This window comes from Streptomyces shenzhenensis (genome assembly GCF_003688995.1).
Classification (GTDB): domain Bacteria; phylum Actinomycetota; class Actinomycetes; order Streptomycetales; family Streptomycetaceae; genus Streptomyces; species Streptomyces shenzhenensis_A.
Genome location: NZ_PENI01000002.1, coordinates 1 through 115343 on the forward strand (window position 1 = coordinate 1; position 115343 = coordinate 115343).

101 protein-coding genes, 1 tRNA gene and 3 pseudogenes (1 of these 105 running past the window's edge) are annotated in these 115343 nt (G+C 70.9%); 58 read left to right on the top strand and 47 right to left on the bottom strand.

Annotated elements, in window-relative coordinates; translation table 11 throughout:
• Window positions 1-377 (top strand): DUF475 domain-containing protein (locus tag CTZ28_RS03020; protein ID WP_121887649.1); only part of this gene is annotated, 377 nt, incomplete at its 5' end.
• A 90-nt stretch (window positions 378-467) separates the two neighbouring features.
• Window positions 468-1208, top strand: a complete 741-nt coding sequence (locus CTZ28_RS03025) for a TerD family protein (RefSeq protein WP_121887650.1) — start codon at window positions 468-470, stop codon at window positions 1206-1208.
• A gap of 314 nt (window positions 1209-1522) precedes the next feature.
• Here the strand turns inward: CTZ28_RS03025 and CTZ28_RS03030 are convergent, their stop codons facing one another.
• Window positions 1523-2290: a TerD family protein gene (locus tag CTZ28_RS03030; RefSeq protein WP_121887651.1), complete on the bottom strand. Its 768-nt coding sequence runs from the start codon at window positions 2288-2290 to the stop codon at window positions 1523-1525.
• A 178-nt stretch (window positions 2291-2468) separates the two neighbouring features.
• Between CTZ28_RS03030 and CTZ28_RS03035 the strand changes: the two genes are divergently transcribed.
• Genes CTZ28_RS03035 through CTZ28_RS03045 form a run of 3 tightly spaced genes read left to right on the top strand, consistent with a single transcriptional unit; the run spans window position 2469 to window position 7145 of the window.
• Window positions 2469-3635 carry an HpcH/HpaI aldolase/citrate lyase family protein gene (locus CTZ28_RS03035; RefSeq protein WP_121887652.1) on the top strand — a complete coding sequence of 389 codons (1167 nt, stop codon included), beginning with the start codon at window positions 2469-2471 and terminating at the stop codon, window positions 3633-3635.
• Between the two features lie 31 nt (window positions 3636-3666).
• Window positions 3667-6333 (top strand): phosphoribosyltransferase, encoded by a 2667-nt coding sequence (locus CTZ28_RS03040; RefSeq protein ID WP_121888073.1) that lies wholly within the window; start codon window positions 3667-3669, stop codon window positions 6331-6333.
• Window positions 6333-7145: an HAD family hydrolase gene (locus CTZ28_RS03045; RefSeq protein WP_121887653.1), complete on the top strand. Its 813-nt coding sequence runs from the start codon at window positions 6333-6335 to the stop codon at window positions 7143-7145. The genes CTZ28_RS03040 and CTZ28_RS03045 overlap by 1 nt, the downstream gene beginning before the upstream one ends.
• 6 nt (window positions 7146-7151) lie before the next feature.
• Here CTZ28_RS03045 and CTZ28_RS03050 read toward each other — a convergent pair whose 3' ends face one another.
• The 3 genes from CTZ28_RS03050 to CTZ28_RS03060 all read right to left on the bottom strand — a co-directional run bounded on the left by CTZ28_RS03050 (window position 7152) and on the right by CTZ28_RS03060 (window position 9488).
• A complete protein-coding gene (locus tag CTZ28_RS03050) occupies window positions 7152-7370 on the bottom strand; it encodes an FmdB family zinc ribbon protein (protein ID WP_121887654.1) in 219 nt (72 codons plus the stop codon).
• A 94-nt stretch (window positions 7371-7464) separates the two neighbouring features.
• The gene (locus tag CTZ28_RS03055) at window positions 7465-8019 is read right to left on the bottom strand and encodes a DUF4383 domain-containing protein (protein ID WP_183154243.1); all 555 of its coding nucleotides are present in this window, start codon (window positions 8017-8019) and stop codon (window positions 7465-7467) included.
• 77 nt (window positions 8020-8096) lie between these two features.
• A complete protein-coding gene (locus tag CTZ28_RS03060; protein ID WP_121887655.1) occupies window positions 8097-9488 on the bottom strand; it encodes a coiled-coil domain-containing protein in 1392 nt (463 codons plus the stop codon).
• A gap of 600 nt (window positions 9489-10088) precedes the next feature.
• On the opposite strand from CTZ28_RS03060, the gene CTZ28_RS03070 reads away from it, so the two are divergent.
• The 3 genes from CTZ28_RS03070 (at window position 10089) to CTZ28_RS03080 (ending at window position 10782) form a co-directional block, all read left to right on the top strand.
• Window positions 10089-10160 (top strand) — tRNA-Val (locus CTZ28_RS03070).
• A gap of 121 nt (window positions 10161-10281) precedes the next feature.
• Window positions 10282-10521, top strand: a complete 240-nt coding sequence (locus CTZ28_RS03075; RefSeq protein ID WP_121888074.1) for a hypothetical protein — start codon at window positions 10282-10284, stop codon at window positions 10519-10521.
• A 45-nt stretch (window positions 10522-10566) separates the two neighbouring features.
• On the top strand, window positions 10567-10782 hold the full coding sequence (locus tag CTZ28_RS03080; protein ID WP_121887657.1) for a hypothetical protein: 216 nt from the start codon (window positions 10567-10569) through the stop codon (window positions 10780-10782).
• Window positions 10783-11000: 218 nt separating this feature from the next.
• Here the strand turns inward: CTZ28_RS03080 and CTZ28_RS03085 are convergent.
• A pseudogene (locus tag CTZ28_RS03085) lies at window positions 11001-11210 on the bottom strand (FAD-dependent oxidoreductase); the annotation flags it as partial.
• A gap of 89 nt (window positions 11211-11299) precedes the next feature.
• On the opposite strand from CTZ28_RS03085, the gene CTZ28_RS03090 reads away from it, so the two are divergent.
• Window positions 11300-11896: a helix-turn-helix domain-containing protein gene (locus CTZ28_RS03090; RefSeq protein WP_121887658.1), complete on the top strand. Its 597-nt coding sequence runs from the start codon at window positions 11300-11302 to the stop codon at window positions 11894-11896.
• Window positions 11897-11953: 57 nt separating this feature from the next.
• Window positions 11954-12601 carry a GNAT family N-acetyltransferase gene (locus tag CTZ28_RS03095; protein WP_121887659.1) on the top strand — a complete coding sequence of 216 codons (648 nt, stop codon included), beginning with the start codon at window positions 11954-11956 and terminating at the stop codon, window positions 12599-12601.
• Between the two features lie 10 nt (window positions 12602-12611).
• Here CTZ28_RS03095 and CTZ28_RS03100 read toward each other — a convergent pair whose 3' ends face one another.
• Window positions 12612-13268 carry an HAD-IA family hydrolase gene (locus CTZ28_RS03100; protein ID WP_121887660.1) on the bottom strand — a complete coding sequence of 219 codons (657 nt, stop codon included), beginning with the start codon at window positions 13266-13268 and terminating at the stop codon, window positions 12612-12614.
• 1250 nt (window positions 13269-14518) lie between these two features.
• Between CTZ28_RS03100 and CTZ28_RS03105 the strand changes: the two genes are divergently transcribed.
• The 5 genes from CTZ28_RS03105 (at window position 14519) to CTZ28_RS03125 (ending at window position 20378) form a co-directional block, all read left to right on the top strand.
• Window positions 14519-15163: an HNH endonuclease family protein gene (locus CTZ28_RS03105; RefSeq protein ID WP_121887661.1), complete on the top strand. Its 645-nt coding sequence runs from the start codon at window positions 14519-14521 to the stop codon at window positions 15161-15163.
• 65 nt (window positions 15164-15228) lie between these two features.
• A complete protein-coding gene (locus tag CTZ28_RS03110) occupies window positions 15229-16857 on the top strand; it encodes an alkaline phosphatase D family protein (RefSeq protein WP_121888075.1) in 1629 nt (542 codons plus the stop codon).
• Window positions 16858-17219: 362 nt separating this feature from the next.
• On the top strand, window positions 17220-19112 hold the full coding sequence (locus tag CTZ28_RS03115) for an FAD/NAD(P)-binding protein (RefSeq protein WP_121887662.1): 1893 nt from the start codon (window positions 17220-17222) through the stop codon (window positions 19110-19112).
• Window positions 19113-19205: 93 nt separating this feature from the next.
• Window positions 19206-19661: a DoxX family protein gene (locus CTZ28_RS03120; protein WP_121887663.1), complete on the top strand. Its 456-nt coding sequence runs from the start codon at window positions 19206-19208 to the stop codon at window positions 19659-19661.
• Between the two features lie 105 nt (window positions 19662-19766).
• Window positions 19767-20378 (top strand): DedA family protein, encoded by a 612-nt coding sequence (locus CTZ28_RS03125; protein WP_183154244.1) that lies wholly within the window; start codon window positions 19767-19769, stop codon window positions 20376-20378.
• A gap of 318 nt (window positions 20379-20696) precedes the next feature.
• On the opposite strand, the gene CTZ28_RS03130 is transcribed toward CTZ28_RS03125, so the two are convergent.
• The 3 genes and pseudogenes from CTZ28_RS03130 to CTZ28_RS03140 all read right to left on the bottom strand — a co-directional run bounded on the left by CTZ28_RS03130 (window position 20697) and on the right by CTZ28_RS03140 (window position 22402).
• Complete coding sequence (locus tag CTZ28_RS03130) at window positions 20697-20912, bottom strand: DUF2277 domain-containing protein (protein ID WP_121888076.1); 216 nt, start codon at window positions 20910-20912, stop codon at window positions 20697-20699.
• Between the two features lie 297 nt (window positions 20913-21209).
• Window positions 21210-21680 (bottom strand): annotated as a pseudogene (locus CTZ28_RS03135) (DedA family protein); the annotation flags it as partial.
• Complete coding sequence (locus tag CTZ28_RS03140) at window positions 21677-22402, bottom strand: class I SAM-dependent methyltransferase (RefSeq protein WP_121887665.1); 726 nt, start codon at window positions 22400-22402, stop codon at window positions 21677-21679. The pseudogene CTZ28_RS03135 and the gene CTZ28_RS03140, both read right to left, overlap by 4 nt.
• 366 nt (window positions 22403-22768) lie before the next feature.
• Here CTZ28_RS03140 and CTZ28_RS03145 point away from each other — a divergent pair, with 366 nt between their 5' ends.
• From CTZ28_RS03145 to CTZ28_RS03155, 3 genes are all read left to right on the top strand, one after another.
• Entirely contained in the window at window positions 22769-23689 is a 921-nt protein-coding gene (locus tag CTZ28_RS03145; protein ID WP_310887587.1) for a sensor histidine kinase, read from the top strand.
• Window positions 23686-24336 (top strand): response regulator, encoded by a 651-nt coding sequence (locus CTZ28_RS03150; RefSeq protein ID WP_121887666.1) that lies wholly within the window; start codon window positions 23686-23688, stop codon window positions 24334-24336. Before CTZ28_RS03145 ends, CTZ28_RS03150 begins: the two co-directional genes overlap by 4 nt.
• A gap of 234 nt (window positions 24337-24570) precedes the next feature.
• Complete coding sequence (locus tag CTZ28_RS03155; protein WP_121887667.1) at window positions 24571-24921, top strand: hypothetical protein; 351 nt, start codon at window positions 24571-24573, stop codon at window positions 24919-24921.
• A gap of 25 nt (window positions 24922-24946) precedes the next feature.
• Here the strand turns inward: CTZ28_RS03155 and CTZ28_RS47970 are convergent, their stop codons facing one another.
• Window positions 24947-25822 carry a peptidoglycan-binding domain-containing protein gene (locus CTZ28_RS47970; RefSeq protein WP_259471446.1) on the bottom strand — a complete coding sequence of 292 codons (876 nt, stop codon included), beginning with the start codon at window positions 25820-25822 and terminating at the stop codon, window positions 24947-24949.
• Window positions 25823-27826: 2004 nt separating this feature from the next.
• Here CTZ28_RS47970 and CTZ28_RS03165 point away from each other — a divergent pair.
• A complete protein-coding gene (locus CTZ28_RS03165) occupies window positions 27827-29866 on the top strand; it encodes an MDR family MFS transporter (protein WP_121887669.1) in 2040 nt (679 codons plus the stop codon).
• Here CTZ28_RS03165 and CTZ28_RS03170 read toward each other — a convergent pair.
• Window positions 29859-30386: a GNAT family N-acetyltransferase gene (locus CTZ28_RS03170; protein WP_183154245.1), complete on the bottom strand. Its 528-nt coding sequence runs from the start codon at window positions 30384-30386 to the stop codon at window positions 29859-29861. The two genes, CTZ28_RS03165 and CTZ28_RS03170, sit on opposite strands and share 8 nt — an antisense overlap.
• Window positions 30387-30593: 207 nt before the next feature.
• Entirely contained in the window at window positions 30594-31007 is a 414-nt protein-coding gene (locus CTZ28_RS03175) for a DnaJ family domain-containing protein (RefSeq protein ID WP_121887671.1), read from the bottom strand.
• 101 nt (window positions 31008-31108) lie between these two features.
• Between CTZ28_RS03175 and CTZ28_RS03180 the strand changes: the two genes are divergently transcribed.
• Window positions 31109-31501, top strand: coding sequence for an FHA domain-containing protein (locus CTZ28_RS03180; protein WP_121887672.1), 393 nt, complete (start codon window positions 31109-31111; stop codon window positions 31499-31501).
• A gap of 28 nt (window positions 31502-31529) precedes the next feature.
• On the opposite strand, the gene CTZ28_RS03185 is transcribed toward CTZ28_RS03180, so the two are convergent.
• Together CTZ28_RS03185 and CTZ28_RS03190 are read right to left on the bottom strand one after the other, a co-directional pair.
• Window positions 31530-32201 carry an O-methyltransferase gene (locus CTZ28_RS03185; RefSeq protein ID WP_121887673.1) on the bottom strand — a complete coding sequence of 224 codons (672 nt, stop codon included), beginning with the start codon at window positions 32199-32201 and terminating at the stop codon, window positions 31530-31532.
• A 418-nt stretch (window positions 32202-32619) separates the two neighbouring features.
• On the bottom strand, window positions 32620-34038 hold the full coding sequence (locus CTZ28_RS03190) for an MFS transporter (protein WP_398655178.1): 1419 nt from the start codon (window positions 34036-34038) through the stop codon (window positions 32620-32622).
• A 374-nt stretch (window positions 34039-34412) separates the two neighbouring features.
• Here CTZ28_RS03190 and CTZ28_RS03195 point away from each other — a divergent pair, with 374 nt between their 5' ends.
• Complete coding sequence (locus tag CTZ28_RS03195) at window positions 34413-36482, top strand: bifunctional glycosyltransferase 87/phosphatase PAP2 family protein (protein ID WP_183154246.1); 2070 nt, start codon at window positions 34413-34415, stop codon at window positions 36480-36482.
• A 17-nt stretch (window positions 36483-36499) separates the two neighbouring features.
• Here CTZ28_RS03195 and CTZ28_RS03200 read toward each other — a convergent pair whose 3' ends face one another.
• A complete protein-coding gene (locus CTZ28_RS03200; RefSeq protein WP_121887675.1) occupies window positions 36500-37666 on the bottom strand; it encodes a Dyp-type peroxidase in 1167 nt (388 codons plus the stop codon).
• Window positions 37667-37886: 220 nt separating this feature from the next.
• On the opposite strand from CTZ28_RS03200, the gene CTZ28_RS03205 reads away from it, so the two are divergent.
• On the top strand, window positions 37887-39098 hold the full coding sequence (locus CTZ28_RS03205; protein ID WP_121888078.1) for a right-handed parallel beta-helix repeat-containing protein: 1212 nt from the start codon (window positions 37887-37889) through the stop codon (window positions 39096-39098).
• A 7-nt stretch (window positions 39099-39105) separates the two neighbouring features.
• Here CTZ28_RS03205 and CTZ28_RS03210 read toward each other — a convergent pair whose 3' ends face one another.
• From CTZ28_RS03210 to CTZ28_RS03225, 4 genes are all read right to left on the bottom strand, one after another.
• Window positions 39106-39789, bottom strand: a complete 684-nt coding sequence (locus CTZ28_RS03210) for a hypothetical protein (protein WP_183154274.1) — start codon at window positions 39787-39789, stop codon at window positions 39106-39108.
• A 310-nt stretch (window positions 39790-40099) separates the two neighbouring features.
• Window positions 40100-42496, bottom strand: coding sequence for an SdrD B-like domain-containing protein (locus CTZ28_RS03215; protein ID WP_121888080.1), 2397 nt, complete (start codon window positions 42494-42496; stop codon window positions 40100-40102).
• Between the two features lie 437 nt (window positions 42497-42933).
• Window positions 42934-44166, bottom strand: coding sequence for a low temperature requirement protein A (locus CTZ28_RS03220; protein ID WP_183154248.1), 1233 nt, complete (start codon window positions 44164-44166; stop codon window positions 42934-42936).
• 113 nt (window positions 44167-44279) lie between these two features.
• The gene (locus tag CTZ28_RS03225; protein ID WP_259471447.1) at window positions 44280-44672 is read right to left on the bottom strand and encodes an ATP-binding protein; all 393 of its coding nucleotides are present in this window, start codon (window positions 44670-44672) and stop codon (window positions 44280-44282) included.
• Window positions 44673-44764: 92 nt separating this feature from the next.
• Here CTZ28_RS03225 and CTZ28_RS03230 point away from each other — a divergent pair, with 92 nt between their 5' ends.
• From CTZ28_RS03230 to CTZ28_RS03245, 4 genes are all read left to right on the top strand, one after another.
• Window positions 44765-45601 (top strand): helix-turn-helix domain-containing protein, encoded by an 837-nt coding sequence (locus CTZ28_RS03230; RefSeq protein WP_121888081.1) that lies wholly within the window; start codon window positions 44765-44767, stop codon window positions 45599-45601.
• Window positions 45573-45839 carry a DUF397 domain-containing protein gene (locus CTZ28_RS03235; RefSeq protein ID WP_121887678.1) on the top strand — a complete coding sequence of 89 codons (267 nt, stop codon included), beginning with the start codon at window positions 45573-45575 and terminating at the stop codon, window positions 45837-45839. The genes CTZ28_RS03230 and CTZ28_RS03235 overlap by 29 nt, the downstream gene beginning before the upstream one ends.
• 140 nt (window positions 45840-45979) lie before the next feature.
• Window positions 45980-46237 (top strand): DUF397 domain-containing protein, encoded by a 258-nt coding sequence (locus CTZ28_RS03240; protein ID WP_121887679.1) that lies wholly within the window; start codon window positions 45980-45982, stop codon window positions 46235-46237.
• A gap of 286 nt (window positions 46238-46523) precedes the next feature.
• Entirely contained in the window at window positions 46524-47156 is a 633-nt protein-coding gene (locus CTZ28_RS03245) for a methionyl-tRNA formyltransferase (protein ID WP_259471480.1), read from the top strand.
• Here CTZ28_RS03245 and CTZ28_RS03250 read toward each other — a convergent pair whose 3' ends face one another.
• From CTZ28_RS03250 to CTZ28_RS03265, 4 genes are all read right to left on the bottom strand, one after another.
• Window positions 47157-48152, bottom strand: a complete 996-nt coding sequence (locus CTZ28_RS03250; protein ID WP_121887681.1) for a tetratricopeptide repeat protein — start codon at window positions 48150-48152, stop codon at window positions 47157-47159.
• Window positions 48146-48916, bottom strand: coding sequence for an NB-ARC domain-containing protein (locus CTZ28_RS03255; RefSeq protein ID WP_183154249.1), 771 nt, complete (start codon window positions 48914-48916; stop codon window positions 48146-48148). Before CTZ28_RS03255 ends, CTZ28_RS03250 begins: the two co-directional genes overlap by 7 nt.
• A gap of 321 nt (window positions 48917-49237) precedes the next feature.
• On the bottom strand, window positions 49238-49822 hold the full coding sequence (locus tag CTZ28_RS03260; protein WP_259471449.1) for a DUF6879 family protein: 585 nt from the start codon (window positions 49820-49822) through the stop codon (window positions 49238-49240).
• A gap of 28 nt (window positions 49823-49850) precedes the next feature.
• Complete coding sequence (locus CTZ28_RS03265; RefSeq protein WP_121887684.1) at window positions 49851-50120, bottom strand: hypothetical protein; 270 nt, start codon at window positions 50118-50120, stop codon at window positions 49851-49853.
• Window positions 50121-50235: 115 nt separating this feature from the next.
• Between CTZ28_RS03265 and CTZ28_RS03270 the strand changes: the two genes are divergently transcribed.
• Window positions 50236-50382: a hypothetical protein gene (locus tag CTZ28_RS03270; protein WP_259471450.1), complete on the top strand. Its 147-nt coding sequence runs from the start codon at window positions 50236-50238 to the stop codon at window positions 50380-50382.
• Window positions 50383-50412: 30 nt separating this feature from the next.
• Here the strand turns inward: CTZ28_RS03270 and CTZ28_RS03275 are convergent, their stop codons facing one another.
• The 3 genes from CTZ28_RS03275 to CTZ28_RS03285 form a co-directional block, all read right to left on the bottom strand.
• Window positions 50413-50889 (bottom strand): hypothetical protein, encoded by a 477-nt coding sequence (locus CTZ28_RS03275; RefSeq protein ID WP_121887685.1) that lies wholly within the window; start codon window positions 50887-50889, stop codon window positions 50413-50415.
• 9 nt (window positions 50890-50898) lie between these two features.
• The gene (locus tag CTZ28_RS03280) at window positions 50899-51141 is read right to left on the bottom strand and encodes a hypothetical protein (RefSeq protein WP_121887686.1); all 243 of its coding nucleotides are present in this window, start codon (window positions 51139-51141) and stop codon (window positions 50899-50901) included.
• 379 nt (window positions 51142-51520) lie between these two features.
• Entirely contained in the window at window positions 51521-51886 is a 366-nt protein-coding gene (locus CTZ28_RS03285) for a hypothetical protein (RefSeq protein ID WP_121888082.1), read from the bottom strand.
• A 140-nt stretch (window positions 51887-52026) separates the two neighbouring features.
• On the opposite strand from CTZ28_RS03285, the gene CTZ28_RS03290 reads away from it, so the two are divergent.
• The 6 genes from CTZ28_RS03290 (at window position 52027) to CTZ28_RS03310 (ending at window position 55277) form a co-directional block, all read left to right on the top strand.
• The gene (locus tag CTZ28_RS03290) at window positions 52027-52380 is read left to right on the top strand and encodes a hypothetical protein (RefSeq protein WP_183154250.1); all 354 of its coding nucleotides are present in this window, start codon (window positions 52027-52029) and stop codon (window positions 52378-52380) included.
• Window positions 52377-53189, top strand: a complete 813-nt coding sequence (locus CTZ28_RS03295; protein WP_121887687.1) for a hypothetical protein — start codon at window positions 52377-52379, stop codon at window positions 53187-53189. Before CTZ28_RS03290 ends, CTZ28_RS03295 begins: the two co-directional genes overlap by 4 nt.
• A 274-nt stretch (window positions 53190-53463) precedes the next feature.
• Window positions 53464-53853, top strand: coding sequence for a roadblock/LC7 domain-containing protein (locus tag CTZ28_RS03300; protein WP_121887688.1), 390 nt, complete (start codon window positions 53464-53466; stop codon window positions 53851-53853).
• A 468-nt stretch (window positions 53854-54321) separates the two neighbouring features.
• Complete coding sequence (locus CTZ28_RS49920; protein WP_436845609.1) at window positions 54322-54633, top strand: DUF7224 domain-containing protein; 312 nt, start codon at window positions 54322-54324, stop codon at window positions 54631-54633.
• Between the two features lie 38 nt (window positions 54634-54671).
• Complete coding sequence (locus tag CTZ28_RS03305) at window positions 54672-54854, top strand: hypothetical protein (protein ID WP_121887689.1); 183 nt, start codon at window positions 54672-54674, stop codon at window positions 54852-54854.
• A 72-nt stretch (window positions 54855-54926) separates the two neighbouring features.
• Window positions 54927-55277, top strand: coding sequence for a hypothetical protein (locus tag CTZ28_RS03310; RefSeq protein WP_147481109.1), 351 nt, complete (start codon window positions 54927-54929; stop codon window positions 55275-55277).
• 88 nt (window positions 55278-55365) lie between these two features.
• Here the strand turns inward: CTZ28_RS03310 and CTZ28_RS03315 are convergent, their stop codons facing one another.
• Entirely contained in the window at window positions 55366-56535 is a 1170-nt protein-coding gene (locus tag CTZ28_RS03315; RefSeq protein WP_121887691.1) for a steroid 3-ketoacyl-CoA thiolase, read from the bottom strand.
• Window positions 56536-56775: 240 nt separating this feature from the next.
• Between CTZ28_RS03315 and CTZ28_RS03320 the strand changes: the two genes are divergently transcribed.
• The 5 genes from CTZ28_RS03320 (at window position 56776) to CTZ28_RS03335 (ending at window position 62606) form a co-directional block, all read left to right on the top strand.
• The gene (locus CTZ28_RS03320; protein WP_121887692.1) at window positions 56776-58011 is read left to right on the top strand and encodes a cytochrome P450; all 1236 of its coding nucleotides are present in this window, start codon (window positions 56776-56778) and stop codon (window positions 58009-58011) included.
• Window positions 58012-58951: 940 nt separating this feature from the next.
• A complete protein-coding gene (locus CTZ28_RS03325; RefSeq protein ID WP_121887693.1) occupies window positions 58952-59914 on the top strand; it encodes a PDR/VanB family oxidoreductase in 963 nt (320 codons plus the stop codon).
• Window positions 59915-59971: 57 nt separating this feature from the next.
• The gene (locus CTZ28_RS03330; RefSeq protein WP_310887591.1) at window positions 59972-61288 is read left to right on the top strand and encodes a dienelactone hydrolase family protein; all 1317 of its coding nucleotides are present in this window, start codon (window positions 59972-59974) and stop codon (window positions 61286-61288) included.
• A 205-nt stretch (window positions 61289-61493) separates the two neighbouring features.
• Window positions 61494-61679 (top strand): hypothetical protein, encoded by a 186-nt coding sequence (locus CTZ28_RS46820; RefSeq protein ID WP_183154251.1) that lies wholly within the window; start codon window positions 61494-61496, stop codon window positions 61677-61679.
• Between the two features lie 153 nt (window positions 61680-61832).
• Complete coding sequence (locus tag CTZ28_RS03335; RefSeq protein ID WP_121887695.1) at window positions 61833-62606, top strand: SDR family oxidoreductase; 774 nt, start codon at window positions 61833-61835, stop codon at window positions 62604-62606.
• Between the two features lie 86 nt (window positions 62607-62692).
• Here the strand turns inward: CTZ28_RS03335 and CTZ28_RS03340 are convergent, their stop codons facing one another.
• The 7 genes from CTZ28_RS03340 to CTZ28_RS03370 all read right to left on the bottom strand — a co-directional run bounded on the left by CTZ28_RS03340 (window position 62693) and on the right by CTZ28_RS03370 (window position 70844).
• Window positions 62693-63106 carry an aggregation-promoting factor C-terminal-like domain-containing protein gene (locus tag CTZ28_RS03340; protein WP_121887696.1) on the bottom strand — a complete coding sequence of 138 codons (414 nt, stop codon included), beginning with the start codon at window positions 63104-63106 and terminating at the stop codon, window positions 62693-62695.
• A 351-nt stretch (window positions 63107-63457) separates the two neighbouring features.
• Entirely contained in the window at window positions 63458-64285 is an 828-nt protein-coding gene (locus tag CTZ28_RS03345; protein WP_183154252.1) for an ECF transporter S component, read from the bottom strand.
• Window positions 64282-66285 carry an ABC transporter ATP-binding protein gene (locus CTZ28_RS03350; RefSeq protein WP_121887698.1) on the bottom strand — a complete coding sequence of 668 codons (2004 nt, stop codon included), beginning with the start codon at window positions 66283-66285 and terminating at the stop codon, window positions 64282-64284. Before CTZ28_RS03350 ends, CTZ28_RS03345 begins: the two co-directional genes overlap by 4 nt.
• Window positions 66282-67391: a CbiQ family ECF transporter T component gene (locus tag CTZ28_RS03355; protein WP_121887699.1), complete on the bottom strand. Its 1110-nt coding sequence runs from the start codon at window positions 67389-67391 to the stop codon at window positions 66282-66284. Before CTZ28_RS03355 ends, CTZ28_RS03350 begins: the two co-directional genes overlap by 4 nt.
• Window positions 67384-68034, bottom strand: a complete 651-nt coding sequence (locus CTZ28_RS03360) for an SCO2322 family protein (RefSeq protein ID WP_121887700.1) — start codon at window positions 68032-68034, stop codon at window positions 67384-67386. The genes CTZ28_RS03355 and CTZ28_RS03360 overlap by 8 nt, the downstream gene beginning before the upstream one ends.
• On the bottom strand, window positions 68031-69254 hold the full coding sequence (locus tag CTZ28_RS03365) for a prenyltransferase/squalene oxidase repeat-containing protein (protein ID WP_121887701.1): 1224 nt from the start codon (window positions 69252-69254) through the stop codon (window positions 68031-68033). Before CTZ28_RS03365 ends, CTZ28_RS03360 begins: the two co-directional genes overlap by 4 nt.
• Window positions 69255-69821: 567 nt before the next feature.
• Window positions 69822-70844, bottom strand: coding sequence for an MBL fold metallo-hydrolase (locus CTZ28_RS03370; protein ID WP_121887702.1), 1023 nt, complete (start codon window positions 70842-70844; stop codon window positions 69822-69824).
• A gap of 98 nt (window positions 70845-70942) precedes the next feature.
• On the opposite strand from CTZ28_RS03370, the gene CTZ28_RS03375 reads away from it, so the two are divergent.
• Both CTZ28_RS03375 and CTZ28_RS03380 read left to right on the top strand, forming a co-directional pair.
• On the top strand, window positions 70943-72400 hold the full coding sequence (locus CTZ28_RS03375; RefSeq protein WP_121887703.1) for an aldehyde dehydrogenase: 1458 nt from the start codon (window positions 70943-70945) through the stop codon (window positions 72398-72400).
• Window positions 72401-72403: 3 nt separating this feature from the next.
• On the top strand, window positions 72404-72637 hold the full coding sequence (locus tag CTZ28_RS03380; protein ID WP_121887704.1) for a ferredoxin: 234 nt from the start codon (window positions 72404-72406) through the stop codon (window positions 72635-72637).
• Window positions 72638-72908: 271 nt separating this feature from the next.
• On the opposite strand, the gene CTZ28_RS03385 is transcribed toward CTZ28_RS03380, so the two are convergent.
• On the bottom strand, window positions 72909-73571 hold the full coding sequence (locus CTZ28_RS03385; RefSeq protein WP_121887705.1) for a TetR family transcriptional regulator: 663 nt from the start codon (window positions 73569-73571) through the stop codon (window positions 72909-72911).
• A 207-nt stretch (window positions 73572-73778) separates the two neighbouring features.
• Here CTZ28_RS03385 and CTZ28_RS47980 point away from each other — a divergent pair, with 207 nt between their 5' ends.
• The 4 genes from CTZ28_RS47980 to CTZ28_RS03405 all read left to right on the top strand — a co-directional run bounded on the left by CTZ28_RS47980 (window position 73779) and on the right by CTZ28_RS03405 (window position 78846).
• Window positions 73779-76268, top strand: coding sequence for a glycosyltransferase family 4 protein (locus CTZ28_RS47980; RefSeq protein ID WP_259471454.1), 2490 nt, complete (start codon window positions 73779-73781; stop codon window positions 76266-76268).
• On the top strand, window positions 76262-77050 hold the full coding sequence (locus tag CTZ28_RS03395; RefSeq protein ID WP_121887706.1) for a class I SAM-dependent methyltransferase: 789 nt from the start codon (window positions 76262-76264) through the stop codon (window positions 77048-77050). The genes CTZ28_RS47980 and CTZ28_RS03395 overlap by 7 nt, the downstream gene beginning before the upstream one ends.
• Window positions 77047-78117 (top strand): prenyltransferase/squalene oxidase repeat-containing protein, encoded by a 1071-nt coding sequence (locus CTZ28_RS03400; protein WP_121887707.1) that lies wholly within the window; start codon window positions 77047-77049, stop codon window positions 78115-78117. Before CTZ28_RS03395 ends, CTZ28_RS03400 begins: the two co-directional genes overlap by 4 nt.
• Before the next feature lie 147 nt (window positions 78118-78264).
• Window positions 78265-78846, top strand: coding sequence for a hypothetical protein (locus CTZ28_RS03405; protein WP_121887708.1), 582 nt, complete (start codon window positions 78265-78267; stop codon window positions 78844-78846).
• A 34-nt stretch (window positions 78847-78880) separates the two neighbouring features.
• Here CTZ28_RS03405 and CTZ28_RS03410 read toward each other — a convergent pair whose 3' ends face one another.
• Entirely contained in the window at window positions 78881-79939 is a 1059-nt protein-coding gene (locus CTZ28_RS03410; protein WP_121888084.1) for an NsdA family TPR-like regulatory protein, read from the bottom strand.
• Window positions 79940-80463: 524 nt separating this feature from the next.
• On the opposite strand from CTZ28_RS03410, the gene CTZ28_RS03415 reads away from it, so the two are divergent.
• Complete coding sequence (locus CTZ28_RS03415; protein WP_121887709.1) at window positions 80464-82242, top strand: SUMF1/EgtB/PvdO family nonheme iron enzyme; 1779 nt, start codon at window positions 80464-80466, stop codon at window positions 82240-82242.
• Here the strand turns inward: CTZ28_RS03415 and CTZ28_RS03420 are convergent.
• Window positions 82237-82665 carry an NUDIX domain-containing protein gene (locus CTZ28_RS03420; RefSeq protein ID WP_121887710.1) on the bottom strand — a complete coding sequence of 143 codons (429 nt, stop codon included), beginning with the start codon at window positions 82663-82665 and terminating at the stop codon, window positions 82237-82239. The two genes, CTZ28_RS03415 and CTZ28_RS03420, sit on opposite strands and share 6 nt — an antisense overlap.
• 35 nt (window positions 82666-82700) lie before the next feature.
• Between CTZ28_RS03420 and CTZ28_RS03425 the strand changes: the two genes are divergently transcribed.
• Window positions 82701-83522 carry an NTP transferase domain-containing protein gene (locus tag CTZ28_RS03425; RefSeq protein ID WP_121887711.1) on the top strand — a complete coding sequence of 274 codons (822 nt, stop codon included), beginning with the start codon at window positions 82701-82703 and terminating at the stop codon, window positions 83520-83522.
• 72 nt (window positions 83523-83594) lie between these two features.
• Here the strand turns inward: CTZ28_RS03425 and CTZ28_RS03430 are convergent, their stop codons facing one another.
• The 5 genes from CTZ28_RS03430 to CTZ28_RS03450 form a co-directional block, all read right to left on the bottom strand.
• A complete protein-coding gene (locus tag CTZ28_RS03430) occupies window positions 83595-84605 on the bottom strand; it encodes an LLM class F420-dependent oxidoreductase (RefSeq protein ID WP_121887712.1) in 1011 nt (336 codons plus the stop codon).
• A gap of 118 nt (window positions 84606-84723) precedes the next feature.
• On the bottom strand, window positions 84724-85554 hold the full coding sequence (locus CTZ28_RS03435) for a DUF5336 domain-containing protein (protein WP_121887713.1): 831 nt from the start codon (window positions 85552-85554) through the stop codon (window positions 84724-84726).
• Window positions 85555-85716: 162 nt separating this feature from the next.
• On the bottom strand, window positions 85717-86706 hold the full coding sequence (locus CTZ28_RS03440; RefSeq protein ID WP_121888085.1) for an N-acetylmuramoyl-L-alanine amidase: 990 nt from the start codon (window positions 86704-86706) through the stop codon (window positions 85717-85719).
• 72 nt (window positions 86707-86778) lie between these two features.
• Complete coding sequence (locus CTZ28_RS03445) at window positions 86779-87429, bottom strand: class I SAM-dependent methyltransferase (protein ID WP_121887714.1); 651 nt, start codon at window positions 87427-87429, stop codon at window positions 86779-86781.
• A 353-nt stretch (window positions 87430-87782) separates the two neighbouring features.
• On the bottom strand, window positions 87783-89513 hold the full coding sequence (locus tag CTZ28_RS03450; protein ID WP_121887715.1) for an MFS transporter: 1731 nt from the start codon (window positions 89511-89513) through the stop codon (window positions 87783-87785).
• 214 nt (window positions 89514-89727) lie between these two features.
• On the opposite strand from CTZ28_RS03450, the gene CTZ28_RS03455 reads away from it, so the two are divergent.
• Window positions 89728-90912: a lipid-transfer protein gene (locus CTZ28_RS03455; RefSeq protein ID WP_121887716.1), complete on the top strand. Its 1185-nt coding sequence runs from the start codon at window positions 89728-89730 to the stop codon at window positions 90910-90912.
• A gap of 282 nt (window positions 90913-91194) precedes the next feature.
• Complete coding sequence (locus CTZ28_RS03460; RefSeq protein WP_121887717.1) at window positions 91195-91662, top strand: nuclear transport factor 2 family protein; 468 nt, start codon at window positions 91195-91197, stop codon at window positions 91660-91662.
• 388 nt (window positions 91663-92050) lie between these two features.
• On the opposite strand, the gene CTZ28_RS03465 is transcribed toward CTZ28_RS03460, so the two are convergent.
• Together CTZ28_RS03465 and CTZ28_RS03470 are read right to left on the bottom strand one after the other, a co-directional pair.
• Window positions 92051-92683 (bottom strand): response regulator transcription factor, encoded by a 633-nt coding sequence (locus tag CTZ28_RS03465; RefSeq protein WP_121887718.1) that lies wholly within the window; start codon window positions 92681-92683, stop codon window positions 92051-92053.
• A 99-nt stretch (window positions 92684-92782) separates the two neighbouring features.
• A complete protein-coding gene (locus CTZ28_RS03470) occupies window positions 92783-93733 on the bottom strand; it encodes an NADP-dependent oxidoreductase (RefSeq protein WP_121887719.1) in 951 nt (316 codons plus the stop codon).
• Window positions 93734-93885: 152 nt separating this feature from the next.
• On the opposite strand from CTZ28_RS03470, the gene CTZ28_RS03475 reads away from it, so the two are divergent.
• From CTZ28_RS03475 to CTZ28_RS47985, 4 genes are all read left to right on the top strand, one after another.
• Window positions 93886-94398, top strand: a complete 513-nt coding sequence (locus CTZ28_RS03475; protein WP_259471455.1) for a TetR/AcrR family transcriptional regulator — start codon at window positions 93886-93888, stop codon at window positions 94396-94398.
• Window positions 94399-95447: 1049 nt separating this feature from the next.
• Window positions 95448-98951: a LamG-like jellyroll fold domain-containing protein gene (locus tag CTZ28_RS03480; protein WP_259471456.1), complete on the top strand. Its 3504-nt coding sequence runs from the start codon at window positions 95448-95450 to the stop codon at window positions 98949-98951.
• A 215-nt stretch (window positions 98952-99166) separates the two neighbouring features.
• On the top strand, window positions 99167-106429 hold the full coding sequence (locus CTZ28_RS03485) for a polymorphic toxin-type HINT domain-containing protein (RefSeq protein ID WP_259471458.1): 7263 nt from the start codon (window positions 99167-99169) through the stop codon (window positions 106427-106429).
• 6 nt (window positions 106430-106435) lie between these two features.
• On the top strand, window positions 106436-106918 hold the full coding sequence (locus CTZ28_RS47985) for a hypothetical protein (RefSeq protein WP_259471459.1): 483 nt from the start codon (window positions 106436-106438) through the stop codon (window positions 106916-106918).
• Between the two features lie 98 nt (window positions 106919-107016).
• Here CTZ28_RS47985 and CTZ28_RS49925 read toward each other — a convergent pair.
• Window positions 107017-107251, bottom strand: a pseudogene (locus tag CTZ28_RS49925) (site-specific integrase); the annotation flags it as partial.
• A gap of 504 nt (window positions 107252-107755) precedes the next feature.
• Here CTZ28_RS49925 and CTZ28_RS03500 point away from each other — a divergent pair.
• The 3 genes from CTZ28_RS03500 to CTZ28_RS03510 are packed head-to-tail and all read left to right on the top strand — an operon-like array spanning window position 107756 to window position 110735.
• Window positions 107756-108640, top strand: a complete 885-nt coding sequence (locus CTZ28_RS03500) for a MaoC/PaaZ C-terminal domain-containing protein (protein WP_121887722.1) — start codon at window positions 107756-107758, stop codon at window positions 108638-108640.
• 53 nt (window positions 108641-108693) lie between these two features.
• Complete coding sequence (locus CTZ28_RS03505) at window positions 108694-109770, top strand: Zn-dependent alcohol dehydrogenase (RefSeq protein WP_121887723.1); 1077 nt, start codon at window positions 108694-108696, stop codon at window positions 109768-109770.
• Window positions 109771-109781: 11 nt separating this feature from the next.
• Window positions 109782-110735 (top strand): 3-oxoacyl-ACP reductase, encoded by a 954-nt coding sequence (locus tag CTZ28_RS03510; RefSeq protein WP_121887724.1) that lies wholly within the window; start codon window positions 109782-109784, stop codon window positions 110733-110735.
• Between the two features lie 364 nt (window positions 110736-111099).
• On the opposite strand, the gene CTZ28_RS46825 is transcribed toward CTZ28_RS03510, so the two are convergent.
• Window positions 111100-111252: a hypothetical protein gene (locus CTZ28_RS46825; protein WP_183154253.1), complete on the bottom strand. Its 153-nt coding sequence runs from the start codon at window positions 111250-111252 to the stop codon at window positions 111100-111102.
• A 96-nt stretch (window positions 111253-111348) separates the two neighbouring features.
• Window positions 111349-112722 (bottom strand): hypothetical protein, encoded by a 1374-nt coding sequence (locus CTZ28_RS03515; RefSeq protein WP_121887725.1) that lies wholly within the window; start codon window positions 112720-112722, stop codon window positions 111349-111351.
• Window positions 112723-112925: 203 nt separating this feature from the next.
• Between CTZ28_RS03515 and CTZ28_RS03520 the strand changes: the two genes are divergently transcribed.
• The 3 genes in view from CTZ28_RS03520 to CTZ28_RS03530 are tightly spaced (at most 12 nt apart) and all read left to right on the top strand, a layout consistent with a single transcriptional unit that may run on beyond the window.
• A complete protein-coding gene (locus tag CTZ28_RS03520) occupies window positions 112926-113810 on the top strand; it encodes a Nif3-like dinuclear metal center hexameric protein (RefSeq protein WP_121887726.1) in 885 nt (294 codons plus the stop codon).
• Window positions 113807-114550, top strand: a complete 744-nt coding sequence (locus tag CTZ28_RS03525; RefSeq protein ID WP_121888087.1) for a zinc ribbon domain-containing protein — start codon at window positions 113807-113809, stop codon at window positions 114548-114550. Before CTZ28_RS03520 ends, CTZ28_RS03525 begins: the two co-directional genes overlap by 4 nt.
• A 12-nt stretch (window positions 114551-114562) precedes the next feature.
• A protein-coding gene (locus tag CTZ28_RS03530) for a bifunctional RNase H/acid phosphatase (RefSeq protein ID WP_121887727.1) crosses the window boundary here: on the top strand, window positions 114563-115343 show its 5' portion. The gene runs 413 nt beyond the window's last position; only the first 781 of its 1194 coding nucleotides appear in the window; its start codon is at window positions 114563-114565; its stop codon lies beyond the right edge, outside the window.

Here is a 115343-nt window from a genome sequence, read left to right on the forward strand (position 1 = left end):
TGGAGGTCCTGGACGCGTCCTTCTCCTTCGACGGCGTGATCGGCGCGTTCGCCATCACCAACGACATCGTGCTGATGGCGCTGGGCCTGGGCATCGGCGCGATGTACGTCCGGTCGCTCACCGTCTACCTGGTCCGCCAGGGCACCCTGGACGACTACGTCTACCTGGAGCACGGCGCCCACTACGCGATCGGCGCGCTGGCCGTGATCCTCATGGTCACCATCCAGTACCAGATCAACGAGGTCATCACCGGTCTGGTCGGCGTCGTCCTGATCGGCGCCTCCTTCTGGTCCTCCGTCCGCCGCAACCGCGCCCTCGCCGCGGCCGAGGGCGACGCCGGGGCGGACAAGAAGACCGAGGTCCCGTCCGGGGTGTGACACCCCGGCCGGTGAGGAACGCTCTGTGTGCGGGGCGGCCGACGCGCTCGGCCGCCCCGCACACGTCGGGCATGAGTACTGGGGGCGGGAATGGGCTTCTTCGACGGGCTGAAGGGCGGGCGCGCGGCCGATTTCGACTCGGGCAGCGCCGCGACCAACTCCATAGAGCTCACCAAGCGGCACCAGCAGGTGTCCCTGACCAAGCAGGACGCGGCCACCGGGCATCTGCGCGTCAATCTGACCTGGCGGATGCGGACGTCCGACTTCATGGGCACCGTCGAGCGTAACCGCCTGTTCCGGCACCCCTTCAAGGCACTGAAGCCCCCGGAGATCCTCGGACACGGGCAGAGCATGGTCAACGTCGACCTCGACCTGGGCTGCCTGTACGAGCTGACCGACGGCACGAAGGGGGTCGTACAGCCGCTGGGCGGCTACCTCGGGGACGTCAACGCACCGCCGTACGTCAAGCTGAGCGGCGACGACCGGTTCGGTTCGGCGTCCGGCGAGACGATGTACGTCAATCTGGACCACCGCGAGAACATCAAGCGGCTGCTGGTCTTTGTGTACATCTACGACCAGACGCCCGCGTTCGACCGTACGCACGCGATCGTCACGCTCTACCCGAGCAACGGCCCGCGGATCGAGATAGGCCTGGACGAACGGCACCCCCAGGCACGCTCCTGCGCGGTGGTGATGATCGAGAACATCAAGGGCGAACTGATCGTCCGCCGCGAGGTCCAATTCGTCTACGGCTTCCAGGGCGAACTGGACCGCCTCTACGGCTGGGGCCTCCAATGGGGCAGAGGCTACAAAACCCAACCAACCCGCTAACCCCAGCTGCAGCGCCCCAAAGGGGCGCGGGGAACTGCGCGACGAGCCACGACGCCGCCGCAGCCGCCTGACGGTGTATGGGGGCACTCCGGGCCCGCGCGCCACATCGCTGCCGCAGGCGAAGGCGTGCCGCAGCGGCATCCCGACCCTGTTCCGCCGGTTCAGGGCAGCACCGTGAAGGGGCGCGGGGAACTGCGCGACGAGCCACGACGGCGCCGCAGCCGCTGGACGGCATTGCGGGGGCACCCGGGCCGCGCCGCGAGCCACAACGCCGCCGCACACGAAGGACGGGGCTCGCCAGCGCGGCGGGGTCGCTAACGGCCCAAGAACTGCGGCCCCTGCGGAGGCAACCGCACATCCGAACTCACCGGCACCGCCACAGGCGCAGTCACCGGCGGCGGATACCCGTACGCCGACGAAGCCGAGGCCGGCTGCGGATACCCGTACGCCGGCTGCGGATACCCGTACGCGGGCTGAGTCGGAACAGCCGTCGGCTGTTCCGGCGGCAACGGCCGCGAAACCTCCGGCGGACCCGTCTCCGACTCGTCCACCGAGATACCGAAGTCCGTGGCCAACCCCTTGAGCCCGTTCGAGTAACCCTCGCCCAGGGCGCGGAACTTCCACCCCTCACCACGCCGATACAGCTCCCCGCAGATCAGCGCCGTCTCCGCACCGGTCTCCGGCTTCACATCGAAGTGCGCCAGCGCCTCCCCGTCACCCACCGCCGCGTCGTACAACAGGATGCGCAGCGACCGTACGCGGTCAAAGGTGACCCCGTCCGCCGAAGCGACCAACAGAATTCGACCCACCCCGGGGTCGACACCCGACAGGTCCGTCTGGATCGTGTCGGTGAGCCCCTCGGCGCCCCGCTTCTTGCCGAGCCGCCACACCGTCCCCGACGGATGCCGGGGCTGGTTGTAGAAGACGAAGTCCTCGTCGGAACGCACACGACCGTCGGGACCGAGGAGCAGCGCCGAGGCGTCGACATCGGGAATCCCCTGCCCGGGCGACCAGCGCAGCACGGCACGCACCGTCGTGGCCTCCAGCGGGACGTTCGACCCTTTCAGCATCGCGTGCGTCATGCGGTCATCCTGCCCTCTCGGCCCTGGCCACGACAATGCGGGGGGTGGCGACGGTCGACACGGTCGAGTTACCTGAAATTCATGCCTGACGGGAACCTAGGGCATGGATCCCTACGTACTATTACCGGCCACCCCAACACGGAACCCACAGGCCCACCTTGCGCCCCGGGGGAGTTATATGCGTCATTTCGGGCACATCGCCCCTGAGGTGCGGCAGCGCCTCTTTCACCAGGAGCCGTGCGAGTTCACCGCCGACTCCGCGGCCCGGCTGCTCTCCGCGGGCCTGGGCGCCACGCTGTACAGCCCGGCCACCCGGCCGAGGCTCGCCGACGACATCGTCAAGCAGGCCCGACTCGGCGTGGTCTCGATGGTGCTGTGCCTGGAGGACTCGATCGACGACGCGGACGTCGTGGCCGGCGAGGAGAACCTCGTCCGGCAGTTCGCCGACCTGGCGTCCCGGCAGGACGCGCAGCTGCCGCTGCTCTTCATCCGGGTCCGCCACCCCGAACAGATTCCGGACCTGGTACGGCGGCTCGGCCCGAGCGTCCGGCTGCTCTCCGGCTTCGTGCTGCCGAAGTTCACCGAGGAACGCGGCATCCCCTTCCTGGAGGCGCTGACCGGCGCCGAGGCGGCCAGCGGCCGGCGGCTGTTCGCCATGCCGGTCCTGGAGTCACCCGAACTGCTGTACCGGGAATCGCGCGTGGAGAGCCTGGAGGGCATCCTGCGCGCGGTCGACAAGTACCGCGACCGGGTGCTCGCCCTGCGCCTGGGCGTGACCGACTTCTGCTCCTCCTACGGGCTGCGCAGGGCGCCCGACATGACGGCGTACGACGTCCAGATCGTCGCCTCCGTGATCGCCGACGTGGTCAACATGCTGGGCCGGGCCGACGGCACCGGCTTCACGGTCACCGGACCGGTCTGGGAGTACTTCCGGGTCCCGGAGCGCATGTTCAAGCCGATGCTGCGCCGCAGCCCCTTCCTGGAGGGGCAGGCCGTCGAGCTGCGTGAGCGGCTCATCGAGCACGCGATGGACGGACTGCTGCGGGAGATCTCCCTGGACCAGGCCAACGGCCTGCTCGGCAAGACCTGCATCCACCCCTCCCATGTGCTGCCCGTGCACGCACTGTCCGTGGTCAGTCACGAGGAGTTCAGCGACGCCCAGGACATCCTGCGGCCGGACCGGGGCGGCGGGGGCGTGCTCCGGTCGGCGTACACCAACAAGATGAACGAGGTGAAGCCGCACCGCGCCTGGGCCGAGCGGACCCTGCTGCGCGCCGAGGTGTTCGGTGTCGCCAACGAGGACGTCGGCTTCGTCGAGCTGCTCGCCGCCGGAATACCGGGCTGAGCGCCCGCGGCACAAGGAACCCATGAACCCCATGAATCCCACCCCCACGCCCCCCACTCCCACGCATCCCCCGAACCCCGCGCGCGGTGCGGCGGGCGCCGGGGTCTGGTCCGGCAGCTGGGTCGCCGAGCGGCTCGGCGTCGAGCTGGCCGGCGACGACACCCTGCCGGGCCTGCTCGGGCTCGCCCTGCGCCGTAACCCCAAGCGGGCGCATCTGCTCGTCTCCAACGTGCTCGGCAAGCATGTGCCGCAGTCACCGGCCGTGGTGTACGGCCACGGGGTCGCCCTCGGCCGGCGGGTGCGCGAGCTGCTCGGCGACGAGGAGGCCATGGCCGCGGTCGTCCTCGGCTACGCGGAGACTGCCACGGGGCTCGGCCACTCGGTCGCCGACGGCCTGCACCTGGCGCCGTATCTGCACTCCACGCGCCGCCCGGTGACCGGGGTGGCGCGGGCCGGCGGCTTCGAGGAGTCCCACTCGCACGCCACCTCGCACCTGCTGCTGCCGGAGGATCCGGCGCTGCTGGTCGGCGACGGCCCGCTGGTGCTCGTCGACGACGAGTTCTCCACCGGGAACACGGTCCTGAACACCATTCGCGACCTGCACGAACGCTATCCGCGCCGGCGCTATGTGGTGGTCGCCCTGGTCGACATGCGGTCCCCGGCCGACGCCGCCCGGCTGGCGGACTTCGCCGGCGAGATCGGCGCCCGCGTGGACCTCGTCGCGGCCGCCTCGGGCACGGTGCGCCTCCCGGCGGGTGTCCTGGAGAAGGGGCGGGCCCTGGTCGCCCGCCATGAGTCCGCCGCACCCGGCGGCACGGACGGCGCGACGGACGCTGACAGCGCCACGACGGCGGAGAACACCACGGCAGTGGGCCCGACGGGGCCGGACGACGTCACGGCGGCGGAGAACACCACGGAGCCGGACGCCTTCCCGGCGGCCGACGGCGCCCCCGAACCGGTGGCCCCTGAGCGGACGGACCGCGGACGGGCCGCCGGCCGGATCGAGCTGCGCTGGCCGCACGGGCTGCCCGACGGCGGGCGGCACGGGTTCACGCCCGCGCACCGCGCCCGCCTGGAGCGCGCCCTGCCCGCCATGGCCGCCCGCGTCGCCGAGGCCCTGCCCGCCGACGCCCGGCGCGTCCTGGTGCTCGGCTTCGAGGAGCTGATGTACGCGCCGCTGCGGCTCGCCCGCGAACTGGAGCAGGTCGTCACCGCCGAGGTCCGCTACTCCACCACCACCCGCTCGCCCGTCCTCGCGGTCGACGACCCCGGCTACGCGATACGCAGCCGCATCGTCTTCCCCGCCCACGACGACCCGGCCGACGGCCCCGGCGAGCGCTACGCCTACAACGTGGCGGGCGGCGGCTTCGACGCCGTCGTCGCGGTCGTCGACTCGGCCGCCGACACCCCCGAACTGCACGCCCCCGACGGCCTGCTGGCCCGGCTCGGCGAGCACACCCCGCACGTCCTGCTCGCCGTCGTACCGTCGTACGTCCCCGAGCCCCTGTACGTCCCCGCCTCCTGCGAGGAGAGATCCGCCATGCTGTCCGAGCCCCTCCGCGGCCCCGCCTTCTCCTCGTACGCACCCGACGAGGTCGGCTGGCTGCTCCAGGACCTCTCGGACGTGACGCTGGAGGCGCCGACCGAGGAGCGCGAGGAGGCCATCCAGAGCGGTGGGGCGCACTACGCCGAGTCGCTGCCGGTCGAGTACCAGCCGAGCGAGCAGTACCAGGAGCTGTTCCACCAGGCCCTCGACGCCTCCGCCGTACGGCTGGCGCGGGCGGTCGGCGTGGTCACCGAGACGGTGATCGCGGAGCGCTCGCCGCGTCCCGTCCTGGTCTCGCTGGCCCGTGCGGGCACCCCCGTCGGCGTGCTGATGCGCCGCTGGGCCCGGTTCCGGCACGGACTCGACGTGCCGCACTACGCCGTCTCCATCGTGCGCGGCCGGGGCATCGACGCCAACGCGCTGCGCTGGCTGGCCGCCCACCACGACCCGCGGGATGTCGTCTTCGTCGACGGCTGGACCGGCAAGGGCGCCATCACCCGCGAACTCGCCAACGCGCTCCGGGAGTTCGAGGAGTCCGACGGCATCACCGGCTTCGCCCCGGAGATCGCGGTGCTGGCCGACCCCGGCTCATGCGTACGGACCTACGGCACCCGCGAGGACTTCCTCATCCCGTCCGCCTGCCTCAACTCCACGGTGTCCGGCCTGATCTCGCGTACGGTCCTCCGTGCCGACCTGGTCGGACCGCACGACTACCACGGCGCGAAGTTCTACCGCGAACTCGCCGGCTCCGACCTGTCGGTGGCCTTCCTCGACGCCGTCTCCGCCCGCTTTTCCGAGGTCGCGGACCCGGTGGCCGCCGCAGTGAAGGAACTGGCCGCCGCCGACCGCACCCCGAGCTGGGCGGGCTGGGCGGCCGTCGAGCGCATCAGTGAGGAGTACGGCATACACGACGTGAACCTGGTCAAACCCGGTGTGGGCGAGACCACTCGGGTGCTGCTGCGCCGGGTGCCGTGGAAGATCCTCGCCCGTGCCGGTGCGGGCGCTGATGTGGAGCATGTGCGGCTGCTGGCTGAGCAACGCGGCGTACCGGTCGAGGAGGTCGACGAACTCCCGTACACCTGCGTGGGTTTGATCCACCCCAAGTACACGCGGGGCGCCACCGGCGCCGACGGCAGGGCGGTGACGGTCTGATGCCGGTGCTCGTGGCGAGCGACCTCGATCGCACCCTCATCTACTCCGCGGCGGCCCTCGCGCTGACCATGCCGGACGCCCGGGCGCCGCGGCTGCTGTGCGTGGAGGTGCACGAGAGCAGGCCGCTGTCGTATCTGACGGAGACCGCCGCCCAACTGCTCACCGAGTTGGGGGACGCGGCCGTGTTCGTGCCGACCACCACCCGGACCCGTAAGCAGTATCTGCGCATCAACCTGCCCGGCCCGGCGCCCGCCTACGCGGTCTGCGCCAACGGCGGTCATCTGCTGGTGGACGGCGTGTCCGACCCCGACTGGCACGCCCGGGTACTGGCCCGGCTGGCCGCCGAGTGCGCCCCGCTGGACGAGGTCGGACAGCACCTCGCCGACACCGCCGACCCGGCGTGGCTGCGCAGGCACCGCGTCGCCGACGACCTGTTCGCCTACCTGGTCGTCGAACGCGAGCTGCTGCCCGAGGACTGGGTGAAGGAACTCGCCGTATGGGCCGAGAACCGGGGCTGGACGGTCTCCCTGCAGGGCCGCAAGATCTACGTCGTACCGAAGCCGCTGACCAAGAGCGCGGCCGTGCGGGAGATCGCCCGCCGTACCGGCGCCGAGCTGACGCTGGCCGCCGGTGACTCCCTGCTCGACGCCGATCTGCTCCTCGCGGCCGACCGCGGCTGGCGGCCCGGGCACGGTGAACTGGCCGACTCCGGCTGGACGGCGCCCACGGTCAGCGCGCTGCCTGAGCGTGGGGTGCTGGCCGGGGAGCACATCCTGCGCGAGTTCCTGCGGACGGCACGGGAGGGTTGTTAGCGGGCGCTAGCTGCAGCATCCGCCGCCGCAGCAGCCGCCTCCGGCGTTCGGCTTGGGGGTGGGCGACGGTGCGGTGGCCGAGCCGGCGACTGACACGGTCGACAGGAGCTTCACCGTGTCGTCGTGGCCGGCGGGGCAGACGGCGGGGGCGGCGGACTCCGCCATCGGGCGGCTCAGTTCGAAGGTGTCGCCGCAGCTCCGGCAGCGGTACTCGTAGCGAGGCATGCGCACAGAGTACGCTGCGCGGCTTGGCAGGGCTGTGCTGTCGTCGGTTGTCTGCGGGTGCGTTGTGGCCGGTCGCGCAGTTCCTCGCGCCCCTTTACGGGGGTGTTCTGTTGTCGGCCTGGTTCAGTTGGGGGGTGGTGGGTTCGGCGAGGTCGGGGTGGCGGGCTCGCCAATAGGGGTTGTCGTGGGGGAGGGTTGAGCTGACCCGGCCGTACATGCCGAAGACCATCAGCAGCAGGCCGACCACGAAGCTGAACAACACGTTCTGGATCTTGAACGCGAGGAAGTTGTACGGGGTGGGCAGCAATGCGAGGTTCAGGAAGCCGCTGAGCAGGAACAGGATGCCGAGGGTCATGTTCAGCGTGGACGCGAAGTTCCCGCCGATCACCATGCCGACGAACAGCAGCAGCCCGACGCAGATCGACAGGACGCTGAGCGTGCCGTTGGTGTTCAGGCCCAGCGCGGTGTTCCCGCCCGTGTTGAAGAAGCCGATGTTGTCGGTCAGGCCGAGGATGCCGAAGGCCAGCAGGAACAGGCCCATCAGCCCCGCGCCGATCCGGTAGACCAGGTTCAGCCGGTGGTCGACGGGCAGATGCTCGTCGAACCGGATCCGGCGGCGCGTCCCGGACTGCATCGCGTGTGAGGCCATCTCCGCCTCCCTGGGGCGTGTGCGGAGGCATGCGTACCTCCCAATATCCGCCCACCCCGCCGCACCGGCAAACGCCGTCAGTGGCCGGTGGTGCCGCGTTCCTCGCGGATACGGGAGACCACCCGCGCCACTGCCTGCCGCACCGCCTCCGTCTCCGTCAGGAAGTGCCAGTAGTCGGGGTGGCGCCCCTCCAGCGTGCCGATCGCCCGTTCCAGCCGGGCCACCGAGTCGTCCAGCGGCCGGGCGTCCCGCGGATCCGGGGTGGCCCGGCCCGCCATGGCCAGCCGCTGCGCGTCCCGGATCGCGAACCGGGTCCGCTCGATCTCCCGCTGCGGATCCTTCTGCACGGCGTTCAGCCGCGTCAGCCGGTCACCGGCCGCCGACACCGCCTCGTCCGTGGTGTTCAGCAGCGCCCGCACGGTCGACAGCAGCGACGTCGCATCCGCCCAGCGCTGCGCGGACCGGGCCGCCTGCGCCTCCCGCAGCCTCGACTCGGCCTGCCGTACGTTCTCGGCGGCCTGCGCCGGCACCTGCTGGAGGTCCTGCCAGCAGGCCGCGGCGAACCGGCGGCGCAACTCGCTCAGCACCGGGTCGACCTGCCCGGCCCGGGTGGTCAGGGCCTGCGCCCGGGTCCGCAGGCTCACCAGCCGGTGGTCGATCTCGGCGGCCTTCTCCGGCAGCCGCTCCGCCTCGACCCGGATCGCCTCCGCCTCCCGCGCCACCCGCTCGGCCCGCTCCAGCGTCGGCTGCACCCCGTGCTGCCCGGCGCCCTGGTTCAGCCGGGTCAGCTCGGGGGAGAGCGCCGCGAGCCGGGCGGCGAGGTCGTCCGCCGTCAGCCCCGTACCGCGGACGGCGTCCAGCGCGTTCGAGGCGGCGAGCAGCGCCTGCCGGGCCCGTTCCACGGCGGGCGCCAGCCGGGCCAGCTGTGTCTCGGCCTTGCCGAGCAGCGGCCCGAGCCCGTCACCGAACCGGTCAAGGTCCTGCTTGACGCGGACCAGCTCCTCCTTGGCCGCGGTCAGCTCGCCGCGCGCCCGGGAGGCGACGGCGGCCTCCAGGTCGTCCCGGTCCAGGTCATGCGCGTCGACCGCCTCGATGTAGCGGTGGCTGGCCTCGTCGATGCGCCGGCCGAGCGCCTCGAAGTCGGCGACGGCACGCCGGGCCGCGGGGGAGTCGTCGACGGCCGTGATCGTCTCGATCGAGATCCTGAGGTCGCGCTGGGCCGTGTCCAGCTCGTAGAACGCGGCCGCGGCGGCGTCCTTCGCGGCCTGTGCCTCCGCCCGCTGGTTTTCCGCCCGCCCGCCGAACCAGCGCCGGGTGCCGCCGCCGGCGAACGCGCCCGGCACCGCGAGGGCGACGAGCACGGGCAGGCTCATCAGGGTGAGGACGTCCCGTAGGGCCGAGGTGCCGCGCCTGAGCCGTGTGAACGGCGGGTGCGGCTGCGATGGTGTCGTCGCCGGTGTCGCCGTCACATCCCTCTCCCGTGCCGTGCTGCGTCCTGGGTGGTGTCATTGTCCCACCCGTAGAGGACGAACACACGGGCCGTTCAGTTCGCGGTTCGTACCGTGATCTTCCCGTCATGGGTGTGGGCGGCGATCGCATGGGCACTGGAGTCGTCGCGCGGCACGGACACGTCCACCGAGCCGTCGCCTGCGGCAGCGTGGTGGCGCGCGGGCCCGGGGTGCCCCCGTATGCCGTCCAGTGGCTGCGGCAGCGTCGTGGTTGATCGCGCAGTTCCTCGCGCCCCTTCGGGGCGCTGCACCGAACCGGCGGAGCAGGGTCGGGGGCCGCTGCGGGGTGCCTTCGGCTGCGGCAGCGTGGTGGCGTGCGGGCCTGGGGTGCCCCTGTATGCCGTTCAGCGGCTGCGGCGGCGTCGTGGTTGATCGCGCAGTTCCCCGCGCCCCTTCAGGGCGCTGCACCGAAAGGCTGCGGACGGTGCTGGTCCACTCCGTCGCTAGGGATTCGTGCCTCTCGCGACGATCCTGCCCACTACCGCATCGACGGTGGGGATAACCCCTGAATACGGGTTTGCGGCGCACCGTCGTCGGCAATGTAGGCTGTCGACTCGATCGGGGCGCGTAGCTCAGGGGTAGAGCGCCTGCCTTACAAGCAGGATGTCGGCGGTTCGAAACCGTCCGCGCCCACCGTCCGACGGCTCCTTGGAGATGACTCCGAGGGGCCGTCGTCGTGGGTGCGGGTGTTTTCTGGACCCCGCCTCGCGGGTCGAACCGGGGCTTCGCCGGGTCCCGCCTACCATCCGTGTACGTGGCAGACATCCCCGATCGGCTCATCGCACTGGAACGTACCGCCGAGGAAGAGCGGGCGAAGCTCGCCGGGCTCAGCGGCGACGACTACGACGCACAGTGGCGCCGTTGGCGCGAGGCGGCCGAGGCCGCGCAGACGGCGATCACCGAGCACGCCAAGGCGACCGAGGCCAACCGGCACGAGGTGGAACAGGCCGTGAAGAGGGCCGTCCGGCACGGCGAGGAGGACCCGGCGGAGTGAGCGGCCCGCGGTGCGTCCGCCCGCACGCGGGGAGAGTGTGGAGACATGGCCGGCTCGAAACCCGTGGTGATCTATCCGCCCGACGAGGAGGGCGGCCGGCGGGTGCGCGTGGACGGGGAGATCCTCGGGCGCGCGTTCAGCGTCCAGGACATAGCCCGCTTCATGCAGCAGGCCGGCCTGCAGGGCTGGGACGAGATGGACGTGGTCAGGTCATCCCTGATCGACTGGCGAGGCGGCGGCCCCACAGTGTGGACACCCTGAAGAAGATCATCGCCCTGAAGGGGCGCGGGGAACTGCGCGACCGGCCACGACGCACCCGCAGCCGACCGACGACCGCATCCCGCCCAGCCCAGCGGAGCGCTTGGCTGGGGATCACAGGCCATGACGCCGCTCGCCCAAGACCCGTTCGCAGACGCGGGCCTCGGACGCGGGCGAGAAGGGGTCGCGGTGAGCGCGGAGCGCCTGGTGGGTGTCCTCGGCGATAGCAGGTCACCGGGCGGGACCCCGTCACGGGAAAGGAAGCCGTGCATGAGCGCCGCCGGTGCGTTCCGCGGCCGGCCGCTGTCGATCACCAGCACCGACCGTCGGGCGCGCCCGAGCATGAGCGCCGCGCTCAAGCCGGCCGGGCCCGCGCCGACTACCGCGACGTCGTACCGATCACCGCTGCTGACCTGGGGACTTCGGGTCACCGTGACCACCTCCGACGCCAAGGTGCGTCCATTTCGGCAATCGGGCAAAGTTCTTTGCTGAAAACGCAAACCGCGGGCACAGTGAACGTATGAGCGACGACTTCGATGCGGTGCTGGCCGCGGTCGGACCGCGGCTGCGCGAGCTGCGCCGCCGCCGCGGTATCACCCTGACCGCGCTGTCGGAGACCACCGGCATTCCGATCAGCACGCTGTCCCGACTGGAGTCCGGGCACCGCAAACCGGGCCTGGAACTCCTGCTGCCCCTGGCCAGGGCCTACCAGGTGCCGGTCGATGAGTTGATCGGCGCTCCGGCCGACCTCGATCCCCGGGTGTATCCGCAGCCGTTCACCCGCAACGGCATGACCGTCGTGCCGCTGACGCGCAAACCCGGCGGACTGCAGGCGTTCAAGCACATCCTGCCCGCCGGCCTGACCGACGGCCGTGAACCCGACCCCCGCTCGCACGAGGGCTATCACTGGCTGTACGTCCTGCGCGGCCGCCTCCGCGTCGTACTCGGCGACAAGGACTTCATCCTCACCGAGGGCGAGGTCGCCGAATTCGACACCCACCTCCCGCACTGGTTCGGCAACGCCGACGAACACCCCGTGGAATTCCTCAGCATCCTCGGCCCCCAGGGCGAACGCGTCCACATCAGAGCCAGCTACCGCCCCGACGACCCCCGCTGAACCACCTCGACGATATCCAGTGGCTACGGCGGCGGGAGATCGGGAGAATTCCTGATCATGAGCCTGATATCCCACTGGCCGCTTGCCGGACTGCGGTTGACCACCCCGCGGCTGGAACTGCGGTTGCCGAATCCGGACGAGCTCGCCGCGTTGGCTTCTCTGGCCGCGGAAGGCGTACACGACCCGGCCGTGCAGCCGTTCACGGTCGCGTGGACCGACGTCGCGCCCGAGCAGCGGGCGCGGAGCGTCCTGCAGTACCACTGGCGCTGCTGGGGCGAGTGGCAGCCGGAGAACTGGGAGCTGAACCTCGTGGCGCTGCAGGACGGCGTCGTCGTGGGCACGCAGGGCATCGGTGCGCGGGACTTCGCGATACGCCGTGAAGTGCACACCGGCTCCTGGCTCGGCAGGAGACACCACCGCCGGGGCCTGGGCACCGAGATGCGTGCCGCGGTTCTCCACCTGGCCTTCGCCGGACTCTCGGCACGGCACGCCGTCTCCGGCGCATACGCGGACAACACGGCTTCGCTGGGGGTGTCGCGCAAGCTGGGGTACCGCGACGACGGCATCGAGCATCACGTCGTACGTGCCGAGTCCGCCGTACTCCGCAGGCTCCGCCTCACCCCGGAACAGTGGCGAGAGCACCGACAGGCCCCGGTGAAGACAGCGGGCCTACAGGAGTGCCTCCCCTGGTTCGGCCTGGACTGACCGCACGACGTCAGCCGATGTGGACTTGGATCGTGCCGTCTTGCGCCTGCTCCGGGCGTACTTGGGTCAGGTCGTTCACCATGACGTCCGGCTTGTGCACCCAGGCGCGCGGGCCCACTCCCACGACCCGCATGCCCGCGGCGCGCCCCGCGGCGATTCCCGCTCCGGAGTCCTCGAAGACCAGGCAGTCGGCGGGCGCGACGCCGAGTTCCGCGGCGCCCTTCAGGAAGCCCTCGGGGTCGGGCTTGCTCGCGCCGACCGACTCGGCGGTGACGCGGATGTCCGGCAGGTCCAGCCCGGCGGCGGCCATCCGCGCCGTGGACAGGGCCACGTCGGCGGAGGTCACGAGGGCGTGCGGCAGCCCGCGCAGGGCCCGCAGGAAGGCGCCCGCGCCGGGGATCTCGACGACGCCGTCCACGTCGGCGGTCTCCTCGGCGAGCATGCGGGCGTTGTCGGCGAGGTTGTGCTCGACCGGCCGGTGGGGCAGCAGGACGGCCATCGAGGCGTGCCCCTGGCGGCCGTGCACGACCTTCATCACCTCGTCGCCGGCCAGCCCGTGCCGCTCGGCCCAGCGCCGCCAGATGCGTTCCACGACGGCGTCGGAGTTGACGAGCGTGCCGTCCATGTCGAGCAGCAGGGCGCGGGCGGTGAGGGCGGTGGGCGGCATGGGCAGCTCCAAGGCGGCAGGGGTGGCAGGAGCCGGGATGTCGGTCGGGCCCCCGCAGGGACAAGGCGGCCCCGCCCGCCGGTCAGGGTAAACGGGCGGGAGCCACTTTGTTTCTCTACGGTACAAAACGCTTCGCGATCCCGCCACCGCCCCCGCCAACCGTTCACCAGCCGTTCAGCTCGCCCGACACCTCCGGGCGCCCTACGCCGCGGCGTCCCGGTGATCCGGCCGGGCTGACGCCGCCTGGGCACCCCGGGATGTCCGTCCGGGTCGGCGTGACCATCGGCTTGTCCGTCGCCTGGGCACCCCCGGCCCCGAGGGTACCGAGATCGTCGCCCTGGCCAGGGTGCGGCGGTGCGGGACGAGGCCGGGGGTGCCTGTCGACGTGGGCGACGATGGCGTGCCGGTCGAGGAGCCGGCAGCCGTACGGGGTCCCGGCGGCGCGGGCCCGCCCGTGCGGCCGGCTGGGCCCGACGGCATCGTCCGCCCAGACTGAGTCCCACCGCTCCCGCTCGGCCGAGCCGCATGGCTCCTGTCAGGCCGAGCCCTGCGGCTCCTGGTTGGGCGTCCCCGCTGTTCGCCAGACTGAACTGCACTGCTCCCCCTCGACCTTGCTCCGCGGCTTCTGCCGGGCTGAGCCCTACGCTCCGGCCCGGCTGGGCCGCATGGCTTCCGTCTGGCCGAGCCCTGCGGCTCTCGGTTGGGTGTCCCCGCTGTTCCCTGTCCGACTGAACCGCACTGCTTCCGCTCAGCCTCGCCCGTGGCTTCCGTCGGGTTGAGTCCCACCGTTTCTGTCCGATCGGGCCGCATGGCTCGCGGTTGGGTGTCCCCGCTGCTCCCTGTCCGACTGAACCGCACCGCTTCCGCTCGACCTCGCCCCGCAGCGTCTGCCGGGCTGAGCCCCACGCTCCGGCCCGGCTGGGCTGCATGGCTCCTGTCCGGCCGAGCCGCACCGCTCCCGCTAGGCCGAGTCCAAGGGTTTCGTCCGACCCAGCCGCGCAGCGACCGCACCCTCGGCAGCCGAACCCCGTCGTTCCCGGCTGGAGTTCGGTTCGAGGGGTGAGCCCATCCGCCCGGCGGTGAAGAAGAAGGGCGCACCGGGCCGTCGGACGTAGCAAAAATCGGCCCGCACCTTGCTGTGTCATGTACGTGTCATTAGCTTCTTACCCGACACACACCTGCGCGCAACGCGGGACCGCGAGCATTCCCTCGCTCGCACCCCAACGCCCTCACCCTCCAAGGGAGTTCGCATGGCCAAGTTCTACGCGCGTCGACAGGTCAGCATACTCGCCGCGCTCACCGGTCTCATAGCCTCCGTCGCGCTCTTCAACTCCCCGACCGCCTCCGCCGCCCTCCCCACCCCGGTCAGCGGCGCCACCGCCCGCAGCTACCTCGCGCAGCTCACCGTCGCCACGGAGAACCGCACCGGCTACAGCCGCGACCTCTTCCCCCACTGGATCACCATCAGCGGCACCTGCAACACCCGCGAGACGGTCCTCAAGCGCGACGGCTCGAACGTCACCACCGACTCCTCCTGCGCCGCCACCAGCGGCAGCTGGTACTCCCCGTACGACGGCGCCACCTGGAGCGCCGCCTCCGACGTCGACATCGACCACGTCGTCCCGCTCGCCGAGGCCTGGGACTCCGGCGCGAGCAAGTGGACCACCGCCCAGCGCCAGGCGTTCGCCAACGACCTGACCCGCCCGCAGCTCATCGCCGTCACCGACAACGTGAACCAGGCGAAGGGCGACAAGGACCCGGCCGAGTGGATGCCGTCCCGCACCGCTTACCGCTGCACGTACGTCCGCGCCTGGGTCCAGGTGAAGTACTACTACAACCTCTCCGTCGACTCCGCCGAGAAGAGCGCGCTCACCAGCTACCTCAGCGGCTGCTGATCGCCGGAACCGCCCCGCTCGCCTCCGTCGTTCCGTACCGTACGGGACGACGGAGGAGGGTGATCGTGGCCGAACTGCGCCTGGGACCACTGCTGAGGTACGCCGACGGCGCGTCCGCGACCGTCTGGGTCGAGGCGAGCCGGCCGTGCGCCGCCGAGGTGCGCTGCGCCGACGGCGCGGGCGGCACGGCCCCCACCTTCCAGGTGGCGGGCCATCACTACGCCCTGGTCACGGTGACCGGGCTCACCCCGGGCACCTCGGCGGCGTACGAGGTGTTCCTGGACGGCACGCGTGTGTGGCCGTTGCCCGACTCGCCCTTCCCGCCCTCCGAGATCCGCACGCGCACCGCGGGCGACACCGTACGCATGGCCTTCGGTTCCTGCCGCTGGGCCGCGCCCCCGGCCGACGGGCACGACCGGGTCGGACCCGACGCGCTGAACGCGCTCGCCGCCCGGCTTGCCGCCGACCCGGCCGGCGAACGCCCCGACGTCCTGCTGCTGTTGGGCGACCAGGTGTACGCCGACGAGACCTCCGCCGCGATCCGGCGCCGCCTCGCCGCCCGCCGCGACCTGAGCGATCCCCCGGGCAGCGAGGTCGCGGACTACGAGGAGTACACCTGGCTCTACTACGAGTCCTGGCTCGACCCCGAGGTGCGCTGGCTGCTGTCCACCGTGCCCAGCTGCATGATCTTCGACGATCACGACGTGATCGACGACTGGAACACCTCCGCCGCCTGGCTCGCCGACATGCGGACCACCGACTGGTGGCAGGAGCGGCTGCTGAGCGGCCTGATGTCGTACTGGGTCCACCAGCACCTGGGCAATCTGTCCCCGGCCGAACTCGCCGCCGACCCGCTGTACGCGGCCGTGCGCGAGACCCCCGACGCCACCGACGTGCTGCGGGCCTTCGCCGCCACCGCCGACACCGACCCCGCCTCGGTCCGCTGGAGCTACCGCCGCGACTTCGGCCGGGTCCGGCTGCTGATGGTGGACACCCGGGCCGCCCGGGTGCTCGACGAGGACGGCCGCGCGATGCTCGATCCGGGTGAGGCGGCCTGGCTGCGTGAGCAGGCGCTGGCCGACCCCGGCTCCTGCGATCACCTGCTGATCGGCAGCTCGCTGCCCTGGCTGCTGCCGCACCTGGTGCACGACGCCGAGACCTGGGACGCGGCGCTGTGCCGGGGCGAACGCGGGGCCCGCTGGGCGCGGTTCGGCGAGGACCTGCGCCGCCGCGCCGACCTGGAGCACTGGGCGGCTTTCCCGGAGTCCTTCGCCGCGCTGGCCGCCCTGCTCGCCGAGGCCGGCTCCGGGCCCGGCGCGCCCGCGACGGTCTTCATCCTGTCTGGGGACGTCCACCACGCCTACGTCGCCGAACCGTCCTGGCCGGCCGGCCCGCCCGACGCCCGGGTCCTGCAGCTCACCTGCTCGCCGGTGCACAACTCCATCCCGCTCTCGATCCGCCTCGGCTTCCGCTTCGGCTGGAGCGCGGCGGCCCGGGTCCTGGGCCGCCGGTTCATCCGGCACGGCCGCTGCCCGAAGCCGCCGGTCGACTGGCGCAGGACGGGCGGGCCCTGGTTCGGCAATCAGCTCATGACGCTGACCCTGGGCGGGCGTTCGGCCCGACTGCGGCTGGAACGGGCCCGCCGGGACGGAAGCCTGACAACCGTGAAGGAGTCACTTCTGACGGGTCCGTGAGGGACGCCTGCGGCTTGCGCTTCTGGAACGGCCTTGCCCGAGCGGGAGGCTGATGAGGATGGGCGGAGTCCTTCCTCGCGGGTCCGTGAGGGGCGCCCGCGGTGTCCGTTTCTGGAGCGGGCTGGTCCGGACGCGGTGGGCCGCGCGCCCGGCCCGCGTCGGCCGGCGGCTCCCCGCGGGCCCGCCGGGGCGGAAGTCTGACGACCCTGGAGGAGTCACTCCGCACCGGTTCATGAGGGACAAGTGGGACCTGTGGGACCCGCGTTGGCTTCCGTGGTGGGCGGCGGCATGATGAGGCGGACCGTCCGTCTCCTGCGGGCGTTTCGCCCACCCTGCGCCCCACATGCTCGGGAGTTTCACCTTTGTCTGCACCGACCGAGGAATCGTCTGCGGTCTCCGTCGCCCTGGTCGGCGCCGGTCCACGCGGTACCAGCGTCCTGGAACGCCTCTGTGCCTCCGTGCCGGAGCTGCTCCCGCCCGGCGTCCGGCTGACGGTCCATGTGATCGACCCGGCGCCGCCCGGACCGGGCCACGTCTGGCGCACCGCTCAGCCGCCTGATCTGCTGATGAACACCGTGGCCTGCCAGGTGACCCTGTTCACCGACGAGAGCGTCGACTGCTCGGGGCCGATCCTGCCCGGCCCCAGCCTGTACGAATGGGCCGACGGCGAGCTGGACCCGGACGACTATCCGACCCGCGCCCACTACGGCCGCTATCTGGAGTGGGTGTTCGCCCGGGTCGTACGGCACGCGCCGGACGCCGTACGGGTACGGACCCACCGGGCCCGTGCCGTACGGCTCGACGACGCCGACGACGGCCGCCAGGTGCTCACCCTGGACGACGGCCGGACCCTGGCCGGGCTGTCGGCGGTGGTCCTCGCCCAGGGCCACCTCCCGGCGCGCGCCGACCGCACCCAGCGGGAGTTGACCGAGTACGCCGAGCGCCACGGCCTGCGCCACATACCGCCCGCCAACCCGGCCGACGTCGACCTCGCGCCGCTCGCGCCCGGCGAGCCGGTGCTGCTGCGCGGCCTGGGCCTCAACTTCTTCGACCACCTGGCCCTGTTGACCACCGGCCGGGGCGGGCGCTTCACCCGCGGCGCCGACGGCACCCTGCGCTACACGCCCTCCGGCGACGAGCCGCGTCTGTACGCCGGCTCCCGGCGCGGGATCCCCTACCAGGCGCGCGGTGACAACGCCAAGGGCCCGTACGGCCGGCACACCCCGCGCGTCCTGACGCCGGAGGCGATCGCGGGCTTCCGCAAGCGCGCGGACTCCGGTGAGCCGCCCAACTTCCTGACGGAGGTGTGGCCGCTGGTGGCCAAGGAGGTGGAGGCCGTCTACTACGGCGCGCTGACCCGGCGTCCCGAACTCGCCGAGCGGTACCTCGCCGTCCCGCACGGCGATCCCCAAGAGGCCCTGCTGCTGGACGAGTTCGGGGTCCCGGAGGCCGACCGCTGGAGCTGGGAGCGGGTCTCCCGGCCGCACGGAGAGCGGGACTTCGCGGACCGGGAGCAGTGGCGGGCATGGCTGCGCGCCCACCTGCGGGAGGATGCCGCGCAGGCCGCCCTCGGCAATGTCGCCGGCCCGCTGAAGGCGGCCCTGGACGTGCTGCGCGACCTGCGCAACGAGATACGGCTCGTGGTCGACCACGGCGGGCTCGCCGGCGCCTCCCGCCGGGACCACCTGGACCGCTGGTACACCCCGCTGAACGCGTTCCTGTCCATCGGCCCGCCCCGGCGGCGCATCGAGGAACTGGCCGCGCTGCTGGACGCGGGGGTGGTGGACGTGCTCGGGCCGCGGCTGGAGGTGCGCTGCGCGGACGGGGCCTGGACGGCGCACTCACCGGACGTACCCGGCTCGGCGGTGCGTGTGACGACTCTCATAGAGGCGCGTCTTCCGGAACCCGATCTGAGACGCACCGCCGACGAGTTGCTCGCCCGGCTGCTGCGGACCGGTGACTGCCGGCCGCACACCGCCGACGGCTATGAGACCGGAGGGCTGGATGTGACAGCGCGCCCCTACTACCTGATGGACCGTCAAGGTCGGCGCCACGCACGGCGGTTCGCGTTCGGAGTGCCCACCGAAGGGGTGCACTGGGTGACCGCGGCGGGGGCTCGGCCCGGGGTGGATTCGGTCACGCTGTCCGACGCGGACGCGGTGGCGCGGGCGGTGCTGCGGGCGGCCGGGACGGAAGCGGAACCGCGAGCGGAAGCGGATCCGCGGTCGAATGTTGAACTTGCAAGCATCGATTAGGTCCACCTAACCTGGTCCCCTCGTTCGGTACCCGCCCCCAGACCGGCCCGTCCCCGGCCGGCCCGACCGAAACCGAAGAGGAGACCCCCCCACATGTCCGCACGTCTCAACTCCGCTCAGCCGTATGCCATCGGCCTGTTCCGGGTCGTCGTCGGCCTGCTCTTCGCCGTGCACGGCGCCGCCTCGCTCTTCGGAGTCCTGGGCGGTGCCGCCGGCGCCGACGGCGGCGCGATCGACGCCGGCACCTGGCCCGGCTGGTACGCGGCGGTGATCCAGTTCGTGGGCGGCGGCCTCGTGCTGCTCGGCCTCGGCACCCGGGTCGCCGCCCTGATCGCCTCGGGCTCCATGGCGTACGCCTACTTCAACGTGCACCAGGAGGCCGCGCTGTGGCCGGTGCAGAACGGCGGCGAACTGCCGGCCATGTTCTGCTGGGCCTTCTTGCTGCTGGTCTTCACCGGCTCCGGCGCGTTCGGTCTGGACGGACTGTTCGCCCGGCGCACGTCCGGTGAGCGGAGTCGGACGGCGGACCAGGAGCCGGCGACGGCCTGACCTGTCCCATGTCTCCCCCCAGCCACTTTCACCCCCCGTGTCCCCGCTGTCACATCCGCCGCGTACGCTGTATGGCTGTCGTCGGGGGAGCAAACGGGAGTTGTCGTGCTGGAGAGCGTGGGGTCACTGACCGTCGGCCCATGGATATACGCCATGGTGGCCCTGTCGGTGCTGCTCGACGTGTTCCTGCCGGTGCTGCCGAGCGGGGTGCTGGTGATCACGGCGGCCACCACGGCGGCGGCCGGTTCCGGCGCGGCGACCGGGCAGGTTCCGCACGCGGTGCCCGACATGCTCGCGCTGATCCTCTCCGCGGCCACCGCGTCCGTCCTCGGTGACCTCGTGGCGTACCGCCTGGCCTGGCGCGGCGGGAAGCGACTGGACCGTGCCATCGCCCGCTCCCGCCGGCTGACCTCGGCGCAGGAACATCTCGGTGCGGCCCTGTCCCGGGGCGGCGGGGCCCTGGTGATCCTGGCCCGCTTCGCCCCCGCCGGCCGCTCGGTCGTCTCCTTCTGCGCGGGCGCGGCCCACCGCCGCGCCCGCGACTTCCTCCCCTGGTCGGCCCTGGCCGGCCTGTCCTGGGCCGCCTACAGCGTGGCCCTCGGCTACTTCGGAGCGCAGTGGCTGGGCGCCACCTGGCTGGCCACGGTCGTCTCCCTGGCAGCCCTGTTCGCAGCGGGAGCAGCAGCCACATACTGGATGCGCCGCAGCCCAGCGTAGAAACGCCCCAAAGGGGCGCGGGGAACTGCGCGATCAACCGCGACGTGCCCGCAGATGCCCACCGACCGTCGCTTTTCAGGGGCGCGGGGAACTGCGCGACAAGCCACGACGTGCCCGCAGATACCCACCGACCGTTGCCCGATAGGGGCGCGGGGAACTGCGCGATCAACCACGACGAACCCGCAGATGCCCACCGACCGTCGCTCTTCTGGGGGCGCGGGGAACGGCGCAACAAGCCACGACGCACCCGCAGGGGCCCACCGACCGTCGCCCGATAGGGGCACGGGGAACTGCGCAACCCGCCAAAAATCCGCCGCGTCAGACCCTCCCCCGAACCTCCAGCCCCGCAAGCAACTCCGAGGTCGCCCGAGCCACCACATCCACGGCCCGATCGAACACCTCCCGATTGTGCGCGGCCGGCACCCGAAACCCGGACACCTTCCGCACATACTGAAGCGCCGCGGCGCGAATCTCCTCCTCCGTGGCCTCCTCGGGCAACACGGGCGGACGCAAGGTCTTGATACTCCGGCACATACGCCCAGTCTCCCGCACACCCACCCATTCGTTTCCCCGCGTACCACGATCGGCGAGCTTGGCAGTTGATGCAGTGTCGCCATGATCGACAGCCATGCCGGTCACGCACGCGGGCGCCGGGTCGTGATCGTGCGAGCCGCTGCCACCGGAGCGTGTGATGGCGGTGTGCCGTTCGGGGTGGGCAGAGCGGCGCCACAGAAGTGCGGCCCCGACGGTGATGGCTGCGATCACGGCGAGGACAGGCCCGCCCAGGGTGAGGATCTGCTGGAGTGAGGTGGCGGCGGCGTACCCGACACAGGCCTCGGCTGTGGCCCACAGACAGGCGGCGGTGGCGCTGTAGGGGGCGATGCGACGGAAGGGCAGGCGGGTGGCGCCTGCGAAGTGGGGGACGAGGGTACGGACGACCGGCAGGAAGCGAGCGAGGAAGACAGCCCGGCCGCCGTGGCGGGTCATCAGTGTCTCGGCCCGGTGCCAGGCGGCTCGGGGGATCCGCCGGCCTACCCGGCCGGTGCGGAGTCGGCTGCCGAGGAACCTGCCGGTGCGATGGGCGAGGAAGTCGCCCACCACCACCGCACCGGCTGCGGCGGCGATGACCAGGAGGAGGCTGATGTGGCCGGTGCGGGCGAGCGCGCCGGCGGTCAGGAGCAGGGTGAGGGTGGGGATGAAAGCGCCGACCAGGAGGATGGATTCGGCCAGAACGGCCGCGGCCACCAGCGTGTATGCGAGGTGGGGCGTCAGGTGGCCGAGGATGTCGGAGAGTGCGTTCACCGCCGTGCCTCGTCGGGTTTCTCCTCAAGGCGGTCGGCACGGACGAGGGGACGTTGCAGGTGCCAGACGTGGGCGGGGGGAAGATTGCCCCACACCGTCCAGCGGCCGGTGGCGTAAGCGCGCTGGTAGGCGGTCATGACCTCGTCCACTGCGGCGTGCCGCCGGGACTCTGCTCGGGAGGCGGCCAGGGAGCGGGCCCTTCGGGTGCCCAGGTAGGCGAAGTAGGTGAGCGTGCCGCCGGGATGCAGCAGTTCCATGTACCGGGTCATGATGCGCTCGACCTGTTCGGGGCGGAAGTTGGTCAGCGGCAGGCCGGAGACGATGACGTCGTAGCGTCGGGTGGTGTCGAGTTCCTCGACGTACGACTGGTGCACGGCCACCTGCCCTGATCGGCCGGACAGGCTCGGGTGTGCGGCGACGAGCCGGTCCAGCCGGGCGGCGAATCGCGGGTTGGCCTCCACGATGTCCAGGCAGCTGCCCCGGGACAGCTGGGGGATCAGGGCCCGGGTGACCGCGCCCGTGCCGGCACCGGCTTCCAGGACAGCCAGCGGGTGGGGCGACTGAATCCTGATGGGGGCGGTCAGCGCACGGGCCAGGGCCTTGCCGCTGGGAGCTATTGCTCCGGTGGTCCGCAGATCGCGAGCGGCCTCGATCAGGAACATCCAGCCTTCGGCATGGCGCTGCGCCAGAACGCGGTCGTGGGAGGTGGTCCAGTCGTTCATGCAATTGACGCTAGAAATTGCTGCCTGGCGACGGATCCGCCGTTCTGCGCTGCCAACCCCCTACGAAAGTAGGAGGTCAGCGCAGCAGATCGTCGCAGAGAGCAGGACATACCCCGGCCTAGGCTTGCGAACGTGAACACAGGCAGGGTCTCAAGGTGGGCAGCGGTCGGCGGACGTGCAGCACTAGTGGTGTTCCTCGTGTGGATCGCCGCCATCGACGGAGGACCGGTCGGCCCCGGCTGGCCCCACGTCGCGCTGACCGTCTCGGTGATGGCATGCGGCGTGGTGTTGCTGGTGCCGCGGCTGCGGTGGCCCACTGCCCCACTGCTGGTCACCGCGGTCACCGCGTGGTGGGGGTCCCTCACGGTGACGCTGCTCGCCGTTGTCATGTTCGACCTGGCCGCGGCTCGCCGGACATGGCCGGCGGCGGGCTGCGCCGCCGTCGTGCTGGGCGCCAACGTGCTCGGTTTCCCTGCCACCCGGCTGTGGGCCGATCAGTCCTATGTGACCGCGGCCGTCCTATGGCTCTTCGCCTTCGTCCTCGGACTGTGGTTCGGCAACCGTCGACGTCTGATGCGCGCCCTCGCCGGCGACGTGGAGCACCTGCGCGTCGAGGCGCAGTTGCGTGAGGAGGCCGCGCGGATCGGCGAGCGGTCACGCATCGCCGCAGAGATGCACGATGTCCTCGCGCACCGGCTGAGCCTCATTGCTCTGCACACCGGTGTATTGGCCACCAGGAGCAGCACGCTTCCCGCGCCGGTCGCCGATCGGCTCGCCCTGCTGCGCACCGCATCCACCGAAGCCCTTGCCGACCTGCGCGACGTACTCGGCGCCCTGCGCGAACCCGACCCCACACAACTGGGCGCCGCGCTCAGCCCGGTCCTGAAAGACGTGCAGGAACTGATCGACGAAGCCCGCGCCGCCGGGCAGCGCGTCGGCACCACGACCCACGGCGACCCGGCGCAGGCCCCCACCACCCACCGTCTGGCCATATACCGCATCGTCCAGGAAGCACTGACCAACGTGCGCAAGCACGCCGACGGCGCCATGGTGACCGTGCGCATCGACTACCTGCCGCCGGCCACACTGGTCGAGATCACCAACACCGTCGGCACCGGGGGAAACGCCGCGGACATCGATTCGGGGTACGGGCTGGTCGGTTTGCGAGAGCGCGTCGCTGCCCTCGGCGGACACCTTGATGCCGGACCCGCCGGCGCAGGTGCCTGGCGTCTGGCCGCCCGCATTCCCCAGCCTGCCGAACCCGAACAGAACGGCACCCCAGCATGATCCGCGCCATGATCGTCGATGACGACGCCCTGGTCCGTCTCGGCCTGGCCGACCTCCTCGAAGGCGACCCCGGCATCGACGTCATTGCCCAGGCCGCCGACGGCCTCCAGGCCATCGAGCAGGCCACCGCCCACCGTATCGACGTCGCTCTCGTCGACGTCCGCATGCCCCGCATGGACGGCATCACCGCCACCACCCGGCTCCGGAACCTTCCCCATCCGCCGAAGGTCATCACACTGACCACGTTCGACCTCGACGAGTACGTCTACGACGCCCTGACCGCCGGATCCGACGGGTTCCTGCTCAAGGACACCGACCCCGCAGAGATCCTGCGCGCCGTCCACCTGGTGGCCGCCGGCTCGGCGATGCTCCACCCGACCGCCGCCCGCCGACTCATCGACCGCTACCACGCAACCACCCGGCCCCGGGCGACCGCAGCCCGAGCACGGCTGGACCTGCTCACACCCCGCGAACGGGATGTGCTCGCGCTGCTCGCCCGAGGCGACACCAACGCGGACATCGCCACCCAACTGGCTATGCGCGAAAGCACCGTCAAAACCCATGTCAGCCGCATCCTGACCGCGCTTGAAGTCACCAACCGCGTCCAGGCCGCGCTACTGGCGCGCGACGCAGGACTCGACAACTGACCATCTGACCACGGCCTCGAGGGCCTTCCCCGACCGACGTGGACGAAGTCGCGCGGGATGCCCCCGCTGCGGCGCGGTCGCCGGTACCGCGGGTGCCGACTACGGGCCGTTCAACCCGCTGACCCACGACAAGGTCAACCTCAAGCAGATCACCATCCCTACTCGGACCCCTCGTTCGCGTGAAGTGAGGGAAGGAACTCGCATCCCGAAATCGAACAGGCGTAGCATTGTCGTGTGGCTGAGACCTATGACTTTCCGAGTGACCTGCTCGCTGGTCAGGAGGAGCTGCATCAGGTCAGGGCCGAGCTGTCGGCCCTGCTGAAGCGGCTCCCCTGGTCGGTCGAGCCGCTGGACGGCTTCAGCGACGACCACGGCTGGCGGAAGGTGGAGCGGCCCGCGTCCCCGGGCTGGACGGAAGACGAACAGGCGGAGGTGGAGAAGCTGCGGCAGCGCGAGCACGAGCTCGCGGTGTTCGTCACCACGCACCGCTTCTGGGCGGAGGTCGCCACGGCGGAGCGGGTGGACGCGCGGATGGGGCTGAAGCACGCGCAGGAGGAGCCGCCCGCGGGCCCGGAAGCGGGGTGATTCCGGGCCCGACGGGGGGCGGGGCTCAGGGCTGGGAGGTCTCCGACTCCAGGCTCGCCCGCGTGGTCGCGCCGTAGACGCCGGACTCGTCCGCGCGGATGCCACGGGTCCACTGGTAGCCGCGTACGGCGTCTTCGAGGTGCTTGCCGAAGCGGCCGTCCGCGGAACCCCAGTACAGGTTCAACTGCATGAGCCGTAGCTGGAGTTCGGTGACCTCGGGGCCGCGGTCGCCGCGTCGCAGAACCGGGCCGGGCGCGGGCGCGGGGGGCGGGTCCTCGGCCGTTTCGGTGGCCGTCGCCGTGGCGGACGCCTCGGGGGAGCGGGACGGGGTGGCGGTGGGGGTGGTCGCGCTCGACTGCGATGTGGAGGGGGTGGGGGAGGCCGTCGGTGAGGGGCTGGTGGCCGCGGTGGGGGTGGTGGCGGCCGGGGGAGCGGCGGCGGGGGCCGTGGCAGTCTCCGGCGTGGCCGCCTCGGTCGTACGCTCGGGCACGCTCGCGCGGATGTCCTCGGGGGCAGCACCGTCCCGCGAGGGCGTGTCGTAGGTGAACAGCCCGCTCGCGAAACCGGCCGCCGCGACGGTGGCGATCGCCGCGCCGGCGACCGAGAGGAGGACGGTACGGCGGCGCCGGGGGCTCGGTGCCGTGTTCCCGACGGTGATACCGGCCTCGTCCTGTGCGGCGTGCTCCGCGTCGAACAGGTTCAGGTCGGCCGTGCTCGGCACGGATGCCGTGGTCGACAGCGGCGTGGGTACGGCGGCGTCGGCTGCGCCGCCCTCTATCCGCCGCAGCTCCATGGTGGCGTCGCTCTCCGGCGCCGCCGCGGCGGCATCGACCAGCCGCAACACCATGGTGACGTCCCCACCCGGGGTGCCGCCCTGACCCGCGCCCGTGGCGGGGCCCATGGCAGCACTCGCCCCCGCCTGTCGGGCGTCGGCGCCGGGGTTGGGGTCGGCACTCGACCCGGTGCCTGTGCCTGTGTGCGGACCCGCGCCCGTTCCGGGGCCGGTGCCCGTGGGCTCACCCGGGGCACCCGACCCACTCACGCCCGCGCCGGCACCCGCGCCCCCAGCCGGTTCCCCGGCCGCGCCTTCGGCGGAGGCCGGTGCGGCGCCGCTGCCCCTCGCGTTTCCGGTGGCTGCCTCGGCCATGGTGGAGTCCAGGTCGACGTACGGCCGAATACGGAGCGGGTCGAAGTCCTCAGCCGCCGCCGCTGCCGCCGTGCGGGTGTCGCGAAGGGCGTCGGAGACGCGTTGCGCGCAGGGGCACGAGGCGGTGTTGTCCGGCTCCCGCGGCACCCCACACTCAGGACAAGGCACCCCCGAACCCCCTGGCCCACTCTCCGGGCTTACGCCCCCTTGAGGACCTGGGCCGCTCTCCGGGCTTGCGCCGCTCTTATGTCCTACGCCGCCCTGAGGGCCCTGAGGGGCAACGCCCCCCGCCGGGCCTGCGCCGCGCTGAAGGTCCACTCCGCCTTCGGGACCCGCCCCGCCCTGAGGGCCTGCCCCACCCGCTGACCCCGAGCCGACCTCCGGGCCTGCGCTGCCTTGAGGGCCTGGTCCGCTCTTCGGGCTCGTGCCTGCTTGAGGGCTTGCGCTCCCCTTCGGGCCTACTCCGCCCCGAGGGTCCGTGCCGTTCCTCGGGCCAGCGCCGTCCTGCGAGGCCGCGCCTTTCGCCACCCGGCCCCCTGAGCCTGCGCCGCTTCTCGGGCCCGCGCCCCCCTGAGAGCCCGCGTTCCCCTTCGGGCCTACTCCGCTCTGAGGGGCCGCGCTTCCCGTCGGGACTGCGCCGTGCCGGGGGTCCACTGCGCCCTTGAGGCCCGCCCTGCTCTGAGGGCTTGTCCCACCCGCCGGGCCTGAGCCGACCTCCGGACCTGCGCCGCCTTGAGGGGCTGGGTCGCTCTTCGGGCTCGTGCCCGCTTGAGGGCTTGCGCTTCCCTTCTGGCCTACTCCGCCCTGAGGGGGCGTGCCGTTCCTCAGGCCAGCGCCGCTTTCCGGGCTTGGGCCGCTCTGAGTGGCCGCGCTTCCCGTCGGGACTGCGCCGTGCCGGGGGTCCACTCCGCCCTTGGGGTCGACCCCGCTCTGAGGGCTTGCGTCACCCGCCGGGCCTGAGCCGATCTCCGGGCCTGCGCTGCCTTGAGGGGATGGGCCGCTCTTCGGGCTCGTGCCTGCTTGAGGGCTTGCGCTCCCCTTCGGGCCTACTCCGCCCTGAGGGTCCGTGTTGTTCCTCGTGTCAGCGCTGCTTTCCGGGCTTGCGCTGCTCTGAGGGGCTGCGCCTCCCGTCGGGACTGCGCTGCGTCGGGGGTCCATCCCGCCTTGAGGGTCTGCCCCGCTCTGAGGGCCTGTCTCCCCCGCCGGGCCTGCGCCGCCGTGAGGGCTTGCGCCTCCCTGAGGACCTGCGCCGCTCTTCGGGCTCGTACCCGCCTGAGGGCCCGCGTTCCCCACGCCGGTCCTCGGGCCTGCGCCCCCCTGAGGGCCTGGTCCGCTCTGCGCACCCGCGCCGCTCTCCGGGCCCGCCCCACCCCGGGGGTCCGTCCCGCCCCCCGGGCCCGCGCCCCCCTTGACGTCCGTGCCGCCCTGGGCGCCTACCCCGCCCTGAGGGCCCGCGCCCCCCGACGCGCCCGCCCCACCCCCCGAGCCCGCGCCTTCCTGGGCTCCCGGGTCCGTCCCGTTTGTCGGGTGTGGGTTGTCCTGAGGGCCAGTCGTGCCCTTCGGATCCGTCATGTTTGTGTCCGCTCCCCTCGCGTCCCCGCGCGATCTCCAGAGATTATGCAGACCTCCCACACATCTCCTTCCCGGAAGCCCCCCGGAATGGCGGATTCCGAGGAGGTCCCCGCGGGACTCAACAGGCCATAACGGGTGACACCGTTCACGATGGAAGATGGGAAAAAGGGAGCCCCGGGAGGTCCCATGGCCCTGGAGACGCACGGCACCGCACAGGACGCGAAGGGCACGTACAACGTCCCCGGAAACGTCCTCGTCCCGATCGGTGCCCTGCTCCTCGGACTGCTGCTCGCCGCACTCGACCAGACCATCGTGTCGACCGCGCTGCCCACCATCGTCAGCGACCTCGGCGGACTGGAGCATTTGTCCTGGGTCGTCACCGCCTATCTCCTCGCGTCGACCGCCGCCACCCCCCTGTGGGGCAAGCTCGGCGACCAGTACGGCCGAAAACGGCTCTTCCAGCTCGCGATAGTGATCTTCCTGATCGGCTCCGCGCTGTGCGGCATGGCGCAGAACATGCCCCAGCTGATCCTCTTCCGGGCGCTCCAGGGACTGGGCGGCGGCGGCTTGATCGTGCTGTCGATGTCGATCGTCGGGGACATCGTGCCGCCCCGCGAACGCGGCCGTTACCAGGGACTGTTCGGCGCCGTCTTCGGCACCACCAGCGTGCTCGGACCGCTGCTCGGCGGCCTGCTCACCGAGCAACTGAGCTGGCGCTGGGTCTTCTACGTCAACCTCCCCGTCGGCATCGTCGCCCTCGCCGTGATCGCCACCTCCCTGCGCATCCCGCGCCGTACCGCCCACCACGTCATCGACTACCTCGGCACCTTCCTGATCGCCGCGGTCGCCACCTGTCTGGTTCTGGTCGCCTCCCTCGGCGGCACCACCTGGGCCTGGGGCTCGCCCCAGATCATCGGGCTCGCCGTGCTCGGCGTCGTCCTGATCGCGGTCTTCGTCGGCGTGGAGCGCAGAGCCGCCGAACCCGTCCTGCCGCTGGAGCTCTTCCGCATCCGCACCTTCACGCTCGCCGCCCTCATCAGCTTCATCGTCGGCTTCGCGATGTTCGGCGCGATGACCTACCTGCCCACGTTCCTCCAGGTCGTACACGGCGTCTCACCGACCATGTCGGGTGTGCACATGCTGCCGATGGTGGTGGGCCTGATGCTGTCCTCGACCGTCTCCGGGCAGATCGTCAGCCGTACCGGCCGCTGGAAGGTGTTCCCGATCGCCGGCACCGGGGTCACCATGATCGGGCTGCTTCTGCTGCACCGGCTCGACGAGCACAGCTCCACGGCCCTGATGAGCACGTACTTCTTCGTCCTCGGGCTGGGCCTCGGCCTGGTCATGCAGGTCCTCGTGCTCATCGTGCAGAACGCCGTCTCGTACGAGGATCTCGGCGTCGCCACCTCCGGCGCGACCTTCTTCCGTTCCATCGGCGCCTCGTTCGGCGTCGCCATCTTCGGTTCGTTCTTCGCGAGCCGCCTCGGCAGCGAACTCGTCGCCGCCTTCCGGGGCGTGCACCTGCCGCCCGGGGTCACGCCGGGCACGCTCCAGGCCGACCCGCGGGGCATCGGCGTACTGCCGCCGCCGCTGCGCCCGGCGGCCCTGCACGCGTTCTCGGTGTCCATCACCGACGTCTTCCTGTACGCGGCTCCGGTCGCCCTCCTCGGCTTCGTACTGGCGTGGTTCCTGAAGGAGGACCCGTTGCGCGGCTCGGTGACGGCGCCGGACGGGACGGAGACGCTGGCCTCCAACCCGGTCGAGCGGTCCTCGTACGACGAGGTGTGCCGCGCGCTGTCGGTGCTCGGCACCCGTGACGGGCGGCGGGAGGTCTACCGGAAGATCAGCGAACGGGCCGGGTACGACCTGCTGCCGGGGGCGAGCTGGCTGCTGCTGCGGATGCGGAAGTACGGCTCGGTGGAGCCCGGTGTGCTCGCCGAGCACGGGGCCGTACCACTGCGCGTCGTCATGGCGGCCGCCCGCCAGGTCGAGGAGCGGCACCTGGCCGTGCGCGAGGGACTCGACCTGTATCTGACCGAGCAGGGCCGCGCGGCCGCCGACCGGCTGGCCCGGGCCCGCGAGGAATCGCTGGCGGAGCTGCTGGGCGACTGGTGGGGACCGGAGCGGCCCACCGACCTGGACCGGCTGGTGAAGCAACTGACCGACGAGATGTGCGGCTCCCGCCGCGAACACCCACAACCCGACCCCACCCCAAAGTTCACCTGACCGCCATGTCCACACCGAGGCCCTCGCCCGGGGTCAGGTCCTTGCGGAACCAGTGCTCGGCGTACCGGTCGTCGTTGTGCCGCTCGGTCTCCGTGTAGCCGAGGCGCGCGTACAGGGCGCGGGCCTCCACCAGGTCGCCGCGGGTGTCGAGGATCATGCGGGTGGCGCCGAGGCCGCGCGCCGCCTGCTCGGCGGTGGTCACGAGCAGCGGGGCACCGCCCCGGCCGCGCCGGTTCTCGTGCACAAAGACCCGGGTCAGTTCGGCGGTGACCGGGTCCAGAAGCCGTACGCCCGCACAGCCCGCGGGCTCACCGTCGTACCGGGCGACCAGCAACTGCCCGGTGGGCGGGGTGAGTTCGGTACCCGATACGGCGGCGATCTCCCGTTCGAGCTCGACGGGGTCGGTACGGTGTCCCGCGTACCGCAGATACCAGCGGTCGCTGACCTCCGTGTAGTACGCCCGCCACAGCGCGGCCGCGACGGCGGAGTCGACGGGTTCCGGGGCGATGGTCCAGGTCATGGCCGACATTGTCGGGAGACGTCCGGGCCCGTGCGCAACCGGATATCCGCGGGCCGGGCACGCCGTCGTCCCGGGTGACCAACAACTGCCCAGACAGCGGCCCCGAAGGGGCGCGGGGCTGTATCGATATGCGGCTCCGCCGCGTGGGCGCGATCAGCCACGATGGTGCCGCAGACGAAGGGTGGGCCGGTATCCGACCGGGACGGTCTACGTGGCCTCGGGGTCACGGCGTCGGTGCCACTCGCGTGCGACCTCGTCGGCGTCGTACGGCTTCATGCCGAGCGGGGGACCCGGTGGCGGCTTGAACATCATGTCGCGGATCTTGACGTTTATCTCCGTGACGATCTTCCGCGCGATCCGCTCGGAGGGAGCCGCGTAGGCAGCCACGAGCGCGTCCTCCGCCTCCTTGCGCAGGGCCAGAGCTGGCGGCAGGAAGGCCAGCCCCTCGCGGGCCATCTTGCGCCTGACCCACCACAGTTCGTCGTACGTGGCGTCGACATCCCGCGGCAGCGGCTTGCCCGCGCCCGTGAGCCGGTCGAACTCGCCGCGCCCCTGCGCATCACGGATCTGCTTGTCGACCCAGGACTCGAACGGGACGCCCGGTGGCTTTCGCTCGGTCATGTGTCCATTGTGCCGGACGCGGTGGGGTCGGGCGATTTATCATTCGGCCGCTGCTGCAAGGGCAGTTCATGACGGAACACCGCACTTCAGGGGGAACGCACGTGCTCGAACTCACCATGGCCACCGTCTCCGGGGCCGACGCGGGTGCCACGGCCGGGATGCTCATGGCCGACGCGCCCAGCGAGCCGGGCGCGGCGCTGCGCGTGGGCCGGGACGCGGCCGTGTGCCGGCTCGCCACGCCCGACGACTGGCTGTTCGTCTCCCGGGTGCACCTGGAGTTCCTGTGCGGCCCGGAGGGCGGCTGGCAGCTGACCTGGCTGCGCGGCTCGCAGCCCGATCCGTCCTCCGTGGTGCGGCTGACGGTGGGGGAGTACGCCCAGACCGTCGCGTACGGGGCCAGTGTGGCGCTCCCGCGGGGTGGCTCCGGGGAGATAATCATCCAGGACCGCACCGGGCCGCGCAGCGTGAACGTGGGCTTCTACCACGAGGTGTAGCGTCCGCGCAGCAGCCCCGATCCCACCGTCACGGCAGTACGCGGGCCATGGCGAAGCCGTCGTAGCCCTTGCTGCCCACCGTCTGGATCGCCGTGCCGGACAGTCTGGGGTGGGCGGCGATCAGCTCGATGGCGGCGCGGGTGCCCACGACGTCGGGCTCGTCGCTCTCCGCGTCGAGCACGCGGCCACCGCGGACGACGTTGTCCACGACGATCAGGCTGCCGGTGCGGGTGAGGCGCAGCGCCCACTCCACGTAGTTCGGGTTGTTGACCTTGTCGGCGTCGATGAAGACCAGGTCGAAGGGGGCCGGGTTCTCGTCGGCGAGCTTGGGCAGCGACTCCAGGGCCGGGCCCACCCGCACCTCGACGAGCCTCTCCAGGCCGGCGCGGGCGATGTTGCGGGTGGCGATCTCGGCGTGCTTGGCGCTGTACTCCAGGGAGATCAGGCGGCCGTCGGCGGGCAGGGCGCGGCCGAGCCAGATGGTGCTGTAGCCGCCGAGCGTGCCGATCTCCAGGATTCGCCGGGCGTCCTGGATCTGGGCCAGGAGCTGGAGGAACTTGCCCTGGTTCGCGGTGACGTTGGCGTGCGGCAGCGCTGCGGCTTCGCTGTCGCGCAGGGCTGCCTGGAGTGCCTCGTCGTCCGGCGAGAGGTGGCTGGTGAAGTAGAAGTCGACGTCGTCCCAGAGCTGCGACCCGCTCATGGCCCTTGCCTTTCCGTGTCCGGTACCTGTCGAGTACCCACCACCGCCGGCGACGACCGGCCCCGGCCAGTCTCCCCCTGCCTGAGGCTCGGCCGCGTCAGGGGGTGCCTGGGTATGTCGCCTGCGGTGTCCCTGCGGGGCTTGGCCGCGTCAGGGGGTGCCTCGTGTATGTCGTCTGGCGGCTGCGGCGGCGTCGTGGCTGATCGCGCAGTTCCCCGCGCCCCTTTGGGGCGGTGTTCCTGGCCGGGTTTGGCTGTCTAGGGGGCCTGGGCCTGTCGTCTGGCGGCTGCGGCACCGTCGTGGCTTGTCGCGCAGTTCCCCGCGCCCCTTTGGGGCGGTGTCCGTGGCCGGGTTTGGCTGTCTAGGGGGTGCGGCGCCGTCGTGGCTGATCGCGCAGTTCCTCGCGCCCCTTTTGGGGCTAGCCGTGTTGGGTAGGTGCTGGGACTGCTGGGAGGGGTTCCAGGGAAGGTGGGGAACCTGGTAGGGGGTGGCCTGCTGATTCTGGGATTCGCCATGTTGCGATTCCGCCGATCACCGCCGCCCCCATCATGTAGTACGCGGGCATCATCATGTCCCCCGTCGCCCCGATCAGCGCCGTGACCACCAGCGGAGTCGTGCCGCCGAACAGGGAGACCGAGATGTTGAAGCCGATCGACAGGGAGCCGTAGCGGACCCGGGTCGGGAACAGGGCGGGCAGCGCCGCCGGCATCGCCGCCGTGAAGCAGACCAGCAGCAGCCCCAGCGCCCCCATGCCGAGCGCGACCGCGAGCAGGCTGCCCTGGCGGATCAGCAGCAGGGCGGGGACCGAGAGAAAGAGGAAACCCGCGCAGCCTGCCGCTATCACCGGGCGGCGGCCTATCCGGTCGGTCAGCGCGCCCGCGAACGGCTGCACGATCATCATCAGCGCCATCACCCCGAGCACCACCAGCAGTCCGTGCGTCTCGTCGTACTTCAGCTCGCTCGTCAGATAGCTCGGCATGTACGACAGCAGCATGTAGTCGGTGACGTTGAAGACCAGGACCAGTGCCATGCAGAGCAGCAGCGCGCGCCACTGGCCCGCCACCATCTCCCGCAGCGGCACCTTCCGGCGGCTCGACTCGGCCTTCTCGAGCTGCGCCGCGAACGCCGGGGTCTCCTCAAGCCGCATCCGCAGATACAGCCCGATGATCCCCATCGGACCCGCGATCAGGAACGGCACACGCCAGCCCCAGGACACCAGGTCGTCCGCCGACAGCAGCGCCGTCATCAGTGTCACCAGCCCCGCCCCGCCGATGTACCCGGCCAGCGTGCCGAACTCCAGCCAGCTGCCGAAGAAGCCCCGCCTGCGGTCCGGCGCGTACTCGGCGATGAACGTCGACGCGCCCGCGTACTCACCGCCGGTCGAGAACCCCTGCACCAGCCGCGCAGCGAGCAGCAGCAGCGGCGCCCCGACCCCGAGCGTCGCGTACGACGGGATCAGGCCGATCGCGAACGTGCCCGCCGCCATCATGATCATGGTGAGGGCCAGCACCTTCTGCCGGCCCACCCGGTCGCCGAGCGGACCGAAGACCATCCCGCCCAGCGGCCGGACCAGGAAGGCCGCCGCGAAGGCGCCGAAGGTCGACAGCAGTTGCGCGGTCGGATTGCCGGACGGGAAGAACACCTTGCCCAGCGTCACCGCGAGATAGCTGTAGACACCGAAGTCGAACCACTCCATGGCGTTGCCCAGCGCGGCGGCCTTCACGGCGCGCCTGACAAGCGCCGGATCGGTCACGGTGACCCGCGCGCCGCCCGGACAGCCCGGAACGGTCCCCTCAGGCGGGGTGACGGACGGGGTGACAGCTGGGGCGGCCCGCAAAACTGCGCTCGCCTACCTCTCGACGGGGACAGGAACAGGCCCACCGCGGCAGGCCAAAAAGTGACCATAGGTGGAATTACGCCCCTTACGTACCGTACGCACCTCACCGCACAGCGCAGCCAAACATCCCCCCAGCAGGCACGCAGCCCCGCCCCGGCACCCCCGCACATTCCTCCCGTTGTGATCCATATCGCTCCCCGCCGGGGCAGCAGCGCCTCCGGCGCACTATCGTCTTCCGGACAAAAGCCGGGCGGACGTCAGGTGAAGCGGGGGTTTCCCGCGTCACTCCGCAGGGGGCTGCGGCTCTTCATAGGGTGCGCAGAGCGAATCCGCAGGGGACGTGCGGGACGGATGGGGCGGGAGGCCGACAAGGCGTGGCGAACGTGGAGCACAGTGGGCGACCGGGGGAGGGCTTCGCGGGAGCGCCGGCCAGGGCCCGCCTCAAGGCGGCCAGGCTGGTCCTGTGGGGGGTGGCCGCGATCCTCGCGGTGCGCCAGTCGGCCGTCGTCCTCGGCTCACCCCGCGGGGAGCGGCTGACGGATCTGGAGACCTGGGTCGGCCCCAACGGCGTGCTGCACGTCAACGGCTCCCTGTACGACTCGACCCGGTTCACCGGCACCCCCTTCGGCGGCCTGGTGCTCAAGCCGCTCACCCGCGCCGCCGAGCAGACCCTCGGCTGGGGCTGGACCTTCGGCACGCTGCTGCTGGTCGTCGCCCTCGGCCTGGTCGCCGCCCGCGCCCTGCCCCAGCCGGTCAGCCGCCGCACCGCGCTGCTGGCCGCCCCGGTCGCGATCAGCCTGCTGATGCTGTCCCTGCCCGTCCGCAACACGCTGTGGCTGGGCCAGACCAGCGTCATACCCGTGCTGCTCGTCCTGCTCGGCTGCTTCGCCGTCCGCGGGGAACGGGCCGGCGGCCTGTGCATCGGCGTCGCCGCCGCGCTCCAGCCGACCGTCCTGCTGTTCGCCCCGCTGCTCTGGTTCACCGGCCGCCGCCGCGCCGCCGTCTCCGCCGCCGGCACCTTCGCCGCGGCCACCGCGCTCGCCTGGGCCGCGATGCCGCACGACTCGCACACCTACTGGGTGCACCACATGGCGGGCGTCGGCCTCGGCGGCAAGGCCGACGCCCTCGCCAACCAGTCCCTGCACGGCGCCCTGCTCCGCCTCGACCTGACAGGCCCGCTGGAGATAGGCGTCTTCCTGGTGCTCGGCGCGGTCGTCGCGACCCTCGCCCTGCGCCGCGCCGTCCGCTACGCCCACGACGGCCAACTGCTGCTCGCCGTCGCGATCACCGGCTGCGCGGCCGTCGCCGTGTCGCCGACCACCTGGCAGCACCAGCTGCTGTGGGTGCTGCTCGCGGTCGTCGGCCGGGTCGGCAGGCGCGCCTCCGACCGCTACGTCTGGCCGGTCGCCGTGGTCCTGGTGACCACGTTCCCGGCGAAGATGATGCTGCCGAACATGCCGGTGGTGTACCCGCTGCGGGACAACATCGTGCTGCTCGCGGCCATCGCCGCCGCCACCGCGGTGCCGTTCCTGTCGCGCACCTCGCCGTACTACGCGAGCCCGGTCCCGACGGAGTACGCCAAGCCGGTCCCCGCCCGTTTCCGGCACGTCCCGCTCCTGCCGTTCCTCCGCCGGGTCCTCACCCGGCCCAACCTCCTCCTCGAACTGCTGCTCATACGCGTCACCTACGCCGCCTACCAGCAGGTCCGGCTCGCCGCGACCGGCGGCAGCAACTCCGAGGGCCGGGCCACCGCCGAACACCACGGCCGGCTGATCCTCGACCTCGAACGCTTCCTGCGCCTCGACATCGAGCACGCGGTCAACCACGCCGTCGTCAAGATCGACTGGCTGCGGAACTTCTTCGACTTCTACTACGAGTCGTTCCACTTCGTCGTCCCGCTCAGTGTGCTCGCCGTCCTCTACTGGCGCCGCCCCGTCGACTACCGCTGGGCCCGCACCTCCCTCGGCTTCGCCACCCTGCTCGCCCTGGCCGGCTTCTGGCTGTTCCCGCTGGCCCCGCCCCGCCTGATGCCGGGCTTCGGCATCATCGACACCGTGCACGGCGTCCAGGACTTCTCCAAGCCGGACTACGGCACCCTGACCGCCCTCACCAACCAGTACGCGGCGATGCCCTCGCTGCACTTCGGCTGGTCCCTGTGGTGCGGTGTGGTCATCGCGGTCATCGCCCCGAAGTGGTGGATGAAGGCGCTGGGCCTGCTGCACCCGCTGTTCACGGTGTCCGCCATCGTCGCGACGGGCAACCACTGGGTGCTGGACGCGGTGGGAGGGGCGGCGGTGGTGGGTGCCGGTTTCGCCCTGACGTATCTCCTGACGGGACCGCGCCGGGTGGACCGGGCGGACGAATCCCGGCCCGGTGTTCCCGGCGCGGAGGGCTCGACTGCCGCTCGGGTATCTCCCGCGGCGGTCTCCCCGCCGTCAAGTTGATCGTGAGTCGATCGTGATCAGCCGAACAGCCGGGAACCGAGCGGGCGTTGCCGGTCGAAGCCGGGGAGGATCAGGAATGTCGCGCTGGCGGTCGTGGTGGTGAAGGGCAGCAGCGCGTCGGAGTTGTCCATGTGGGTGAGGGTGGCGGTGAAGGTCCGCAGGTCGTTCTGGAAGCTGATGAAGAGCAGGCCGGGGGCGGGCTCGTCGGTGCTGTAGGAGCGGCGGAGCATGTGTCCGACCCCGACCACGGTGGAGTGCGCTCGGCGCGCGTGGGCGTCCGCGGGGACGAGATAGCGCCCGTCCGGTGTCTTGGCCCCGAGTTCCGGGCCCGAGGCGGCGGTGCCGCCGGAGAGGGGGACGCCGCTGGCCCGGCGCCGCCCGAAGACCGCTTCCTGTTCGGCCACGGACAGGGCGGCGAACCGCGGCAGGTCGAGTTCCATGCGCCGCAGTACGGCAAGGGTGCCGCCGGCGACCGCAGGGGGCCCCGCCAGCCACAGGTCGCGTTGTTGTTCGGCGCTCGTGTGCGGGCCCACGATGCCGTCGATGAAACCGAGCGGGTTGCGCGGTGCGGTGAGGCCGTTGCCGACGGACACGTTCGTACCGCGGCGTGCGGACTGGCGCCAGCGTTCGCGGATGCGGTCACCGGCCTGGTCCAGCAGCATGGCGGCGACGACCGGCAGGAGCAGCGCGTCGCTGGCGCAGATCTGTATCAGCAGGTCACCGCCGCGTGCCTGCGGGGCGATCCGCTCGCGGGAGAAGCGCGGCAGGTCGGTCGCGCCGGGCAGCGAGGCACCGGCCGTGCGCACCAGCCGGGGGCCCACACCGACGGTCACGGTGAGGTCGCCGGGCGGCAGGCCGAGCAGTCGCGTGTCGGTCCCCGCTGTGAGGGTGCGGATGGCCTCGCCGAGTTCGGCAAGCAACGGGCCGGGGGCCACGGTGTCATCGAGGTCGGCCACCACGGCGAGCAGGTTGGGCTGGGCCGGCTGGGGGAGCGTGATGCCTGCCTGATGGCGGCCCGTCGCCGGAACCGGCTTGGGCGTGGCCTCCGGGGCAGAGGCGGCAGGGGCGTGCCGGCCCGGCTGGGCGGAGTCCGATGTGCACCCGGCGGCCAGACCGGCGGCCATCATGGCGCCGGTGACATCGAGGAACGTGCGGCGTGACGGGTGGTGATCGGCTCGGCGCATGGGGTGCAGAATGCCACACCCCGAATCGCGCGTACCGGTCAACCCGGCGATTTTGGCGTGGAATTGGGTACCATGCCAGAATAGGATCATGTCTCGATCAGCTCTTCGCGTACTGGCGGCGGTAGTTGGCACGCTGACACTGGTGTCAGGCTGCGGCGGCGATGGCGGATCGGGCGAGGGCGAAGGCCGGCGTCCGGCCGGTGCGGACGTGACGATCCGCGTGCCTGCCGATGCCCCGACGATCTCGGCTGCGGTGTCCCTGGCTCGCCCCGGTGACCTGGTGCTGGTCGCGCCGGGCGTGTACCACGAGTCGGTGAGGATCGACACGGCGCGCATCACGCTGCGCGGTTCGTCCCGGGACAAGGTCGTCATCGACGGGCGGTTGCAGCAGCCGAACGGCGTCGTCGTCTCGGCGCCCGGGGTGGCCGTGGAGAACCTGACCGTGGAGAACAACACGCAGAACGGGGTCCTGATCACCGGTTCGGCGAAGGCGGCCGCCGGCCTGCCGGGGAGCAGCGGCGGCTACGACACCGGCGACGAGCCCGTCACCTTCCTCAAGTCGTTCCTGGTCTCCCACGTGACCGCGACCCGCAACGGTCTGTACGGAATCTACGCGTTCTCCGCCCAGAACGGTGTCATCGAGCACTCGTACGCGTCGGGCGGCGCCGACTCGGGGATCTACGTCGGCCAGTGCAAGCCCTGCAACATCGTGGTGCGGGACAACGTCGCCGAACTCAACGCGGTCGGCTACGAAGGCACCAACGCCAGCGAGGACATGTACGTGGTCGGCAACCGCCTGGTCGGCAACCGGGTCGGACTCACCACCAACTCCAACCACCAGGAGAAACTGCTGCCGCAGAAGGGCTCCGTCATCGCGGGCAATCTGATCGGCTCCAACCAGCAGACGGCCACCCCGGAGCAGGCAGACGGCGGGTGGGGCATCGGCGCCGGCATCGACGGCGGCAGCGAGAACCGGTTCGTCCGCAACCGCATCGCCGGCAACCGCAACGCCGGGCTGGTGATCACCGCGACCGCCGACATACCTCCGGTCGGCAACCAGATCGTGGACAACACGTTCACCGGCAACGGCGTCGACGTCGGCTGGACGTTCCCCACCGCCACGCGGGGACGGGGCAACTGCCTGCGGGGCAACGATCTGCGCACCACTGTGCCCGCACGGCTGGCGACGACCGCGGCCTGCCCGCTGCCGGCCGGGTCGTCCTCGCCGGCCGGCACGTGGGCGGCGCCGACGGCACCCGGTGGCATCCCGTTCACCGAGGTCGCGGCGCCTGCTCCGCAGCCGGAGTTCCCCGATGCCGCCACCGCGGGCGCCACCGTCGTCCCGCGCGTCCCGGCGCTGCCGAGGACGGAGGACGTCCGGCTGCCGCCGGCGTCCCTGCTCGCCGCGAACGCGCGGGTGCGGAACCCCTGAACAGCGGCTACCGGGCCGGGGTGGTTCCGGGTACCGGCTCGACCGGAACGTATGCGTGGGTGTCGAAATCGATGACCACCGGCTCCGGCTGCGAATCCACGCTGACGCGGACCCGGTACATGGTGCCGTCGGAGCCGATCCAGTAGCGCACGTTGCCCGCCGTACCGGAGCGGTCGGGGGAGGACGGCCCGGTCATGACGTCCACCCGGCGCCCGTCCACCTGCTCCCGCCCCCACCAGGCGGCGCCGTTCTGCGGCAGCAGTTCGGCGTTGTCCGGCCGGTCGCCGCCGAGACCGAGCGCGATGGACAGGGAGGTGTCCAGCGCGCTGCCGGACGACAGCAGTGGACGGTCGTACCAGCCCGAACGGGGCGGCGACGCGGGTGCGTGCGCCGGGGCGTCCGTCATCGGGCGGACGCGCACCGAGGTGGGCGTCCACTGGATCAGCCCGTCGCTGGACTTGTCGCGCCCCGTGCCGTGCACCACGCCGTAACCGACCTTGCGCCGGTAGTCGACGGACCCGGTGACGGTCAGTCCGCTGGCAGTGCCCGGCACGGTGATCGTCATCGCGCGGCCCTGCGCCTGGTAGTTGCGGAATCGCGTGATCGCCAGCCGGTTCGCCTCATCCGTCGTCAGCGGGCGCGGACCGTCGGCTCCGCCGTCGGCGACCAGGAACGCGGTCACCGCGGCCATCGCGGCCATCGCGACGGCCGCGATGCCGATGAAGGCCGCGGCCCGGCGCGACCGCGGCCATCGGCGACGGCCGGCCGGACGACCCGGTGGGGCTTGCCGGATTCTCATGCTCCGCACGCGGTTCGACGCTGACACGGTCCGATTCATCCTTTCGATCGCCACACCGTCCGGCCGCCGCGGGCTCGCGGCGGCACTCGGCAGTCCGGTGGCAGACCACGCCAAGGCCGGCCCTTGTGGACCGGCCGAGGCGTGATGTGCCCGTCCGCGCCGTCCGGATCGCGGACGGGCAGATCAGCGTTGTGCGGTTCGTTCAGTGGTGCCGGGCGCGACGATTCCGGGTCACGTACGCGATGACCAGGCCCGCACCCACCAGCAGACCGACGATGCCGATCATCGCCGCCACCCCGGCCGTCCCGGTGCTCGCCAGCGAACCCCCGCCGCCACCGGCCGGGGCCGGGTGGTTGGCAGGCGGCGTGGAGACCGCGGGCGGCGTCGGAGTCGGTGTCGGGGTCGGCGTGGAGGTCGGCGTCGGGGTCGGCGTCTCCTTCGGGATGTACACCCCGGCGTCGATCGTGTGATCGACCTCGCCCGGCTTGTCCGGCGCCGTGACAGGCGCGTAGCCGTTGCACAGCGGTCCGGTGGTCGGCGGGGTCACATTGGAGTCGTGCGCTCGGTCGGCACCGGCCCGCGGGAGCGTGAACCTCAGCTCGCTCGCCGGGGGTTGCTCGGGCACCTGGCTGGTGTCCGCGGTGCACACGTCGAACTGCACCGTGTACTTCGCGCCCGGCGTCAGCTCGTACTCGGCGCCGACACCACCGAAGTAGTACTCGCCGGCGGCGTCGGTCCTGGTCGTGGCGACCTTTTTGCCGTCCGCGTCCAGCAGGTTGATCGTCGCCCCCGGCAGCAGCACGTGCCCCGGGTCCTGGAGCCCGTTGTGGTCCTCGTCGAACCACACGACGTTGCCGATCTGGATCGGCGCGTTCGCCGCCGCGTACGCGATGTCACCGAGCCCGCCGGCCTTGCCGAAGCCGCCTTGTTCCCGGCTGACGAACTGGAACCCGTTGGCGGTCGGGTTGTTGCCCGGGCCCTCACCGGTCGTGATGTCGTGGTAACCGGTCCCTGAGGTCGCGACGTTGACGACCGGGTCGAACTCCGTGCTGACCACCCACTGCTGCTGCGGGATGTAGGCCACCGACCCCAGCGCGGTCTCCTGGTGCGAGTTGGCATAGAAGTCGCCCGGGAAGTACTCGACGACATCGGCGGCCTGGCCGCCATTGTTGGCGGTGGTGGCGTGGTTGGGGCAGCTCCCGGTGCCTTCCCACTGGTATTCACCGGTGGGAGTGGCGCAGACCATGGTGATGTCACCACCGGACATGCCGCTTTCCGCCGTGTCGTTCCCCGGGCGGGGGTCAAGACCTCCCCAGCCGAGCACGTCCATGAACCGGTCGCGGAAACCCAGGATCATCGAGCCGTCGCGGGCGAAGGCGAGGGAGGCCAACTCCGGCTGGGGATCGATGAAGGCGCCGCCCGACTTCCGGTCGTCCCACGTGTCCAGGCTCGTGTTCCACGGGTTCCACTGACTGCCCTTGACGTTGCCGCCGAAGACGTTGCCGCGTTTGGCCGTCAGCGGGTGGCTCAGCACCGTGGTGAACCGCTTGCCGTCGTAGGTGGAGACGACGGCTTTCAGGTCCGCGCGCTGCTGTGTGCTCTCCGCGCTGCACACGCCGCCGACGTACAGCGTGTTGTTGTGGACCTGGAGACCGAACGGCCGCCAGTCGTCGGGGCTCGCGCACCCCGGGTCCGGGATCCGGACCGTCGACTTGGGCGCCGCGGCCCTGGCCCCTGTCGCGTCGAAGCTCACCAGGCTGCGGGTCCGCAGGTTCACCGCGTACAGCGTGGAGCCGTCCGCCGACAGGGTCAGGCCACCGATGCTCTCCTTGCCCGGCGCCTCGGTGAACCCGGGATCCTTGATCATGTTGGCGGTGTCGTGCTGCGTCACCGCGGCGTCCGGCACCCGCGCGAACAGCTCAGGCGCACCGGAGCCGTTGACCGGCACCGTGTAGATCGCGCCCCCGCCCTGCGGCCCGTACGGGGCGTACCGGCGGGCGAACGCGCTCTGGAACAGCCGGGTCCGGTCCTTGTCGTACGCCAACCCGAACGTCGTGCCCACCTGGTCCTGCGTGGCCAGCGTGGTCGGGCACGCCACATCGGTGGGACACGTGCCCCGGACCTTCGTCCCGAACGCCACCAACGCCCGGTTCTCGCCCCCGTTGGGGCCGTTGTGGATCGGTACGAAGTACCGCGAGTCCGGCAGCGCGTAGTCGGCCGGATCCCACACTCCCGCCACAACAGAAACGTTTCTGCTACCCGATACGTCGACGAACGACGTGAAGCTGTCGAAGTGGTTCTCGGCCGTCGACGCGGGCGCCGCCTGCAGATAGTCGCTGTACGGCGCCGGGATGCTGACGTCGACGCGGTACTGGCCGCCGCTCAGCACGGTCGACTGCGACACCACGACCTTTCCGGTGGCATCCGTGACGCCGGTGACGACGTGCCCGGCGGGGTCGGAGACCTTCACCTTCATGCCCCGCTGCGGGACGTCCATCGTCGTATTGATCACGCCGGTGCCGAAGAAGTCGCGCAGCACCTCGACCGTCAGCGTGCCGTCGTCGGCCGAAGCGGTGGCCGGTCCGGCCGTCGCTCCCACGGCGCCGCCTGCCAGCAGAAGAACAGATATCGCGATGCGCGCCGGTGGCTCCACAAGCCTCCGCGCTAACCGGCGCGAGTCTCTGCCGAGTTGGTTCATGGCGTCACACTCCACACTTCTCGTGTCGTGAAAAAAGAAAAGGGCCCCACTGCTGTTGCGTGGACCACTTCGAGGTGAGGTTCTTCGCTGCTCGATCCCGGTGCTTTCGCCTCCACCGCCGACCTCACCGACCGCCGTCGCGAGCGGCGTGCAGAATCGTATCTCCTGAAGTCTCGCCGTCTCAGCAGAACCCCTCGCATCCATCGGGATCCACGATGGTCTCCGAGCTCAGAGACCGGCGACCGGAAGAATGTGCGAGTGAACTGACGGCTGAACCAGGCCACTTCGGGACGCCGAGCGGGGACGGTTGCTCGTACAAGGCTCCTGACCGTGTCAGGTCAGCGTGCGGCGAGTTCGCCGCTCGGTCGCGCCGGCCGTCCCAGATATCCCCGCAGGCCCCACAACGCCGCCGCGACCAGCAGCCACACCACGGCGGCCGCCGGCAACCGGCTGCCGAGCAAGCCGGTGAGCAGCGCCACCGCCAGCGGCGGCAGCGCATGCGTGACCAGCACGCCCCGGTGCAGGCCGGCCCCGGCGGCGAGCTGCGCCGCCACCGCTCCGGCCAGGCCGATGACCACGTACGCCGCGAAGCTCGCGCACAGCAGCCAGCGCACGCTCTCCGGCAGTTCGCCGTGTCGGTGCTCCATGGCCGCGCCGAGCCCGGCGGCCAGCGCGACCAGGGCGCCGTTGGTCACGCAGTGCAGGAAGAGCACGATGCGCGGCGGCAGCGCCGCCGCGCGCAGGTTCGGCACCCCGCCGTAGCCGTGCACCAGCGACAGCGCCCAGACCGACACCAGCAGCAGAAAGCCGCCGAAGCCGAGTACCTGCAAGGTCCGGTCCCACTCCTCGCCCGAGCCGATGGAGACGAGCTGGGCGACGCCCTCGCCGAGCACGATGATGGTGAACAGGCCCAGCCGCTCGCCCAGATGCGCCGAGTCGGTGTAGGCGACGGTGATGTCCACCGGCCGGCGAGGGCCGCCGCGGTGCTCCCGGTGCCGCTCGGCCTGCCGCTTCGTCCTGAACATCCGCGCCTCGAAGCTCTCCTGGAACCGGTGGGCGGAGAAGCTGAGCGTGGTCCACAGGTCGATGGCCAGGCCGGCGGCCCACAGCCAGTAACGCGCCGGCCCGTCCACCCAGATCGAGACGACCCAGGGCGCCGTGCCCATGCTGAACTGCGCGACGGGCCAGTCGATCAGCACTTGACCGCGGCCGCGCCAGATGTTGCTGACCACGAAGCGCAGCACCACGTACCAGATGGCGAAACTCTGCAGATGTCGGCCCTCGTGCACGCCCGCCACCGCGGCGGCCATCACCGTCATGCCGAGCATCCCGATGAGCATCGTGCCCGTCCGCGCGCGGGCACCGGCGACGTCCCCGTACGTCGTGAAGCACATCCAGATGGTCCAGAAGGCGAAGAACAGCACGGTGAACAGGCCTAAATCGACCAAGTCCGGCCCACCGTGCAGTAGATGCGCAAGCTGGGCCGTGCCGGCCACCACGATCAGGTCGAAGAACAGCTCCAGCCACGTCGCACGGCGTTCGTCGTGCTGACCATCCTGCATATCTGTCATAAAGGGCACAATATGGGGACAGTCCGTTCGAGACATTCATGGACCACGCGAAACCGCTCCGGGTGCGACCCCGGAGCGGCTGAACCGGCGTCGGACCGGCAGGGTCTACTGCCTCAGCCGGCACTGCACTCGAACCAGACGGTCTTGCCGCCGCCGGGACGCGGCTGGACACCCCACTTGTCGGCCACGGCGTCGACCAGGAGGAGTCCGCGTCCGCCCTCCCCGTCCAGCGGCGGCTGGAGCGAGATGAGCGGCAGGTCGGGTGACCCGTCGCTCACCTCGACCCGTACGACCGATTTCCGCCGCTGCACCAGCAGCACGCAGCGGCGGTCGGGTACATGGCGTACGACGTTGCTGACCAGCTCGCTCACGCCCACGTCCAGGGCGTCTGTCAGCTCGGTCAGACCCCAGTCACGGAGCAGCGAGCGCACGATGTTGCGGATGTGCCGTACGGAGTGCTCGCCGACGCTGAGGCTCATACGGTAGTGGGGAATGTGGAAGTTCACGCCACGAGGCTGACCTGCCGCGACTACGCTCGGCTATGGAACGGATACAACAGGTCCCGATGTGGACCGAGTTGCGCGAGAGGGGACTGTCCGTGACCCATATCAACGCCCTCGACCCGGGTGCGTCGCCGCTCGATTTCTACGGCTTCGAGTTGCGCCGACATCGAGAAGTGGCGGGACTGACACAACGGCAACTCGGCGACATCCTCAACTACACGGGGTCGCTTGTCGGCCAGATCGAAACGGCCCGCAAGTTGCCGACGCAGGAGTTCAGCGAACGGGCGGACATCGCGCTGGGGACGGGTGGGCTGCTGTCGCGGCTCGTCGGTCTGGTGATGCGCACTCAACTTCCGGCGTGGTTCCAGCAGGTGGCGGAGCTGGAGGCGCGGGCCACGGAGATCTACACCTTCCACACTCACCTGGTCCACGGCTTGTTGCAGACTCCGGCCTACGCACGTGCCGTGCTGGGCGCGTTGGACCAAAACAGCCTCGACGACCGGGCCGTAGCGCGGCTGGCACGTCAGTGCATCTTCGCGAAGGTCACGCCACCGATCTTCTGGGCGGTCGTGAGCGAAACTGTGCTGCGCCAGGAGGTTGGCAGCTCAGAGGTGATGCGCGAGCAGTTGGCACACTTGTTGTCATTCGAGGGCAACTCACGGATCAACGTTCAGGTGCTGCCGTTCTCGGCCGGAGCACATGCGGGCTCGCAGGGCTCATTCGACCTCTTCCGCTTCGTGAGCGACCCGAGCATTGTCTACACCGAGGGCTACGGAAGCGGGCATCCCTCTGCCAACCCAGACACCATCCAGGACTGCTCGCTCCGATACGATCATCTCCAGGCCGCCGCGCTGTCTCTCAAGGACTCGGCGGAGCTGATCCGGCAGGTGATGGAGGAGCGCTATGGGGAGCAACACGATTCGGTGGCGTAAGTCCAGCTACAGCGGTGATCAGGGAGGTTCCTGCGTCGAGTGCGCACCGCTTGGCCCCTTGGCCTGGCACAAGTCGACGTACAGCGGCGACATGGGTGGCAACTGCATAGAGGTCGCCGAAGCCCCCTGCGCCACCGTGGCCGTAAGAGATTCCAAGAACCCCGCAGGCCCGCACCTCGCGTTCGAGCCCGCGGTGTTCACGGCGTTCCTGGAGTGGGCGGGCGCGAAGCGCGTCTGAGGCCCGCTCCGGGACGTCGACGGAGAGAGGCAAGCGGTCGGGCCGCCCGGGGGTGAGACGCCCTCCGGGCGACCCGACTGTGAGAACGCTGTCCCTGAAGGACTCGCCGGAGCCGATCCGGCGCGTGATGGAGGACCGCTATGGAGAGCAACTGGCGCAAGTCCAGCTACAGCAGCGACCAGGGCGGTGAGTGTGTCGAGTGCGCCACTCTCGGCGCTGTGGCTTGGCGCAAGTCGACGTACAGCGGTGACCAGGGTGGCGACTGCATAGAGGTCGCCGAAGCCCCCTGCGCCACCGTCGCCGTAAGAGACTCCAAGAACCCCACAGCCCCACACCTCGCCTTCGCCCCCGCCCCGTTCACATCGTTCCTGAAGTGGACCACCACAAACCCCATCTGAAGCCGCCGCAGGCGAAGCGCGCAAGCTAAGCAGGTCCGCCGCCGAAGGGGCGCGGGGAACTGCGCGACCAGCCACGACGCTGCCGCAGACGACCGACGGCATAGCGCGGCACGCCCAGCGGAGCGAAACGTGCGCCGCAGCGGGCCATGACCCGGTCGTCTACGCGTTCTCCCGTTCTCTGCGTCCCCGCAAGCCCACGGACGAGAGCGCGGCACGCGTTGCAGGCGAGATCACCGCAGCGCTGCCTGCGGGCGTCGACCTGCTCCTGCCGGGCAGTTCCGAAGGACTGGGTGCCGCGTTCCACGGATACGGTCTTGACCTGCTTGTCTGCTATGGATTCTCATGGCGGCTGCCACGGTCCGTGCTACAGATTCCGCGCTACGGCGTGCTCAACATCCACTCCTCGCTGCTGCCCAAATACCGCGGCCCGGCCCCAGTGCTCTGGGCGATCCGCAATGGCGACCCGGACCTGGGCGTGACAGTTCACCGTATGGACGAGGAATTCGACACCGGCCCGGTGCTGGCCCAGCAAGGCGGCGTTCCGCTGCCGGACGATGTGACTCCCCGGAGCCTGTGGACCGATCTTTCCCCAGTGCTGCGCGAGCAGCTGAGCATGGCCCTGGACCGGGTGCGAGACCCTTCGGCCGGCGAACCGCAGTCCGCCGACGGCGTCAGTTATGCGGGGTTGCTGGAACCGGAGTTCTTCGCAGTCGACACCACGATGACCGCGCGCCAGGTCCACAACCAGGTGCGGACGTTCCGTTTCATGGGCCCGAGCCTCGGCCCTACGGCGACGGTCAACGGCCGTCGGTTGAAGGTCCTGCGGACCAGCCTCACCCCAGTCGACGGAATCCGTCTGGACTGCGCCGACGCGCCCGTATGGATCACGGCGTCGGAGCCCGTAGCGGCCGGCGATTAGCTATGTGCCGTCATCACTCAGGCACCGTGCCACCTTCTCTGTGAGCGCGATTGCTCTGGGATCGTCGAACGAACCGAGCAGATGCAGCGCTTCCCCTCGGGCGGCGCGTGCCGCTTCGTGATCGCCCAGAGACGTCAGCGCATCGGCCAGGTGAGCCTGGGCGCGGCCGAGTTGCCAGCGAGAGCCGAGCCGGCGGTAGGTCTGTGCGGCGCGTCGGTGCAGCTCCGCTGCCTCCTCGAAGCGTCCGAGCGACTGGTATGCCTCGCCCGCTCCGTCCAGTGCGGCAGCCTCCCGGGACGCATCACCGAGTTTCTGCTGAACGGCGGCGGACTTCTGGCACAGGCGGAGGGCTTCTTCAGGATTCCCGAGTGCTCGCTCGACTCGTGCTGCTTCGGTCCCCCAATGCCCCTGCCACACCTGGTTGTTCTCGTCATCAGCGATCGACAAGGCGGCGCGGATCGAGCGGGCAGCCGCTTCGGGCTCGTCTGATGTGCGCTGTGCCCAGCTCAGCAGGCACAGGGCATTGCCCTCGCAAGCGCGGTCACCGAGTTGGCGGAAGTCGGCCAGCACCTGCTCGATGAGGGTTCGGGCCTCGGCGCCCTGGCCGAGTTCGCACAGCGTCTCCGCGAGGTTGCTCCGCACCAATGCCGTCCATCGGCGATCGCCGAGTTCACGGAAGATCTCCACGCCGTCCCCGAAGTGTGCTCTGGCCTCGTCGAGTCGTCTCCGACGCAGTCCGAGCAGGCCGAGAGCGTTGACGGACACCGCCATGCCACGGCGGTCGCCGATACGCCGGCGAAGGGCCAGTGAGGCGCGATGATGCTCCTCCGCCTCATCGAGCCGCAATGTCTGGAAGGCAGCCTTGCCCAGAGTTTCGAGCGCCTCCGCCTCACCGTGCTGCTCTCCGGCGCGTGCTGCGGCCTCGACGACGATCCGGGCGGTCGCCTCCCAGTCGTCGAAGGCGTTCTGGTGCATGTAGACGGCCCGCATCACCACGGCCAATCGCGTGCCGCATACGCGGTGTGGAGGTACCAGGCGAGACAGCGTCTGAGGATCTCTGTCCGCTCCGTCTCGCTCTCCTCCCGCCGTACCTGCTCCGCCGCATAGGCCCGCAGCAGGTCATGGAACTCGTAGCGTCCGGCGGGGCGCCGCTCCAGCAGATGGGCTCGCACCAAGGTGTCCAACAGGCCCCGTACAGGGGCCGGATCGCCTCCGGCGAGGCTCGCGGCGGCGGGCAGGCCGAACTCGTTGCCAGGGTGCAGGCCGAGCCGTCGGAACAACTGGGCCGCGGGGCCGGGCAGCGCTCGGTAAGACCACTCGAAAACGCTGCGCATTGCGTCGGACCCCTCCTCGGCCTCGGCTGTCAGAACGCTCCACCGGGCCGATTCGTCGCGCAGGTCGTCGATCAGCTCGCCGAGCGGCATGGATGGCCGGCCCGCCGCACGTTCGGCGGCGATACGCAGTGCCAGAGGCAGCCCCGCGCACAGTCGGGCCAACGCCGCCAAGTCTCCCCGATGGTCGCTGGTCCGGTAGTCGGCGGTGGCGGCACGCAGCAGTTCCACGGCGTCCGCCGTGGGGAACGTTGTGACGTCCAGGCGCAGTGCGCCCTCCTGGCGGACCAGGCCGGACAGGTCATCCCGGCTGGTCACCACGACGAGGCAACCGGAGGTGGCAGGCAGCAGCGGGCGGACCTGCGAGCTGTCCGCGGCATTGTCGAGTACGAGCAGCATGCGGCGCTCGGCGAGCAGCGACCGGAACATCGTCTCCCGGCGCTCCGGTTCGGCCGGCACATGTGTGGCGGGGACGCCGAGGTCCTCCAGGAAGCGGCCCAGTACTTCCTGCGGTGTAACAGGGGAGCCCGCGGTGTGGCCCCGCAGGTTGGCGTAGAGCTCACCCCCTGGGAAATGCGACCGGATGCTGTGCGCCCAATGCAGTGCGCAACTGATGCGGCACGATGACAGGCGCGGGCAGCGGCACCGGGTGATGAAAATGCACCCCGCCGCTGACCTCGCCAGCCTGCACGACCGTGTGTGCCGAAGCCGGGCCGTCGAACCGGTTGACGTGACCCGGGACGTCTTCTCTCATCTCGGTGCTTGGCGCTGCGGGGGCGGAAGGGGCGCCACATGCCCGTCAAACCAGTGCGCCAAGGGCTCACCGGCGTTGTAGATGCTCATGATGAGCTCCCGGCAACGCAGGACGAGTTGGCGGTCGACAAACTTCAGCGCGGCGACCAGGATGCCCCGCTCGTCGTAGAGCGCCTGATACATCACCTGGTTTCCGAGAGTGGAGATCTCGGGCAGAGGGCCGTCCTGCTCGTACTGGGCCACGCGGTCTGCGTCGGTGACATGGATGGGGCCCCCGCACTGGTCCCGGATACGCAGCGCGTGGAGTTCCCACTGCATGTAGTCGCTCAGCGGCTCCTCGACCACGCGGGCCCGCCGGGCCACGAAGCCGTTCTGCTCGACTTTGCGGTGGTACTCCGCCATGTCCGCGCGGCCCGCTTCCAGCAAGCGCAGGGACTCATCCCAGTCGCCACGCCAGAATGCCTCCCAGCTGTCGTAGCCGGGTTCCTTGAATGTCTGCTGCCGCTCAAGTTTCCAGAATCCGAGATCGCCGCAGTGCCAGAAGTACTTCTCGAAGTCGGCGTAGTAGTCCTTGAGCGCCATACGCTCTCCCACCGCACCGTGCAGCGGACTACGCATCCGGGATGTCCGCCTTGGCCGCGAGGATCGTCGCCCGGGGGATGATGACCAGCCGTTCTCCGGGATCGACCCGTACGTCGTCCGGAAGCCGCCCCTCGTAGGAAGCGGTCAGATCCGCACCGATGACCGCGACATCTCCGTTGTCCAGCTCCCACATGTCAGGGCAGCCGGTGTTCCCGGAAGTCTGCCCCAGCTCAAGAGACGACTTGCCCAGCCGCCGTGCGAAGAACGCGTCGGGATCGGCTTCCCACTTCTTCGCCATGTCTCCTCCAGCCGCCGGCATTTGATGAAGGCCCAGCTCTGAGAGTGACGACAGTATCACCTAGAGTGTTTGTTCGACTTCGGGATTCCCGCTCGTTTGTGGCGGCAGGAGTGCAGTGCCCCACCCGGCGACGGAACTGCCCGTCCCGGTGTTCACCGAGGTCACCTCCGTCGTCAGTTGGCCGCCCTTCCGCCTGGCCGAGGGCGAGCAGCCTGCTGCTGCCCTCCTGCCCTGCTGCCCGTCGCCGCGGATGCGGGGCTGACAGTGTGGACTACATGCGGCGGGTCCCGCGTTACTGTTCCGTGCCGGGGCCAAGGAGTCGGCGGATGCGCTCGTACTCGGCGGCCATCTCCGGTGTGGCGAGGAAGTCGTCGAGGTCGGCGGAGACCTCGTGGTCGACGTCCTCGATGGAACGGATGGCGAGTTCGTACAGCTCGCCCCGCCGGTTCTGCTCCAAGTAGCTGTGCCAGTGCGCCAACGCGCGGATGGCGGTGAGGACTCCGGGGTCCAGATCGTCATCGACCAGGATGCCGTCGTGGATCGCCGCAAGCGCGTCGTGCAGCTCGGCGGCGCTGATCGTCAGTACGTTCGCGCAGGCGGTGGCCAGTGCCGCCCGCGCCTCCTCGGTGAGTTCGTCCTCGGCCGCACCGCGCAGCAGTTCCGGCCGCACCAGACGGGTGACCGTCTTTTCCCCGAAGGCACGAACGCCGTCCTCGGTGGCCCCGACGATCATCCGAAGAACGTCCGCCTCAACTTCGCTGTAATGCACGCCCGTAGCTTAGGGCTCGCGCAGATAGGCATGGGGCCATGGTCGTCGGGCGGGGCGGTCGTCCCAGCGGTAGGTGGTCCAGGCGCGGCGGATGGTGCTACGGACGGTGATGACGACGCCCGCAAGGTCGAAGAAGGCGTTGATGACGCTGGTGCGGCGTTCGGAGCAGTGCGCGTTGTGGCCGGGCGGGCAGTCCTGCTCATCCCGCACCGCAGCGACGCGGCCGACGAGGGCGCGCCGCCCGGCGGCCACCGCAAGATCCTGGCGATCGTGCGGGAGGCCGACGGCCCGGCCCGGCTTTCTTACCGGTGGTCTGGCGGCCGGTGATCAGTCGGCTCGTGGTTCTGTGTCAGCGTGGCCGGCCCGACGGTCACGACCACAGGCCCGGACGTCACCTCCTGCCGCCCTCAGCCGGGCCGGCCTCGTCCATCCGGACGGGTTCACCCACGAGGTCATCCGCCGCCGCCGTGTCTCCGCCCCTGCAGGCAGATCGACGTCGTGCGGGACGACCATTCGTCTGCGTTCTCCGCGCTGAATCCCTGCCGCAGGGGTGGAACGCAGCGGGCCCGCCGACGCCTGATCACGCAGGTGTGCGGCACGACAGGCTCAGCGGAGTGGGGGGAGACCCCGCTCAGACCTCCAGCTTGCCCTCTATGCGCTTGAGCGCGTGCCGAGCCAGCGCCAGATTGCCGCGTGAACGGTCCAACGCGAGGTAGAGGAAGAGGCTCCCGCCACTGTTGCCCAACGGGCGGATGATGTGGTACTGCGCGCCGAGCGTGATGAGGATGTCCTCGATCGAGTCCTCCACCCCGAGCAGTCCGAGCGTACGGGTCTTGGCGCGGACCACCTCGGTGTTGCCCGCGGCGGCCACCTCCAGGTCCAGCCCCTGGCCACCGCCGAGGACCCCGAGCGACATGCCGCTTTCGTAGTCGACCAGGGCGACGCCGAGGGCGCCCTCGATGGCCATGGCTTCCTTGAGCGCGGTCTCGATGTTCATGGTCATGCCCTTCACTCGTGCGGTGGTGCGACGTTGCAGAAAATTCAGAATATGAGCGCTGTGTGCCCTGTCCTGAACGTTTCTGCTTAAAGTACTGTGCCTTCTGTTGCCGTGTGAAGCATCGGTGAAAGTGAGTCCCTTTGTCATCAGTCGAAGCCTCCCTGAGCTGCCTGCTGGAACTGCCAGGCGTCACGGGTGTCACGCTCATCGACGCGGTCACGGGACTGACGTACGGCGAGGCCGGAACGAACGGCTCGGATCCCGTCGAGTGCAGCCGCCTCACAGCTCTCATCGGCAACGGACTGAACGCGGCTGGTACGCAAGGCGAGTTGGAGAGCGTCGTCATCACGGGAACCAACCGCCTGCTTGTCGTCGCCACCGTGCCCCGGCAGGGCGATCCTCTGCTGCTGACCGCCGTGCTGGAGCGCGGCCAGGCCAACCTGGCCCTGGTCCTGCACCACTTGGGCCTCTATGCCGCCGAGGTGATCGCGTGAAGGCTGCGGACGCCGCCCCGCGTAACCTCCCCGCCCTCCTCGCCGCTCTCCATGAGGATGAGCGCGACGCGGCGGTCATCGTCGGCGGCACCCCGGGCGGCACCATCCACCTGCGCCAGGGCAGGATCGTGGGGGTGGACACCCCCGGCGCCCCCAGCGCGGAGTCGACTCTCCTGAAATCAGGGCGAGTCGAGGACAGCGCCTGGGCGATGGCCTGCGCGGCAAGCGGCTCCGGCGGGAACACCCTGCGCGACGAACTTCGTCGACGCGACCTGCTGACCCCAGAAGAGTTCGAGATCGTCTGTACAGCGGCGCTGTTCGACGGCGCCTTCGCCCTCGCCCTCGGCTCCGCCGCCGAGTGGGAGGTACGCGGGCCGTCCCGGCCTGTCGTCACGGCCCGTGCCTTCGCCCCGCACCTCGTCACCGCCGAGACCACTCGCCGCCTCGCCACCATCACCGAACTCTGGGGATCAGCAACGGAGTTGGCCCGCACCCGCATCCGTACGGCCAACACCTCCCCGGTCCGTCTTCTCCCCAGACACACGGACATCCTGGAAGCCGCCAACGGCCGTCGCACCCCCCGCGACATCGCCTTCGCCCTGGGCCGCGGCACGTACGCCGTCATGCTCGACCTCTCCCACCTGCGCGCCCTCGGCCTCATCGAGCACGACACACCACCGCTCGGCCGCCCCAGCACCGCCCCGCGCATGCCCGGCCCCCGGACCGGGACCCCGAGCCCGGCCGCCCCGGCTCCGCTTCCAAAACGCTCACCCGGAGCACGCCACCCACACCGATCGGATGCGGTGTGAACCCGCGTCGGCGCAGGAAGTCCAAACGACGTAACCTCGCCCTCTCCCGGCAGTTGAGACTCGCTCGCACCCGCACAGGTCCGCGCTCACCGCTGCCGCCGTTGCCCACGCGCCAACCCGGCGCGGCACCCGACCGACCGTCCTTCCCGACGAACCTCACTGAGCACCAGCCCGAGACAGCCCTCCTCCACTGCGTCCGCGCGGGTCTCGCGGGACTGCCCTGAACCACGCCCGCACACTCCAGCACGCCACCCCACACACGTCGGGAATGCAGATGCCTGAAATCCACCAGCCCGAACCACTCGTCGAGGTGCTCACGGCACTGCGCGAAGGCGTGATGGGTGTCAGCGAGACAGTGATCTCCACCGTCGACGGCCTCCTTGTCGCCGCCGACGTCGACGCCGTGCACGCGGAGTCCATCGCCGCCCTCTCCGCCGCCACCCACAGCCTCGCGCACCGCATGGCCCACGAGGCGGGCGGTACGGGCCTGCGCGATGTCACCACCCGCAGCGCGGACCGGCACGTGGTCGTTCTGGCGATCAACGACCGAGCCCTGCTCACCATCCTCGGCGACGACGGCCTGGACCTGATCCGCCTCCAGCACGACATCCACACGACGCTGGCACACCTCGCGAAAATCCTCAAAGGCGACACCCCGGCCTGATGGCGCCCGCCGATCCCACCGAGGCCGAACGGCGGCATCAGCCGGTGGGTGGTGATCTGCTTGACGTCGACTTTGTCGCGGGTGACACGGTCGTCCGGGTCGAGGCCCGGATGACTGTCAGGCGGGCGTCCTGCCCGGGACGCGGGTGCTGGCGAAGCCGAACACACAGCTCCTGCCTGCGGTTTCCCCGTGATCTACCAGCGGCTGGCAAGTCCGTCGTGGTGTCACTACGGGTGCGTCGGTTCGTCTGCACGGAGGGCTCCTGTCCGCGCAGGACCTTCGCCCAGCAGGTGTCCGGGCTCACCCTCCGGTTCGGCCGACGGACCGAGCGGCTGCGATCGGCGTTGGTCTCGGTCGGTCCGTTCATGAGAGACCCGCGAGGGCGTCCGCTTCGCTCCGGCGGGCGGTGATCCACTGCCGCTCCCGCGTCCCCCGTGCCCTCCCGCGTTCTCAGCGCGTGCCGACCTGCTGACGGATCGTAGGCGGGAACCGACCAGCTCCCTTGTCGCCCAGAGCGCTCTGCCTCAAGACGTCCCGGCATGCGCCACGTCCGGTGAATGGCCGGGAAGTGCCGCTTCCGGGCCGCTCACTGTCTGGCTCACCCGCACCGCGGGAGTGAACTCCCAGGCCATCGCTTCCCGTTACATGCCAGAGGAAGTCGCGGTCGCCACCCGCGTTCTCGAACGCCCCCGACAGGCCCAACTGGCCTGGTTCCAGCGGAATGCGCGGACGCTCACCCGGTGCGATCTGAAGCCCGTCCTCGACCCCGCCCGCTTCTGAACCGGCCACTACGAGCCGGCCGACAGAGAGAAACACTCATGGACTGGTGGCTCCACGTGCGCCGGGTACCCGCGGTCGGCGCCGCCCTCGCCGCCTGCCTCGTCCTCGGCGCCGCCGCCGATTCCATCCAGATCCCCGTACCGGTCGTAGTCGGCGGACTCTCCTTCGCATTCCCTCTGCCGTTCCTGCTGCCGCTCGCACCGGTGTGCCTCATCCTGTAGGGACAGTCCCGCGGAGGCAGCCCCATCGAGGCGACGGCCGTGCGACCGGTACGGCTGTGGGACACCGGGTTCATGACGGCCTGCACCGTACTGACGCTCGCCGGGGGCTGGCTCGTATCGGCCACGACCGGCCATATCCCCGCCGCGGGCATGGCCCGCAACTTCCTGGGCTACCTCGGACTCGCCCTGTTGCTGCGCACCTTCACCAGCCTGCACATCGCGGCCACGAGCGTCACTCTCTTCCCGATCGCCTGCGCGGCCTTCGGCGTTCACCACGGAACCCCCGCACGCTGGGCATGGCCCCTGCACGAACCCACCCCTCTACCGGCATTCATCGCGGCCGTCGCCTTGGGAATGGCCGGACTGGCCGCTGCCGCTCTCCCCGTTTCCGCCGCCCGCCCGGCTCGACCATCGGAGCAATGACTTGACGAGTCACGCGGTGTGCGGACGCCGAGTGAGGCGGCGGTGTCGGCGACGGCCCAAACCGCCCCTGTCCAAGGGGGCGAGGATGTCAAAGTCGTTGGATGATCGTCCCGGTGGCCAGTCCACCGCCCGCGCACATCGTGATGAGCGCGAACTCCTTGTCCGTGCGCTCCAGTTCATGGAGTGCCGTGGTGATGAGGCGGGCCCCGGTCGAACCGACCGGGTGCCCGAGGGCGATCGCGCCGCCGTTGACGTTGACCTTCGTCAGGTCCTGGTCGAAGACCTGGGCCCAGCTCAACACCACGGAGGCGAACGCCTCGTTGATCTCGACGAGGTCGATGTCCTTCAGAGTCATCCCGGCCTTGCCCAGCACGGCCTTCGTCGCGTCGATCGGCCCGTCGAGGTGGAAGTGCGGGTCCGCGCCGACCAGGGCCTGGGCGACGATCCGTGCCCTCGGCCGCAGCTTCAGCGCCCGCGCCATCCGTTTGGACGCCCACATGAGGGCCGCCGAACCGTCGGAGATCTGCGAGGAGTTGCCCGCCGTGTGCACGGCCGTCGGCATGATGGGCTTCAGCCCGGCCAGGACCTCCATGGAGGTGTCGCGCGGCCCCTCGTCCCTGTCGACCAGCCGCCACATGCCCTGCCCGGCGTGCTGCTCCTCCTCGGTGGTGGGGACCTGGACGGCGAAGGTCTCGCGCTTGAAGCGCTCCTCGGCCCAGGCGTGCGCGGCCCGCTCCTGCGAGAGCACGCCCAGCGCGTCGACGTCCTCCCGGGTGAGCCCGCGGTTGCGGGCGATGCGCTCCGCCGCCTCGAACTGGTTGGGCAGGTCCACGTTCCACTCGTCGGGGAACGGCTTGCCGGGACCGTGCTTGGAGCCCGAGCCGAGCGGCACCCGCGACATGGCCTCGACGCCGCAGCTGATCCCGACGTCGATGACGCCGGCCGCGACCATGTTGGCCACCATGTGCGCGGCCTGCTGCGAGGAGCCGCACTGGCAGTCCACGGTGGTCGCCGCCGTCTCGTACGGCAGGCCCACGGTCAGCCACGCCGTGCGCGCGGGGTTCATGGACTGCTCGCCGGCATGGGTCACCGTGCCGCCGACGATCTGCTCCACGCAGTCGGCGGGGATGCCGGTGCGGCCCAGCAGTTCACGGTAGGTCTCGCCCAGGAGATAGGCGGGATGGAGGTTGGCGAGCGCGCCGCCGCGCTTGCCGATCGGGGTGCGTACCGCCTCGACGATCACGGGTTCCGCGGCCATGGGGAATCGTCCTCTCCTCGGTCACCCGCGCGGCGCGGGGCGTCCCGGCCCGGCCCGCCACGCAGAACTAGAACGCGTACCAGTTCTGTGTGCAGTTTGCTGACAGTCCGTACCCAACCGCAAGAGGGCTGCGCGCAAATTGGGGGCACTCTACCTCTTGCGAGTTGTAGAACCGGTTACTACGGTCGCGGCGACCGGGATTTCCTGATGGACCGTCAGAATGGTGGGAGTGAGTCGCTCATGCCCTGTCCCGCGCTGTCCGACGGGTTCGACTTCACCGACCCCGATCTGCTGCACCAGCGTGTGCCGCTGCCGGAGTTCGCCGAGCTGCGCCGGGCCGAGCCGGTGCGCTGGATACCACAGCCGCACGGCCTGGCCGGATTCGCCGACGACGGCTACTGGGCCGTGACCCGGCACGAGGACGTCAAGTATGTCTCCACCCACCCGGAGATCTTCTCCTCCTTCCTCAACACGGCGATCATCCGCTTCACCGAGCACATGGAACGGGACGCCATCGACGCCCAGCGGCTGATCCTGCTCAACATGGACCCGCCCGAGCACACCAGGGTCCGGCAGATCGTGCAGCGCGGCTTCACCCCGCGCGCCATCCGCGCGCTGGAGGACCGGCTGCGGGCCCGGGCGCGCGCGATCGTCCAGGGGGCGCTCGCCCGCTCCGGGCCCTTCGACTTCGTCACCGAGGTCGCCTGCGAACTGCCCCTCCAGGCCATCGCGGAGCTGATCGGCGTGGCACAGGAGGACCGGTCCAAGATCTTCGACTGGTCCAACAAGATGGTCGCGTACGACGACCCGGAGTACGCGATCACCGAGGAGGTCGGCGCGGAGGCGGCCACCGAGATCATCGCCTACGCCATGAACATGGCCGCCGACCGCAAGCAGTGCCCGGCCAAGGACATCGTCAGCACGCTGGTGGCCGCCGAGGACGAGGGCAACCTCAACTCGGACGAGTTCGGCTTCTTCGTACTGATGCTGGCGGTCGCGGGCAACGAGACCACCCGTAATGCCATCACCCACGGCATGCACGCCTTCCTCACCCACCCCGACCAGTGGGACCGCTACAAGCGCGAGCGGCCGGAGACCGCGGCGGAGGAGATCGTCCGCTGGGCGACCCCCGTCAACGCCTTCCAGCGCACCGCCACCCAGGACACCGAGCTGGGCGGACGGCAGATCAAGAAGGGCGACCGGGTCGGACTGTTCTACGCCTCCGCCAATCACGACCCCGAGGTCTTCACGGACCCGGACGCGTTCGACATCACCCGCGACCCCAACCCGCACCTCGGTTTCGGCGGCGGCGGCCCGCACTACTGCCTCGGCAAGTCCCTGGCGGTGCTGGAGATCGACCTGATCTTCCAGGCGGTCGCGGACGCCATGCCGGACCTGAAACTGGTCGGCGCCCCCCGCCGACTGCGCTCCGCTTGGATCAACGGAATCAAGGAACTCCAGGTCACCACCGGCTGACCCCGCGCCCGGCCACGACGGTGCCGCGGCCGGGTGACGGCGTTCCAGTGAACGGCGGGTCCGTCGTCGGGCAGAGGGAGCCCGCCGTTTTGGATCCGCGTTCGCCGCTGGCTGACCGCGCGCCCGGCCACGACGGTGCCGCGGCCGGGCGACGGCGTTCCAGTGAGCGGCGGGTCCGTCGTCGGGCAGAGGGAGCCCGCCGTTTTGGATCCGCGTTCGCCGTCGGCTGGCCGTGCGTCCTGAAGGGGCGCGGGGAACTGCGCGAGCGGCCACGACGGTGCCGCGGCCGGGTGACGGCGTTCCAGTGAACGGCGGGTCCGTCGTCGGGCAGAGGGAGCCCGCCGTTTTGGATCCGCGTTCGCCGTCGGCTGGCCGTGCGTCCTGAAGGGGCGCGGGGAACTGCGCGAGCGGCCACGACGGTGCCGCGGCCGGGAGGCGGCGTTCCAGTGAACGGCGGGTCCGTCGTCGGGCAGAGGGAGCCCGCCGTTTTGGATCCGCGTTCGCCGTCGGCTGGCCGTGCGTCCTGAAGGGGCGCGGGGAACTGCGCGAGCGGCCACGACGGCGCCGCGGCCGGGCGACGGCGTTCAGTGAACGGCGGGTCCGTCGTCGGGCAGAGGTCAGTGGTCGGCCTGGACGGGGTCCGCGAGGTTGACCGCGGCCTTGGGTGAGCAGTACGGCCGGGCGTAACTGTACCATCTGGAAGGTGCAGTTACTCGGGCTGGCGGGCTTGGCTGGAATTGAGTGCCTCCCGGGGTTTTCTGGTAACGGATTGATAACGCACCTGGGTGTGTGTGGGTTAGGGTTCTCCGCGGACAACGCCTTCCGTCGCATGCCTTCCGTCGCGCGCTCCATGACCTGACTCGTCCACAGCGTCAGCCGCGTCGGCATCCTCTTTCCTGGCGCGGGTGGCGCTCCGTCTCCTGTGAAAGCGGGAAATCTCGTGAGCACCCCCCACTCTCCCGATGGTGAAACGCTGCTGACCGTCACGCGGCGGAGGCAGGCTGCCGACGGAGTCCTCGACCTCACGCTCGCCCGTCCGGACGGCGGGCCGCTGCCGGAGTGGCGGCCCGGCGCCCACGTCGAGGTGCTGCTCGGCAACGGCCTGGTCCGGCACTACTCGCTGTGCGGCGACCCTGCCGACCGCTCGGGCTGGCGGATCGCCGTGCTGCGCACTTCCGCGAGCCGCGGTGGGTCGGCCCATGTGCACGACGAACTGCACGTCGGCGTACCGGTGGGCGTGCGTGGGCCGAGGGAGAACTTCACCTTTCGCGCCATGGAGCGCTGCCTGTTCGTAGCCGGCGGGATCGGGATCACTCCGCTGCTGCCGATGGTCGCGGCGGCCGAGGCGGCAGGTGTGGAGTGGCGTCTGCTCTACGGCGGCAGGAGCCTCGCCTCGATGGCCTTCCTCGACGAACTGGCCGTCTACGGAGACGCGGTGCGCACCGTGCCGCAGGACCAGTTCGGCCTGCCCGACCTCGCTGGGTACCTCGGAGCACCCGACGAGAAGACCCTCGTCTACTGCTGCGGCCCGGAACCGATGCTCACCGCAGTGGAGGACCTCAGCCGGACCTGGCCCGCGGGAACCCTGCGCACCGAGCGCTTCCAGGCAGCGCAACTCCCCTCCGACACGGTGGACTCCGCATTCGACATCGTTCTCTCCGGCTCCGACGTCACCCTGCGCGTGCCTGCGGACCGCAGCATCCTGGACGTCGTCCGCGACGCCAGGATCCCGGTCCCCAGTTCGTGCACGGAAGGCATCTGCGGGACATGCGAGACAGAGGTGCTCGAAGGCGAGCCCGATCACCGGGACTCCGTCCTCAGCGTGGAAGAACGGGAATCCGGCGAAACGATGATGATCTGCGTCTCCCGCTCCCGCAGCCCGCATCTGGTCCTCGACCTGTGACCACCCGCCGCCGCGACGAGCCGCCGGCACACCGGCGCCACATGGGGCTACCGGGACATCGAGGCAGCCCGGACCCACCTCGCCCGGCATCCCGCCTCCACCGGAGCCACCGGCATCATCGGCTTCTGCATGGGCGGCGCCTTCGCCCTGATGACCGCAGCGAGCGGCGACTTCCAGGCCGCCTCCGTCAACTACGGCATCCTCCCCAAACAGATGGACGAGGTCCTGAAGAACGCCTGCCCCGTCGTCGCCAGTTACGGCGGCCGTGACCGGATGCTCAAAGGCTCCGCAGCACGACTCGACGCGGCGCTCGACCGGCCCGAAACAGCAGCCGAGCCACGGATGACCGGAGGGGCGCACCCCGCCCGCCCAGGATTCCGAGACCACCGTGCCCGCATCGCGCGGGCGTCCCCTCACAGGAGAACAGATCACGTGAGCACCGAACCGGCAGAGCAGGAAACCCGCCCCAAGGAGGAGGCAGAGCAAGGCTGGCATGTCGATGACCGCTGCCTGAACTGCAACATCGCCAGGGCGTACGCCCCCGGCATGATCAGTTACACCGAGGGCGGCCAGTACGGCGGGCTCTCGAAGGTCACCCGGCAGCCGGAGACCGAGGCGGACGTCGAGAAGATGTACCTGGCCGCGCACGCCTGCCCGACCCGGTCCGTCCACCCGCCCAACGGCCCGCTCGGCCCGGACTCGGACCCCTACCCCACCCCTCTGGACGAGGAGGGGATCGTCCACCTGTGCGGGCACGCCTCACCGCAGACGTACGGCGCGACGTCGTACCTCCTGAAGCGGCCGGACGGGACCGCGATGATGATCGACACGCCGCGCTGGCGTCCCGCCCTCGCCCGCCGCTACGAGCAGAAGGTCGGCAAGGTCACCGACGTCCTGATCACCCACCTCGACCACGTGGCGCACGCCCGCAAGTACGCCGACGCCTTCCAGGCCCGCCTCTGGATCCACGAGGGCGACCTGCACTCCCTGCCCGACGCCGATCACATCATCCGTGGCCGGGAGCCCGTCGAGATCGGCCCCGGCGTCATCGCCCATCCCTTCCCCGGCCACACCGAGGGCAGCACCCTGTTCATCGCGGACGAGAAGTTCTGCTTCACCGGGGACGCGTTCTTCTGGTCCAACTCCCAGCAGACCCTGGAAGTCGCCCACAGCGTCGTCTACGACTCGATCAAGACCCTCGCCGACTCCGTCGCCCGCGGAGCCGAAGAGCTGACCTTCGAGTGGGTGCTGCCCGGCCACGGCGACCTGCACCGTCTCCCGGCCGACGAGATGCGCGAGCGGATGCGCGGACTCGGGCGACGGGCCGCGACCTACCCCGCCGAACCCATCGACTACGGCGCCGTCCGCTACTGACCGCCCGTACGCCGAACGGGACGTCTGCCCGACGGGCCCGCCCCTGATCCGACCACCGAGACCGGCGGAGCACGAACGATGAGCAGCACCGACAGCAGACCGGCGAAGGACGCAGGCGCACCTGCCAGAAGCCCAGGGGCGCCCTGACGACCGCGGCCCTCGGGTTCACCCTGACGGGCATGTTCCTCCCCCCCTGGTCATCTACATGCAGACCGCGCTCGGCCTCTCACCCACCGAAGCCGGCCTGGTCACCGCGCATGGGCCGCTCGGGGCCGTCCTCGGCAGCGCCGGCATCGGCGTGCTCCTGCAGACGCGGATCGCGACGGCAACGGGTCAGCAGCCGACGCAGCCGCCGAGCACGTGCCCGCCCTCCACCGTCAGGACTTCCTGAACCACCTGCGTACGGCAGACGAAGCGTCAAGCGTCGCCGGCACCGACTCGTCCTCGGCGCCTTCGCCGGGACCGTCATGCGCCGCACCACACCCGCGCCCCGATCCTCCGGGCAACCGGACACCGCCCCCCTCACCACCACGAAAGGCCGTCCATGACCTCTCACACCACCACCAACGCCCCCGTCGCCCTCGTCACCGGCGCCAACAAAGGCGTCGGACACGCCATCGCCCGGCAACTCGCCGCCCTCCCCGCCACCGTCTATCTCGGCGCCCGCGACGAGGACCGCGGCCGGACAGCCGCCGCCGAGCTGACCGCAAACGGCCACGACGTACGCTTCCTGCACCTCGACGTCACCGACACCGCCACCGCGGACCTCGCCGCCAAGCGCATCGAGGAAGAAGCCGGCCGACTCGACATCCTCGTCAACAACGCCGGCATCAGCACACCCTGGCAACCCCCCAGCCAGACCCCGCTGGACGACATGCGCCGCAGCTTCGAGACCAACGTCCTCGGCGTCATCACCGTCACCAACGCCATGCTGCCGCTGCTGCGCCGTTCCGAAGCCGCCCGCATCGTCAACATCAGCAGCGTGATCGGGTCGCTCACCGCCGCCGCCGAGAACCACGACCCCACCGGTGCCTTCCCCGACGGGAGCTTCCCCAACACCCTCGGATACCCCGTCTCCAAAACCGCCGTGAACGCCCTCACCGTCATGTACGCCAACGAACTGCGTGACGAAGGCATCCTGGTCAACGCCGTCTCCCCGAACTGGGTACCGACCGACGCCAACGGCCACACCGGCCTCCTGACCCTGGAACAGGGCGCGCGCCTCCCCGTCGCGATGGCCACACTTCCCGACGGGGGACCCACCGGCACCTTCACCTGCGCCGATCACACAGGAAGTGGCCTCGCCCTGCCCTGGTGAGGTCCGGCAGACTCCGCCCCCGCAAGCGACGGCCGCGCCCTCGCACCGGGCGGGGTGCGAGGGCGCGGACGTCTGCGCGGAGCGGCTCAGTACCAGCCGTTGGCCTGCCAGAAGCTCCAGGCGGCGGTCGGGCTGCCGTAGCGGGAGTTCATGTAGTCCAGGCCCCACTTGATCTGGGTGGACGCGTTGGTCTTCCAGTCGGAGCCCGCGGACGACATCTTGTGGGCCGGGAGCGCCTGGACGAGGCCGTAGGCGCCGGAGGAGCTGTTGGTGGCGGTGACGTTCCAGCCGCTCTCGCGTTCGACGATCTTGCTGAACGCGTCGTACTGCGCGGCGTCCGGAATCATCTGCTTCGCGACCGTGCGGGCCGAGGAGTCCGAGGTGGTGGCGGCCTGGGCGGGTGCCGAGGACAGCACCATGCCGGTCGTGGCGGCGGCCACGGCGGCGACGGCGAGGGCCTTCTTGGGGGCGGCGAAGCGACGGATGAACGAGACGGACACGGAGAACCTCTTGCGTCGGGGACAGGGAGCCGCCCTCCGTACGCGTCCCCTCCGCTTCCGGCGGTGGGGGCGTACGTCGGCGCCGCGACCCGGGTGGGTCCGCCGGCGCCTGGCGACGGATCCAGAGAAGCAGCCCCGAAAGTCGTCCGCAATGACCCCTTTTACTAGTGGTGACCGAATTGAGGGGAAAGGTGATTTGTGTGATCCGGCTCGCATGATGCAGGTCAGTGGGGGTGCGTTCGCGGATATATGGGACAAACTGGACCGCTATCCGGCTTCGTAGGTGACGTGGGTCATGTGGGGCGGATCACCGGGCCGCCGACAGACCGCGCACGGGCGCTCACCCTGGGGTCAACGGCCGGGGGCGTCGAATGTGACCGCGGTCTCGAACGCGGCCCGCCGGGTGGCCCGGCGCAGCGCGCGCAGCAGCGCCGGGCCGAGCGTGAGGGTCAGCACCACCGTGCAGAGGGCCCGGCCCAGGTCCCAGCCCAGCGAGGTCGCCAGGCAGTACGCGACGAACCGGGCCAGGTTGGCGGGGACCGCGGCCTGCGGGTCGAAGGCGATGTTCGAGGCCAGGGCGCCCATGAAGGGCCAGCCGGCGAGGTTCATGACGGTGCCGTAGGCGAACGCGGCGAGGAAGCCGTAGCCGGCGAGCAGGGCGAGTTCGGCGCGCCCGCGCAGCCGGTCGGGGCCCGGGAGCAGGCCCGCGCCCATGGCGAACCAGCCCATCGCCAGCATCTGGAACGGCAGCCACGGCCCCACGCCGCCGGTGAGCAGCGCGGACGCAAACATGGTGAGCGAGCCCAGCACGAAGCCGAAGCCGGGGCCCAGGACGCGTCCGCTGAGCACCATCAGGAAGAACATGGGCTCGATGCCCGCCGTGCCCGCGCCGATCGGCCGCAGCGCCGCTCCGGTCGCGGCCAGCACGCCCAGCATGGCCACCGCCTTCGGGCCAAGCCCCGACTCGGAGATCGCCGCGGCGACGACCGCGAGCAGCAGCACCAGCAGGCCGGCGAAGAGCCACGGCGCGTCCTGCGCGTGCGCGCTGATCTGCGAGGCGGGCGGGGCGAGGAAGGGCCACCCGAAGGCGACCACCCCGACGGCGCCGACGAGCAGGAGCGCGGCGGCGGAACGGGCCCCGATCCGAACGGCGCGGGCCTGCCGGGTCGGCACGCTCATTTCAGCGCCTCCCGTACCTGGGCCACTGTGAGCCATTCCTGCGGGGCGAGGATCTTGGTGACCTGGGGGGCGAAAGAGGGTGAGGAGACCACGATGTCGGCGGTCGGGCCGTCGGCGATCACCTCACCGTCGGCGAGCAGCACCACCCGGTGTGCCAGCTCGGCGGCCAACTCCACGTCGTGTGTGGCCAGGACGACGGCGTGGCCCTCGGCGGCGAGCCCGCGCAGCAGCGCGACCAGGCGGGCCTTGGCCGCGTAGTCGAGGCCGCGGGTCGGCTCGTCCAGCAGGAGCAGCGGCGGGCGGGCGGCCAGCACCACGGCCAGGGCGAGCGCCAGCCGCTGGCCCTCGGACAGGTCACGCGGGTGCGTGTCGTCGGTGATCCCGGGCAGCAGCTCGGACACCAGCGCACGGCAGGTACCCGGCTCGGCACCCGCGTCCCGGTCGGCGGCGGCACACTCGGCGCCCACGGTGTCGGCGTACAGCAGATCACGAGGCTCCTGCGGCACCAGCCCCACCACCCGCACCAACTCCCGCGGCGCAGTACGCCCCGGAACGACCCCACCGACCCGCACACTCCCCACACCGACCTCGACCACCCCGACCAGAGCATTGAGCAACGTGGACTTCCCGGCCCCGTTACGCCCCATAAGAGCGACGATCTCCCCCCGGCCAACCCTGAGATCAACCCCACGCAAAGCCTCAACGCCTCCCCGCCGCACCACCACCCCCTCAAGGACCGCGGGGAACGGCGCGAAGGTCTCCGACGGTGCCGCGGTCGGGTGACGGCGGGTCACGGGCGGCGGGCCCGTGTTCGGGCCAGGCGCGTCGGCCGATTCGGGCGAGGGTCCGGCAGCGTCCTGAGGCGGCGCGGGCAACGCCACACCCGCACCCGACCGACGACGGTTCGCGCCCCAAAGGGGCGCGGGGAACTGCGCGAAGGGCCCCGACGGAGCCGCACTCGACCGACGACGGTTCGTGCCCCGAAGGGGCGCGGGGAACTGCGCGATCAGCCACGACGCAGCCGCACCCAAACGACGACGGGTCGCGCCCTGAAGGGGCGCGGGGAACGGCGCGAAGGACCCCGACGCTGCCGCAGCCGAACGACGACGCTCCACGGCCCTCCCGGCGGAGCCCCGCGCGGTCGGGCGACGCCCGGTCACAGGCGGCGGGCCCGCAGGAGCGAGGTCAGCGAGGCGCACCCGCAGCCCGGCCGCGCGGCGACGCGCATCGCGGACAGTAAGGGGCACCGGAGCCCACCCCGCCAGCCGACCAAGGTCCACCACCGGCGGAAACACCGGAGACACCCCCATCACCTCAGCGGCAGCGCCCAGCACAGGCACACCCCCCACCGAAGGCAACAACAGCACCTGATCCGCGTACTGAACCACCCGCTCCAACCGATGCTCAGCCATCAGCACAGTCGTCCCCAGGTCATGCACCAGACGCTGAAGCACCGCAAGCACCTCCTCCGCAGCAGCCGGATCCAACGCCGACGTAGGTTCATCGAGCACCAGCACCCGCGGATGCGGAGTGAGCACCGACCCGATAGCGACCCGCTGCCGCTGCCCACCGGACAACGTGGCGATCGGCCGGTCCCGCAGATCCGCCAGCCCCAGCAGATCCAGCGTCTCCTCGACCCGCCGCCGCATCACGGCCGGCGCCAGCCCCAACGACTCCATCCCGTAGGCGAGTTCGTCCTCCACCGTGTCCGTCACGAAGTGCGCCAGCGGATCCTGCCCCACCGTGCCGACCACATCGGCGAGTTCGCGCGGCTTGTGCGTACGGGTGTCCCGCCCCGCGACCGTGACCCGGCCGCGCAGGGTGCCACCCGTGAAGTGCGGGACGAGCCCGCCGACCGCACCGAGCACCGTGGACTTGCCGACCCCGGACGGACCGACGAGCAGCACGAGTTCACCCTCGGGCACCTCGAAGTCCAGCCCCCGGACGACGGGTTCGACGGCACCGTCGTACGTCACGCTGACGTCCTCGAAGCGGATCACGACGACTCCTTGGGGACCACGAGCGCGGGCAACAGGGCGAGGAGTACGGCCGCCGCCGGCCACAGCGGCAGCGCGGGCGCGGTGAGCGGCACGACCCCGGGATGCAGCGCCGCCGGATCCCGGGCCGCGGCCAGCGCGAGCAGCGCGGCGACCGCGGCACCGGACCCGGCGACCAGCCAGGCGCGCGCGTTCCACGGGTCGGGCCGGTACCGGGTGCGCGGCGAGCGCCGACCGCCGAGCCGCAGCCCCGCGAGGGCCGCGACGACCCCGGCACCCAGCACCGGCAGCCCGTACGTGCCGCCCTCGGCGGTGAGCAGCCCGTACGTGCCCGCGCAGACGCCGAGCAGCCCGCCCAGGGTGAGCGCGGCGGTCGTACGGCGGACCGCGACGGGCACGGCGGCGGTACGGCCGTAGCCGCGGGCGTCCATCGCGGCGGCCAGCGCGACGGAGCGTTCCAGGGCGCCCTCAAGGACCGGCAGGCCCACCTGGAGCAGACCGCGCACGCCCCGGTCCGGGCGGCCCCGCAGCCGGCGCGCGGCCCGCAGCCGCTGCACGTCCGCGATCAGGTTCGGCGCGAAGGTGAGCGCGACGACCACGGCCACGCCGATCTCGTACAGGGCGCCCGGCAGGGACTTGAGGAGGCGGGCCGGGTTGGCGAGGGCGTTCGCCGCGCCGACGCAGATCAGCAGCGTGGCCAGCCGCAGACCGTCGTACAGCGCGAAGACCAGCGACTCGGCGGTGACCCGGCCGCCCAGCCGGATGCCCTGCGCCCAGTACGGAAGCGGGACTTCGGGGAGGGTGACGAGGACGTGCGTACCGGGGATCGGGGAGCCGAGGACCACCGCGAAGACGAGGCGGACGACGAGAACGGCGAGCGCCAGCTTGGCGAACGCCGTGTAGGACCGGGCCCAGGGCGCGGAGCTGCGATGGGTGGCCACCACATAGCCCGCCGCCGCGACGAGCAGCCCGAGCAGCAGCGGATTGGTCGTCCGGCTCGCCCCGACGCCGAGCCCGAGCGCCCACACCCACCAGGCCCCGGAATGCACGACGTTGCCCCGCCGCGGCCGGGACACGGGCACACGTGCGGCGTCGGCTCCCTTACCCATCCCGGCGCCGACGGGCCTGCCAGAAGGCCGCCGTGCCCAGCAGGACGACGGCTGCCCCGCCCGCCCACAGGCCGATCGACGGACCGCCGCCCCCGGTGGCCGCAGGCTCCTTCGCGGCGGTCGTCGGCTTCTCACCGCCGGCCGCCACCTGCTCGCCGCAGCCCGTGCGCGGGTATCCGGCGATGGCACACAGCAGGGCGTTGGCGTCGTAGCGCAGCGGCCCCGCGACCGCCGCCAGCGCCTCGGCGGTCGTCGCGTCGGGCGCGACCGCCGCGCAGGCGGTCCGTGCCGACGGCGGCGTCTCGTCCCCGGGCGCGTCCGCCGCCGTACCGAAGTCGAGGACCAGCGCCACCCGCTTGCGGCCCTCCCGTTCGGGCGTCTGCGCGCAGATCGCGGCGAAGCGGGCCGTGCCGCGCGGGCGCGTGGCGTCGGCGGAGTCCTCGCTCACCGCGAACCGGAAGCCCTGCACGGCACCGTCGGCGGGGCGGGCCGTCGACGGGCCCTCGGTCGCGTACGTCCACCGGTCGCCGTCGCGCTCCCAGAACGACCAGTAGCGGTAGCCGACGGCCTGCGCCTGGCCCGCGGCCCCCCAGACCAGGAGGGCGGCCAGCAGCAGGAGCGCGCCGCGCCGGACGCGGGTCACAGCTGCTGCTTTCTGCGGCTGCTGAGCAGGAAGCCGATGCCGGCGCCCGCGGCCAGACCGGTGCCGACCATCCACCAGACGCCGGCGCCCGAGCCGCCGTCGTCCTTCTCAGCCGTCTTGGTTGGCTTGGTCGGCTGCGGTGCCGGGCCGGTCGCGTTGAGCGCCCGCACCAGGTCCGTGCCGCCGAAGTCCCGTGGGTCCGTGCCGGTGGCGTGCGCCGCGAAGACCAACTGGGCGTACGCGGCAGGTCCGCTCTGCTTCGCCCAGGCCGCCGCGTTCTGCTCCAGCCACGCCAGCGGCTTCGCCGCCCGGTCCGCACCGCCCTGCGCGGCGAGCGCGACGACCGCGTCGGCGGTGTTGCCGTAGTCGGGCTGCTCGGGGGCGCCGGCCAGCGCGGAGGTGAGGTGGCCGTCCGCGGCGACGGCCTTCGCGAGATACCCGGCGCCGTTGGCCGCGGCCTGTTCGGGGGTGAGCGGGTCCGGCTCGGCACAGCCAGTCCCGGACCCGTTGCCGGACTTACCTGATTTGCCTGGCTTTGCGTCGAAGCCCGCGCCCAGGGCGCCCACCACGGCCGCCGCGGTGGCGTCCGCGTTGGCGGTCAACGCGCCCTTCTTGTCCGGCTGGTAGGCGAAGGCGCCCGCGCCCTCGCCCGTGCAGGGCAGGGCCAGCTTCAGCAACGCGTCGTACGGGGATCTGCCGCCCTTGGTGACCTCCGCGGGCCGCTCACCGGCCGCCGCGAGCGCGCCGATGACCACCCCCGTGGAGTTCGCGTCGCTCGCGCCGCCCGGCGCGTAGCCCCAGCCGCCGTCCTCGTTCTGCACCGACTTCAGCCAGGTCACCGCCTTGCCGGTGGTGTCCTCGTGCCCGCCGAGCGCCGACAGGGCCTGGACGGCGGCGGCCGTGCTGTTGCTGTCGACCATCACCTTGGCGTCGCAGGCCCGCGCGGGCTCGGCGCGGAACGCGGCGAACGCGCCGTTCGCGCACTGCTGACCGGTCAGCCAGTCGACTGCCTTGGCGGCGGGCGTCACGGACACCGTGTGCTGGGCGAGCAGCGCCAGCGACTGCCGCCAGACGCCGTCGTACGTCGGGTCCGTGCCGCCGTACAGCCCGGACGGGAGCACCGTCGACGGGGACGGCGAGGGGCTCGCGGCCAGGGCGGGCGATGCGGCGGCGAGCACACCGGCGGCGGCCAGGGCCGCTGCGCTGCGGCGGACGTTCATGGTCGGCGGGTGCCTCTCTTCGCGGTTCGGTTCGCGAGGAAGCCGGGCAGCACGGGACACCCCGGGCGGCTCGGCCCCGTAAACCTCGACGGTGCCGTGCGTGGGCGGTCAACGTCCCGCCCGAGGCAGTCCGGCTCACCGAACCCGAAGGCCCGGTTCACGGTTGCGGGTCAGCGCCGGATTCCCACCGGCTTCCCCCCGAACGAACGCAATGACACCCCACCCACTCTACCGACCGCCCCTCACCCCCCAGAGAGACGGCCACAACAACGCCTCCGAAGGGGCGCGGGGAACGGCGCGATCAGCCACGACGCTGCCGCACCCGAACGACAACGGGTCGCGCCCGATAGGGGCGCGGGGAACTGCGCGACAAGCCACGACGATCCCGCAGATGCCCACCGAGCGTCGTTTTTCTTGGGGGCGCGGGGAACGGCGCGATCAGCCACGATGCCGCCGCACCCGACCGACGACGGGTCGCGCCCGATAGGGGCGCGGGGAACGGCGCGACAAGCCACAATGCACCCGCACCCGCCCACCGACAATCGAGCCACTCCCGAAGGCCCCCCGTCACCCACTCCGTACGTAAGTCACCGGCTCGGTACCCGACACCGGCTCCACCCGCCCCTGCTTAACCATGCGGCGCAGATGCGCCTCGGCCTCCGAAACAGCAATATTCCGGGAAGCATGCGGAATCTCGGACCAAGGCCGATTCCACGACATCCGCTCGGCCAACTCCCACGGAGTGAGCGGCACGGCGAGCAACCCCAGCAACCCACCCAGCCGTTCCTCATGATGCGCAAGCAACTCCCGCACACGACCCGACGCATCGGTGAACGCGTACTGGTGAGCCGGCAGCACCTCGGCGGGGACGAGCCGCCCGACCCGCTCGAGCGAGTCCAGATAGTCCCCGAGCGGATCGGTCACGACCCCGTCGTCCGGATCCTCGTACAGGCCGATGTGCGGGGTGATCTCCGGGAGCAGATGGTCGCCGGAGAACAGACGGCCGTGGCCGGGCAGTCCGGAGGGATGCTCCTCCTCCAGGTGCAGACAGACATGGCCCGGCGTGTGCCCCGGCGTCCAGACGGCACGCAGCCGGCGACCGGGGAGGTCGAGGAGGTCGCCCGGGACGATCTCGCGGTCGGGGAGGGCGGGGGACAGCCGGGGCAGGGCGCGGGGGGAGCGCAGGGGCGTGAGGTGGTCCTCGGGAGCGCCGGCCGCCGCGAGCTTGGCGCTCATGTAGCCGACCCAGCGCTCGGGGCGGGCCTCGCGGGTACGGCGTACCACCGCCGCGTCGGCCGCGTGCATCGCCACCCACGCGCCGGACGCCTCGCGCACCCGGCCGGACAGCCCGTGGTGGTCGGGGTGATGGTGAGTGATGACGACCCCGCGGACCTCCTGCACGGACGTACCGCATGCGATCAGTCCCGCGGCCAGCGTGTCCCACGACCCGGGGTCGTCCCACCCGGTGTCGACGAGCACCGGTCCGCGGTCGGTGTCCACGACGTACACGAGCGTATGACCGAGCGGGTTGTCCGGAATAGGCACCGCCACGGACCACACGCCCCCACCGTGATCGAACGTCTTCGTCATCGTCCGCCTCCCCGCTCCATGGCCATTGCCCACTATAACTAGAACTGGTATCAGTTCTGAAACAGCGTCAGGAAACGTGCCGCAGGAGGCAGTCGGCCATGACCGAGCTCGTGGAACACGGACAGCTGTTCATCGGCGGGGAGTTGACCGACCCCCTGGGCGAGGGCGTCATCGAGGTGATCTCGCCGCACACCGAGGAGGTCATCGGCCGGGTGCCGCACGCGTCGACCGCCGATGTGGACCGCGCGGTGGCCGTCGCGCGGACCGCCTTCGACGAGGGGCCCTGGCCGCGCACGGCCCTCGACGAGCGGATCGCGGTCGTCACCCGCATCAAGGACGGCATCGCCGCCCGGCACGAGGAGATCGCCCGCGTGATCTCCGCCGAGAACGGGTCGCCGTACTCGTGGAGCGTCCTCGCGCAGGCGCTCGGCGCGATGATGGTGTGGGACGCGGCGCTCACCGTCGCCCGCGGTCACACGTACGAGGAGACGCGCGACGGGGCGCTCGGGAAGATCATGGTGCGGCGCGAGCCGGTCGGGGTGGTTGCCGCCGTCGTCCCGTGGAACGTCCCGCAGTTCGTCGCCGCCGCCAAGCTGGCCCCCGCCCTGCTCGCCGGCTGCACGGTGATCCTCAAGCCGTCCCCCGAGTCCCCGCTGGACGCCTACCTCCTCGGCGAGATCGCCCGCGAGGCCGGGCTGCCCGACGGCGTGCTGTCGATCCTGCCCGCCGACCGCGAGGTCAGCGAGTACCTGGTCGGGCACCCCGGCATCGACAAGGTCGCCTTCACCGGCTCGGTGGCGGCGGGCAGGCGGGTCATGGAGGTGGCCGCGCGCAACCTCACCCGCGTCACCCTGGAACTCGGCGGCAAGTCGGCGGCGGTCGTGCTGCCCGACGCGGACGTCGAGACCGCCGTCGCGGGCATCGTCCCGGCGGCCTGGATGAACAACGGGCAGGCGTGCGTGGCGCAGTCCCGCATCCTGCTGCCCCGCTCCCGCTACGACGAGTTCGCGGACGCCTTCGCCCGGGCCGCGAGCGCCCTCACGGTCGGCGACCCGCTGGACCCCGCCACCCAGGTCGGCCCGCTGGTCGCCCGGCGCCAGCAGCAGCGCAACCTCGACTACATCCGCATCGGCCAGGAGGAAGGCGCCAAGATCCTCACCGGCGGCGGCCGGCCCGCGGGCCTGGAGCGCGGCTGGTACGTCGAGCCGACGCTCTTCGGCGACGTCGACAACGCCATGCGGATCGCCCGGGAGGAGATCTTCGGACCGGTCATCTGCCTGCTGCCGTACGGCGACGAGGCCGAGGCGCTGAAGATCGCCAACGACTCCGAGTACGGGCTGTCCGGCAGCGTGTGGACGGCCGACACCGCGCACGGCATCGAGGTCGCCCGGCAGGTGCGTACCGGCACCTACTCGGTCAACACCTTCAGCCTGGACATGCTCGGCCCGTTCGGCGGCTACAAGAACTCCGGTCTGGGGCGGGAGTTCGGGCCCGAGGGCTATGACGCGTACCTGGAACACAAGATGATCCACCTGCCGGCGGGCTGGGAGGCGTAGGCGATGGGCGACCGCTGGCATGTCGAGGTCGACCGCTCCGTCTGCATCGGCTCCGCCCAGTGCGTCCACCGCGCCCCCGACGGCTTCCGCCTCGACACCGGCCGCCAGTCCCGGCCCGTCGAGGCGGACACCGACGCCAGTGAGCAGCTGCTGGCGGCGGCGGAGAGCTGTCCCGTGGAGGCCATCGTGATCACGCTGTCGGCGGGCGGTGAGTCGGTCTTCCCGCCCGAAGAGTAAAATTTCCCCTTTAGGGCTTTCGGGGGGTTCTGTCCTCGATGAGGTGTTCTATTCTGTTAGTGGCCTACGAGGCGAGTGAGGGAGTTCGACCGGAGTAGCCGACTCGGGCGAGACGCGCAAGCATCCGCCGGGGCCGACGTCGACGGTCGGGCTGAGAGGCCGGAAGGCAGTGGTTGGGCCGGAAGGCGACCCCTAATACCTGATCCGGACAATACCGGCGAAGGGAACCCGTCTCGTAGGTCTTGCCTGTCTTGCTTCTGTCCTTCGGGCCTTACTTCTGCCCTTCGGGTGCCGTCCCCTGCCCCTCCGGGGCCGTCAGGTCGATCAGCCGGCACACCGTCTCGATGTCGATCTTGACCTGGGCGATGGAGGCGCGGCCCGAGAGCCAGGTGATCAGCGCCGAGTGCCAGGTGTGCTCGATGACGCGGACCGCCGACACCTGCTCCGGGGTGGGGTGCTCCAGGCCCATCGCGTCCAGCACGATCGCCGTGGTCTGCCGGGAGACCTGGTCGACCTCGGGGCTCACGCTGCGGTCGGCGAAGGTCAGGGCGCGGACCATCGCGTCGGCCAGATGCGGCTCGCGCTGAAGGGCGCGGAAGGCCCGCATCAGCGTCTCGGCGACCCGCTCCGCCGCCGTGTCGCCCGTCGGGGGCTTGCGGCCGAGCGTGCCGTGCAGATGCTCCAGCTGGGCCTGCATGGTCGCGACCAGCAGGTGCACCTTGGAGGGGAAGTAGCGGTAGAGCGTGCCGAGTGCCACCTGGGAGGACTCGGCGACCTCCCGCATCTGCACCGCGTCGAAGCCGCCCCGGCTGGCCAGTTGCGCGCTCGCGTGCAGGATCCGGCGGCGGCGGGCCTCCTGTCGCTCCGTGAGGGGCGACGAGGCCGGCTGCCTCGATGGGGCGGCGCTGGCGTCCGCCTTGGCTTGCGCAGGCATGGGTCCCGCTCCGTGACTGTCGGTGAAGGCTGCTGATCGCACAGCATGGTAGGGGCGGGTCGTGGCGTGAATCACCTGACGCGGTGGTCACAGCGCCCTTACCTGCCGGTAGATTCGGAGCTCCTTGAACGATCAAGTCTGAAACTTGTTCTAGATTAGCGTCCCGGCGTAATCTCGCGGGACAGCGCAGGGAGAAGGGGGCTCAGAGTGACCGCTGAGGCCAGGGATGCGGGTGCGGAAGAGGGCCCCGCAGCTGACGGCAACAGACCGCTCGACATCGCGCTTCTCACCTACAAAGGGAACCCGTTCTGCGGGGGACAGGGTGTCTACGTACGGCATCTCTCCCGCGAGCTGGCCCGGCTCGGCCACCGCGTCGAGGTCATCGGCTCCCAGCCCTACCCCGTCCTCGACGAGGGGCTGCCCGGACTCACCCTGACCGAGCTGCCCAGCCTCGACCTCTACCGTCAGCCGGACCCCTTCCGCACCCCCGGGCGGGGCGAGTACCGGGACTGGGTCGACGCCCTCGAAGTCGCCACGATGTGGACCGGCGGCTTCCCCGAGCCGCTCACCTTCTCGCTGCGCGCCCGCCGCCATCTGCGCGCGCGGCGCGGCCGGTTCGACGTCGTGCACGACAACCAGACGCTCGGTTACGGCCTGTTGGGCGACGTCGGCGCGCCGCTGGTCACCACCGTCCACCATCCCATCACCGTGGACCGGCAGTTGGAGCTGGACGCCGCCGAGGGGTGGCGGCGCCGCTTCTCGGTACGGCGCTGGTACGGCTTCACCCGCATGCAGAAGCGGGTCGCCCGCCGTCTGCCGTCGGTCCTCACCGTCTCCGGCACCTCACGGCAGGAGATCGTCGACCACCTCGGCGTCCGGGACGACCGGGTCCACGTGGTCCATATCGGCGCCGACACCGAGCTGTTCGCCCCGGATCCGGCCGTGCCCGTGATCCCCGGCCGGATCGTGACCACGTCCAGCGCCGATGTGCCGCTCAAGGGCCTTGTCTTCCTCGTCGAGGCGCTGGCGAAGGTGCGTACCGAGCATCCGGCGGCCCATCTCGTCGTCGTCGGCAAGCGGGCCGAGGCCGGGCCGGTCGCCCAGGCCATCGAGCGGTACGGACTTGAGGGCGCCGTCGAGTTCGTCAAGGGCATCACGGACGCCGAACTGGTGGACCTGGTCCGCTCCGCCGAGGTGGCCTGCGTGCCGTCGCTGTACGAGGGCTTCTCGCTGCCCGCCGCCGAGGCCATGGCCACCGGCACCCCGCTGGTCGCCACCACCGGCGGCGCGATCCCCGAGGTGGCCGGCCGCGACGGGGAGACCTGCCTGGCCGTACCGCCCGGCGACGCGGGGGCGCTGGCCGCTGCGCTCAGCAGACTCCTCGGCGACCCCGACCTACGCGCCCGACTCGGCTCGGCGGGCCGCACCCGCATACTCCACCACTTCACCTGGACCCGCGCGGCAGAGGGCACGGTAGCCCACTACCGAGAGTCCATCGCCCGAGCGACGACCGCGCGGCGTGCTGCCGCTGCTGGTTGGGGGGCGGTTACGCGAGGTGCCGCCCCGGCCGCTCGCGCGGCGGATGCGTCGGACGCCGCTGCCGCCGCTCGCGGCGCGGCGATTCCAGCCCCCACGCCCGCCACCCCGGCACCACCGACCGTGCCTGCGGCTCCCGCCGTTCCTGCGGCACCCGGTGCTCCGGAGGCTCCCGCCGCTCCTGCGGCACCCAGTGCTTCGGCGGCGTCCGCCGCCCTGATGGTGCCGGTCGTGCCTGCGGCGCCAGCCGTGCCTGCGGCTCCCGGTGCTTCGGAGGCTCCCGCTGTGCCTGTGGCATCCAGCGCTTCGGTGGCGTCTGCCGCCCTGGTGGCGCCGGTCGTGCCTGCGGCGCCCGCCGCCCCTGTGGCGCCCGGCGCCCGGGTGGCCCCCGCTGTTTCCGGTGCTCCCGCGGTCCCCGCCGTTCCGGTGGCTCCCAGTGGCTCGGCAGTGTCCGCCGTGCCTGCGGCGCCCGGCGCTCTCGCGGCCCTCGCCGTTCCTGCGGCGCCCGCCCCGGTGACTCCCGCCGTGCCCGTCGCCCCCGCGGCTCCCAGTGCCTCGGCGGTGTCCGCCACCCCGGCAGCACAGGCTGTGCCTGCGGCGCCCCTCGTGCCCGCGGCGCCCTCCGCCCCTGCGGCGTCCGGCGCCCGGGTGGCTTCCGTCGTGCCCGTGGCTCCTAATGCCTTGGTGGTGTCCGCCGCCCCGGCAGCACCGGTCGTTCCTGCGGCGCCCGCCGTCCCTGCGGCTCCCGGTGCTTCGGAGGCCTCCGCTGTGCCTGTGGCGCCCGGTGCCCGGGTGGCTTCCGTCGTGCCCGTGGCTCCTAATGCCTTGGTGGTGTCCGCCGCCCCGGCAGCACCGGTCGTTCCTGCGGCGCCCGCCGTCCCTGCGGCTCCCGGTGCTTCGGAGGCCTCCGCTGTGCCTGTGGCGCCCGGTGCCCGGGTGGCTTCCGCCGTGCCCGTGGCTCCTAATGCCTTGGTGGTGTCCGCCGCCCCCGCGGCACCGGTCGTTCCTGCGGCGCCCGCCGTCCCGGTGGCTTCCAGTGGCTCGGCGGTGTCCGCCGCCCCGGTGGCGTTCGCCGTGCCTGGGGCGGCCGCCGCTTCTGCCGGTGGTGCCGAGCGCAGCGTCCCCGTTGAGAACGAGTGTGAAAGCAGGGCCTCGTGCTGACCGTTGATTTTTCTCGGTTTCCGCTTGCTTCGGGGGACCGTGTGCTGGATCTCGGGTGTGGAGCCGGTCGGCATGCCTTCGAGTGCTACCGGCGGGGCGCGCGCGTCGTGGCGCTCGACCGCAACGGTGCGGAGATCCGCGAGGTCGCCAAGTGGTTCGCGGCCATGCGGGAGGCCGGCGAGGCCCCCGCGGGCGCCACCGCCACCGCCATGGAGGGCGACGCCCTCGCGCTGCCCTTCCCCGACGAGTCCTTCGACGTCGTCATCATCTCCGAGGTGATGGAGCACATCCCCGACGACAAGGGCGTGCTCGCCGAGATGGTGCGGGTGCTGAAACCGGGCGGCCGTATCGCGATCACCGTCCCGCGCTACGGCCCCGAGAAGGTCTGCTGGACGCTGTCCGACGCCTACCACGAGGTCGAGGGCGGCCACATCCGCATCTACCGCGCCGACGAACTGCTCGCGAAGATCCGCGGCGCGGGCCTGCGCCCGTACGGCACCCACCACGCCCACGCCCTGCACTCCCCGTACTGGTGGCTGAAGTGCGCCTTCGGCGTCGACAACGACAAGGTGCTGCCGGTGCAGGCGTACCACAAGCTGCTGGTCTGGGACATCATGAAGAAACCGCTCGCCACCCGGCTCGCCGAGCGGGCGCTGAACCCGCTGATCGGCAAGAGCTTCGTGGCCTACGCGACCAAACCGCACCTGCCCCGGCTGCCCGAGAAGACCGCCACGCCCGAGAGGACCTCCACGGCCGAGGACACCGAGGCGGCCGCCCGGTGACCACACCCCGGACAGAACACCTCGTCCTGCCCGGGGTCCTCACCGCCGAGCAGGCCGACGCGACCGTACACGGCATCCTCGGCGTACAGCGGGAGGACGGCGCGATCCCCTGGTTCCGCGGGCACCACCTCGACCCGTGGGACCACACCGAGGCCGCCATGGCCCTCGACGCGGCCGGCGAACACGACGCCGCGGAACGGGCGTACACCTGGCTGGCCCGGCACCAGAACGAGGACGGCTCCTGGTACGCCGCCTACGCGAACGGGGCGTACGACGACGTCACGGACCGCGCCCGCGAATCCAACTTCGTGGCGTACATAGCCGTCGGGGTCTGGCACCACTACCTCGCCACCGGCGACGACACCTTCCTCGACCGCATGTGGCCCACCGTCTACGCGGCGCTGGAGTGGGTGCTGCGGCTGCAACGCCCCGGCGGCCAGATCGGCTGGCGCCGCGAGGACGACGGCACCGCGACCGCCGACGCGCTGCTCACCGGCAGCTCCTCCATCCACCACGCCCTGCGCTGCGCGCTCGCCATCGCCGAACAGCGCGAAGAGCCTCAACCTGACTGGGAGTTGGCCCTCGGCGCGCTGCGCCACGCGATCCGCCGGCACCCCGAGCGCTTCCTCGACAAGAGCCGTTACTCGATGGACTGGTACTACCCGATCCTGGGCGGCGCGCTGCCCGCGGCGGAGGCCAAGTCCCGTATGGAGGAGGGCTGGGACCGCTTCGTGGTGCCGGGCCTCGGCGTCCGCTGCGTGGTGCCCAACCCCTGGGTCACCGGCGGCGAGTCCGCCGAACTCGCCCTGGCCCTGTGGGCGATGGGCGAGTCCGACCGCGCCCTGGACATTCTCCAGTCCATCCAGCATCTGCGCGACCCGGCCACCGGCCTGTACTGGACCGGCTACGTCTTCGACGACGACGCCGTCTGGCCCCGCGAACTCACCAGCTGGACGGCCGGCTCCCTGCTCCTCGCGGTGGCCGCGCTCGGCGGCCACGAGGCCACCTGCGCCGTGTTCGGCGGAGCCCGGCTGCCCCATGGCCTGGCCCCCGACTGCTGCGCCTAGCCGGACCGCGGTTCCGTTCCCCCGAGTGGCGTAGTCGGCGCTGTGGGGTAAGGCTGCGGGGAGAGACCTTTTTCCGGTCGGGGACAGCCTTTTCCCCGGCCGGGGAGAGAACTGTCTGCTCGGGGAAAACATCCCGGAGGAAATCCCGTGACTGTACCGATGCGACGCCTCGTCGTCGCGCTCACAGTGTGCTGCGCCCTGCTGGTCGGCGCCACCGCCAACGGGAGCAGCCAGACCGCCACCCGGGACACCACGCACGCCGCGGTGCTCGTCGCCGCAACGCCCAGCCCCACCACGACCGCGGAGCGGCAGAAGTTCGCCAAGACCCGGTTCGTGCTGAACGCCGGCCTCGCGGCCGGGGCGGCGTACCAGTGGATCGTCAAGCCCGCCAGGCATGGCAAGTTCAAGAAGGGCGCGCACGGCCGCAAGACCACCCTGGTCAAGGCCGCGCTCGCGGGCGCCTTCGCGTACAACCGGCTGAAGGCGGCGGTGCGGAACGCCAAGGGTGATCCCGGGCTCGCCAGGGCACTCGCTCCGCTCACCGTCGGCATCGCGGCGCTCAAGGACCTGCCAGCCAAGCTGCACAGGGGCGACGCGTCCAGCGACAAGGCGGCCAACTCCTACAACGACATCATCAACCAGGTGAAGGACGCCGGGAAGAGCCAGGGTGCCGTGGTCCACAACAAGGTACCCACAACCTCACAACTGATCACCGGCGCCAAGAGCTGAGCGACGGCTAGGGCCACGCGCCCCAAGCGCGGCGCTACACCGTTTCCGGCCCGGTTGCCGGATCAGCCAGCAGCATGCCCGCCCGCTGCGACAGATCCTGGGCTGCAGGAATCGCCTGATAGCGGGCGAGCCGGACTCGCATGTCCTCTGCTGCCGCCCGGACTTTCACGGACTGGACGCCTTCGGCGCAGTCCAGGAACTCCGCCCACGTCGCGAGTGCTCCGTCGAGGTCGCCTTCCTGAAGGTGGATCTCGCCGAGGTTGCCGAGAACGGCGGCTCTGCTACGGCGGCGGTCGAGGCCGTGGATCTCCATGGCTTCGCGCAGCTGGACTCGGGCGCCCGCGGTGTCGCCCATGCGGGCCAGGATCATCCCGGCTGAATGCGCCCACCGGCCGATGCTGAAGTGGCCGGCCCAGGACTCCCCGGCAGGAGCGTCTGCCGCCCGTTCGATCTGGTCCTGGGACGCTTTGAGGGCCTTCGCGGCAAGCCGGTGGTTGCCGTCCAGGGCGGCGGCCTCGGCATGCGTGGACCGGTAGTAGGCGATAGCCCGAGGGTCGCTCAGATCGCGCGCCTGGTCCATGCACCGTTCCGCGAGAGCGAGGGCCTCGGCGCGATAGCGGGGACCCATGGCGATGGACTGCACGGTCATGCCGCGTAACGCGGTCGCGGCCAACTCGGGTTCGCCGGCTTCGTCGGCGAGCCGGAACGCGCTGGCGTAGTACTGCCGGGCTACCCCCTGGTCAGCCGGGCCGTCGAGGTCCTGGGCCATCCAGCCGATGAGGTGGGACAGCTGAGAGGTCGCCGCGAACAGGGCTCGGCCGGTCTGCTCGGTGTACCGGCCCCTGAGCCAGGGGCCGACGTTGGCCGTGAGGTAGCGGGTAGCCAGGTGCTTGGCGTGGCCTCCGCCGTACTCGGCTGCCAGGTCGCCGAGCGTGGTGACCATCTGGTGGATCGCGCGGACCTCGCCCTTCCCGACGCGTACGGCTCCGGGCACAGGACTGGTCACCCTGCGGGTGATGGCCTCGGGGTCCGGGACACCCAGGAGCGAGAGCGCGGCGCCGCTGGATGTGGCGAGGAATCCTCTGCGGTCCACTGGACTCCCTTCCAGCGCGAGTATCACCTCCACGGTATCGACAGGGGTGAACGTTGGCTCCACAGCGGTGGTGTACGGGTGTTCGTGCGGCGGCACGAACCCGAGGTGCTCGGGCCCGACTCCGAAGGCAGCCCACAGCGCGGCTGAGCAGTCCGGCCGCGGCCATCCTGGAGCGTCTGACTCCCACCTGCGGTAGGTGCGCTCGGAGACTTCGAAGGACGGGTCATCCAGGGCTTTCTGCCCGGCACGGCTGACCCCGTCGGCGCCTCTCTTCTGAGTCAGCCATCCCTGGTCGAGCCTTGCTGCCCGCAGCCGGTGATTGATCGTCACTCCAGCCTCCCAACAAGGTGGAGGACCACAGCTACTGCGTCGGACGTCGGTAGGCAAGCCGGACAATCTGCCGCGGTCGCGGAATGGCCGCTCAATGGCCGCTCCGTGTCCTGGCTGTGGCCGCAGCCGGGCCCGGAGACTTCCTTTCGCTCACTCTCTCCGGGCTCTGCGCCCACTGGAGGTCTCACGGCAAAATGGGCGTCACCAGTGATCAACACGAGTCGTCGGCTCCGTGCGCACCGTCGGGCAGCCAGCTGCTCGACGGGACGGTCGCGAGCCTCGCCGCGCGCGTTCAGCGCCTGACGGCTGAGTATCAGGCCCCAGTGCTGGCCCTGGGCGTCTTCGAGCGGGTCGGCTCCAACTGGCTGTCCGACTCGCTGCGCCAGGCCATGCCGCAGCACAACGAACCCTTCCGCCAGCAGTTGAGCCGTGAGCATCCGCTCTCGCCCGCTGACCGCGTTCCGCCGAGCCTGCACGAGACCGGACTGGGCGGGCTGGACCGGCACCAACTGGTGTGCGCGCTCTGCGACCTGCACGGACCCGACCGGCACTTGGTCAAGGAAACCAACCTGTTCTTCGCTGTCGACACGGTGCTCGGGCTCCTGCCTCGGTCGCCGGCCATCGTCCTGACCCGGGCCCCCATCGGGATCGCGTCTTCGTTCGCACGCGGGCGTCTGTGGGAGCGCTGGCGGTACGGCGACCGGTACGCCCAGGTGTCGGCCTCGGCCCGCGCCCCACGCTGGCGTGCCTCGTTCGCCGCGCTCCTGCCGGACGACCGCCCGGACCCGTCCACCGCCCTGGGGCGGCTGCTCGCGGTCAACGCGCTGCTGCTGGCCCGGACGTTGCACGACCCGGTCACCGGTGCCCGGCCCCGGCTGGTCATCCCGTACGAGCGGCATGTGGCCGACCGCGCAGCCACACGGTCCGCCCTGGCCCGCTTCCTGGACATTCCGGCGCCTGCGCTTGTGGAGCCGCAGCCGAACCAGGGCCAGGATGCCGCGCATGCAACGTTCGCCACCACCCGGCACAAGGACCAGCTGATCGCCGAACTCTCCCGCGGCGACGCGGCCCGAGTCAGTGACTCGGTCGCCGCGACGATCGAGTGCGCCCGGCAGACGCTCGCCCCGGACGTCACGCGCACAGCTGCGGAATGGCTGGCCGGTGACGATCTGTACGAACTCCACGCCCCTGTGGCCCGTGCCTCGTCCGGGTTCCGGCCGGCTTCTGTGCCTGTTGTGATGCCGAGGCCTGACTACCCCCCGGCTTCCGGGGTGCGGTGGCGCAACCTGCTGGTCACCAACACGGAGATGGCGGAGCTGCTGACTCTGCTGCACGCGGGAGGCGCGCCGAACAGCAGGCTGGGCACCAACCTGCTGGTCTGTCCGATGCCTCACGAACGGGGCGGGCGGCTGCACTTCGACCGTGCATCGAGGCAGTGGCGGGTGAGCCGTGGGTACGAGGAGCATCCGGCGTACTGGGTGACCTGGCTCGGGGCGGCGCTCATGGCCGCCTGGTCCGGGGCCCGGTTGCCCACCCGCGTCGAGGCCCTGGAGGCAGCGGCCGGGCGCCGGGCCTCCAACTGCGACTATGCGGTGGGCGACACGTGCCCGGTGGCCGAGCCCGGCCTTGGGCGTGGCGACGTCCACCACGTGATCGGCAATGTCCAGGTGTGGTGTGCTGACGGCCCGGAGCAGGTCGAGGACCAGCCGTTGCAGCGGTACCTGGCCGGTGCCGCCTGGAACACGCCGGGCACCTGGGAGGCGGCCGCCGCCGAACGGTCCCGCTACCTGTTGGGCTCATCGCGCGGTGTCGGGGTGCGCCTGGTGCGCGACCCCGGCACCACCGACACCGCCCGGCTCGGCGCGTGGGAGCTGGCCAACCTGCTCAACCGGTGGACAACGGTGGCCGACAGCGACGCCCGGACCACTCCGGGCGCTCTGGACCGTCTCCTGCTCAGGGCTGTGGAGTCATAGCCCGATGGCGGACTTGGGCCCCACGTACGACCCGGCTCCCGGGAAGCCGTCCCGGCACAGCTTGACGAACAGCTCGCTGAAGCCGAGGCCGGTCAGGTCGTCGAGCGGAACGAACTCGACCGCGTGGATCGGCCGGGTGTCCGCGCCTTCGGTGACGGCGCCGATCTCTCCGCCGACGACGCGGACCTCGAAGGTGATGTGGACGACGCGAGCCCGGACGTTGTCGCACAGGTACAGCAGCCGGCCGATCTCGACGTCGGTGCCGGTCTCTTCCCGCATCTCTCTGACCAGCGCTTGTTCGAGGGTCTCGCCGTCCTCGACCTTGCCGCCGGGCAGGGACCAGCGGCGCGGCCCGTCTGTGTCCTGGTGCAGAAGAAGAATCGTGTCGTCGCGGATGACGATGCCTGTGACGCGTGTGTGCATTCGCCGACGCTACCGCCCGTAGAGAAGGGACACCGATGAGTCAGACAACGGCCGTGGCGGTGGCCCCGGTGGTGATCGCCGCAGGAGGTCTTGGTACGCGCGTGGGCGGGTGGTCGCCGTACCTGCCGAAGGAACTCCGGCCCGTGCGAGGCAGGCCGGGGCTGGCACACATCGTGGACGAGGCGGGGGCGATGGGCGCCGTGCGTGCCGTGGTGGTCCATCACCGTTACTACACGCCGCTCGTGCCGTGGACCCGGCAGGTTCTGGCTCCGGGAGCACTGGCCCGGTACCAGGTGCTCGCTCGACAGCCGGTCGCCGGGCCGCGCCCTGCTGACCGCCTACGGGTGGACTTCATCCCGCAGCAGGGCCGGTACGCCGACATCACCTCGGTGCTGGAGGGGGCCGAACATCTGCGCGCGGAGGACGTCTACGTGGTGTTCGCTGACAATGTCGACGTCACGCACACCGCTCTGCCCCTGCTCGCCGCTGCGGTGACACCGGGTGTACCGGCGGTGCTGGCCTCCCCGTTCGACGTGGACGCGGCCGGAACCTACGGCGTGATCGTGTGCGACGGCAGGGGGCCCGTGCAGAGGATGCTCGGGCTTGTCGAGAAACCCGGCCGCTCGGAGGCATGCCGGCTGCTCGCCGAGCACGGTGCCGATTCCCTGCGGCTCTTGCAGGGCCGCATGCGCATCACGCAGAACCTGCTGAACGATCTCGGCGTAGCCGAGGCGGGTTCCGCGAGCGAGCCGAAGCTCTCCCTGGAGCTCGCCGCCTACGCTCACGCCCATCCTGTCGACGTCGTCACCACCACCCAGCCCATGACGGACCTCGGGCTGGACAGCAGCGACCTGTGACTCCTCGCCGTCGGGGTTCTCGTGGCTACGCTCCCGCGTGACGGACGACTTCACCGCGCTCCGGTCAGAGCGCTAGGAGTTGAGCTCCGCCAGTACGCGTAGTGTGCGGGGGTCCGAGGTCAGGGCCAGGAGGTCGGTGATCGGGGACTTGCGCCATGACTCCAGGCGTTCGGCTATCCGTTCGCGGGGGCCGACCAGGGAGATCTCGTCGGCGAACGCGTCCGGGACGGCCCGTACGGCCTCCTCCCGGCGGCCGGACAGGAACAGCTCCTGGATCCGCCGCGCCTCGTCCGCGTACCCCATGCGTGCCATCAGGTCGGCGTGGAAGTTGCGGGCCGCGTGCCCCATGCCGCCGATGTAGAAGCCGAGCATGGCCTTGACGGGGAGCAGCCCCGCGGCGACATCGGCACAGACCCTGACCTGGGCCATGGGGGCGACGAGAAAACCCGCGGGCAGGTCCTGGACGGCGGGCCCGTACACCTCGGGCCGGCTCGGCGCCCAGTACAGCGGCAGCCAGCCGTCGGCGATCCGGGTGGTCTGGGCGACGTTCTTCGGGCCCTCGGCGCCGAGCAGCACCGGCAGGTCCGGGCGGAGCGGATGGGTGATCGGCTTGAGCGGCTTGCCCAGGCCGGTGGCGTCCGGGCCGCGGTAGGGCAGCGGGTGGAAGCGGCCGTCCACGGCCACCGGCGCCGCCCGGCGCAGCACCTGCCGTACGACGTCGACGTACTCCCGGGTCGCGGTCAGCGGCGAGCGCGGGAACGGGCGGCCGTACCAGCCCTCCACGACCTGCGGCCCGGACAGCCCGAGGCCGAGCAGCATCCGCCCGCCGGAGAGATGGTCCAGGGTGAGGGCGTGCATCGCGGTGGTGGTGGGGGAGCGGGCCGCCATCTGGGCGACCGCCGTGCCCAGCCGGATCCGCGTGGTGTGCGCGGCGATCCAGGCCAGCGGGGTGAACGCGTCCGAGCCCCAGGACTCCGCCGTCCACACCGAGTCGTAGCCGAGCCGCTCCGCCTCCCGGGCCAGCGGCACCTGGTCAGCGGAGGGGCCGCGCCCCCAGTAGCCGAGTGCCAGACCGAGCCGCATGCCCGCCTCCTGACGGTCCATCAGACAACGGGGCGACTGTACGGCAACGGCCCCCCGCCCGGAAGGGCGAGGGGCCGGAGGGGCGAGGGGCCGGAAGCGACGGCAGTGGACCGGCGGCTCAGCCGCGCTGGATACCGGAGGTGTCCTGGAGCACACCGCGGCGGCCGTCCTGGGTCTGCGCGACCAGCTGCGCACCGCGCTGCTCGACCGCCAGGTACCAGGTGCCCGGCGCCAGTTCGGCGATCGGGGCCGAGCCGTCCTCGGCGAACAGCGGCCGCGGCACCGGCACGGCGAACCAGAACGGCGAGAACTCCGCGGCCTGGGCCCGCTGCGGGGCCGGCGGCTGCTGGCCGAACGGATCGAACGGCTGGCTCTGCTGCGGCTGGCCGCCGTACGGCTGCTGCTGCGGCGGCTGCTGCTGCGCGGCGCCGGGGTAGCCGTACGCGCCCTGGGGCTGGGCGCCGTAGGGCTGCGGGGCGGCCGGCTTGGGGGCCGGGATCAGACCGGCCTGGAGGGCGGGCACCAGCGGGCCGGCGATGGCCGCCCCCGCCATGACCAGGGTGGCGATGAGGGCGATGACGAGACCGGTGCCGGCGCTCGGGCCGTCGCTGGAGTTGCTCAGGTTGTCCGCGGCACCCGCCGGGTCGATGACATTGCCGAGCGCGCTCCACGCGGCGAAGACCGTGAGGGCCACACCGAGCGGACCGAGGTCGAGGCCGACCACCTTGGGGGGCTGCGGCAGCAGCCGGATGACGACGAGGAGCGCGGCGCCGATGATCCCCGCGAGTACGACGCTGAACATGACCGGCCCGCTCGCCCACAGGCTGGGCAGGTCGATGTTGCTCGGTACCCCGTTGTACGAGTAGTTGTCGAGGAACGACGCGATGAACAGCAACACCGCTGCTCCGATCACCACGCCGTCGCCCCTAGTGAGGGAGCGGATATTCACTTCAGATCCTTCGTAGGTCGTCTCGTCGTCAGTGGAGGCGTCGCTGTCACCGTGTGTCGCCCCTCAAGGGCCCGGTGCGAAGCGCGGGGGGTGGCCCCTCATCGTAGGCCGACCCTACCTTCCGTACGATCACGGTGTCCGCCCGGTGCGGTCCGCGGGACCCTACCCGCGCAGGAAACTCACGATTCCCTCAGAGATCCCCTCCGCCGCCTTCTGCCGCCAGGCGCCGCTGGTCAACCGTGCCGCGTCCTTGCTGTCGCGCATGTTGCCGCACTCGATGAAGACCTTGGGAACCGTTGACAGATTGAGACCGCCCAGGTCCGCGCGGGTGACGAGACCGGTGCCGCCGCCGACGTAGTTGGCGGGCGCGCTGCCCGTGGCCCGCACGAAGTTGCCCGCGATCCGCTCGCCGAGGTCGCGGGAGGGGGCGACGATCGGGCGGGTGTCGGCGCCGCCGGCGTGCACGGAGCCCGGCAGGATCACATGGAACCCGCGGTTGCCCGTCGCCGAGCCGTCCGCGTGGATCGAGATCGCCGCGTCCGCGTGCGCGGTGTTGCCGATCCGGGCCCGCTCGTCCACGCACGGTCCCCACGGGGGCTCGTCCCGGTCGTGGGTCAGCTTCACCGTGGCGCCCTGCTGCTCCAGCAGGGTGCGCAGCCGGTGGGACACGTCCAGGGTGAACTGGGCCTCCGGGTAGCCGTCGTCGGTGGCCGTGCCCGTCGTATCGCATTCCTTCCGGCCTGTGCCGATATCGACCTTGCGGTTGATCTCTGCCGTATGCCGGAAGTTTCCTGAGTTGTGCCCCGGGTCGATGACGACCACCTTGCCCGCGAGCGGCTCGGAGCCGGTGGCGCCCGGTGCCGCGGCCGTCGGCTTCCCGTCGTCGCCGGGGGAGGATCGGGGGGAGGCGGAGTCCGGCGAGGCGGAGTCCGGTGAGCCGGTCGGTGGCGTCGAGCGCCCGGCGGACGCCGAGGACGCCGCTGGGGGCGTGGACGCGCCGCCGGCCGCGGCGGAGCCGTCCGAGCCGCCCACCGCCTGGTACACGAGCCAGCCGAGCAGCGCGCCCGGCACCAGGGCGGCCAGCGCCACCGTGAGCGGGCGCCGGGAGCGGCGCGGCCGCGGGGGTTCGAAGTCGGGGCCTACGTACGACACGGGTGCCACCCTAGTGGGCGTTGACGGTGTCCACCGGATCTCCCTGACGGCTGCGTCCGGCGAGCGCCGGGCTCAGATCCCCGTCCCCGTTCGCCGTAGTACGCGCAGCGAACCGTGGGCCGAGGTCTCGGTGAACGCGCCGGATGCCAGCGCTCTGCGCCAGATCCGGTACGGGGCCTGGCCGGTGAACTCGTCCACCGGGTCCGGGAACACGTCGTGGACGGCGAGCAGGCCGCCCTCGGCCACGTGCGGGGCCCAGCCCTCGTAGTCGGCGCCAGCGTGCTCGTCGGTGTGGCCGCCGTCGATGAAGACGAGCCCGAGCGGGGAGTTCCAGAGGGCGGCGATCCGCGGCGAGCGGCCGACCAGGGCGACGACGTGTTCCTCCAGGCCCGCCCGGTGCAGCGTCCTGCGGAACGCGGGCAGCGTGTCCATCAGGCCGACCTCGGGATCGACCGTCTCCGGGTCGTGGTACTCCCAGCCCGGCTGCTGCTCCTCGCTGCCGCGGTGGTGGTCCACGGTGAGCGCGCTCACCCCGCTTTGCCGGGCGGCGTCCGCCAGCAGCACCGTGGAGCGTCCGCAGTACGTGCCGATCTCCAGCAGCGGGAGGCCCAGCTGTCCTGCCTCTACGGCCGCCGCGTGCAGCGCGAGGCCCTCGTCCGGGGGCATGAACCCCTTCGCCGCCTCGAACGCGGCCAGGGTCTCGGGCGGTGGCGCCGGGGGCATGGGGGTCCTCTCGGGGGGGCATGTGCGTACGGTCGCTTATGCTGCCGCACGCTCGGCCACGTGGGGGTTCGGGGTTGGCGGGCGTCGTGTGCGGCTGCGGGTGCGTTGTGGTTGATCGCGCAGTTCCCCGCGCCCCTATCGGGGCGCGTCTCCGTGGACGTCCATTGGCAAGGTCGCGGCTGCGGGTGCGTTGTGGCTGGTCGCGCAGTTCCCCGCGGGTGCCTGCCGGCGGGGCTCAGCTGCGCGGGGGTTCGGGGTTGCTGGGCGTCGTGTGCGGGTGCGGGGCCGTTGTGGCTGGTCGCGCAGTTCCCCGCGCCCCTATCGGGGCGCGGCCGCACGTCGCATCCTCGCTGTCAGGCGGTGATGGTTTTGGTTGGTAGGGGGAGGTCCAGGGGGATCGGGTGTTCGTCGCCCGTGTGGGTTGCGGATGAGGCGTGTGGGCCGTGGCCGGTGGCCCGGGCCGCCACCACGTAGGCGCCCCCGGCGGGCACGGCGAGGGCGTAGCTGCCGTCCTCCGCGGAGAGGGTCGCGCCCGCCTGGCGGCCCCGGCGGTCTATCAGGGTGACCTTGGCGCGGGCGACCGGGGCGCCGTCGGCGTCCAGGACCCGGCCGTGGAAGCCGCGCAGCGCCCGCTCGGCGCGGTCCAGGTTGGCCTCCTCCTCGCTGCTCGCCCGCAGCTGCGAGGCGCGCTGGGGCTTCGGCAGGAACACGGCCAGGGCGAGGCCCACCGCGACCGCGGCCGTCGCGATCAGGAAGGAGACGCGGAAGCCGTGCATGGTCGGGATCGCGGTGCCGCCCACGGTGTGCGCCGTGTTGGCGAGCACCATGCCGATCACGGCGCTCGACACGGACGTACCGATGGAGCGCATCAGGGTGTTCAGGCCGTTGGCCGCGCCCGTCTCCGAGGCCGGGACCGCGCCGACGATCAGCGCGGGCAGCGAGGAGTACGCGAGGCCGATGCCCGCGCCGAGGATCACCGCGATGACGAGGCTCTGCCAGGGGGCGCTCATCAGGCCGAGGCCGGCGCCGTAGCCGATCGCGATGATCAGCATGCCGAGGATCAGGGTGACCTTGGGGCCGTACTTGGCGGACAGCCGGGCGTAGACGGGTGCCGTGAACATCATCGTCAGGCCGAGCGGCGCCACCAGCAGACCCGCGGCGACCATCGACTGGCCGAGGCCGTATCCGGTGGACCTCGGCAGCTGGAGCAGCTGGGGCAGGACGAGCGAGACGACGTAGAAGGAGACGCCGACCATGATCGAGGCGAGGTTGGTCAGCAGGACCTCGCGGCGGGCGGTGGTGCGCAGGTCGACGAGCGGCGCCTTGACGCGCAGCTCCAGCAGGCCCCACAGCAGCAGCACGGCGACGGCCGCGCCGAACAGGCCGAGCGTGGTGCCGGACGACCAGCCCCAGTCGCTGCCCTTGGTGACCGGCAGGAGCAGCAGGACCAGGCCCGCGGACAGGCCGAGCGCGCCGGGCAGGTCGAAGGAACCAGGGGCGCGCATCGGGGACTCGGGGACGGTCAGCAGGGTGAGGGCGATGGCGATCACGCCGAGGGCGGCGGCGCCGTAGAACAGGGCGTGCCAGTTCGCGTGCTGGGCGACCAGGGCCGCGCCCGGCAGCGCGAGGCCGCCGCCGACGCCGATCGAGGAACTCATCAGGGCCATCGCCGAGCCGAGCCGTTCGCGCGGCAGCATGTCGCGCATCAGGCCGATGCCGAGCGGGATCGCACCCATCGCGAAGCCCTGGAGCGTACGGCCCACGATCATCATGAGCAGCTGGCTCGTGACCGCGCTGATCAGTGCGCCGACCACCATCACCGCGAGGCTGGCTATGAGCAGGCGCCGCTTGCCGTACAGGTCGCCGAGGCGGCCCATGATCGGGGTGGCCACGGCGCCGGACAGCAGCGTCGAGGTGAGCACCCAGGTGGCGTTGCTGGGCGAGGTGGCCAGCAGCTGCGGCAGGTCCTTGATGACGGGGACGAGCAGGGTCTGCATCACCGCGACCGTGATGCCCGCGAAGGCGAGTACCGGGACCACGGTCCCGCTCGCGCTCCGGGTGGGCTGGTCGTTCGTGTGCGTCATGGAGTGAGGCCTCCGGGCCGGAAGTGGAGAGGTGGTCGGTGAACCGCGCGGGGTGGGTCTTCGGGGAACCTCGTATGCACGGGCAACTATTCCGTCGCTTCGGCTCCCTAACAAATCCTTGACCCGACCATGGGGATCTGATGTGCCGTCAGAAGACCGACAGGGGTCGCCGGAAGGCTGGCGTAATGGTGGAACACGTTCTAATCTGACGGCCATGAAGGCCTATGTAGCCGGGGTCGGGATGACCAGGTTCGAGAAGCCCGAGACCCGTGAATGGCAGTACTGGGACATGGCGCGGGAGGCGGGCGGCGCAGCCCTCGCCGACGCCGGAATCACGTACTCCGAGGTGGAACAGGTTCCCGTCGGCTACTGCTTCCAGCCCTCCACGGCCGGCCAGCGCGCCGCCTACGAACTCGGACTGACCGGCGTCCCCGTCTACAACCTGAACAACAACTGCGCCACCGGATCCACCGCGCTGATGCTGGCCCGGCAGCTCGTCGAGGGCGGCTGCGACTGCGTGCTGGCGCTCGGCTTCGAGAAGATGCGGCGGGGCGCGCTCGGGGCGGGCACCGACGGCGGGGACTTCGCGACCTCCCCGGTCGCCCGGCACTACGGCGTGCTGGCGGCCCGGCACGGCTTCGCGGCGACCCCGCCGACCGCGCAGATCTTCGGCGCCGCGGCCCGCGAGCACATGGACCTCTATGGCACGACCGAGGCGCAGCTCGCCGCCGTCGCCGCCAAGAACCACCGGCACTCCGCGCACAATCCGTACGCCCAGTTCCGGGACGTGTACGACGTCGCCGAGGTGCTCGCCTCCCGCACCGTGCACCGGCCGCTCACCAAGCTCCAGTGCTCGCCCACCTCGGACGGCGCGGCGGCGGCCGTGGTGGTGTCCGAACGGTTCGCCGCACGGCACGGTCTCGCCGGACTCGTCGAGATCGCCGGGCAGGCCATGACCACCGACACCGAGGAGTCCTTCGCGTCCGGTTCCTGCATCGACGTCGTCGGACAGCCGATGTCCCGCGCGGCAGCCCGGCAGGCGTACGAGCGGGCCGGGCTCGGCATCGAGGACGTGGACGTGGTGGAACTGCACGACTGTTTCTCCATCAACGAACTGCTCACCTACGAGGCGCTCGGCATGTGCGGGCCAGGGGAGTCCGGCAAGCTCGTCGAGTCCGGGGCGACCACGTACGGCGGGCGCTGGGTGGTCAACCCGTCGGGCGGGCTGATCTCCAAGGGACATCCCCTGGGCGCCACCGGCCTCGCCCAGGTCGCCGAGCTGGTATGGCAACTGCGCGGCCGCGCGGGGGAACGGCAGGTGGCCGGGGCGCGGGTCGGACTGGCCCACAACATCGGCCTGGGCGGCGCGGCGGTGGTGACGCTGGTACGGGCGGTGTAGGTCCGTCGGCCGTACGGTGGCCGGTGGTACAGGTCGACCGACCTGCGGACCGGCCGCGACCCCGCTCGCCTCGGGGGCGGCGCCGGTCTCGGCCGGTCCGGTCTCCGGGGAGGCGGGGCGGTGTTGACGCTGCCGTGGGCTGAGGTGGCGGGCGTGTTGCGATCACTGGGTGGCCGGTATGGAATGAACGCCGTAACGCACCGGCCGGCGCGGTGGTGTCCGGCTGCCGGACCGACCTCGGCGGGCACCGGATGCCGCAACCGTGACGCGCTGGGAGAATCCATGGCCGCGAAGCCGCCTGTGCCCCCGTTCACCCGGGAGAGTGCGATCGAGAAGGTCCGCCTGGCCGAGGACGCATGGAACAGCCGGGATCCCGAGCGGGTGGCCCTCGCCTACACGGCCGACAGCCGCTGGCGCAACCGCGGGGAATTCATCAACGGCCGCGAGGAGATCGTCGCCTTCCTCACCCGGAAATGGACCCGGGAGCAGGAGTACCGGCTCATCAAGGAGCTGTGGGCACACGACGCGAACCGTATCGCCGTGCGCTTCGCCTACGAGTGCCACGACGACTCGGGCACCTGGTACCGCTCGTACGGGAACGAGAACTGGGAGTTCGACGACGACGGCCTGATGCGGGTCCGCCTGGCCTCCATCAACGACCTCCCCATCAAGGCGGACGACCGCACCTACCACTGGCCCCTCGGCCGCCGCCCCGACGACCACCCCGGCCTGACCGACCTGGGCCTCTGACCATCCTGTCGTCAAGTCCCTGTCGTTCTCGCGCCGTTCGCCCGTTCGATGACGAGTGCCGCATGGCGTGGTGGGGCGGGGGCGTCGTACGAGGGGACGGTCACAGCCAGCCCTGGTGGCGGGCCCGCGTAGGGCGTTGTCGGTGACGGTCGGCCGCGCCGCCGCCTGCTGTCGGCAGTTGGGTGCCGGTGTGTCCGGCCAAGTGCCGCATGGCGTGGTGGGGCGGGCGTGGGGTGTCGTACGGGGGCGTGGTCAGCCCGGGTGGCGGGCCCGCGTAGGGCGTTGTCGGTGACGGTCGGCCGCTGCCTGCTGTCGGCAGTTGGGTGCCGGTGTGTCCGGCCGTGTGCCGTATGGCGTGGCGGGCGGGAGTTGGCGTACGAGGGGACGGTCACAGCCAGCCCTGGTGGCGGGCCTCGCGCAGGGCCTCCGTGCGGTTGCGGGTGCCCGTCTTGCCGATGGCCGCGGACAGGTGGTTGCGGACCGCCGACTCGGACAGACCCAGCTTCGCCGCGATGTCGGCGACGCTCGCGCCGTCCACCGACGCCTTCAGCACCTCGCACTCCCGGCCGGTCAGCGGATTCGGCCCGGCGCTCAGCGCGGCGGCGGCCAGCGCCGGGTCGACCACCGTCTCCCCGGTGAGCACGCGCCGGATCGCCACCGCCAGCTCCTCCACCGGCCCGTCCTTGACCAGGAATCCGGCCGCCCCGGCCGCCATGGCCCGGCGCAGCTGGCCGGGCCGGCCGAACGTGGTCAGGATCAGCACCCGGCAGTCGGGCGCCTGCGCGCGCAGCTCGGCCGCCGCCTCCAGGCCGCTCATACCCGGCAGTTCGCTGTCCAGCAGGGCCACGTCGGGCCGGTGCAGCAGCGCGGCGTCCACGATCGCGTCGCCCGCCGCGACCTGGGCGACGACCTCGATGTCGTCCTCCATGCCGAGCAGCAGGGCCAGCGCGCCACGCACCATGCCCGGGTCCTCGGCGAGCAGAACCCTGATCCCCCTGAGCGGGCGGTGCTCCTGCGGCATCTCGTTCACGAGGAACAGGCTAGATCGGGGCGCTTGCCGGGGCGCGTCGGGCGACAGGTCCGTGGCAGCCGGTGCCGCCGCTGACGCCGCCGCACTCGCTCATTCGGCGGTTGTCAGGGTCTGGGGGACAGCCAGGGCGATCTTTCCCCGCCGTGGTCCTCGCGCGGCGAGCGCGTGCGCGCGGGCGGCCTGTGTCATGGCGAACACCTCCTGCACGGGAAGGCGGAAGCGGCCTTCTGCGAAGAGCGCGGCCGCGGCGGCGAGACCATGGTGTCCGTTCGGCTCGCCGCCCAGCTCGCCGGACGAAAGACGGACCCCGAGCTGCCGGGCGGTGAAGTCGGCGATCGTGACGACCGAGTCCGCCGTGCCGGTGAGCGCGACGAGTTCGGGGAGGGAGCCGGCACCGGCGACGTCGAGCGCGAGGTCGACCCGGCCGTTCCACAGCGCGCGGACCCGCTCCGGCAGCCCCTGGCCATAGGTGGTGGGGAGCGCGCCGAGCCCGGCGATGAAGGTCTGGTTCGCCGGGCTGCCCGTGCCGATGACACGGGCGCCCCGGGCGACGGCCAGCTGCACGGCGACGCTGCCGACGCCGCCTGCCGCGCCATCGATCAGCAGCGTGGTTCCTTCGCGTACGTCGAGCAGGTCGAGCACCCGGGTCGCCGTCTCGACGCTCGTACCGCTCGCGCCGGCCTCTTCCCACGACATCGACGCCGGTTTCGCCGTCCAGAACCTCAATACGGCGAACTCGGCGCTCGCCCCGCCGAGCCGTGCGACATCGACCGCGCCGAACACCTCGTCCCCGACCGCGGTACCGGTGACATCCGGACCCACCTCGTCGACGACTCCAGCCGCGTCGACCCCCGGAATGTGCGGCAGAGCGATCTTCTCGCTCGACGGCAACCGTCCGGCGCGCAGCGCGACATCGGCCGGCGAGACGCCGGCGGCTCTGACCCTGACGCGTACTTCGCCCCGCCCCGCGTGGGGCTCGGGAAGCGCGCCCACGGACAGCACTTCGGGAGGACCGAACCGGTCGAACCGCACTGCGAACACGAGTACCTCTCCCCACGTGGAGCGACAAGACCGCGGACTACCGTAGAAGCGAAAGAGGAACAGCCGTTCCAGATCGTGCGGAAGTGAGAGGCGGGCACAGCGCATTGACTCGGAAACGCCGTTCGGATGCCGAACACAATCAAAGGCGCATCGTGGCGACAGCGCGGGCCGCCTTTGCCGCAGACGGGCTGGACCTGCCGGTGCGTGAGATCGCCCGGCGTGCGGGCATCGGCGTCGCCACGGTCTACCGGCACTTTCCGTCGCGCGAGGATCTCATCGCCGCCGTGCTCGCCGAGCAGGTCACGCGGTGCGAGGAGGAGATGCGGGCCGCTCTCGCCGACCCGGACTCCCGGCGTGCGCTGCGCGGCACCATCCTCCGCTTCGCCGAACGGCAGGTACGTGACCGCGTCCTCAACGAAGCGCTGCTCGGCTCGCACGCGGCGGGCGCGGCCTTCACCGAACAACGCCGCGCACACGCGCAGGGGTTCGCGCGGCTGGTGGAACGCGCACGACATGACGGCGCCGTCCGCCAGGGGGTGTCGACCGAGGACGCACGCGTCGCCCTGAGGGCCATCAGCTCCTTCCGGGCTCACCCGGCCGAACGGGCATCGACCATTCCAAGACTGACCGACCTGCTGCTCAGCGGGGTACTGACCGAAGAATGACCTCGGGCACGGGCACCGCCAGCCGGGCGGTCGGCTCGCTCTGAGCGGGGCCCGCCGGTGCCGGTGTCACCCCGGGCGCACACCCTGCCGGGCTCCTCCGCTGAGACGAATCGGCAGACCGAACCGCTCTCCCGGCCGTCGGCACCCTGCGACTACGCACCGGATTGGCATCTTCGCCGCATTCATGGTCGGGTTCACCTTGAGAGAGTGTCCGCCTCAGGGGATTCCTCGCTGCCGGCCAGCCAGCGCACTCACAGAGGATCGGCCACCGCACTTCCAGCGGTCTGCGCGAACGTCACCAGCCATCCATACGCCACCACCTGGGCGAACATGTGACATTGGGGCTATCCCGGATGCTTCACGCCTATAGGGATTGGCCGGGCCATGTAGTGATTTTTCACTGATATAAGTTGGCCATACTCTGCCTGATGGTGCTGCCGACTGAGAACTCCGGGACGGGGCATTCTCGGCGGATGTGAGTGCGCCGCCAAAGGTGACGGTGGGCAGCCAACAGCCTCTGAAACCAGGGTAGTTATCGCTTCGCTGTGCCGGCGACCGAGCGACGGGCATTGCCCGTAAACCTTAAAATCACCCATAGGTAATTTTGATTCCATCGGAAATTATAACGCCGTTAATGCGTGGGTGAATTTACGATGCGGGGATCATGCATTTATGGGCCGGTAAAACGTGGTTCGTTGATGATGTCTCGTTTTCTGTTCAAGATCTTTACCGTGTGATGGGTGTTGTTGTTTTATGTGGCGGATTTGAAAGGGCTTGATGCCTGGCGTGGTTCGTGTCTGAAGGGGTGGGGCTGGATGCGTGTGCGTGTCCGAAGACCGGGTTGGTCGGGTGGTGCGCTGGCGGTGTTGACGGCCGGCGTGCTGGTGCTGGGGCCGCTGCCGTCGGTGGCGCAGGGGGCTGCGCAGTCCAGGGTGTCCGCCGTGTCGGACAGCAGCCCGGAGGGGAGTGAGGCTGCGCGGGCGTTGGCGACGGCGGCTGAGACGGGTGAGCGGGTCGAGGTGGTGGGGGAGCGGTCGTCGGATACGACCGTGTATGCCAACCCTGACGGTTCCACGCTGACGTTGGAGGAGTCGGCGGTTCCCGTGCGGGTGCCGGCGGCCGGTGGCGGCTGGCAGGCTCCGGACGCGACGCTGGTGCGGCAGGCGGATGGGTCGGTGGTACCGAAGGCCGCGGCTGTGGGGATGGAGTTCTCCGGTGGCGGGTCGCAGGAGCCGCTGGTGCGGATCGGGGACCGTGGCCGGTCCCTTGCGCTGGGATGGCCCGGGGCGCTGCCCGAGCCGGAGCTGGCCGGGGCGAGTGCCTTGTATCGGGATGTGTTCGACGGCGTGGATCTCAAGATCACGGCGTCTGCCGAGGGTTTCCGGCATGTGCTGATCGTCAAGACTCCCCAGGCTGCCGCGCAGCCCGAACTCCAGCAGATCGAGTACTCGTTGCAGACGGCCGGGCTGGGTGTCGTGGGTCACGACAGCGGCGGCTATCAGGCGGTCGACGAGAACGGCAACTGGGTGTTCCGTGCCCCGAGGGCGCAGATGTGGGACTCGGCCGGCTCCGGTGAGACCGTACCGCCCGCGGCCGGGTCCTCCGGTGCACGTGCATCTTCGTCCGGCCAGGCGGGGGAGGCCGGCGGCGGGGAGCCGGGGGTTGAGCCGAGGGCCGGTGACACGGTGAAGGCGGTGGCCACGCGGGTCGACGCGGACTCGCTGACCGTGGTGCCCGATGCGGGGATGCTGGCCGGCACGGACGCGGCAGACTTCCCGCTGAGCATCGATCCCTCGGTGTCCTGGGGTGAGGCGGAGCGCACGCTGCTGCGGTCGGACGGCTATGAGTCGTACGGCTGGGGCAACGGCAGCGACAACCAGGGCCAGGGGGTCGGCAAGTGCGGGACGTGGGGCGGTTATTACTGCGGTCCCGGGTATACGCAGCGTCTCTACTTCGAGTTCTCCCCGTCGAAGCTGAAGGGCAAGCACGTTCTGGACGCGACGTTCCGGGTGACCGAGCCGTGGGCGTTCCAGTGCGATCCGCGGTGGGTGCAGCTGTACCGGACGGGCAACATCTCGTCCTCCACCACGTGGGCATCGCGTCCGACGCACATCGACCTGGTGGGCGACCGCAACGTGTCCGCGGGGCGTGGCTCCGCGTGCGACCCGGACAAGCCGACGGCGCCGATCGAGTTCAACGACGACCCGAACGAGAGCTACGAGAATCTCACCCCGACGGTGAGGTCGTTCGCGGACGGCAAGTTCTCCCGCCTTACGCTCATGCTGAAGGCGAAGGACGAGGGCGACACCTCGGCGTGGAAGCGGTTCAGGAACGATGCCGTGCTGGCCGTCACCTATGTCGCCGAGCCCGGAGTGCCGACGAACCCTCTGGTGGCGAACACGTGTGAGACCAGCGCGTCGGATCCGGCGTGGATCTCGGATCTGACGCCGGCGCTGAGCGGCCAGGTCCAGACGGCGCCCGGCGGGGAGAGCGGGGCGAGTCTGCGGGCCCACTTCTATGTGCAGCGAAAGGACACCGACGGTACCTGGTCGGTCGTGGCGACCGAGCCGGTACGGCCCTCCAGCGGCTTTGTCGGGGACAACGCGAAGGTGACGGTCGACTCACCGGTCACTCTCCTGCAGAACACCTTGTACCGGATGAGGATCTCGACGCGCTCCTACTACGACAATGGCTCGACCTACCTGGAGGGCAGCACCACGGCGTCCACCAAGGGCTGGTGCTACTTCGAGATCGACTCGACCAGGCCCAAGGCGCCGTCCGTGACCACGCCGGACGGGGCGGTGTACAAGATCTGCCCGGATGACGGCGACGGCTGCACCACGGCGTCCGGCGGGCCGGGGATCGCGGGGCAGTTCACCTTCACCAAGAACGCGGCCGACAACAACATCAGCGCCTTCGAGTACAAGCTCGCCACCGACAAGAAATGGACGAAGGCACCGTCGACGGGCACGCTCACCCGGTCGATCAAACCCGCCCTGTCGGGCATTCAGGTGCTGTACGTGCGGGCGGTCGACAGCGTCGGAACCGGCCAGTCCGGTGAGACCACGGCGGTGCGCTTCAATGTCGCCGAGGGCGAAGGTCCCTCGGGGCTGTGGCACTTCGACGACGCGGCACCTGGTTCCGGGGCGACGAGCGCGGCCGATACAGGAACAGCCTCGGGTAGCCGGCACAACCTGACCCTGCGCGAGGCCGGAGCAGGCTGGTCGACCTTCTCCCGCACCGGTGACGCCGGCCGCTCACTGTGGCTGAACGACACCACCAACAGCGGCCAGCAGACCGGGTATGCGGAGAGCTCAGGAACGGTGGTGAACACCCAGTCCTCCTACACCGTCTCCGCCTGGGCCTACCCCACCGACAAAACCGCCTTCCGCACGGTGCTCTCCCAGACCGGCAGCGACAACAGAGGCTTCGAGCTCTACTACTCGCCGGGAGTGGACCGGTGGGTGTTCCTGATGCACTGGTACGAGAACGGCACACGCAAGTACATCGGTGCCAACGCCGACGTGACTGCGGGGATCACCCTGAAGGCGTGGACCCATCTGGCAGGCGTGTACGACGGTGACGCGCACACGCTGAGCCTGTTCGTGAACGGCCGCAGGCAGGGGGACCCGGTGCCGGTGCCGGAAGCGGGGTGGGCGACGGCCGTGGACGGCAACTTCCAGATCGGCCGTGCCGGCACCACCTACGGCAGCTACAACAACTACTGGAAGGGCCGTATCGACGAGGCAGCCGTGTTCCAGACCGTGCTGCCGGATGCAGAGGTCGCCAAGGTGGCCAAGCTGCTGAACGCGGACGAGAGCGCACGGGCCGTGGAACTGGTGGCCAACTGGCAGCCGCAGGGCAGCACCGGCACCGCGCCTATCGCGGACACGGTCAGCGGCTATGGGCGGAGCCTGCAGTTGAACGGCGGGGCGCAGATGGTCAACGACGCGATCGTGCTGGACGGTGTCGACGACTCGGTCACCACGCCGGGCCCGGTCGTGGACGACCGTGAGTCCTTCACGGTGACCACCGAGGTCACCTTGAACACACAGGTCCTCAACGGCAAACCGGACGGTTACACGGCGCAGGTTCTCGGCCAGCGGACCGCGGACGGGTCCGCGTGGGGGCTGTGGTACCAGCGCACCAGTTCCGAGGAGTACATCGATGATGAGACGGGTGATCTGCTGACCCGGCCTGTCGGGTTCTGGCGCTTCGGCCGCCTCGGCAGTGACGGATCGTTCGATGCAGTCGACTCCAACCAGGCGGCTTCCGACGGAGCGGTACGTCTGACCGGGGTCTACGACGCGCAAGAAGGGACGATCCGGCTGTATCTCGCTTCTACGCAGAACGGACCGGACACCCCCTACACCGCGGTGATCGGCTCGGACGAGTTCGCCGGCGGCAAGGGCTTCGTGAACAAGACGTGGGGCCACTACCTGCCGGGTGAGATCACCGACATCAGGATCTGGGCCGGGGCAGCAGAGCCAAACCAGGTCGGGCCGCTGGTCGGGGCGGCGCAGGACGACGCGAGCGACGACGCGTCCGGCTAATGCGGTGCGGTGGCCGGTGCTGCCCGTTCACGCGGCACCGGCCCCTGCACTGCACATGCACCACTTGCACCACGTGCACAGCGCGGCATCCGTGTGGGACCGCTGCTCATCCTTTGATTGATTCATGACACTCGTGGGGGTTGTTGGTGTTCGGAAGACGGGCGCCGCGTCGACGACGCTGGCATGGACGGGCCAAGGCTGCACTGATCCTGACGATGGCGGTAGCGGTGGTCGGCGGCGGAGTGACTCCCGTTGCCTGGTCCGCGGAAGGTCCGGACGGCCTGAAGCCGTTGTGGGAGCGGAAGGTCAGCAAGACCGCGGCGGTGACCGGGCTCGGCGCCAAGGCGGCGCGTGAGAAGGCCGCTGCCGTACGGAAGAAGAACGAGACCCAGGCCGAGAACGCCAAGAGCGAGCAGAAGGCGGTGTGGCCCCGGGGTGGTGAAGGTCACCTGACCGTGGGTGCTGCGGGCAAGCCGTCCGCCGACGAGGTGGGCGGCCTGCCGCTCGTCGTAACTGCCCCGAAGGCACGGAAGTCCGCGAAGGCGCCCGCGAGTGTGCCCACCGACGGGCCGGTGCAGGTGAAGGTGCTCGGTCACCAGGCGGCAACCGCCCTGGGGATCAAGGGGGTTCTGCTGTCGGCCCAGGCATCCCAGCCCGGCACCGCTGAAGTGAGCGTGGGCTACGGGGAGTTCGCCTCGGCCTATGGTGGCGGCTGGTCGGGGCGGCTGGGGCTGGTCAGCCTGCCGGACTGTGCCCTGACCACGCCCGAGAAGGCGCAGTGCCGCACCACCACCCAGGTGGTGTCGACCAACGACATCAACGCTCGGACCGTCACCGGGACGGTCGCGTTGTCGGCCACCGCCCCCACGGTGCTGGCCCTTGCCGCAACCACGCCGGGTGAGTCGGCGTCCGGTTCGGGTAACTACGCGGCCACCCAGCTGTCGCCGTCGGCCACGTGGGAGGCGGGCGGCTCGTCGGGTGCGTTCACCTGGTCGTACCCGATGACGACTCCTCCGGCTGTGGGACCCTCCCCTTCTCTGAACCTCAGCTACGACTCAGGTTCAGTCGACGGGAAGACCGCGTCGACGAACAACCAGTCCACGCAGGTCGGTGAGGGCTTCGACCTGTCCTCGAATTCGTACATCGAGCGCACGTACGGTACGTGTGACGAGGACGGGCAGAAGGACAAGTTCGACCTGTGCTGGAAGTTCGACAACGCCAGCCTGGTCCTGAACGGCAAGGCGTCCGAGCTCGTCAAGGACGACACCACAGGCAAGTGGCGGCTGAAGAACGACGACGCCTCGACGGTGACGCTGTCGACCGGCGCGGACAACGGCGATGGCAACGGCGAGTACTGGACGGTCACCACCGGCGACGGCACCCGGTACGTTTTCGGCCTGAACAAGCTGCCCGGCGCCGGCACCGAGCGCACCAACTCGGTATGGACCGTGCCGGTGTTCGGAGACGACCCCGGGGAGCCCGGCTACGACCAGGGCACCTCGTTCGCGGACCGCGCGGTGACCCAGGCATGGCGGTGGAACCTCGACTACGTCGAGGACCTGCACGACAACGCCATGTCGTACTGGTACACCAAGGAGACCAACGCCTACGCCAAGAACGGCGCGGACACCGCCACGGCCTCCTACACCCGGGGCGGCCGCCTGGACAAGATCCTCTACGGACAGCGCGCGGACTCCCTGTTCTCCGGGGTGACCTCGGGGAAGGTCGAATTCACCTACACGGAGCGGTGCACCGCCTCCGACTGCTCGGAGCTGAAGGACTCCACCGCCCCGAACTGGCCGGATGTCCCCTTCGATGCCATCTGCGCGTCAGGAGCGGACTGTGACGCCGTTGGCCCTGGCTTCTTCACGCGTAAGCGGCTGACCCGGATCGACACCGCGGTGTGGTCGGCCACCAGCAGCGCCTACTCCCCGGTGGACACCTGGGATCTCACCCAGCAGTACCTGGACGGCGGGGACATCGGTGACACCACCGACCAGACACTGACGCTCCAGAGCATCAAGCACACCGGGAAGAACGGCACCGCGGTCAGCCTCAAACCCGTGAGCTTCACCTACGACATGCGCCCCAACCGGGTGGACGGCGACCGCGACGACATCCTGCCGCTGACCAAGCCACGTATCCGCACCGTCACCTCGGAGACCGGCGCGATAACCGACGTGACCCTCTCCAGCCAGGAGTGCGTGCGCGGGAGCAGCATGCCGACGGCTGAGGACGACAACACCAAGTCCTGCTACCCGCAGTACTGGCACATCAACGGCGCCCAGGACGCTTCGATCGACTGGTTCCACAAGTACCGGGTCACGGACGTGGTCACCAGCGATCCCACCGGCCGCAGTGCGACCCTGGAGAGCCACTACGCCTACTCCGGCCCGGCCTGGCACTACAACGACTCCCCGTTCACGCCCGTCGACGAGCGCACCTGGTCCCTCTGGCGCGGCTACCGCACCGTCACCGTCACTCAGGGATCAGGCGCCGATCTGTCCAAGGTGACCTCGGTGTACCTGCAAGGCATGGATGGCGACCGGCTCCTGAAGGCAGACGGCACCCTCGACCCCAGCGCCCGGCGCAGTGCGACGGTATCCGGGGTGGGCTTCACCGGACTGAACGTGGCGGATCAGAAGGACAGCGAGCCCTACGCCGGTTTCCTGCGCGAGCAGGTCACCTACAACGGGACCACCCCTGTCTCGGTCACCGTCAACGACCCCTGGTCGAAAAAGACGGCAACCCAGCACAAGTCGTACGCCGACACTGAGGCGTACTACGTCCGCACCGGCAAGACGACGGCGTACACGTACCTGACCACCTCCAAGACATGGCGGGCCGCGTCCACCAGCACCACCTACGACGACTACGGAATGGCCGTCAAGGTCGACAGTACGGGCGACACGGCCAAGTCCGGGGACGAGACCTGCACCCGCACCTGGTACGCCCGTAACGACAGCCTGGGTATCAACTCCCTCACCTCCCGCACCCGTACGGTGGGCCGGGCGTGCTCGGTCGCTGAGGGTGATCTCTCGTTGCCGACGGGTGCGGCTTCTGCGGGTGATGTCGCCTTTGACATCGGGGTTGTCTACGACACCGCGAATGCCACCGGTTGGAGCGCGTCGCAGTCTCCGACCAAGGGCGAGGCGACCTGGACCGGCCGCGCCTCCGCCTACCCGACCAGTGTGTCCGGCAGCGAACGGAATCCGACATCCTGGCAGAGGGTCACCAAATCCACGTATGACACGCTCGGCCGCCCCCTGGACAAGATAGACGCGGACGACAACACGACCACAACGACCTACACCCCGCCGGACACCGGCCCGGTCACTCGGATTCAGACCAAGGACCCGAAGTACAGCACCTACACGTACTTCGACCCGGCGCGCGGCCAGCCCACGAAGGTATTCGACCCGAACAACCGGCTCACCCAGACGGCCTACGACGCGCTCGGCCGGACGACCTCAGTGTGGCTGCCCAACCGCATCCCCTCTTCCCAGAGCGCGAACTATGTGTTCGACTATTCCGTCTCCAACACCGCCCCCTCCTGGACCTCCACAGGCACCCTGAAGCCGGACGGTAAGACGTACGCCACCTCCTACGCGATCTATGACTCGCTGCTGCGCCCCGTGCAGACGCAGTCGCCGGGTGCGACCAGCGGTCGGATCCTGACCGACACCCGCTACGACAGCCGGGGCCTCGCGTACGAGTCCTATGCCGACATCTTCGACACCGCCGACCCCTCAGGCACCTACACCCAGGTTGAGTACGGCGAAGCACCCAGCCTGACCAAGACCGGCTACGACGCGGCCGGCCGTCCGACGACCACGACGTTCCTGGTCGGCGGGGTGCAGAAGTGGCAGACCACGACCACCTACACCGGTGACTCCACCGCTACCACCGGGCTCACCGGCGGTTCGGCCGCCCGCACCATCACCGACGCCCTCGGCCGGACCACCGAGACCCGCCAGTACGCGAGCACCTCGCCCGCGGACACCGAGTACGGCGGCACTGTCGGCGCGGACTACGCCCGCACCCGCTTCACCTACACCCCCGACGGCAAGCAGAAGACCGTCACCGGTCCTGACGGTGCCGTGTGGTCGTACACCTACGACCTCTATAGCCGCCAGGTCGCAGAGAGCGACCCGGACAAGGGCGACACAACTACCGGCTACACGGCACTCGACCAGGTGTCCTGGACCAAGGCATCCACCGGGCAGGCGGTGATCTCCGCCTACGACGAGCTCGGCAGAGTCACCGACACCTGGAAGGCCGCCGTCAACGCGGACCTGACCGATGCCGCCGTGCTCGCCGCGCAGAAGACGGATGCCAACAAACTCACCCACCTCGCCTATGACACCGCCACCGGAGGCAAGGGCCAACCGGCCGCCTCCACACGGTATGTGGGCGGTGTCGCGGGTGATGCCTACACCAACTCCGTCACGGAATACGACAGCCTTTACCAGATCACCGGATCAAAACTCACCCTGCCGTCCGACGACCCGTTGGTGACGGCCGGCGCCCTCGCCTCCAACACACTGGTTTTCTCCGCGTACTACAACATCGACGGAACCCTGCAGTACACCAATGAACCCGCAGCCGGCGGGCTGGCCGCCGAAACCATGCGCTACGGGTACTCCGACCGGAGTCTGCCCATCACCCTCACCGGCGGCAGCAAGGGCATCGTCCTCAACACCACCTACACCGACCTGGCCCAGGTCTCCACGATGCAGCTCGGCGTCTCCGAAGCGACCGGCACCAACAAGATAGACATCGCCAACGGCTACGAGGACGGCACCCACCGGCTCCTGAAGACCCAGGTCCACGCTCAGTCCCACGCCTACGACGCACTGAACCTGCACTACACCTACGACATCGCCGGCAACGTCACCAAGATCTCCGACACCACCACCCTCGCAGGCACCGGCAAAGCCGACACCCAGTGCTTCGCCTACGACGGCTACCAGCGTCTGACCGAGGCATGGACACCGGCCGACGCCGACTGCACGCCCGACCACCGCACGACCGCCAACCTCGGCGGCGCCGCCCCGTACTGGACTTCGTACGCGTACAACACCGGCGGCCAGCGCACGAACGAAACACAGCACGGCATCGGCATCCGCCAAGGCCAGGACACACAGCGCACCTACACGTACCCCCCGTCCGGCGCCGCCCAGCCCCACACACTGGCCAGCGTGTCCACCACGGATGACGGCACACGCAGCGAAGCGCTCACCTACGACGACGCCGGCAATACCACCAAGCGCACCACCACGACAACCCCCCAGTACTTCCGCGCCGGCTGGAAGCTCACCTCCGGTAAAGAAGTCCGCACCCAGCGCGCCCGCCTGGTCATGCGTGAAGACGGCGATCTCGCCCTCTACAACAGGGACACCGGCGAGCAGGTCTGGCACACCGATACCGCAGGCCACAGCGGAGCCTGGGCCACCATGCAGGACGACGGCAACTTCGTCGTCTACGACGCCAACCGCAACGCCCTGTGGTCCAGCAAGACTTACAAGGGCGCCGGCTCCGGCTACTTCGCCACTTTGCAGGACACCGGCGTCTTCACCATCTACGACGCCGACTGGAACCTGAAGTGGGATGCCGACACCTGGATCGGCTCCGCACCCATCACCTCCGGCATCCAGGAATACACCTGGGACAGCGAAGGCAAGATCGCTTCCACCAACGCACAGGGCAGCCAGACCACCTACCTCTACGACGCAGGCGGCAACCTGCTGATCCGCCGCGGCGCCGCAGCCGACGGAGAGACCGTCCTCTACCTCGGAGCCACGGAGGTCCACCTCAAGGCCGGGAAGAAGTGGGCCAACCGCTACTACACCTACGTCGGCACCACCATCGCCCTGCGCAGCAACGAGTCCGGCACCGAGAAGATCACCTACCTGGCCGGTGACCAGCATGGCACCAGCACCACCGCCATCACGTCCGACACCCAGGCCCTGACCAAGCGCTACCTGAACCCCTTCGGCGAAGACAGAGGAGACACACCCCTCTACGGCCCCTGGCCCGATGACAAGGGATTCCTCGGCAAAACCCGGGACACCACCACCGGACTCACCCACATCGGTGCCCGCGAATACGATTCAGCCATCGGCCAGTTCATCAGCGTCGACCCGATCCTGGACACCGCCGACCCGCAAAGCCTCAACGGCTACGCCTACGCCGACAACAACCCCGTCACCAACAGCGACCCCACCGGCATGTGGCTCGACGACGGCACCGGCCGCAGCGAACCCAACCCCAAAGACCGTTCCGGAAAGCACCGCAGCAACGTCGGAGTCCCCCGCGGTGGTACCGGAGCTGGCGGCTGCTACTACCACTGCCCCAGTAACAGCGGCGCTACAGGTGACGATGGTGGGACGGCGCACAGCGGCACGACAACCGAAACGACGACGGCCGCAGAGCAGTATCGGTGTGGCGCGTTGGGCTGCCAGGCGGTCAACAACCTCGGGAATTGGTGCCAGCACAATGAGATCTACTGCAAGGTGATCTCTTATGGTCCGGCACTAGAGCAGGCGTCTCGGCAAGCCTGGGAGGTAGAAAAAGACCTTCTCGGTATAGGTGGCTTTGAGGATTGCAAGAACGGCAACCTCGATGCCTGCTTGGATCTCTCCCAAGATGCCGTCTTCCGATCGAAATTCCGACTCCTTGAAAAAGTACTTGGCGGGGCAGCGGGCCGCCTTCGAAAGGGACCGGACTGCAAGTGCTTCCTGGCCGGCACTGATGTGCTCATGGCCGACCGGACGACGAAGAACATCGAGGACGTCAAGGCTGGCGACAAGGTACTGGCCACCGACCCGGAAACCGGTAAGACGGCGCCTCGGAAGGTGACCCGCCTTATCGTCACCGACAGTGACAAGTACTTCAACAAACTGTCTATCGCCACCGAAGACGGGATCCAGCAGCTCACAGCGACGCACGAACACCCTCTCTGGTCGCCGTCCGAACGCGAGTGGGTCGAAGCCGGTGCGCTCACCTCCGGAATGACCTTGCTCACCGACGACGGCGCCACCGTAACGGTCACCGCCAACCGTCCCTTCACCAAGCACGCCCGCACCTACAACCTCACCGTCGACGACCTCCACACGTACTATGTGCTGGCGGGGGCTACGCCCGTACTCGTTCACAACAGTAATGGGTGCCCGACTATTGCTGACAGTCACATCATGAATAACCACACACCTGAGGGGATGTTCTCAAGTGACCGTTCCAAGACGGAATGGCTGCCTGAGACCACGCAGGCGTCACGGTCGGCTCTCATCAACGATGTGCTGAAGCGTGGTCGGCTAGTAAAGGACACGCAGAACCGCGATGGGATCGTCAAGGAGTTCACGTATGAAGAGCCGGTCGGGTACGCGCGAGATCGTGGTAGGACGCCGCTCCACACGCTGCGCGTCTACTACGACCCTGACCTCAATCATGTACGTAACGCTTTCCCTGTGAGATGAGTTCCTGTGAAGATCTCCTTTTCGCCAAGTCCCGACTATGCCGATCACGGGCGAGAGTGCACACAGGGGGACGATCTGGCTGATGTATCCAGGGCCGATCTGAGGTGGTACTACTTCCTTGGACGTCTTTGGATCTCCCGATACGACATCGAGATTGGACCCCCATGGGGTTGGGTTCCACTGTTCGACGCGATGTATTGCGTGCAGCAGGTGATGGTCTTCGCCCAGGGGGGAAATGCGCTTGGGAAGATTGACTTCACCGAGAATGACGAATTCATCAGCTTCGAGCTGGACAGGAGCGGCCTCCGTATAGTTCCGACCTATCTCGAATCGGAACTGCACTGCCCCGTTGACGAATTCGTGACAGCTGGCGCCAATTTCATTCATGAGGAGTTGCGACGGGTGGTGGCGGAATATCCGTCACTCGCTCGCAATCAGCATGCACGCGCGCTGGCGCTGGGTGTGGGTCTGGAGATTCCTGAGGCGTAGCGGATTTCCCTTACGTGACGCAAATTTGAAGCCCCGTCAGGCGTGGGGTGTCCTGACGGGGCTTCTGCGCGGGGTGACGGCAGTAGCTGACGACAACGTCAACGGCCAAGGGCGGCTAAGGATGGCGGTTCGTCGCCGTCGGAGCGTGCCGTCTCGGTGGTCTCCGGTCTGCCGGGCGTGGTGCTGAGGGTGTCGCATGGAGTCTCGCTGGAGGCGGAGTCGGACGTGGACGTAGGCGCCGGCGGTCACGCCGATGTGGGCGTGACCCGGCAGCTCCTTGATCACGACGACGTCCACGCCCTGGTTCAGGAGGAGGGTGGTGGTCGACCGACGTGCCGAGGCCGGTTAACCGGTTCGCGGGTGTTCGGGCGGGCACGGAGCGCATGTCCTTCTGCAGTTGGGTGCGCGCCCGCCGCACCGGGGACACCTGGCACGCCATGGCCTGCCGCCACCTCGGCGCACTGTCCCCGCCCCCAGCCGCAGTCGGGCGCTCCCCGGTCACGGGAGCCGTGTCCCGTGGCGGTGCGGCCGCCCCCGTGAAGGACGCGGCAGGGTACGGCTCCGGCAGAGGGTCTTGTGCGGACCCGGACGGGGCAAATGTCCTGCCTGCCGGCCGGTGCGGCACGCTGGTCTGACGAGGTGTCAGGAGGCTTCACAAGTGTCGTGGGCTCGGCTATACAGGGGGCGCCGGACTGGAACGCGTTCTAGATCGGCCCGTGACGACCTCGGTGCGGCCGACGGTGCGGACGGCCGCGCCGGGGTCTTGCAGCCGCGGTGAGCCGCGGTGCCCCGCCCGCCCGGCCGCCCTCGCCGGCCGCCGCCCGTGTCAGGAGCCGTATGCCCATCGACGCAGCCAAGGCCCTCGCCGCCGAACCCCGCTCCCGGGAGATCACCTGGGACCACAAGGACGTCCAGCTCTACCACCTCGGCATCGGCGCCGGCCGGCCCGCCACCGACCCCGACGAGCTGCGCTACACCCTGGAGTCCCGGCTGCACGTCCTGCCCAGCTTCGCCACCGTCGCGGGCAGCGGCGCACCCGGCGTGATCAGCGGCCTGTCCATGCCCGGCATCGAGGCCGACCTCGCCCGCGTCCTGCACGGCGGCCAGTCCCTCACCCTGCACCGGCCCATCCCGGCCGCGGGCACCGCCACCGCCACCGGCCGGATCGCCGCCGTGTACGACAAGGTCAAGGCCGCCGTCCTCGTCCTGCGTACCGAAGTCGCCGACACCGACGGCCCGTTGTGGACCAGCGACGCGCAGATCTTCGTACGCGGCGAGGGCGGCTGGGGCGGCGACCGCGGCCCCTCAGGCACCCTCGAACCACCCACCGGCGAGCCCGACCGGACCGTCGAGCGTGCCGTCCGCGAGGACCAGGCCCTGCTCTACCGGCTCTCCGGCGACTGGAACCCGCTGCACGCCGACCCCGAGTTCGCCAAGCTGGCCGGGTTCGACCGGCCCATCCTGCACGGGCTGTGCACCTACGGCATCACGCTCAAGGCCGTCGTCGACACCCTGCTCGACGGCGATGTGACCCGGGTCCGCGGCTACACCACGCGCTTCGCCGGAGTGGTGTACCCCGGTGAGACGCTGCGCATCCGCATGTGGCGGCAGCCCGGCGCGGTCCGGGTCGCCGTGAGCGCCTGCCGAGAGCGGGGCACGGACGGCACCCCCGTCCTCACCGACACCCCCGTCCTCACCGACACGATCGTCGAACACACCTGAGAACACACCTGAGAACACACCGGAGTCAGACCGCTGTTGAGGGGAGCCGCACCATGCGCGCAGCCGTACTGCACGAGATCGGTCAGGACAAGCTGGAGGTCCTCGACGGCGTCGAGGCGGCGGGCTTTGGCCCCGGCAAGGTGAGGGTGCGGGTACGCGCCACGGGGCTGTGCCACTCCGACCTGTCCGCCATGGGCGGGGTGCTGCCGCAGCCCGCACCGTTCGTGCCCGGTCACGAGGGCGCGGGCGAGATCCTCGAGGTCGGCGAGCACGTCACCGCGCTGAAGCCCGGCGACCGGGTGGTGATCTGCTGGCTGCCCGCCTGCGGTGCCTGCCCCGCCTGCGGGCGCGGCCAGAGCGAACTGTGCCTGGCCGGGTTCATGAACGCGGGCACCCCCAACTTCCGGCGCGCCGGCATGGACCTCTTCGGCTTCGCGGGCACCGGCACCTTCGCCGAGGAGGTCGTCGTCGACGCGGGCTGCGCCGTGCCGATCCCGGACGACGTGCCCTTCGACATCGCCGCGCTCATCGGCTGCGGCGTGACCACCGGCCTGGGCGCCGCCCTCAACACCGCGGACGTCGCCGCCGGTTCGTCGGTCGCCGTCATCGGCTGCGGGGGCGTCGGCATCTCGGCGGTCCAGGGCGCGCGGCTCAAGGGCGCCGCGGAGATCGTCGCCGTCGACCCGGTCGCCGCGCGCCGCGAGGCCGCGCTGCGCTTCGGCGCCACCCGGGCCGTCCCGCCCGAGGCGCTGGCCGACGCCAAGCAGCAGGTCACCGGCGGTGAGGGCTTCGACTACGTCTTCGAGGTCGTCGGCCGCTCGGCCACCGCCCGCACCGCCTACGAGAACACCCGGCGCGGCGGCACGCTCGTCGTGGTCGGCGCGGGCGCCATGGACGACTTCCTCCAACTCAACATGTTCGAGCTGTTCTTCGACGAGAAGCGGATCCTGCCCTCGATGTACGGCGGCGGCGACGTGCTGCGCTCCTATGCGCGCACCATCGCGCTGTGGCGGGCCGGCCGCGTCGACCTGGAGGGCCTGATCACCCACCGGGTGCCGCTGGCCGAGATCAACGAGGCGCTGGACCAGATGCGTACGGGGACCGCCCTGCGCACCTGCATCGAGATCTGACGGGGAGCCGTATGTCACTGCCACTCGAGGGCCGGTCCGCCATCGTCACCGGCGCCGGACGCGGACTGGGCCGGGCCGAGGCGCTGGAACTCGCCCGGCTCGGCGCGGCCGTCGTCGTCAATGACGTCGCCGTCCATGAGCATGGGCAGCCCCGGCACGGGAGTTCGGGTGCGGCCTCCGCCGGGCCCGCCGAGGAGGTCGCCGCCGAGATCCGCGCGGCCGGCGGCCGGGCGGTCGCGCACAGCGGCGACATCGCCGACTTCGGCCGGGCCCGGGAGCTGGTCGCCCTGGCGGTCGACGCGTTCGGGGGTCTGGACATCCTGGTCAACAACGCCGGCATCCTGCGGGACCGCATGGTCTTCTCCATGTCGGAGGACGAGTGGGACGCGGTGATCCGGATCCATCTCAAGGGCCACTTCAACACCACCCACTTCGCCGCCGCGCACTGGCGGGAGCGGTCCAAGGCAGCCGGGGGCCCGGTCTACGGGCGGATCGTGAACACCTCGTCGGAGGCGTTCCTGGCCGGTTCGGCGGGCCAGCCCAACTACGCGGCGGCCAAGGGCGGAATCGTCGGCCTGACCACCTCCACGGCGCTGGCCCTCGCCAAGTACGGTGTGACGGCCAACGCGATCTGCCCGCGCGCCCGTACCCGGATGACCGAGGACGTCTTCGCCGCCGTACCCGCCCCCGACGAGGGCCTCGACCCGCTGGCGCCCGAGCATGTGGCCCCGCTCGTCGGCTATCTGGCCGCGCCGGCTGCCGAACGGGTCAACGGACAGCTGTTCGTGGTGCACGGCGGCATGGTCGCGATCGTCGAACGGCCGCGCGTCCAGGCGAAGTTCGACAGCAAGCAGGACACCTTCAGCCACGCCGAACTCGACGCACTCCTCACCCCCCACTACGCGGCCCGCCCACCGGGGGAAACCTTCGCGGCGACAGAGATACTCACCCTCAAACGAGGGTGACGACAGTCAGGGGTGCCCCTATCGGTTTCGTCGGCCCGGGGGCGGGTTCGCAGTGCTGGAAGGTGCCGTTTCCGGGACGCGATTGCCGAAGCCAGGCCGGCGTAAGAGGCAAGGCGAGCGGCGCCGGGGAAGCTGGTGCCGTCTCCAACGGCGCCCCTCGGGCCCGGTGACACCACCCCAGGTCATCGACCCGACGGGCGGGACCAGCTGCGCCGGGGCCGGAGGCCCGAGGTCCCGTTGCGGAACCGCGAAGGAGACACCGGGGGCGAGCCCGGGATCGGGCGGCAAGGTGGGGGTGGGACGCGTTGAGGGGGCCGGTTCGTCGGTTGACGGGTTGGCCCCCTCTTTCTTTTTGCGGCTACCGTCAGGCCGTCGGTCCGGCCTGCTCCGGCTTGCGGTGACGGCCGCTGGGGGCCGTCTCGCCGTCCTGGACCGTGACCGGCCCCCGGTGCTTGCCGTGTCCGTCGGTCTCCTGAGAGTCGGCAGACAGCGGCTGCGTCGTGCTGGTGTCGCTCATCGGAAGAATTCACCCCGTCACTATCATCTTTCGTACAGCCGAGCGAGTGTAACCGGCCCCCCTCGGCCCTGATCCAGGTGGGCTCGCCAACCGGCACTACTTTGTTACAAGACGCCCCAGGGGAGCCTGCTGCAGGGGCACGGGACGCGGTGCGACCGGGCGCAGGGGCTCCGATTCCACCGTCTCCGGGACGGCCGCCGACACCTCGGGCGCCACCGCATCGGCGGGCGCCGCAGGCCAGTCGGGCACCGTCAGTCCGCCAGGCGCCGTCGGCACACCGGACACCGTCGGCACACCGGACACCGTCGGCCCACCGGGCACCGTCAGCCCGCCAGGCGCCGTCGGCACCGGGACGACCGAGCCGGCCGGGGAGCCAGGGGCGTGGGCGGCGTCCGGGGCGGCTGCGGTCAAGGCGTGCGGGGAGGCCGCCCGGGGGCGCACCTCACCCGCGGGCACCGCCACCCGCACCAGCCCGCACCGCACCTCCTCGGTGGCGTACGGCAGCAGCAGTACCCCGTCCCCGGTCCACCGCCCCGCCCCCGCCAACCACCCCACGGGCGCCGGGAGATGGCACACCTGCCGCTCCGCGGGCCGCCACACCGCGACCCAGCTGCCCAGCGGGCCGTCCACACGCAACGCCACCGCGCAGCGCTCCGGCGTCAGCACCTGCCCCGGCTGGATCGCGAACGGCCGCACCACGCAGTCCGGCATCCGCAGGCTCTCCGGGAACCGCACCGGCAGCGTGCTGCCCAGCACACCCCAGCCCAGCCGCTCCTGGCCCGGCGAAGGCGCGTCCGAGGCGATGAGGAGCAGCCCGCTGTCCGGATCGGCGAGCAGCAGCCGGTCGTCGCTGTCGGCGGCGATCTGCAACAGCGGCGACACCTCACCGCCCCGCCCCAGGTCCACCACGATCGCCTTGGTGTGCCCGCCCGCCTCCCGGTCCAGGGCCAGCAGCCGCCCCGTACCGTCCAGCCAGACCCCGCCCGAGCAGCGCCCCGGCACCTCGGCCAGCAGCTCGGGCCCGAAAGCGCCGCCCGCCACCAGCCACACCGCCGTGGACCGCGGGCCGGCCGCGAGGGCATAGGCGTACGCCCCGCCCGGAGCCGGCGGCAGCAGCCGCAGCCGGGTGCTCGCGTCCGCGCACTCCACCGCGCCCAGCGGCAGCTCCCCGGTGCCCGGCCCGGTCGGATACAGCAGCGAGAACACATGCCGCCCGGCCACCAGCCGGCGGATCAGGACCCGCCCGTCGCCCAGCGGTTGCACCTCGGTGCCGGGCTCCTCCGGCTGGTTGCCGGGCAGCGGCACCGCGTACGGCTCGGGGCCGTCCAGCGTCCAGCGCTCCGGAAACCAGGAGCCGTCCTTCCAGGCGAGCCGGGCGGCGTAGGCGCCGTCCGCCGTGATGGAGCAGCCCGCCTCCGGCGCGCCGTCGTCCGCGCCGGCCGCCGAAAGTTCGATCGCACACGCTGTCATCGTTCGGTCACCTCCGGCGACGAACGTAGTTTTCGTCCGCACAGGCGTGGCACCGACGAGCGGCCTCTTCACACATACGGGTGGCCGTGCAGCGGTTCCTGCGAGGAATCAGCGACGCGTGTGCTGCGCGGCTCTTCCGCGGCGCCGCCCTTCGCGTTCGGCGGCCGGTATGTACCCGCGGAACAGGCAGGTAGCCTTTCACCGTGCCCCGTCTGTCTGAAGTCATCGCCGCGCTGGAGACCCTGTGGCCCGCCGAGCGGGCCGAGTCCTGGGACGCGGTCGGCACGGTCGCGGGCGACCCCGGCCAGGACGTCCGCCGGGTCCTGTTCGCCGTCGACCCGGTGCGGGACGTCGTGGACGAGGCGGTGAAGCTCGGCGTCGACCTGCTCGTCACCCACCACCCGCTCTATCTGCGCGGTACGACGACGGTCTCGGCCGGCACCTTCAAGGGCCGGGTCGTGCACACGCTGATCAAGAACGACATCGCGCTGCACGTCGCCCACACCAACGCCGACACCGCCGACCCGGGCGTCTCCGACGCGCTCGCCGGAGCGCTGGACCTGCGGGTCGTACGCCCCCTGGTGCCGGACCCCACCGACCCGGCGGGCCGCCGCGGACTCGGCCGGGTCTGCGAACTCGACCACCCCGTCACCGTGCGCGAACTGGCCGCCCGCGCCGCCGAGCGGCTGCCCGCCACCGCGCAGGGCATCCGGGTCGCCGGCGACCCCGAGGCGGCCGTCCGCACGGTCGCGGTCAGCGGCGGCTCGGGCGACAGCCTGTTCGACCAGGTCCGGGCGGCCGGCGTGGACGCCTTCCTCACCGCCGACCTGCGCCACCACCCGGCCTCCGAAGCCGTCGCCCAGACCCCGCTCGCCCTGCTCGACGCGGCGCACTGGGCCACCGAGTGGCCCTGGTGCGAACTGGCCGCGGCCCAGCTCGACGAGATCTCCGACCGGCACGGATGGGACCTGCGCGTCCATGTCTCCACGACGGTCACCGACCCCTGGACCGCCCACGCGGCGTCCGCCACCGCCCTTCCACCGGGCGCCACAGGCGCCTCTTCTCACGCACCGGGAGCCCCCAACTGAACGCCGCGCCCGCCGACCAGATCCGACTCCTCGACGTCCAGGCCCTCGACGTCCGCCTCCAGCAGCTGGCGCACAGACGGAAGTCGCTGCCCGAGCACGCCGAGATCGACTCGCTGACCAAGGACCACACCCAGCTGCGCGATCTGCTCGTGGCCGCGCAGACCGAGGAGAGCGACTGCGCCCGCGAGCAGACCAAGGCCGAGCAGGACGTGGACCAGGTGCGCCAGCGCGCCGCCCGCGACCAGCAGCGCCTCGACTCCGGCGCGGTCACCTCCCCGAAGGACCTGGAGAACCTCCAGAAGGAGATTGCCTCCCTCGCCAAGCGGCAGGGCGACCTGGAGGACGTCGTCCTGGAGGTCATGGAGCGGCGCGAGGGCGCGCAGGAGCGGGTGGGCGAGCTGACCGAGCGGGTGGCCTCCGTACAGGCGAAGATCGACGACGCGACCGGCCGCCGGGACGCCGCGTTCGAGGAGATCGACGGCGAGGTGGCCACGGCGACCAAGGAGCGCGAGGTCATCGCCGCCGCCGTCCCCGCCGACCTGCTCAAGCTGTACGACAAGCTGCGCGAGCAGCAGGGCGGCATCGGCGCGGCCAAGCTGTACCAGCGCACCTGCCAGGGCTGCCGCCAGGAGCTGGCCATCACCGAGCTGAACGAGATCCGCCGCGCCGCGCCGGACACGGTCGTACGCTGCGAGAACTGCCGCCGCATCCTGGTGCGCACGGCCGAGTCCGGTCTGTAAGGGGCCCCGGGCGTGCGGGAGTTCATCGTCGAGGCGGACGGCGGGTCGCGCGGCAATCCGGGGCCGGCAGGCTACGGCGCCGTGCTGCTCGACGCGTCGACCGGCCGGACGCTGGTGGAGGCCGCCGAGTACATCGGCATCGCCACCAACAACGTCGCCGAGTACCGCGGGCTGGTGGCCGGGCTGCGTGCCGCGCGTGACCTCGATCCCGGCGCCGCCGTCCACGTCCGTATGGACTCCAAGCTGGTCGTCGAGCAGATGTCGGGCCGCTGGAAGATCAAGCACCCCGACCTGAAGCCGCTCGCGGCGGAGGCGGCCCGCGTGCTGCCGCCGGAGCGCGTCACCTACGAGTGGATCCCCCGGGAGCGCAACAAGCACGCCGACCGCCTGGCCAACGAGGCGATGGACGCGGGGCGCAGGGGCGAACAGTGGTCCCCGGCGGACTCGACGGCGGACCTGGACACGGCCGCCGGTGCGGTCCCGGAGCCCCAGGTCACCGACAGCCGGGCCGAGGGGGGCGCCGACGTGCGGGCGGCGCGGGTGGTGGCGACGCCGAGCGCCGGATGGGCGCCGCCGGATCTCGGCGCTCCGGCCACCTTCGTACTGCTGCGGCACGGGGAGACCCCGCTCACCCCGCAGAAGCGGTTCTCCGGGAGCGGCGGCAGCGATCCGTCGCTGTCGGACGTCGGCCGGGAGCAGGCGCAGCGGGTCGCCGCGGCCCTCGCCCGGCGCGGCACCGTGCAGGCGATCGTGTCGTCACCGCTGGCCCGGACCCGGGAGACCGCCGCGATCG

Coding starts and splice junctions, on each gene's coding strand:
- CTZ28_RS03025 (WP_121887650.1), top strand. CDS start 468: ATGGGCTTCTTCGACGGGCTGAAGGGCGGGCGCGCGGCCGATTTCGAC.
- CTZ28_RS03030 (WP_121887651.1), bottom strand. CDS start 2,290: ATGACGCACGCGATGCTGAAAGGGTCGAACGTCCCGCTGGAGGCCACG.
- CTZ28_RS03035 (WP_121887652.1), top strand. CDS start 2,469: ATGCGTCATTTCGGGCACATCGCCCCTGAGGTGCGGCAGCGCCTCTTT.
- CTZ28_RS03040 (WP_121888073.1), top strand. CDS start 3,667: ATGAATCCCACCCCCACGCCCCCCACTCCCACGCATCCCCCGAACCCC.
- CTZ28_RS03045 (WP_121887653.1), top strand. CDS start 6,333: ATGCCGGTGCTCGTGGCGAGCGACCTCGATCGCACCCTCATCTACTCC.
- CTZ28_RS03050 (WP_121887654.1), bottom strand. CDS start 7,370: ATGCCTCGCTACGAGTACCGCTGCCGGAGCTGCGGCGACACCTTCGAA.
- CTZ28_RS03055 (WP_183154243.1), bottom strand. CDS start 8,019: ATGGCCTCACACGCGATGCAGTCCGGGACGCGCCGCCGGATCCGGTTC.
- CTZ28_RS03080 (WP_121887657.1), top strand. CDS start 10,567: ATGGCCGGCTCGAAACCCGTGGTGATCTATCCGCCCGACGAGGAGGGC.
- CTZ28_RS03090 (WP_121887658.1), top strand. CDS start 11,300: ATGAGCGACGACTTCGATGCGGTGCTGGCCGCGGTCGGACCGCGGCTG.
- CTZ28_RS03095 (WP_121887659.1), top strand. CDS start 11,954: ATGAGCCTGATATCCCACTGGCCGCTTGCCGGACTGCGGTTGACCACC.
- CTZ28_RS03100 (WP_121887660.1), bottom strand. CDS start 13,268: ATGCCGCCCACCGCCCTCACCGCCCGCGCCCTGCTGCTCGACATGGAC.
- CTZ28_RS03105 (WP_121887661.1), top strand. CDS start 14,519: ATGGCCAAGTTCTACGCGCGTCGACAGGTCAGCATACTCGCCGCGCTC.
- CTZ28_RS03120 (WP_121887663.1), top strand. CDS start 19,206: ATGTCCGCACGTCTCAACTCCGCTCAGCCGTATGCCATCGGCCTGTTC.
- CTZ28_RS03130 (WP_121888076.1), bottom strand. CDS start 20,912: ATGTGCCGGAGTATCAAGACCTTGCGTCCGCCCGTGTTGCCCGAGGAG.
- CTZ28_RS03140 (WP_121887665.1), bottom strand. CDS start 22,402: ATGAACGACTGGACCACCTCCCACGACCGCGTTCTGGCGCAGCGCCAT.
- CTZ28_RS03150 (WP_121887666.1), top strand. CDS start 23,686: ATGATCCGCGCCATGATCGTCGATGACGACGCCCTGGTCCGTCTCGGC.
- CTZ28_RS47970 (WP_259471446.1), bottom strand. CDS start 25,822: ATGGGCCCCGCCACGGGCGCGGGTCAGGGCGGCACCCCGGGTGGGGAC.
- CTZ28_RS03165 (WP_121887669.1), top strand. CDS start 27,827: ATGGCCCTGGAGACGCACGGCACCGCACAGGACGCGAAGGGCACGTAC.
- CTZ28_RS03170 (WP_183154245.1), bottom strand. CDS start 30,386: ATGACCTGGACCATCGCCCCGGAACCCGTCGACTCCGCCGTCGCGGCC.
- CTZ28_RS03175 (WP_121887671.1), bottom strand. CDS start 31,007: ATGACCGAGCGAAAGCCACCGGGCGTCCCGTTCGAGTCCTGGGTCGAC.
- CTZ28_RS03185 (WP_121887673.1), bottom strand. CDS start 32,201: ATGAGCGGGTCGCAGCTCTGGGACGACGTCGACTTCTACTTCACCAGC.
- CTZ28_RS03200 (WP_121887675.1), bottom strand. CDS start 37,666: ATGCGCCGAGCCGATCACCACCCGTCACGCCGCACGTTCCTCGATGTC.
- CTZ28_RS03210 (WP_183154274.1), bottom strand. CDS start 39,789: ATGGCCGCGGTGACCGCGTTCCTGGTCGCCGACGGCGGAGCCGACGGT.
- CTZ28_RS03220 (WP_183154248.1), bottom strand. CDS start 44,166: ATGACAGATATGCAGGATGGTCAGCACGACGAACGCCGTGCGACGTGG.
- CTZ28_RS03235 (WP_121887678.1), top strand. CDS start 45,573: ATGGGGAGCAACACGATTCGGTGGCGTAAGTCCAGCTACAGCGGTGAT.
- CTZ28_RS03240 (WP_121887679.1), top strand. CDS start 45,980: ATGGAGAGCAACTGGCGCAAGTCCAGCTACAGCAGCGACCAGGGCGGT.
- CTZ28_RS03255 (WP_183154249.1), bottom strand. CDS start 48,916: ATGTTCCGGTCGCTGCTCGCCGAGCGCCGCATGCTGCTCGTACTCGAC.
- CTZ28_RS03260 (WP_259471449.1), bottom strand. CDS start 49,822: ATGGCGCTCAAGGACTACTACGCCGACTTCGAGAAGTACTTCTGGCAC.
- CTZ28_RS03265 (WP_121887684.1), bottom strand. CDS start 50,120: ATGGCGAAGAAGTGGGAAGCCGATCCCGACGCGTTCTTCGCACGGCGG.
- CTZ28_RS03285 (WP_121888082.1), bottom strand. CDS start 51,886: ATGAACATCGAGACCGCGCTCAAGGAAGCCATGGCCATCGAGGGCGCC.
- CTZ28_RS03300 (WP_121887688.1), top strand. CDS start 53,464: ATGCCTGAAATCCACCAGCCCGAACCACTCGTCGAGGTGCTCACGGCA.
- CTZ28_RS03305 (WP_121887689.1), top strand. CDS start 54,672: ATGGACTGGTGGCTCCACGTGCGCCGGGTACCCGCGGTCGGCGCCGCC.
- CTZ28_RS03310 (WP_147481109.1), top strand. CDS start 54,927: ATGACGGCCTGCACCGTACTGACGCTCGCCGGGGGCTGGCTCGTATCG.
- CTZ28_RS03315 (WP_121887691.1), bottom strand. CDS start 56,535: ATGGCCGCGGAACCCGTGATCGTCGAGGCGGTACGCACCCCGATCGGC.
- CTZ28_RS03320 (WP_121887692.1), top strand. CDS start 56,776: ATGCCCTGTCCCGCGCTGTCCGACGGGTTCGACTTCACCGACCCCGAT.
- CTZ28_RS46820 (WP_183154251.1), top strand. CDS start 61,494: ATGCAGACCGCGCTCGGCCTCTCACCCACCGAAGCCGGCCTGGTCACC.
- CTZ28_RS03335 (WP_121887695.1), top strand. CDS start 61,833: ATGACCTCTCACACCACCACCAACGCCCCCGTCGCCCTCGTCACCGGC.
- CTZ28_RS03345 (WP_183154252.1), bottom strand. CDS start 64,285: ATGAGCGTGCCGACCCGGCAGGCCCGCGCCGTTCGGATCGGGGCCCGT.
- CTZ28_RS03355 (WP_121887699.1), bottom strand. CDS start 67,391: ATGGGTAAGGGAGCCGACGCCGCACGTGTGCCCGTGTCCCGGCCGCGG.
- CTZ28_RS03365 (WP_121887701.1), bottom strand. CDS start 69,254: ATGAACGTCCGCCGCAGCGCAGCGGCCCTGGCCGCCGCCGGTGTGCTC.
- CTZ28_RS03370 (WP_121887702.1), bottom strand. CDS start 70,844: ATGACGAAGACGTTCGATCACGGTGGGGGCGTGTGGTCCGTGGCGGTG.
- CTZ28_RS03375 (WP_121887703.1), top strand. CDS start 70,943: ATGACCGAGCTCGTGGAACACGGACAGCTGTTCATCGGCGGGGAGTTG.
- CTZ28_RS03380 (WP_121887704.1), top strand. CDS start 72,404: ATGGGCGACCGCTGGCATGTCGAGGTCGACCGCTCCGTCTGCATCGGC.
- CTZ28_RS03385 (WP_121887705.1), bottom strand. CDS start 73,571: ATGCCTGCGCAAGCCAAGGCGGACGCCAGCGCCGCCCCATCGAGGCAG.
- CTZ28_RS03415 (WP_121887709.1), top strand. CDS start 80,464: ATGGGCGTCACCAGTGATCAACACGAGTCGTCGGCTCCGTGCGCACCG.
- CTZ28_RS03420 (WP_121887710.1), bottom strand. CDS start 82,665: ATGCACACACGCGTCACAGGCATCGTCATCCGCGACGACACGATTCTT.
- CTZ28_RS03425 (WP_121887711.1), top strand. CDS start 82,701: ATGAGTCAGACAACGGCCGTGGCGGTGGCCCCGGTGGTGATCGCCGCA.
- CTZ28_RS03430 (WP_121887712.1), bottom strand. CDS start 84,605: ATGCGGCTCGGTCTGGCACTCGGCTACTGGGGGCGCGGCCCCTCCGCT.
- CTZ28_RS03445 (WP_121887714.1), bottom strand. CDS start 87,429: ATGCCCCCGGCGCCACCGCCCGAGACCCTGGCCGCGTTCGAGGCGGCG.
- CTZ28_RS03450 (WP_121887715.1), bottom strand. CDS start 89,513: ATGACGCACACGAACGACCAGCCCACCCGGAGCGCGAGCGGGACCGTG.
- CTZ28_RS03455 (WP_121887716.1), top strand. CDS start 89,728: ATGAAGGCCTATGTAGCCGGGGTCGGGATGACCAGGTTCGAGAAGCCC.
- CTZ28_RS03460 (WP_121887717.1), top strand. CDS start 91,195: ATGGCCGCGAAGCCGCCTGTGCCCCCGTTCACCCGGGAGAGTGCGATC.
- CTZ28_RS03465 (WP_121887718.1), bottom strand. CDS start 92,683: ATGCCGCAGGAGCACCGCCCGCTCAGGGGGATCAGGGTTCTGCTCGCC.
- CTZ28_RS03485 (WP_259471458.1), top strand. CDS start 99,167: ATGGCGGTAGCGGTGGTCGGCGGCGGAGTGACTCCCGTTGCCTGGTCC.
- CTZ28_RS03500 (WP_121887722.1), top strand. CDS start 107,756: ATGCCCATCGACGCAGCCAAGGCCCTCGCCGCCGAACCCCGCTCCCGG.
- CTZ28_RS03505 (WP_121887723.1), top strand. CDS start 108,694: ATGCGCGCAGCCGTACTGCACGAGATCGGTCAGGACAAGCTGGAGGTC.
- CTZ28_RS03510 (WP_121887724.1), top strand. CDS start 109,782: ATGTCACTGCCACTCGAGGGCCGGTCCGCCATCGTCACCGGCGCCGGA.
- CTZ28_RS46825 (WP_183154253.1), bottom strand. CDS start 111,252: ATGAGCGACACCAGCACGACGCAGCCGCTGTCTGCCGACTCTCAGGAG.
- CTZ28_RS03515 (WP_121887725.1), bottom strand. CDS start 112,722: ATGACAGCGTGTGCGATCGAACTTTCGGCGGCCGGCGCGGACGACGGC.